The 89,338-nt window shown below is 72.3% G+C and carries 79 protein-coding genes, 5 tRNA genes and 1 pseudogene (1 of these 85 cut by a window edge); 33 read left to right on the plus strand and 52 right to left on the minus strand.

What is annotated here, in order from left to right; genetic code table 11:
• The 7 genes from M8C11_RS11075 to ligA form a co-directional block, all read right to left on the minus strand.
• On the minus strand, positions 1-1,594 hold the 5' portion of the coding sequence (locus M8C11_RS11075) for a pyruvate dehydrogenase (RefSeq protein ID WP_252449470.1). 764 nt of this gene lie to the left of the window's left edge; 1,594 of the gene's 2,358 nt are visible here — the first part of the coding sequence; its start codon is at positions 1,592-1,594; its stop codon lies off the left edge, out of view.
• Positions 1,595-1,690: 96 nt separating this feature from the next.
• Positions 1,691-3,184 (minus strand): Asp-tRNA(Asn)/Glu-tRNA(Gln) amidotransferase subunit GatB, encoded by a 1,494-nt coding sequence (gene gatB, locus M8C11_RS11080; protein WP_252449471.1) that lies wholly within the window; start codon positions 3,182-3,184, stop codon positions 1,691-1,693.
• A gap of 97 nt (positions 3,185-3,281) precedes the next feature.
• Positions 3,282-4,439, minus strand: a complete 1,158-nt coding sequence (locus M8C11_RS11085) for a putative Ig domain-containing protein (protein WP_252449472.1) — start codon at positions 4,437-4,439, stop codon at positions 3,282-3,284.
• Between the two features lie 254 nt (positions 4,440-4,693).
• A complete protein-coding gene (gene gatA, locus M8C11_RS11090) occupies positions 4,694-6,169 on the minus strand; it encodes an Asp-tRNA(Asn)/Glu-tRNA(Gln) amidotransferase subunit GatA (protein ID WP_252449473.1) in 1,476 nt (491 codons plus the stop codon).
• Between the two features lie 76 nt (positions 6,170-6,245).
• Positions 6,246-6,551, minus strand: coding sequence for an Asp-tRNA(Asn)/Glu-tRNA(Gln) amidotransferase subunit GatC (gatC, locus tag M8C11_RS11095; protein ID WP_013284468.1), 306 nt, complete (start codon positions 6,549-6,551; stop codon positions 6,246-6,248).
• 105 nt (positions 6,552-6,656) lie between these two features.
• A complete protein-coding gene (locus tag M8C11_RS11100) occupies positions 6,657-9,197 on the minus strand; it encodes a bifunctional diguanylate cyclase/phosphodiesterase (protein ID WP_252449474.1) in 2,541 nt (846 codons plus the stop codon).
• A gap of 151 nt (positions 9,198-9,348) precedes the next feature.
• Positions 9,349-11,502 carry an NAD-dependent DNA ligase LigA gene (ligA, locus tag M8C11_RS11105; protein WP_374667821.1) on the minus strand — a complete coding sequence of 718 codons (2,154 nt, stop codon included), beginning with the start codon at positions 11,500-11,502 and terminating at the stop codon, positions 9,349-9,351.
• A 183-nt stretch (positions 11,503-11,685) separates the two neighbouring features.
• Between ligA and M8C11_RS11110 the strand changes: the two genes are divergently transcribed.
• Positions 11,686-12,321: a type II toxin-antitoxin system PemK/MazF family toxin gene (locus M8C11_RS11110; protein WP_252449476.1), complete on the plus strand. Its 636-nt coding sequence runs from the start codon at positions 11,686-11,688 to the stop codon at positions 12,319-12,321.
• Between the two features lie 131 nt (positions 12,322-12,452).
• On the opposite strand, the gene M8C11_RS11115 is transcribed toward M8C11_RS11110, so the two are convergent.
• The 7 genes from M8C11_RS11115 to M8C11_RS11145 all read right to left on the minus strand — a co-directional run bounded on the left by M8C11_RS11115 (position 12,453) and on the right by M8C11_RS11145 (position 18,840).
• A complete protein-coding gene (locus M8C11_RS11115; protein ID WP_252449525.1) occupies positions 12,453-13,487 on the minus strand; it encodes an ADP-ribosylglycohydrolase family protein in 1,035 nt (344 codons plus the stop codon).
• Between the two features lie 29 nt (positions 13,488-13,516).
• Positions 13,517-13,885, minus strand: coding sequence for a VOC family protein (locus tag M8C11_RS11120; protein WP_205775917.1), 369 nt, complete (start codon positions 13,883-13,885; stop codon positions 13,517-13,519).
• A 37-nt stretch (positions 13,886-13,922) separates the two neighbouring features.
• Positions 13,923-14,927, minus strand: a complete 1,005-nt coding sequence (locus M8C11_RS11125; RefSeq protein WP_252449477.1) for a methionine synthase — start codon at positions 14,925-14,927, stop codon at positions 13,923-13,925.
• 30 nt (positions 14,928-14,957) lie between these two features.
• Positions 14,958-16,034, minus strand: coding sequence for a tRNA 2-thiouridine(34) synthase MnmA (gene mnmA / locus M8C11_RS11130; RefSeq protein WP_013284461.1), 1,077 nt, complete (start codon positions 16,032-16,034; stop codon positions 14,958-14,960).
• A 37-nt stretch (positions 16,035-16,071) separates the two neighbouring features.
• Positions 16,072-17,247 carry a cysteine desulfurase family protein gene (locus tag M8C11_RS11135; protein WP_252449478.1) on the minus strand — a complete coding sequence of 392 codons (1,176 nt, stop codon included), beginning with the start codon at positions 17,245-17,247 and terminating at the stop codon, positions 16,072-16,074.
• A gap of 97 nt (positions 17,248-17,344) precedes the next feature.
• Positions 17,345-18,010, minus strand: a complete 666-nt coding sequence (locus tag M8C11_RS11140; RefSeq protein ID WP_252449479.1) for a class F sortase — start codon at positions 18,008-18,010, stop codon at positions 17,345-17,347.
• Entirely contained in the window at positions 18,007-18,840 is an 834-nt protein-coding gene (locus M8C11_RS11145; RefSeq protein ID WP_252449480.1) for a DUF4397 domain-containing protein, read from the minus strand. The genes M8C11_RS11140 and M8C11_RS11145 overlap by 4 nt, the downstream gene beginning before the upstream one ends.
• Positions 18,841-19,080: 240 nt before the next feature.
• On the opposite strand from M8C11_RS11145, the gene M8C11_RS11150 reads away from it, so the two are divergent.
• Positions 19,081-19,686, plus strand: coding sequence for an RNA polymerase sigma factor (locus M8C11_RS11150; protein WP_120571328.1), 606 nt, complete (start codon positions 19,081-19,083; stop codon positions 19,684-19,686).
• Positions 19,640-20,413, plus strand: a complete 774-nt coding sequence (locus M8C11_RS11155; protein WP_252449481.1) for an anti-sigma factor — start codon at positions 19,640-19,642, stop codon at positions 20,411-20,413. Before M8C11_RS11150 ends, M8C11_RS11155 begins: the two co-directional genes overlap by 47 nt.
• Positions 20,414-20,510: 97 nt before the next feature.
• On the opposite strand, the gene M8C11_RS11160 is transcribed toward M8C11_RS11155, so the two are convergent.
• The 4 genes from M8C11_RS11160 to M8C11_RS11175 form a co-directional block, all read right to left on the minus strand.
• Positions 20,511-21,470: an electron transfer flavoprotein subunit alpha/FixB family protein gene (locus tag M8C11_RS11160; RefSeq protein ID WP_013474293.1), complete on the minus strand. Its 960-nt coding sequence runs from the start codon at positions 21,468-21,470 to the stop codon at positions 20,511-20,513.
• Between the two features lie 12 nt (positions 21,471-21,482).
• A complete protein-coding gene (locus M8C11_RS11165; protein ID WP_120571331.1) occupies positions 21,483-22,262 on the minus strand; it encodes an electron transfer flavoprotein subunit beta/FixA family protein in 780 nt (259 codons plus the stop codon).
• Between the two features lie 176 nt (positions 22,263-22,438).
• Positions 22,439-22,843 carry a hypothetical protein gene (locus M8C11_RS11170; protein ID WP_120573938.1) on the minus strand — a complete coding sequence of 135 codons (405 nt, stop codon included), beginning with the start codon at positions 22,841-22,843 and terminating at the stop codon, positions 22,439-22,441.
• A 2-nt stretch (positions 22,844-22,845) separates the two neighbouring features.
• Positions 22,846-23,643, minus strand: coding sequence for a GNAT family N-acetyltransferase (locus M8C11_RS11175; protein WP_252449482.1), 798 nt, complete (start codon positions 23,641-23,643; stop codon positions 22,846-22,848).
• Positions 23,644-23,684: 41 nt separating this feature from the next.
• On the opposite strand from M8C11_RS11175, the gene M8C11_RS11180 reads away from it, so the two are divergent.
• The 3 genes from M8C11_RS11180 to M8C11_RS11190 are packed head-to-tail and all read left to right on the plus strand — an operon-like array spanning position 23,685 to position 24,795.
• Positions 23,685-24,071 (plus strand): DUF202 domain-containing protein, encoded by a 387-nt coding sequence (locus tag M8C11_RS11180; RefSeq protein ID WP_252449483.1) that lies wholly within the window; start codon positions 23,685-23,687, stop codon positions 24,069-24,071.
• Entirely contained in the window at positions 24,068-24,367 is a 300-nt protein-coding gene (locus tag M8C11_RS11185) for a DUF202 domain-containing protein (RefSeq protein ID WP_252449484.1), read from the plus strand. The genes M8C11_RS11180 and M8C11_RS11185 overlap by 4 nt, the downstream gene beginning before the upstream one ends.
• A gap of 26 nt (positions 24,368-24,393) precedes the next feature.
• Positions 24,394-24,795: a PLD nuclease N-terminal domain-containing protein gene (locus M8C11_RS11190; RefSeq protein WP_120571335.1), complete on the plus strand. Its 402-nt coding sequence runs from the start codon at positions 24,394-24,396 to the stop codon at positions 24,793-24,795.
• A 56-nt stretch (positions 24,796-24,851) separates the two neighbouring features.
• Here M8C11_RS11190 and M8C11_RS11195 read toward each other — a convergent pair whose 3' ends face one another.
• Together M8C11_RS11195 and M8C11_RS11200 are read right to left on the minus strand one after the other, a co-directional pair.
• On the minus strand, positions 24,852-26,474 hold the full coding sequence (locus M8C11_RS11195) for an acetolactate synthase (RefSeq protein ID WP_120571336.1): 1,623 nt from the start codon (positions 26,472-26,474) through the stop codon (positions 24,852-24,854).
• 70 nt (positions 26,475-26,544) lie between these two features.
• A complete protein-coding gene (locus tag M8C11_RS11200; protein WP_252449485.1) occupies positions 26,545-27,318 on the minus strand; it encodes an enoyl-CoA hydratase/isomerase family protein in 774 nt (257 codons plus the stop codon).
• 131 nt (positions 27,319-27,449) lie between these two features.
• Here M8C11_RS11200 and M8C11_RS11205 point away from each other — a divergent pair, with 131 nt between their 5' ends.
• Positions 27,450-28,016, plus strand: coding sequence for a DUF6232 family protein (locus M8C11_RS11205; RefSeq protein ID WP_252449486.1), 567 nt, complete (start codon positions 27,450-27,452; stop codon positions 28,014-28,016).
• Here the strand turns inward: M8C11_RS11205 and M8C11_RS11210 are convergent.
• A complete protein-coding gene (locus tag M8C11_RS11210) occupies positions 27,962-28,390 on the minus strand; it encodes a nuclear transport factor 2 family protein (protein ID WP_252449487.1) in 429 nt (142 codons plus the stop codon). The genes M8C11_RS11205 and M8C11_RS11210 overlap by 55 nt on opposite strands.
• Before the next feature lie 59 nt (positions 28,391-28,449).
• Between M8C11_RS11210 and M8C11_RS11215 the strand changes: the two genes are divergently transcribed.
• Positions 28,450-28,929: a DUF6232 family protein gene (locus M8C11_RS11215; RefSeq protein ID WP_018786214.1), complete on the plus strand. Its 480-nt coding sequence runs from the start codon at positions 28,450-28,452 to the stop codon at positions 28,927-28,929.
• A gap of 66 nt (positions 28,930-28,995) precedes the next feature.
• A complete protein-coding gene (locus M8C11_RS11220) occupies positions 28,996-29,766 on the plus strand; it encodes a hypothetical protein (protein ID WP_121685866.1) in 771 nt (256 codons plus the stop codon).
• Between the two features lie 3 nt (positions 29,767-29,769).
• Here M8C11_RS11220 and M8C11_RS11225 read toward each other — a convergent pair whose 3' ends face one another.
• A complete protein-coding gene (locus M8C11_RS11225; protein WP_252449488.1) occupies positions 29,770-30,666 on the minus strand; it encodes a PfkB family carbohydrate kinase in 897 nt (298 codons plus the stop codon).
• Positions 30,667-30,682: 16 nt separating this feature from the next.
• Positions 30,683-31,522 carry an ABC transporter ATP-binding protein gene (locus M8C11_RS11230; RefSeq protein WP_128138705.1) on the minus strand — a complete coding sequence of 280 codons (840 nt, stop codon included), beginning with the start codon at positions 31,520-31,522 and terminating at the stop codon, positions 30,683-30,685.
• A gap of 132 nt (positions 31,523-31,654) precedes the next feature.
• On the opposite strand from M8C11_RS11230, the gene M8C11_RS11235 reads away from it, so the two are divergent.
• Both M8C11_RS11235 and M8C11_RS11240 read left to right on the plus strand, forming a co-directional pair.
• On the plus strand, positions 31,655-32,659 hold the full coding sequence (locus M8C11_RS11235) for an ABC transporter ATP-binding protein (RefSeq protein WP_252449489.1): 1,005 nt from the start codon (positions 31,655-31,657) through the stop codon (positions 32,657-32,659).
• Positions 32,656-33,666, plus strand: a complete 1,011-nt coding sequence (locus M8C11_RS11240) for an ABC transporter permease subunit (protein ID WP_120571344.1) — start codon at positions 32,656-32,658, stop codon at positions 33,664-33,666. Before M8C11_RS11235 ends, M8C11_RS11240 begins: the two co-directional genes overlap by 4 nt.
• Positions 33,667-33,751: 85 nt before the next feature.
• Here the strand turns inward: M8C11_RS11240 and M8C11_RS11245 are convergent, their stop codons facing one another.
• Positions 33,752-34,957, minus strand: coding sequence for an ROK family transcriptional regulator (locus tag M8C11_RS11245; protein ID WP_252449490.1), 1,206 nt, complete (start codon positions 34,955-34,957; stop codon positions 33,752-33,754).
• Positions 34,958-35,081: 124 nt separating this feature from the next.
• On the opposite strand from M8C11_RS11245, the gene M8C11_RS11250 reads away from it, so the two are divergent.
• The 4 genes from M8C11_RS11250 (at position 35,082) to M8C11_RS11265 (ending at position 38,213) form a co-directional block, all read left to right on the plus strand.
• Positions 35,082-36,536 carry a glycoside hydrolase family 3 protein gene (locus tag M8C11_RS11250; protein WP_252449491.1) on the plus strand — a complete coding sequence of 485 codons (1,455 nt, stop codon included), beginning with the start codon at positions 35,082-35,084 and terminating at the stop codon, positions 36,534-36,536.
• 120 nt (positions 36,537-36,656) lie between these two features.
• Positions 36,657-37,094: a hypothetical protein gene (locus tag M8C11_RS11255; RefSeq protein ID WP_252449492.1), complete on the plus strand. Its 438-nt coding sequence runs from the start codon at positions 36,657-36,659 to the stop codon at positions 37,092-37,094.
• Positions 37,091-37,573: a thiol-disulfide oxidoreductase DCC family protein gene (locus tag M8C11_RS11260; RefSeq protein ID WP_091419207.1), complete on the plus strand. Its 483-nt coding sequence runs from the start codon at positions 37,091-37,093 to the stop codon at positions 37,571-37,573. Before M8C11_RS11255 ends, M8C11_RS11260 begins: the two co-directional genes overlap by 4 nt.
• On the plus strand, positions 37,512-38,213 hold the full coding sequence (locus M8C11_RS11265; RefSeq protein WP_252449493.1) for a TetR family transcriptional regulator: 702 nt from the start codon (positions 37,512-37,514) through the stop codon (positions 38,211-38,213). The genes M8C11_RS11260 and M8C11_RS11265 overlap by 62 nt, the downstream gene beginning before the upstream one ends.
• A gap of 184 nt (positions 38,214-38,397) precedes the next feature.
• On the opposite strand, the gene M8C11_RS11270 is transcribed toward M8C11_RS11265, so the two are convergent.
• Complete coding sequence (locus M8C11_RS11270; RefSeq protein WP_199733168.1) at positions 38,398-39,063, minus strand: GNAT family N-acetyltransferase; 666 nt, start codon at positions 39,061-39,063, stop codon at positions 38,398-38,400.
• A gap of 523 nt (positions 39,064-39,586) precedes the next feature.
• On the opposite strand from M8C11_RS11270, the gene M8C11_RS11275 reads away from it, so the two are divergent.
• The gene (locus M8C11_RS11275; RefSeq protein WP_252449494.1) at positions 39,587-40,105 is read left to right on the plus strand and encodes a hypothetical protein; all 519 of its coding nucleotides are present in this window, start codon (positions 39,587-39,589) and stop codon (positions 40,103-40,105) included.
• 49 nt (positions 40,106-40,154) lie between these two features.
• Here M8C11_RS11275 and M8C11_RS11280 read toward each other — a convergent pair whose 3' ends face one another.
• Positions 40,155-40,892 (minus strand): Clp protease N-terminal domain-containing protein, encoded by a 738-nt coding sequence (locus M8C11_RS11280; RefSeq protein ID WP_252449495.1) that lies wholly within the window; start codon positions 40,890-40,892, stop codon positions 40,155-40,157.
• 67 nt (positions 40,893-40,959) lie between these two features.
• Here M8C11_RS11280 and M8C11_RS11285 point away from each other — a divergent pair, with 67 nt between their 5' ends.
• The gene (locus tag M8C11_RS11285; RefSeq protein WP_252449496.1) at positions 40,960-42,669 is read left to right on the plus strand and encodes a Na+/H+ antiporter; all 1,710 of its coding nucleotides are present in this window, start codon (positions 40,960-40,962) and stop codon (positions 42,667-42,669) included.
• Between the two features lie 27 nt (positions 42,670-42,696).
• On the opposite strand, the gene M8C11_RS11290 is transcribed toward M8C11_RS11285, so the two are convergent.
• Both M8C11_RS11290 and M8C11_RS11295 read right to left on the minus strand, forming a co-directional pair.
• Positions 42,697-45,351, minus strand: a complete 2,655-nt coding sequence (locus tag M8C11_RS11290; RefSeq protein ID WP_252449497.1) for a DUF4132 domain-containing protein — start codon at positions 45,349-45,351, stop codon at positions 42,697-42,699.
• Positions 45,352-45,660: a hypothetical protein gene (locus M8C11_RS11295; protein ID WP_252449498.1), complete on the minus strand. Its 309-nt coding sequence runs from the start codon at positions 45,658-45,660 to the stop codon at positions 45,352-45,354. It abuts the gene before it with no gap.
• A 112-nt stretch (positions 45,661-45,772) separates the two neighbouring features.
• Here M8C11_RS11295 and M8C11_RS11300 point away from each other — a divergent pair, with 112 nt between their 5' ends.
• Together M8C11_RS11300 and M8C11_RS11305 are read left to right on the plus strand one after the other, a co-directional pair.
• A complete protein-coding gene (locus M8C11_RS11300) occupies positions 45,773-47,266 on the plus strand; it encodes a sigma-70 family RNA polymerase sigma factor (RefSeq protein WP_252449499.1) in 1,494 nt (497 codons plus the stop codon).
• Positions 47,267-47,311: 45 nt separating this feature from the next.
• Entirely contained in the window at positions 47,312-48,292 is a 981-nt protein-coding gene (locus tag M8C11_RS11305; RefSeq protein ID WP_252449500.1) for a DUF2804 domain-containing protein, read from the plus strand.
• Here the strand turns inward: M8C11_RS11305 and M8C11_RS11310 are convergent.
• The 3 genes from M8C11_RS11310 to M8C11_RS11320 all read right to left on the minus strand — a co-directional run bounded on the left by M8C11_RS11310 (position 48,277) and on the right by M8C11_RS11320 (position 51,574).
• A complete protein-coding gene (locus M8C11_RS11310; RefSeq protein ID WP_252449501.1) occupies positions 48,277-50,034 on the minus strand; it encodes a glycoside hydrolase family 2 protein in 1,758 nt (585 codons plus the stop codon). The two genes, M8C11_RS11305 and M8C11_RS11310, sit on opposite strands and share 16 nt — an antisense overlap.
• Positions 50,031-51,359, minus strand: a complete 1,329-nt coding sequence (locus M8C11_RS11315; RefSeq protein ID WP_252449502.1) for an MFS transporter — start codon at positions 51,357-51,359, stop codon at positions 50,031-50,033. Before M8C11_RS11315 ends, M8C11_RS11310 begins: the two co-directional genes overlap by 4 nt.
• 139 nt (positions 51,360-51,498) lie before the next feature.
• Positions 51,499-51,574, minus strand: a tRNA-Lys gene (locus M8C11_RS11320).
• 229 nt (positions 51,575-51,803) lie between these two features.
• On the opposite strand from M8C11_RS11320, the gene M8C11_RS11325 reads away from it, so the two are divergent.
• Positions 51,804-52,238 carry a DUF6010 family protein gene (locus M8C11_RS11325; protein WP_252449503.1) on the plus strand — a complete coding sequence of 145 codons (435 nt, stop codon included), beginning with the start codon at positions 51,804-51,806 and terminating at the stop codon, positions 52,236-52,238.
• 16 nt (positions 52,239-52,254) lie between these two features.
• On the plus strand, positions 52,255-53,196 hold the full coding sequence (locus tag M8C11_RS11330) for a GlxA family transcriptional regulator (protein ID WP_252449504.1): 942 nt from the start codon (positions 52,255-52,257) through the stop codon (positions 53,194-53,196).
• A gap of 81 nt (positions 53,197-53,277) precedes the next feature.
• Here M8C11_RS11330 and M8C11_RS11335 read toward each other — a convergent pair.
• Positions 53,278-53,353, minus strand: a tRNA-Lys gene (locus tag M8C11_RS11335).
• A gap of 268 nt (positions 53,354-53,621) precedes the next feature.
• Between M8C11_RS11335 and M8C11_RS11340 the strand changes: the two genes are divergently transcribed.
• Both M8C11_RS11340 and M8C11_RS11345 read left to right on the plus strand, forming a co-directional pair.
• The gene (locus M8C11_RS11340; protein ID WP_252449505.1) at positions 53,622-54,356 is read left to right on the plus strand and encodes a trans-aconitate 2-methyltransferase; all 735 of its coding nucleotides are present in this window, start codon (positions 53,622-53,624) and stop codon (positions 54,354-54,356) included.
• An 88-nt stretch (positions 54,357-54,444) separates the two neighbouring features.
• Positions 54,445-54,855 carry an SRPBCC family protein gene (locus tag M8C11_RS11345; RefSeq protein ID WP_252449506.1) on the plus strand — a complete coding sequence of 137 codons (411 nt, stop codon included), beginning with the start codon at positions 54,445-54,447 and terminating at the stop codon, positions 54,853-54,855.
• Between the two features lie 197 nt (positions 54,856-55,052).
• Here M8C11_RS11345 and M8C11_RS11350 read toward each other — a convergent pair whose 3' ends face one another.
• The 11 genes and pseudogenes from M8C11_RS11350 to M8C11_RS11400 form a co-directional block, all read right to left on the minus strand.
• Positions 55,053-55,529: a hypothetical protein gene (locus M8C11_RS11350; protein WP_252449507.1), complete on the minus strand. Its 477-nt coding sequence runs from the start codon at positions 55,527-55,529 to the stop codon at positions 55,053-55,055.
• Positions 55,530-56,114: 585 nt separating this feature from the next.
• Positions 56,115-56,849: a hypothetical protein gene (locus M8C11_RS11355; RefSeq protein WP_252449508.1), complete on the minus strand. Its 735-nt coding sequence runs from the start codon at positions 56,847-56,849 to the stop codon at positions 56,115-56,117.
• Positions 56,850-57,013: 164 nt separating this feature from the next.
• Positions 57,014-63,787 carry a polymorphic toxin-type HINT domain-containing protein gene (locus M8C11_RS11360; RefSeq protein ID WP_252449509.1) on the minus strand — a complete coding sequence of 2,258 codons (6,774 nt, stop codon included), beginning with the start codon at positions 63,785-63,787 and terminating at the stop codon, positions 57,014-57,016.
• A 91-nt stretch (positions 63,788-63,878) separates the two neighbouring features.
• The gene (locus M8C11_RS11365) at positions 63,879-67,340 is read right to left on the minus strand and encodes a LamG-like jellyroll fold domain-containing protein (RefSeq protein WP_252449526.1); all 3,462 of its coding nucleotides are present in this window, start codon (positions 67,338-67,340) and stop codon (positions 63,879-63,881) included.
• 116 nt (positions 67,341-67,456) lie between these two features.
• Positions 67,457-70,651: a hypothetical protein gene (locus M8C11_RS11370; RefSeq protein WP_308212738.1), complete on the minus strand. Its 3,195-nt coding sequence runs from the start codon at positions 70,649-70,651 to the stop codon at positions 67,457-67,459.
• Between the two features lie 430 nt (positions 70,652-71,081).
• The gene (locus tag M8C11_RS11375; protein ID WP_252449510.1) at positions 71,082-71,273 is read right to left on the minus strand and encodes a hypothetical protein; all 192 of its coding nucleotides are present in this window, start codon (positions 71,271-71,273) and stop codon (positions 71,082-71,084) included.
• 71 nt (positions 71,274-71,344) lie between these two features.
• Positions 71,345-71,620, minus strand: coding sequence for a hypothetical protein (locus M8C11_RS30510; RefSeq protein ID WP_252449528.1), 276 nt, complete (start codon positions 71,618-71,620; stop codon positions 71,345-71,347).
• Between the two features lie 97 nt (positions 71,621-71,717).
• Positions 71,718-71,828 (minus strand): annotated as a pseudogene (locus M8C11_RS30515) (MerR family DNA-binding transcriptional regulator); the annotation flags it as partial.
• Positions 71,829-71,875: 47 nt separating this feature from the next.
• Complete coding sequence (locus tag M8C11_RS11390) at positions 71,876-72,427, minus strand: kinase (RefSeq protein ID WP_252449511.1); 552 nt, start codon at positions 72,425-72,427, stop codon at positions 71,876-71,878.
• A gap of 39 nt (positions 72,428-72,466) precedes the next feature.
• Positions 72,467-72,721: a hypothetical protein gene (locus M8C11_RS11395; protein ID WP_091329812.1), complete on the minus strand. Its 255-nt coding sequence runs from the start codon at positions 72,719-72,721 to the stop codon at positions 72,467-72,469.
• Positions 72,722-72,919: 198 nt separating this feature from the next.
• Positions 72,920-72,995: transfer RNA gene (locus M8C11_RS11400), tRNA-Lys, on the minus strand.
• A 187-nt stretch (positions 72,996-73,182) separates the two neighbouring features.
• Here M8C11_RS11400 and M8C11_RS11405 point away from each other — a divergent pair.
• Positions 73,183-74,457 (plus strand): Ig-like domain-containing protein, encoded by a 1,275-nt coding sequence (locus tag M8C11_RS11405; RefSeq protein ID WP_252449512.1) that lies wholly within the window; start codon positions 73,183-73,185, stop codon positions 74,455-74,457.
• A gap of 162 nt (positions 74,458-74,619) precedes the next feature.
• Positions 74,620-75,915 (plus strand): Ig-like domain-containing protein, encoded by a 1,296-nt coding sequence (locus tag M8C11_RS11410; protein ID WP_120571376.1) that lies wholly within the window; start codon positions 74,620-74,622, stop codon positions 75,913-75,915.
• A 47-nt stretch (positions 75,916-75,962) separates the two neighbouring features.
• Here M8C11_RS11410 and M8C11_RS11415 read toward each other — a convergent pair.
• Together M8C11_RS11415 and orn are read right to left on the minus strand one after the other, a co-directional pair.
• Positions 75,963-76,038, minus strand: a tRNA-His gene (locus M8C11_RS11415).
• Between the two features lie 90 nt (positions 76,039-76,128).
• Positions 76,129-76,719, minus strand: a complete 591-nt coding sequence (gene orn, locus M8C11_RS11420) for an oligoribonuclease (RefSeq protein WP_013474266.1) — start codon at positions 76,717-76,719, stop codon at positions 76,129-76,131.
• Positions 76,720-76,793: 74 nt separating this feature from the next.
• On the opposite strand from orn, the gene M8C11_RS11425 reads away from it, so the two are divergent.
• Positions 76,794-78,089, plus strand: a complete 1,296-nt coding sequence (locus M8C11_RS11425) for a glycosyltransferase 87 family protein (RefSeq protein ID WP_120571378.1) — start codon at positions 76,794-76,796, stop codon at positions 78,087-78,089.
• 103 nt (positions 78,090-78,192) lie between these two features.
• On the opposite strand, the gene M8C11_RS30700 is transcribed toward M8C11_RS11425, so the two are convergent.
• The 3 genes from M8C11_RS30700 to M8C11_RS11440 form a co-directional block, all read right to left on the minus strand.
• Positions 78,193-79,044: a hypothetical protein gene (locus M8C11_RS30700; RefSeq protein ID WP_252449513.1), complete on the minus strand. Its 852-nt coding sequence runs from the start codon at positions 79,042-79,044 to the stop codon at positions 78,193-78,195.
• Between the two features lie 140 nt (positions 79,045-79,184).
• Entirely contained in the window at positions 79,185-79,910 is a 726-nt protein-coding gene (locus tag M8C11_RS11435) for a YcnI family protein (protein ID WP_252449514.1), read from the minus strand.
• Positions 79,911-79,925: 15 nt separating this feature from the next.
• Positions 79,926-81,593: a copper resistance CopC/CopD family protein gene (locus M8C11_RS11440; protein WP_374667857.1), complete on the minus strand. Its 1,668-nt coding sequence runs from the start codon at positions 81,591-81,593 to the stop codon at positions 79,926-79,928.
• Between the two features lie 222 nt (positions 81,594-81,815).
• On the opposite strand from M8C11_RS11440, the gene M8C11_RS11445 reads away from it, so the two are divergent.
• From M8C11_RS11445 to M8C11_RS11460, 4 genes are read left to right on the plus strand one after another with little or no spacing between them, the layout of a single operon-like run.
• Entirely contained in the window at positions 81,816-82,403 is a 588-nt protein-coding gene (locus M8C11_RS11445; protein WP_013284395.1) for a sigma-70 family RNA polymerase sigma factor, read from the plus strand.
• 30 nt (positions 82,404-82,433) lie between these two features.
• Positions 82,434-82,958, plus strand: a complete 525-nt coding sequence (locus M8C11_RS11450; protein ID WP_120571381.1) for a MauE/DoxX family redox-associated membrane protein — start codon at positions 82,434-82,436, stop codon at positions 82,956-82,958.
• Positions 82,951-83,667, plus strand: a complete 717-nt coding sequence (locus M8C11_RS11455) for a thioredoxin domain-containing protein (RefSeq protein WP_121684579.1) — start codon at positions 82,951-82,953, stop codon at positions 83,665-83,667. The genes M8C11_RS11450 and M8C11_RS11455 overlap by 8 nt, the downstream gene beginning before the upstream one ends.
• Entirely contained in the window at positions 83,664-84,764 is a 1,101-nt protein-coding gene (locus M8C11_RS11460) for a hypothetical protein (protein ID WP_252449516.1), read from the plus strand. The genes M8C11_RS11455 and M8C11_RS11460 overlap by 4 nt, the downstream gene beginning before the upstream one ends.
• 155 nt (positions 84,765-84,919) lie before the next feature.
• Here the strand turns inward: M8C11_RS11460 and M8C11_RS11465 are convergent, their stop codons facing one another.
• From M8C11_RS11465 to M8C11_RS11480, 4 genes are read right to left on the minus strand one after another with little or no spacing between them, the layout of a single operon-like run.
• Positions 84,920-85,681 carry an energy-coupling factor ABC transporter ATP-binding protein gene (locus tag M8C11_RS11465; RefSeq protein ID WP_252449517.1) on the minus strand — a complete coding sequence of 254 codons (762 nt, stop codon included), beginning with the start codon at positions 85,679-85,681 and terminating at the stop codon, positions 84,920-84,922.
• On the minus strand, positions 85,678-86,448 hold the full coding sequence (gene cbiQ, locus M8C11_RS11470) for a cobalt ECF transporter T component CbiQ (RefSeq protein WP_120571385.1): 771 nt from the start codon (positions 86,446-86,448) through the stop codon (positions 85,678-85,680). Before cbiQ ends, M8C11_RS11465 begins: the two co-directional genes overlap by 4 nt.
• A gap of 2 nt (positions 86,449-86,450) precedes the next feature.
• On the minus strand, positions 86,451-86,870 hold the full coding sequence (locus M8C11_RS11475; RefSeq protein WP_252449518.1) for a PDGLE domain-containing protein: 420 nt from the start codon (positions 86,868-86,870) through the stop codon (positions 86,451-86,453).
• Positions 86,867-87,586, minus strand: coding sequence for an energy-coupling factor ABC transporter permease (locus M8C11_RS11480; protein ID WP_252449519.1), 720 nt, complete (start codon positions 87,584-87,586; stop codon positions 86,867-86,869). Before M8C11_RS11480 ends, M8C11_RS11475 begins: the two co-directional genes overlap by 4 nt.
• 123 nt (positions 87,587-87,709) lie before the next feature.
• Here M8C11_RS11480 and bcp point away from each other — a divergent pair, with 123 nt between their 5' ends.
• The 3 genes from bcp (at position 87,710) to M8C11_RS11495 (ending at position 88,966) form a co-directional block, all read left to right on the plus strand.
• Positions 87,710-88,180, plus strand: a complete 471-nt coding sequence (gene bcp, locus M8C11_RS11485) for a thioredoxin-dependent thiol peroxidase (RefSeq protein WP_013474255.1) — start codon at positions 87,710-87,712, stop codon at positions 88,178-88,180.
• Positions 88,181-88,288: 108 nt separating this feature from the next.
• Positions 88,289-88,374: transfer RNA gene (locus M8C11_RS11490), tRNA-Leu, on the plus strand.
• A gap of 64 nt (positions 88,375-88,438) precedes the next feature.
• On the plus strand, positions 88,439-88,966 hold the full coding sequence (locus M8C11_RS11495; protein WP_252449520.1) for a GNAT family N-acetyltransferase: 528 nt from the start codon (positions 88,439-88,441) through the stop codon (positions 88,964-88,966).
• The last annotated feature ends 372 nt before the right edge of the window (positions 88,967-89,338 follow it).

Raw genomic sequence — 89,338 nt, forward strand, 5'->3', positions numbered from 1 at the left:
TGCCCGCCACCACGAACCGGGAGCCCGAGTAGGTGCCGTAGAGGAACGCGTCGAGACCGCGCAGCACGAACGGGTCGTAGACGGTGCCCACCGGCAGCAGCGGCTGGCCGGACAGGTCCCACGACAGGCCGAGCTGGCCCAGCAGCAGGAACAGGTTCATCTCCGAGATGCCCAGCTCGATGTGCTGCCCGGCGGGGCTCTCGGTCCAGCGCAGCATCCGGTCCTCGGTCCAGGAACGCTGCTCGGTCGGGGCGAAGACGCCCGTCTTGTTGATGAACCCGGCGAGGTTCGTCGAGGTGGCCACGTCCGGCGCGGTGGTCACCAGGTAGGGCGCCACCTGCGGATCGCGGGCCAGGTCGACGAGCACCCGGCCGAAGACCTCCTGGGTGGAGACCGGCTTGTTCGCGCGTACCCGCGTGGTCTCCGGAACGGTGACGCCCAGCGCCCGCTCGCGCGGCGGGCGGGACAGCGCCTCCCGGCGCTCGCCGGCCCGGATGCCGGCCGGGGACGCCGGGTCGAGGCGGTCCCACTCGGTCTCCGGGGTCAGGCCGTTCGCGGCGCGCAACGCGTCGACCTGCTCGGTGGTGAGCAGCGCCGAGTGGTTGCGCGGGTTGCCGGCGATCGGCAGGCCCCAGCCCTTCACTGTGTACGCGAACACGACGCTGGGCCGGTCGGTGACCGCGTCGCACTGGGCGTACGCGTCGAGCATGGCCTGCGCGTCGTGCCCGCCCAGGTCGGTGACGAGCGGGCCCAGCTCGTCGTCGCCGATGTCGGCGACGAACGCGGCCACCTCGGCCGGCGCGCCGTCCAGGAACTGCTTGCGCAGCGCCGGGCCGGCCAGTCCGAACAGCGACTGGTACTGCTCGTTGGGCATCCGGTCGATCCAGTCGCGCAGCGTCGCGCCACCCGGCCGGGCGTACGCCTCGGCGAGCTTCCGGCCGTACTTGACCTCCACGACGTGCCAGCCGGCCGCCTCGAACTGGCCGCGCCACTGGTTGATCCGGATGCCGGGGACGACCCGGTCCAGCGACTGGCGGTTGAAGTCGACGAGCCACATCACGTTGCCGAGCCCGGTGGTGGCCGGGTCGGCGACCGCCTCCCAGATGTTGCCCTCGTCCAGCTCGGCGTCGCCGATGAGGGCGACGAACCGGGAGTGCGGGCGCGCGCCGAAGTGCGCGTCGACGTAGCGGCGGGTGACGGCGGCGAACAGCGGCGCGGCGGCGCCCAGGCCGACCGAGCCGGTGGAGAAGTCCACCTCGTCCGGGTCCTTGGTGCGCGACGGGTACGACTGGAGCCCGCCGCGTGCCCGCAGCTTCGGCAGGTACGACTTGTCGAGGTTGCCCAGCAGGTACTGGATCGCGTGGAACACCGGCGAGGCGTGCGGCTTCACCGCGACCCGGTCCTCGGCGTCCAGGTGGTGGAACCAGAGCGCGGTCATCGCGGTGACGAGGGAGGCGCTGGACGCCTGGTGGCCGCCGACCTTCACCCCGTCACCGGTGTCGCGGTCGTGGTTGGCCGCGTCGACGATGCGGGTGGCGAGCCAGAGCACCCGACGCTGGATCTCGTCGAGGACGTCGAGGTCGTGCTGGTTCACGGTGACTCCATCCGGGCGTCGCCGTTGACGCCCTCTGCGGGGTGAGGAGCGGACGAAGGGCCCCTCCCCTGCCGGGAAAGGGCCCACACGACCGGATCAGGCGCCGAGGCGCGCCAGGATCAGCTCGCGGACGGTCTTCGCGTCCGCCTGGCCACGGGTGGTCTTCATGACCGCGCCGACGAGCGCGCCGGCCGCCGCGACCTTGCCGCTGCGGACCTTGTCGGCGACGTCCGGGTTGGCGGCGATCGCCTCGTCCACGGCGGCGGTGAGCGCGCCGGTGTCCGAGACGACCTCCAGGTTGCGGTTGGTCATGATCTCGGTCGGCGAGCCCTCGCCGGCCACCACGCCCTCCAGCACGGTACGGGCCAGCTTGTCGTTGAGCTTGCCGGCGTCGACCAGGCCCTGGAGCTCGGCGACCTGGGCCGGGGTCGCGCCCACGTCGGCCAGCTCCACGCCGGTCTCGTTGGCGCGGCGGGACAGCTCACCCAGCCACCACTTGCGGGCGGCGGCCGGGGTGGCGCCGGCGGCCACCGTCGCCTCGATCAGCTCGACCGCGCCGGCGTTGACCACCGACTGCATGTCGAGGTCGGACAGGCCCCACTCCTGCTGGATCCGCTTGCGGCGCAGCCGCGGCAGCTCCGGCAGGGCGGCCTTCAGCTCGGCCACCCACGCGGTGTCCGGGGCCAGCGGCACCAGGTCCGGCTCCGGGAAGTACCGGTAGTCGGTGGCGGTCTCCTTGGACCGGCCCGGCGTGGTGTCGCCGGTGTCCTCGTGGAAGTGCCGGGTCTCCTGCGTGATCCGGCCGCCGGCCTCCAGCACCGACGCCTGGCGCAGCATCTCCGAGCGCACCGCCCGCTCGACCGAGCGCAGCGAGTTGACGTTCTTGGTCTCGGTGCGGGTGCCCCACTCCTCGCCCGGCCGGTTCAGCGACGTGTTGACGTCGCAGCGCAGCGACCCCTCCTCCATCCGCACGTCGGAGACGCCGAGCGAGCGGATCACGTCACGCAGCTCGGCGACGTACGCGCGGGCGACCTCGGGCGCGAGCGCGCCGGTGCCGGGGATGGGCTTGGTGACGATCTCGACGAGCGGGATGCCGGCCCGGTTGTAGTCGACGAGCGACTCGGTCGCGCCATGGATGCGGCCGGTGGCGCCGCCGACGTGCAGCGTCTTGCCGGTGTCCTCCTCCAGGTGCACCCGCTCGATGCCGATGCGCACCAGCTCGCCGTTGACCTCGACGTCCAGGTAGCCGTCGAAGCACAGCGGCTCGTCGTACTGGCTGATCTGGAAGTTCTTCGGCATGTCCGGGTAGAAGTAGTTCTTCCGGGCGAACCGGCACCACTGCGCGATAGAGCAGTTCAGCGCCAGCCCGATCCGGATGGTCGCCTCGATGGCGGCCTTGTTCGCCACCGGCAGCGAGCCGGGCAGGCCGAGGCAGACCGGGCAGACCCGGGTGTTCGGCTCGCCGCCGAAGTCGGTCGGGCAGCCGCACCACATCTTGGTGTTCGTGCCCAGCTCGACGTGGGTCTCCAGGCCGATCACCGGTTCGAAGCGCGCGACGACCTCGTCGTACGCGGGCAGCGTCGTGGTCATGAGAACTCCAGCTTTGCAGGCGGTAGCCGGCCCACGGCGGCATCCGGACACAACGCCGCCAAGCCTACCGCTCCGCCTACCCGGCCTCGGCCGGGCGTCACTCGGGCGTGGTGAAGCTCCGCCGACGGTTGTAGGCCAGCACGAGCAGGATGCCGCCGACGGAGAAGGCCACGACGCTCAACAGCAGCAGGACGAGCGGCGAACCCGGCCCGGTGATCGGCAGCCACGCGCCGCTCACCTTCGACGGCGACGGCGTCGGCTGGGGCGCCGCGGTGCTGCTCTCCGACGGCGTGGCGGCCGGATCGCTCGGCGTCGGCGTCGCCGTCGGGTCGGCCGGAGTGGGCGTGGCCGTGGGGTGGGCCGGGCTCGCCGTGGGGGTGCCCGGGGCCGGGGCGGCGACGGTCAGCGACACCTGCTTCGTGGCGCTGGTGCTGTACCCCTTCGCCGCGACGGTGAAGGCGAACGTGCCGGCGCTGGCCGGGGTGCCGCGGAGCCGGCCCTCCTCGTCGAGGGTGAGGCCGTCCGGCAGGGCCCCGGCGGCCAGTGCGAACGCGATGTCCGAGTCGCCGTCGGCGGTGAACCGGAAGGAGTAGGGCTTACCGACGGTGCCGGCGGGCGGTTCGCCGGAGGTGAACGCGGTCGCCGCCTCGGCGACGACGACTGTGGCGTTCTGCTCGTCGAAGCGGTCGTTCTTGTCGGTCATCCGCAGCGTGAACGTGTACGTGCCAGGGGTGGTCGGCGCGCCGCCGAGCGACGTCCCCACCACGAGCATCCCCGGCGGCAGAGCGCCCGAGACCACCGACAACCGGTACGGCCCGGTGCCACCGCTCGCCTCGACCGTGTGGATCGCGTACACCCGCCCGAGATACAGGGGCGACCGGGGCTTGCCCGACGTGATGACGACCTTCGGTTCGCGTACCTCGACTGTCGCCGTCTGCTCGTCGAAGAGGTCGTTCTGGTCGGTCATCCGCAGCGTGAAGGTGTAGGTGCCAGGCGTCGTGGGGGCACCGCCGAGCGAGTTCCCCACCACGAGCATGCCCGGCGGCAGAGCGCCCGAGACGACCGACAACCGGTACGGCCCCGTGCCACCGGTGGCCTCGACGGTGTGGATCGCGTAGACCTGCCCGATTTCCATGACCGACCGGGGCTTGCCCGAGGTGATGGTGACGGTCTCCGTGGCGGCGGCGGTGTCCGGTTGCGCGGTGGCCGGTTGCGCGGCGCCCAGCAGCAGAGCGGCAACCATCGTCAGGGCCATGACCGGGCGAAGTGTCCCCATCGCACATCCAGCTCTCGGTCGGAACCGCTCGCGTCCGCCAGCGGGCCACAGTCCAGTCGATCCAGCAGACTCGGAGTTTATTCGACCAGTGCCAGCGACCCCGGGCAATCCACTGATCGGTGATCACCGTGTCGTCGCGACGACAGCCGCGCCCGGCGCGGTCGTGATGACCGCACCGGGCGCGGGACGTTTCCCGGTACGGAGGCGGGCGACCCGCCTCCGTACCCCCGGGTTCAGAGCGCCGGCGGGGTCAGCGTGCCGACGGCGCTCTCCAGCGCGGCGGCGACCCGGTACATCCGGTCGTCGGCCATGGTCGGCGCCATGATCTGGAAGCCGACCGGGAGCCCCTCGGACAGGCCGCACGGCACCGAGATGGCCGGGCCGCCGTACAGGTTCGTCGGGATGGTGAACAGGTCCGCCAGGTACATCTGGTACGGGTCGGCGGTACGCGACCCGATCGGGAACGCCACGAACGGCGTGGTCGGCGAGATCAGCGCGTCGACCTGCTCGAACGCGCTGGTGAAGTCCCGCGTGATCAGCGTGCGGACCTTCTGCGCCTGACCGTAGTAGGCGTCGTAGTAGCCCGACGAGAGCGCGTACGTGCCGATCATGATGCGGCGCTTGACCTCGGGGCCGAAGCCGGCCTCGCGGGTCATCGACATGACCTCCTCCAGCGACCGGTTGCCGTCGTCGCCGACCCGCAGGCCGAACCGGACGCCGTCGAACCGGGCCAGGTTGGAGGAGCACTCGCTCGGTGCGATCAGATAGTAGGCCGGCAGCGCGTACTTGAAGTGCGGGCAGGAGATCTCGACGATCTCGGCGCCCAGCTTCGCCAGCGCCTCGGCCGACTCGCGGAACGCGGCCATCACGCCCGGCTCCGCGCCCTCGCCGGTGAACTCGGTGACCACGCCGAGCTTCACGCCGGTCAGGTCACCGGTGGCGCCGCGCCGCGCCGCGGCCACCACGTCCGGCACCGGGGCCGGGATCGAGGTGGAGTCGCGCGGGTCGTGACCGCCGATCGCCTCGTGCAGCAACGCGGCGTCGAGCACGGTACGCGCGCACGGGCCGGGCGTGTCCAGCGACGAGGAGAACGCGACCAGGCCGTAGCGGGAGGTGCCGCCGTAGGTGGGCTTCGCGCCGACGGTGCCGGTGACCGCGCCGGGCTGGCGGATCGAGCCGCCGGTGTCCGAGCCGATCGACAGCGGCGCCTCGTACGCGGCCAGCGCCGCCGCGCTGCCGCCGCCGGAGCCGCCCGGGATCCGGTCGGTGTCCCACGGGTTGCGGGTCGGACCGTACGCCGAGTATTCCGTGGAGGAGCCCATCGCGAACTCGTCCATGTTCGTCTTGCCGAGCATCACCGTGCCGGCCGCGCGCAGCCGCTCGACGATCGTCGAGTCGTACGGCGGGCGCCAGCCCTCCAGGATCTTCGACCCGACGGTGGTCGGCACGCCCTTGGTGGTCAGGACGTCCTTCACGGCGACCGGCACACCGGCGAGCGGGCCCAGTTCCTCACCGGCGGCGCGCCGCTCGTCCACGGCACGGGCGGCGGCGAGCGCTCCCTCGGTGTCGACGTGCAGGAACGCGTGCACCCGGTCGTCGACGGCGCCGATGCGGTCCAGGTGGGCCTGGGTGACCTCGACCGCGGAGGTCTCGCCGCTCGCCACCAGCCCGGCGATCTCGACGGCGGTCAACTTCGTCAGGTCGGTCATGCCGGCACTCCGCTTCGCTCCGTGCCGTCACGACCGACAACCACGCTGAGCCTGATGATTCGCTCGCTGCGCTCGCTCATGAGGCCACATCCTCGTCCAGGATCCGCGGGACGCGGAACCGCTGCTCCTCGGCGTCGGGGGCGCCCGACAGCGCCTCCTGCGGGGTCAGGCCCGGCCGCACCACGTCCTCGCGGAGCACGTTCGTCAGCGGCACGGAGTGGGACGTCGGCGGGATGTCCGCCGCGGCGACCTCGCCGACCTGCGCGACCGACTGGAGGATCACATCCAGCTGGCCGGCGAAGGTGTCCAGCTCCTCCTCCGTGACGGCGAGCCGCGACAGTCGCGCGAGGTGCGCGACCTCCTCGCGGGAGATGGCGGCCATCAGTGCCCCCTTCGTGGCTGTCCTGAGACGTCTGCGGTGGGCCGGCCGCGCGTACGGGCGTGCTCGATGACGCGCGGTGACCGGAGCGAGTCTATTGTCCCGCCGTCACGACGACGCCTTCGACTCCCCCTCCGGCGCCGGACCGCTGCGGCTCCCCGCCTCCGCCGGGCGCACCGGGCGGTAGCGGGACAGCCAGGCCACCAGGTCCTCGGCCGGCATCGGCCGGGCGTGGAACCAGCCCTGCGCCACGTCGCACCCGGCGGCGTGCAGCAGCCGCCAGGTGCGCTCGTCCTCCACGCCCTCGGCCACCACCCGCAGCCCGAGCGCGCCGGCCAGTTCGATCATCGAGCGGACGATCGCGGCGTCGTCCGGATCCTCGGCCATCCCGAGGACGAACGACCGGTCCACCTTCACCTCGGACAGCGGGAGCCGGCGCAGGTGCTGCAGCGACGAGTAGCCGGTGCCGAAGTCGTCGAGCGCGATGCCGACGCCGATGCGGTGCAGCTGGGTGATGCTGGCGAGCACCCGCCGCGGGTCGGCCATCAGCGCGCCTTCGGTGATCTCCACCTGGAGGCGCTCCGGCGGCACGCCGTACCGGGCCAGGCGGTCGGCGATCTGGTCGGCGATCTCGCCGGTGTGCAGGTCACGGACGCTGACGTTGAGCGCGGCCCGCAGCGTGAGCCCGGCCGCCGACCACTTGGCGAGCTGCTCCACCACGTCGTCCACCACGCGGCGGGTGAGCAGCCGCATCACCGCGCTCTGCTCGGCGACCTGGATCAGCTCGCCCGGGTCGACCATGCCCCGGCGCGGGTGCCGCCAGCGCAGCAGCGCCTCGACGCCCACCACCTCGCCGGTCGCGATGGCGATCTGCGGCTGGTAGTACATGGTGATCTCGCCCGGGTGCGCGGCCTGGTCGTCCGGCTCGGCGGTCGTGCTCCCGTCGGCGGTCGGGCCGATGACGCCCGGCGCGCCCGTACTCACGGTGGCCTCCGCGTCGTGGGTGACGTCCCCGTCGGCGGTCTCGGTAGCCGGCGTTAACTGCGTGTCGCCCACCACGAACGGGCCGGCGACCGAGCCGGCCCCGGCGTGGGCGGCGCGGCGGCGGATCGGGTCGGCGCCGGTGAGGATCCGCTCGATCAGGTCGTCGTCGTGCCGCTCCTCGGCCCGGTCCCGGCGACGCCGCAGCCACCGGTTCGGCCCGTCGCCGGACCGCCCGCGGCCGCCGTCGCGCGCCGGGCGCTGGTTGCGGGCCGGGCGGTCGGCCCGGACCGGCAGCGCCGGCTGGAGGGCGGCGCCGTCACCCCCGCGTACGCCGACCGTCTCGCCGCCCTGCGCGGACGGGCCGGACTCCAGCACCCGGCGAAGGTCGGCCAGCAGACTCAGCCGCTCGGCCGAGTTGTGGTCGGACTCCGGCGCGTAGACCGCCACCGTGTCGTTGCGGTGCTTCGCGTCGTACATGGCCACGTCGGCGTGACGCATCAGGGTGGCGAAGTCCTCGCCGTGGTCGGGGTAGAGCGCGATGCCGATGGCGCCGCCCACGTCCAGCGGCAGCCCGTCCAGCGGCACCGGCTCGGCGAGCGCGGCCACCACCCGGTCGGCCCGCTCGCGGGCCTGGTCGATGTCGGTGAGCCGGGGTACGACGATGGCGAACTCGTCGCCGCCGAGCCGCGCCACCATGTCACCGCCGTCCACAGCGCCCATCAGCCGGGCGCTCACCTCGACCAGCAGGCGGTCACCCACGGCGTGCCCGAGCGCGTCGTTGACGTGCTTGAACCGGTCCAGGTCGAGCAGCAGCAGCGCCAGGTGGGCGTCCGGCGCGCCCCGGGCGGCCCGGTCGCCGTGCAGGTGCACCTGCTCGGCCACCTCGGTCAGCAGCGCCTTGCGGTTGGGCAGCCCGGTGAGCGGGTCCACGTCGGCGAGCTGTTCCCGTTCGGCGGAGAGCCGGGCCATCCGGTAGACCGCGAACAGCGGCACCAGCACCAGCGGGATCAGCGCCGCGCTGGCCCGGGCGGCGGCCACCAGCACCGGCGCGAGCAGCAGCAGCGAACCGGTGGCGAGCAGCTCGTAGGCCAGGCCGCTGCGGACGCTGGGCCACCAGCGGTCGCCGAAGCGCAACCGGACCGCCGAGCTGACCAGCCCGTAGTTGACCACGAACCAGGCGACCGTCGCGCCGCCCACCGCCGCCACGTCGGTCCAGTGCAACCGGCCGCCGTCGAACAGCTCACCCGGGCCGATCCGGGTGACCGCGTACGCGGCGGCCAGCGCGCACGCGTACTGCGCCGCGTTGAAGCCGGTGCGCCAGGGCGCGTACCCGAGCCGCAAGCCGCTGACCGCGACCGCCACGGCCTGCACCGCGACGGCCGGACCGAAGCCCCAGCCGAGCAGGATGGCGAAGGTGAAGCAGGTCGACGGGAACACCGCCGAGGTCTGCCGCCGGCCGGGCGGGACGAACGGGCGGGCGTCGCAGGCGACGGCGAGCGCCGCCATGGTCCAGAACGCGGCCGGCAGTTCGCTCCACCTCTCGGCGAGCGCGACGAGCGGACCGGCCGAGACCGCCAGGGCGACGAGGCCGATCGCGCCGACGAAGCCGAAGAACGGCCCGCTCCGCCCGGGCGGGACGGAGTTACGCGGGTCGCCGGTCTCCATCGCACCTCCCGGGGAACGTCCTGGCGCGCGCCGTCACGCGTCGTACGCCAATGAAACGCCCTCCGAGGCGATTTCCCCGACACGACAGTCACGAATCGGTCGTAGTCGTAATTAACTTGGTATCCGCCGGACGGAAGCTGTGACCAGCCTGTCAGTCCTCCGCCCGGGCCACCTCGCGGGCCGCCTCCGGGCCGGAGTCCAGCAGGACGCGGAATCCGTCCTCGTCGAGGATCGGCAGTTTCAGGGTGGCGGCCTTGTCGGCCTTGGAGCCGGGATTGTCGCCGACCACCACGAAGCCGGTCTTCTTGGAGACCGAGCCGGTCACCTTGCCGCCCCGGGCTTGGATCGCCTCGGCCGCCTGGTCACGGCTGAACCCGCTGAGCGTGCCGGTGACCACCACAGTGACGCCGTCGAGCGGTCGCGGCCCCTCGTCGGCGGCCTCCTCGGCCATCCGTACGCCCGCCTCGGCCCACTTGCGCACCACGTCGCGGTGCCAGTCGACGGCGAACCACTCCTTCACGCTCGCCGCGATGGTCGGGCCGACGCCGTCCACCGAGGACAGCTCCTCCTCGCTCGCGGCCTCGATCGCGGCGACCGAGCGGAAGTGCCGGGCGAGCGCCTGGGCGGCGGTGGGGCCGACGTGCCGGATGGACAGCGCCACCAGCACGCGCCACAGGTCCCGTTCCTTGGCCTCGGCGAGGTTGTCGAGCAGCTTGGTGGCGTTGCTGCCCAGGCTGCCGTCCTTGTTGACGAAGAACGGCGACCGGCTCAGCTGCTCGGCGTCGAGCTGGAACAGGTCGCCCTCGTTGGTGATGATCTGGGCGTCGAGCAGCGCCGCGGCGCCCTTCTCGCCGAGCACCTCGATGTCGAGCACCTTGCGGCTGGCCAGGTAGAAGACCCGCTCGCGGATCTGACCGGGGCAGGCCCGCCCGTTGGGGCAGCGGATGTCGACGTCGCTCTCCTTGGCCGGCGCGAGCGGCGTGCCGCAGGCCGGGCAGGTGGTCGGCATGACGAACGGGCGGGCGTCGGCCGGGCGCAGCTCGACCACCGGGCCGAGCACCTCGGGGATCACGTCGCCGGCCTTGCGCAGCACCACCGTGTCACCGATGAGCACGCCCTTGCGCTCGACCTCGCGGGCGTTGTGCAGCGTGGCCAGCGCCACTGTGGAGCCGGCCACCCGGACCGGTTCGAGGACGGCGAACGGGGTGACCCGGCCGGTGCGCCCGACGTTGACGTCGATGTCGAGCAGCTTGGTGTTGACCTCTTCCGGCGGGTATTTGAAGGCGATCGCCCAGCGGGGCGCCCGGCTGGTCGAGCCGAGACGGCCCTGGATGGAGACCGGGTCGACCTTGACCACCACGCCGTCGATCTCGTGCTCGACGTCGTGCCGGTGCTTGCCGTAGTAGGCGATGTAGTCCGCGACCCCGGCCAGGTCGTCCACCACCCGCCACCGGTCGCTGGTGGGCAGCCCCCACGCCTTGAGCGCGGCGTACGACTCGGACTGCGCGGCCGGCCGGAACCCGGTGCGCGCGCCGATGCCGTGCACCACCAGGCGCAGCGGGCGGGAGGCGGTCACCCGGGGGTCCTTCTGCCGCAGGCTGCCGGCGGCGGCGTTGCGCGGGTTGGCGAACGGCGCCTTGCCCTGCTCGACCAGGCTCGCGTTCAGGTCGGCGAACGCGGCCACCGGGAAGTAGATCTCGCCGCGCACCTCGATCAGATCCGGCACGTCGGGGAAGTCGTCGGCCGGGGTCAGCCGGGCCGGCACCCCCTTGATGCTGCGCACGTTGGCGGTGACGTCCTCGCCGGTGCGGCCGTCGCCCCGGGTCGCGGCGCGCACCAGCCGGCCCTTCTCGTAGGTCAGGTTGATGGCGAGCCCGTCGACCTTCAGCTCGCACAGATAGGGCACCGGGCCGCCCGCGTCGCGCTCGACCCGCTCGGACCAGGCCGCCAGCTCCTCGTCGGCGAAGGCGTTGTCGAGCGAGAGCATCCGCTCGGCGTGCGCGACCGGCGTGAAGTCGGTGGAGAAGGTGCCGCCGACCCGCTGGGTGGGCGAGTCGGGCGTGCGCAGCGCCGGGTATTCGGCCTCCAGCGCCTCCAGTTCCCGCAGCTGCCTGTCGAACTCCGCGTCGGTGACGGTCGGCGCGTCGAGCACGTAGTAGCGGTACTGGTGCTCGGTCAGCTCCTGGCTGAGCGTGGCGTGCCGCTCCCGGGCCGCCGGGGTCGGCTCGGCACCCGCCGCCGCGTCCTGGGCCGCGTCGACCGCTGGGGGAACCGCTTCTTCGGACACGCCGCCGCCTTCGGACACCGCTGTCGACCTCCCGTGTTCGTGCTACCCGAGAACCGTAGCGGTCGGGGGTGACAGTCGTCCGGCCACCCGCGCCGAGCAGGGCGAACCGGCGCCGGTCGCGCCGCCGGGCGGGTGCGGCCCGGCCGTGCGACGATCGCGTCGGCGGTGCTGGGCGACAACGGTCGGGAAGGCGGGCGACGGATGCGCGACGGGGTGATCTGGGCGCTGGTGATCGTGGCCTGCGTCGCGGCCGGCTGGCTGTGGAACGACTGGCGCCGCCGCTCGGCCGAACGCGCCGCCGGGACGCGCGACCGGGCCGGTGGACGGCGGCCGGGCACCGGCCGTGGCAGCCGGAGCAGCGGGCCGGGCGGCGACCGGCCCGGCACCGACCGGACCGGCGGTGGACGCGGCGACGACCGGCCCGGTGGCGGGCGCCGCGGTGACCGGGCCGGCGGCGGGTCGCGAGGTGAGCGCGTCGGCGCGCCGCCGAGGCCACGGGGCGCCCGGACCGACCGGGACGAGCCCCGGCCCGGGGAGATCTGGTGGGCCGACGTGCCCTACGCCGACGGAACCGGTTCCAAGGTGCGCCCCTGCCTGGTGCTGCGCGTCGACGGCCGGGACGCCGAGGTGCTGAAGATCACCAGCCAGGACAAGTCGGACCGGGACGACCACCTGCCGATCCCGACGCGGGACTGGGATCCGGACGCCGACCACGACAGCTACCTGGACGTCAGCGAGCCGATCCCGGTGCCGCTGAGCGCGTTCGCCGACCGGGCCGGCACCTGCGACCCCGCCCTGTGGCGCGGCATCCGCCGCCTCGACCACCTCACCGGCTGACCCGTCCGCGGCAGCCGGCACCCGGACCCGTCCGCCCCGCGAGCCGAACCGGCGCCCGAAACCACCCGCGCGAGCCGGAAGCGGCGTCCGAACCACCCGCGCGAGCGGGAGCCGGTGCGGCTGTCCGGCCCTCAGCGCGCGGGCTGGGCTCCTCCGTCGAAGGCCGCGGCGAGCGCGGTGAGCTGACCGGCGTACTCGATCCGGCCGGCCCACCCGGCGGGCCAGGCGGCCATGCCGTACGCGGCGCCGACGAACGCGCCGGCCAGGGCGGCGATGGAGTCCGAGTCACCGGCCGTGGTGGCGCCCCGGGCCAGCGCGCCGACCGGGTCGTCGGTGTGGCGCAGCGCGCAGAGCAGCGCGGTGGCGAGAGCCTCCTCGGCGATCCACCCCTCGCCGGTGAACCGGCACGGGTCGCCGCCGTCGTCCGGGCGGGCCAGCGCCGCCTCCAGCCGGCCGAGCACGCGCAGGCAGTCGTCCCAGCCCCGGGCGACGAACTCGGCCGCGCTGCTCTCGCCGGGCCGCTGCCACAGGTCGCCCAGCCAGTCGTCCCGGTAGACGGTGCGCTGCTCCCGGGCCCGCTCGGTGAGCAGGCCGGGCAGCTCCGGCAGCGCCGCACCGTCGCGCAACAGCCGGACCGCGTACGCGGTCAGCTCGCTCGCCGCCAGCCCGGTCGGGTGGCCGTGGGTGAGACCGGCCTGGAGCTGGGCCAGCCCGGCCATCGTGTCCAGGTCGACGTCGAGCAGCCCGACCGGGGTGACCCGCATGTTCGCGCCGCAGCCCTTGGAACCGGCGACCGTGGCCTCCTGCCAGCGGGCGCCCCGGGCCAGCTCGGCGCAGGCCCGCAGGCAGGTCATGCCGGGGGCGCGGTTGTTCTCCGGGCTGACCGACCAGTCGACGAAGCGCTGCCGCAGCAGCGGCTCCACCGCCCCCGCCGTGTACGCGGGCGCGTCGTGCAGCGCCCACGCCACTGCGAGCGCCATCTGGGTGTCGTCGGTGACCAGGGCCGGGTCGCCGGTCAGCTCGCGCGGACCGCCCGGACCGTAGCGCCGGACGATCTCGGTGACGGTGAGGAACTCGGTCGGCTTGCCCAGGGCGTCGCCGTAGGCCAGGCCGAACAGCGAACCGGCGGCGCGGCCGGTGGCGGTGGAGGCGGTCACGGTGGCGATCATGCCCCCGCCGCGCAAGTCGCGGAAGATCAGTCCCAGCAGAGGCAGAACGGGTGGCCGGCCGGGTCGGCGTAGACCCGGAAGCCCTCCCCCTCACCCGGCAGCCGTCGCGCGCCGAGCGCCAGCGCCGCCTTCTCGGCCGCCTCGATGTCGTCGACAGTCACGTCGAGGTGGAACTGCTGCGGCCGGGCCGGGTCGGGCCAGTCGGGGGCGCGCAGGCCGGGCGCCCGCTGGAAGGCCACCCGCGGCTGGTGCCCGGGCGGGCCGCCGAGCACCACCCACTCGTCGCCGTCGGAGTCCTCCTCCACCAGGGGCAGGCCGAGCAGCTCGGAGTAGAAGGCGGCGAGCGCGTGCGGATCGGGGCAGTCGATCACTGTGGAACGCAGTCGTCCAATCATGCCGGTCATCGTGCCCGGCGGGTACGACGGAAAAACGTCAGTCCTCGGCGAGCCGCCGGCCGGCGTCGCGGCAGGCGGTGAGCACCGCGCGGGCGTACGCCGGGGTGGCGCCGGCCAGACCGCACGCGGGGGTGACCACCACCTGCTCGGCCAGCCGGCGACGGGGGAAGCCGAGGTGGTCCCAGACCCGCCGGATGCGGTCGGCGACCTCGGCCGACGTCGGCGCCCGGCCGGACGGCGGCGGCAGCGTCGGCGCGGCGCCGGCCAGCAGCCCGAGCCCGGCGTCGATCACCTCGCCGAGCGGGTCGAGGTCGGTGACGAGCGACAGGTCGAGCGCGACGCCCACGGCCCCGGCGGACCGGATCAGCTCCAGCGGGGCGTCCGGCGCGCAGCAGTGCACGAGCGCCGGGACGCCGGCCGCCTCCATCACGTCGTGCAGCAGCCCGCGCGCCACCTCGGTCTCCACCGGTCGGTGGGTGCCGAAGCCGCTCTCGGTGGGCACCCGGCCGGCCAGCACCGCCGGCAGGGACGGCTCGTCGAGCTGGAGCAGCACCGAGGCGCGGGGCAGCCGCCGGGTCACCGCCTCGACGTGCCCGCGCAGCCCTTCGCCGAGCGAGCCGGCGAGGTCGCGTACCGCGCCCGGGTCGCGCAGCATCCGGCCGCCGATCGGCAGCTCCAGCGCGGCGGCGAGGGTGAACGGGCCGGCGGCCTGGACCTTGACCGGTCCGGCGTACTCCTCGGCCTGCTCGGCGAGCTGGTCGAGGTCGCGTTCCATCAGGTCGCGAGCGCGGCGCAGGTCGCGGCCGGGGCGCGGGGCGATCCGCCAGCGGGCCGCGTACAGCTCGACCGGAAGTTCGACGAGCAGGCCGGCGGTGCGGCCGACGATGTCCGCGCCCGGCCCTCGCGCGGGCAGCTCGGGCAGGTGCGGCAGGGCGGGCAGCTCGCCGAGCACGATCCGCTGCGCCTCGGTGATGTCGGTTCCGGGCAGCGACCCGATCCCGGTCGCCGCGCCGGTGGGCCAGGGCCACGCCTGCTCAGTCACGGCCGCAGCCTATCCGCTGCCCGTCGCCGGTCAGGCAGCGGTGATGGTGGCGGAGCCGAGGACCACGTCGCCGGCCGGGTCCGGCCGGTAGGCCACGATCGCCTGACCGGCGGCGACACCCCGCACCGGGCGGCGCAGCGACGCGCGCAGCCCGTCGGCGTCGACCTCGACGGCGGCCGGCACCACGTCGCCGTGTGCCCGGAGCTGCACCTCGCACTCGACCGGCCCGTCCGGGCGCGGCCCGCCGGTCCACACCGGGCGGGTGGCCCGCACGTCGGAGACCTCCAGCGCCTCGGCCGGGCCGACCGTCACGGTGTTCGTGGTCGGGGTGATGGACAGGACGTAGCGGGGCCGGCCGTCCGGCGCCGGGCGGTCCAGGTGCAGGCCACGCCGCTGCCCGACGGTGTACTGGTAGGCGCCGCTGTGGCTGCCCACCACCGCGCCGGTGAGCGCGTCCACCACCTGGCCCGGCGCCTCGCCGAGCCGCTCGGCCAGGAAGCCGCGGGTGTCGCCGTCGGCGATGAAGCAGATGTCGTGCGAGTCCGGCTTGTCGGCCACGGCCAGGCCGCGCCGGGCGGCCTCCGCGCGCACCTCGGCCTTCGTCGAGTCGCCGAGCGGGAAGATCGACCGGTCGAGCTGCGCGCGGGTCAGCACCGCCAGCACGTACGACTGGTCCTTGGCCGCGTCCACGCTGCGGCGCAGCAGGCCGTCGGCGCCGAGCCGGGCGTGGTGGCCGGTGACCACCGCGTCGAAGCCCAGGGCCACGGCCCGGTCCAGCACCGCCGCGAACTTGATCTTCTCGTTGCAGCGCAGGCAGGGATTCGGGGTACGCCCGGCGGCGTACTCGGCCACGAAGTCGTCCACCACGTCGTCGTGGAACCGGTCGGCCATGTCCCACACGTAGAACGGGATGCCGAGCACGTCGGCGGCGCGCCGGGCGTCCCGGGAGTCCTCCAGCGTGCAGCAGCCCCGGGCGCCGGTGCGGTACGTCTGCGGGTTACGGGCCAGCGCCAGGTGCACGCCTGTCACGTCGTGCCCGGCCTCCACCGCCCGTGCCGCCGCGACGGCGGAGTCCACCCCGCCCGACATCGCCGCCAGAACCCTCACCGGCCCACTCCCCTCGTCCTCACCGAGGGTATCCGGGTCAGCGGGGAGTACGGAGGGCGGCCGCGCGGCGGGCCCGCTCCACCGCGGCCGGCAGCGCGGCGATCAGCGCGTCCACGTCCGCGCCGGTGCTCGTGTGCCCGAGCGTGAAGCGCAGCGAGGACCGGGCCCGGTCGTCGTCGGCGCCCATGGCCAGCAGCACGTGTGAGGGCTGGGCCACCCCGGCGGAGCAGGCCGACCCGGTCGAGCAGGCGATGCCCTGGGCGTCCAGGAGCAGCAGCAGCGCGTCCCCCTCGCAGCCGGGGAAGGAGAAGTGCGCGTTGCCCGGGAGCCGGTCGGCCGGGTCGCCGTTGAAGATCACCTCGGGGACGGCCTGCCGGACCCGCTCGACCAGCTCGTCGCGGAGCGCGGCGACGCGGGCGGCGTACTCCTGCTGGCCCTTGACCGCGCTCTCGACGGCGACCGCGAACGCGACGATGCCCGCGGTGTCGAGCGTCCCGGAGCGTACGTCGCGCTCCTGGCCGCCGCCGTGCAGCAGCGGGGTGGCCGCCACGTCGCGGGCCAGCAGCAGCGCGCCCACGCCGGCCGGGCCGCCGAGCTTGTGCCCGGTCACGGTGAGCGCTGACACGCCGCTGGCGGCGAAGTCGACCGGGACCTGCCCGACCGCCTGGATGGCGTCGGTGTGGAACGGCACCCCGTGCTCGGCGGCGACGGCGGCCAGCTCGGCCACCGGCTGGACGGTGCCCACCTCGTTGTTCGCCCACATGGCGGTGACCACCGCGACGCGCTCGCTGTGCTCGGCCAGCTCGGCGCGCAGTCGCTCCGGATCGAGCCGCCCGGCCGCGTCGACCGGAAGCCAGCCGGCCTGCGCGCCCTCGTGCTCGACCAGCCAGTCCACCGCGTCGAGGACGGCGTGGTGCTCGACCGCGCTGGAGACCACCCGGACCCGGTCGGCGCGGGCGGCGCGACGGGCCCAGAAGACGCCCTTCACGGCGAGGTTGTCGCTCTCCGTGCCGCCGCCGGTGAAGATCACCTCGGAGGGGCGGGCGCCGAGCGCGGCGGCCACCCGCTCGCGGGACTCCTCCACCCGCCGCCGGGCCCGGCGACCCGCCGCGTGCAGCGACGAGGCGTTGCCGACCTCGCGGGCGACAGCGACGTACGCCTCGAGTGCCTCGTCCAGCATCGGGGTCGTCGCGGCGTGATCAAGGTATGCCATCACGGTTCAGCCTAACGGCCTGCGTACCCGGCCCCGGGGGCCGGACCGCCCCGTCCCACCCGGGGCGGTCCGGCCCGCTCACGCGGGCCCGTCATGATCACGCGGGAACGGCCGTGACCACGATGTTGTCCCGGTAGCTGCGGGTCTTCGCGTCGAACGGCCCGCCGCAGGTGATCAGCGTCAGGCGCGGCTTGCCGTCGCGCGCGAAGTACCGCTCCAGCGGGATCTTCGACTTCCGGTACTCCTCCCGGGCCACCACCCGGTACGAGCGCTCGCGGCCGTCCGCGCCGGTGGCGGTGAGCTCGTCCCCCCGGCCCAGCTCACGCAGCCGGAAGAACGCCCCCTTGCCCTGCTCGGCGCTGTCCACGTGCCCGGCGATCACCACCGAGCCGGCACCGGCCTCCAGGCCCGGGCCGTAGCGGTACCAGCCGACCTGGTCCACGCTGGGCGGCACCTCGAACTCGTCGGTGCGCTCGTTGACGCCCACCGGGTTGACGGTGGCGGTGACCCGGATCGGCGGGATGCTCAGCTTCACCGGCGGGACGATCTCGGCGCCGGCGGGCAGCGTGCCCGGGTTCACCGGGACCGAGCCGCCGCCGGTCGCCGAGGGCGCGGGCGTGGGCGTGGCACTGGCCAGCGCGGTCACCTCGTCGCCGCCGACGTCCTCGGCGGGCTCGGAGCCGCACGCCACCACTGTCGCCAGGGTGAGCGCGGCGGCGCCGGCGGCCATCGCCGCCAGCGCCCCGCGGTTGCGCACCGTCACCGGCGACCGGCCCGGGCGGTTGCCGCCACCCGCGCCCCGCCGCCGACCAGGAGCAGCACGCCGGCCCCGGCCAGCACGTACCACCAGGTGTCCACGCCGGTGCCGGCCTGGCCGCCGGTGCCGCTGGGCACGCCGCCCGGCGCCGAGTGCAGGCCGCTGATGGTCTGGGCGACCACGTTCAGGTTCTTCGCCTCGGCCGAGCCGATCGCGTAGACGATGGTGGCGGTGCCCTCCTTCAGGTTCAGGTCGGCCGGGCCGATGGCGACGGTGTCGGTGCCGGCGAGCACCACGTCCGCCTCGACCGAGCCGGCGGCCACGTCCGCCTTGGCCTCCTTCGGGTTGGTCAGGTTCTCGAAGACCGGCTTCCCGCCGGCCCGCACGTCGACGGCCGGGGCGGCGGCGGTGTGCCGGACGATCAGCCGGGCCTTGCCGGCGCCCACCTTGGACACGTCGTTGACGAACGGGGTGATCTGCGGCTCGCCGGCGGCGCTGAGGTGGGCGGCGAGGCTGATGTTCGCCCCGCCCGGCACCTCGGCGTCGTCCACCTTCAGGATCGCCTGGTCGATCGCCTCGCCGGGCTTGGTCAGGGCGATGTCGTACTCCCCCTCGGGCAGGGTGAGCGGGCCGGCGACGTCGCCGGGCTTGAAGTTGTTCAGCGTCTTCTCGCCGTTGACGTACACGTCGACCGGGGTGTCCGGGATGCCGTGGACCACGGAGACCTTCGACGAGGCGGCGTAGGCCGGGCTCATGGTGGCGGCGCCGACGCCGGCGAAGGTGAGGGTGGCCACCGCGCCGCCCGCGGCGACCCGACGGAACATCGCGTACTGCATTGTCTGCCTCCTGGTGGTTGATGCTGATTCGTCAGGCCTGGCTTGCAGAACGGGTTACGCCGGCTCCGTCGCCCCCGGATGCGCCCGGATCCGATTTCTTTTTCCCGTCTCCGGGCGCATCCGCCGGACCCTGCGGCGACGAAGGAGAGGTGACGAGGGTCGTGACGGACACACCGGGAGAGTGGGGCGGGGGCTGTGGGAGTTACAGTCGGGCATGCCCCACGGAAGGCGAGCCGCCCGGTGACGGCGGCCAGGCAGGGCCCCGAACCGCCGGGCGAGGACGACCTCGCCACCCGGTTCCGCGACGGCGACGAGGCGGCCCTGCGAGAGGCGTACGACAGGTACGGGCGAGCGGTGCTGCACCTGGCCACCACGACGCTCGTGAACCGCAGTGACGCCGAGGACGTGACCCAGGCGACGTTCGTCGCCGCCTGGCTCGGCCGGGAGACGTTCGACCCGGCGAAAGGCTCACTGGTCGGCTGGCTGCTCGGGATCGGGCGGCGCAAGGTGGTCGACCGGATCCGGGCCGCGGCCCGGGAGACCCGGGTGGTCGAGACGGTGAAGCAACTGCCGGAGCCGGTCTCCACCGGCCCCGACCCGGACACCGTTGTCGACCGGCTGGTGGTCGCCGACGAGCTGGCCCGACTCCCCGACGAACAACGCCGGATGCTGGAGCTGGCGTTCTACGACGACCTGACACACCAGCAGATCGCGGCGGTGACCGGAGTGCCGCTCGGCACCGTCAAGAGTCACATCAGACGCGGCATGCAGAGCCTGAAACGCAGATGGGAGGTGGACGGTGCAGCACCTGGACCACGACCGGCTGGTCTTTCTGGCGCTCGGTGAGAGCGAGGCGGCTGACGGCGAGGCCACCCATCTGGACACCTGCGACCACTGCCGGGGCGAGATGGAGTCGCTCCAGCACGTCGCCGGGCTCGGCGCCGGCACCCAGGGCCTGGCCAACCTGCCCGACCCGCCGGAGCACATCTGGCAGGGCATCGTGGCCGAGATCCGGGCCGCCGAGGAGCTGCCGGCGCTGACCGAACGGCGCCTGCCGCGCCCGGCCGACCCGGTGGAGCCGGCCGCCGTACCCGTCGTGGCACGTCGTCCGCGGCGGAGCCGGCGCTGGCCGGGGTGGGCGACCACGGCGGTCACCGCCACCGCCGCCGCGGTGATCGGCGTGGCCGGTACGGCCGCGGTGCTCGGCGGTGGCGGCGGCGAGCCGGCCGACCCCGAGCCGCCGGTGGTGGCCAGCGCGCCGCTCGCCGCGTTCGGCGCGACGCCGAAGGACGCCTCCGGCGACGCCCGGGTGCTCGGTGACAACCGGTTGCATCTGCACGTGGCGAATCTCCCGAGCGTTCCGGGGTACTACGAGGTCTGGCTGATCGATCCGAACACGATGGAGATGTTCTCCGTGGGTACGCTGAGCAACGGCTCGGGGGATGCGCTGCTGCCGATCCCCCCGAACGTCGACCTGCGCACCTACACCGTGGTCGACGTCAGCGCGGAGCAGTACGACAACAAGCCCGGCCACTCCGGCGACAGCCTGCTGAGGGGCACCCTGACGGGCTGATCGGCGGGCCGGCTCAGCTCCCCGGCCCGCCGATCAGCTCCCTACGAGAAAGGCCGCCGCCCGGTGCACCGGGCGGCGGCCTTTTCTCACGCGACGCTCACTTGCGCTTGCGGATCTCCTCGGCGGCCTGCGGGACGACCTTGAACAGGTCGCCGACCACGCCGTAGTCGGCCAGCTCGAAGATCGGCGCCTCGGCGTCCTTGTTCACCGCGACGATGGTCTTCGAGGTCTGCATGCCGGCCCGGTGCTGGATCGCGCCGGAGATGCCCAGCGCGACGTAGAGCTGCGGGGAGACCGTCTTGCCGGTCTGACCGACCTGGAACTGGTGCGGGTAGTAGCCGGAGTCGACGGCCGCGCGGGACGCGCCGACCGCGCCGCCGAGCAGGTCGGCCATCTCCTCGACCAGCTTGAAGTTGTCGGCGTTGCCGACACCGCGACCGCCGGAAACGACGACCGACGCCTCGGTCAGCTCGGGACGGGAGCCCTTCTGCTCGGCGACCCGCTCGACGACCTTGGCCAGCTTGTCCGCGTCGGTGACCGACACGGTGAGCTGCTCGACGGCCGGGGTGGCCGCGGCCGGGGCCGGGTTGAGCGAGTTCGGCCGGACGGTGACCAGCGGCAGGCCCTTGGTGACCTTGGACTTGACGATGGTGGAGCCGGCGAACGCGACCTGGGTGGCGGTGCCGTCGGCGGCCAGGCCGACCACGTCGGTCAGGATGCCGTTGTCCAGCTTGACCGCCAGGCGGGCGGCGATCTCCTTGCCCTCCTGGGAGGAGGCGAGCAGCACGGCGGCCGGCTGGACGCGCTTGACCAGCTCGGCGACAACTGTCGCCTTGGGGGCCACCAGGTAGCCGTCGATCTCCTCGCCCTCGGCGGCGTAGATCTTCTCCGCGCCGTACTCGCCGAGCTTGGCGCTCAGCGCCTCGGCGGCGCCGGCGCCACCGAGGACGACAGCGCTCGGGGTGCCCAGCTCGCGGGCGAGGGTGAGCATCTCCAGGGTGACCTTCTTGACGCCGAATTCCTTGGTGGCTTCGACGACGACGAGAACCTCAGACATGTCAGTGACCTCTCACACGAACTTCTCGGTGGCGAGGAACTCGACCAGCTTCACGCCGCCCTCGCCCTCGTCGGTGATCTTCTCGCCGCCGGAGCGCGGCGGGCGCTTGGAGTGCTCGACCACGGCGCTGGTGGCGCCGTCGAAGCCCACCTCGGCCGGGGCCACGCCCAGGTCGCCCAGGGAGAGCGTCTGCACCGGCTTCTTCTTGGCGGCCATGATGCCCTTGAAGGACGGGTAGCGCGGCTCGTTGATGGTGTCCCAGACGGAGACCACGGCCGGGGTGGAGGCGGTGACCACCTCGTAGCCCTCCTCGGTCTGCCGCTCGACGGTCAGGTTCGCGCCGTCGACGGTGAGCTTGCGGGCGCCGGTCAGGGCGGCCACGCCCAGCCGCTCGGCGATCATGTGCGGCATGACCTGGACCCGGCCGTCGGTCGACTCGGCGCCGCAGATGACCAGGTCGGCGTTGAGCTGACCGAGGGCGGCGGCGAGCACCTTCGAGGTGGCCACCGCGCAGGAGCCGTGCAGGGCGTCGTCGACGACGTGGACGGCCTTGTCCGGGCCCATGGAGAGCGCCTTGCGGATCGACTCGGTCGCCCGGTCCGGACCCATGGTCAGGATGGTGACCTCACCGCCGTGCGCCTCCTTGATCTTCAACGCCTCCTCGATGGCGTACTCGTCCATCTCGTTGATGACGTTGTTCGCCGAACCGCGGTCGACGGTGTTGTCGTCAGAACGCAGGTTGCGGTCCGCGCCCGAATCGGGCACCTGCTTGACGAGTACGACGATGTTCATCGCGCTTCGACGACCCTCCTGTTTGGTGTAGCGATCACTCGCCCGGTCACGGGCGCAGCCTCCCGCGTGACGCAACGTGGGTCAACCGCGGGCAGCTGTGCACTTCCCCACGAGGCAATGTTACCCGCAAGTAGCATGGCCACCCCGGCGGCCCGGAGTGACGCAACTCACCACCGTCATGCCGCCTCGGCCAGCGCCTGCCGGATCTTCTCGATCGCCGCCGCCTCGGCCGGCTCGATCCCCCGGTGCGCCTGCGCCACCCGCTCCGCCGCGGCCAGCACCACCGACCGGTACGTCTCGACGTCGTCCGGCGACTTGGCGCGCAGGATCTCCACCGACCGGCCCAGCGCGGGCAGCACCACCGACTCGATCTCCATGACCGAGTCCCGGGGGAGCTGCGGCAGCGGCCCGGTGGTCAGTGCCTCCTTGACCACACCTCCCACCTCGGCGAGCGCACCGGAGGCGGCGAAGCTCTCCCGCACCATGGCCAGCACGCCGGGCACGGCGTTGGAGACCAGGAACACGGCACCGAACGCGCCGGTCTTCAGGGTGAGCCGCTCGTCCGCCGTCAACCGTTCCATGATCACGGAGTGTAGACGTAGGGCGTGGAGGTGGTGACCGCAACGAGCCCGAGCCGCTCCAGGATGGGCCGGCTGTCCGGCGAGCAGTCCACCTGCAGCAGCGCCTTGCCGCGCTGCTGCGCCAGCCGCGCCCGGTACGCCACGAGCGCCCGGTAGATGCCCTTCTTCCGCCACTGCGGCAGCGTCGAGCCGCCCCAGAGGCTGGCGAAGCCGGTGCCGCGCTGGTAGCGGATCCAGCCCGCGCTGACCACCGTCTCCCCCGCCTCGGCCACCACCACCGTGATCGACTGCGGGTCCGCCTCGATCTCCCGGAGCAGGCCGATCACCAGGTGGCTGCGGTCGGTGCGCCAGACCTGCTCCTCCATCGCCGCGATCCGTTCCAGGTCGGCCCGGCTGGTGACCTCGCGCAGGCGTACCCCCTCGGGGAGCACCGGGACGGCGGCGGCCAGCGGCGCGACCGGGCCGACCACGACGGTCTCCTGGTCTTCCGGTACGAACCCGGCGGCGCGCAGCCGGTCACCCAGGTCGGCCGGCTCGTCGTGACCGGCGAGCTTCCACTCGACCGACTCGCCCCGGGCCCGGAAGACCGCGACCTGCCGGGCGATGAGCGCGTCCAGCTCGGCGCCGGCCAGGCCGTCGAGCGTCCGGTAGGTGAGGAAGCCCCGGTGGTCGAGGCCGAGCACGCGGAACAGCGGGCCGTCGCGCTCCACCGTCACCCCGTCCGGCAGCGGGTCCGGCAGCTCCGGTCGGATCTGGCTGTCGTAGGCGTCACGCAGCTCGCGCGCGTCAAGATCGGTCATCCCCCCAGGCTAGGCGCGGGGCAAAGCGGATAATCGGCAGCGTGTGGGAGTCGATCAAGAGCTGGTTCGACCCGCGTGAGCTGCGTTCGGTCGGCACCCCGCCGGACTACCGCTTCTCGCTGGCGAACGAACGGACCTTCCTGGCCTGGCTGCGGACAGGGCTCGCGCTGGTCGCGGGCGGGCTGGCCGCCGCCCAGTTCCTCCCGCCGCTGCGCCTGGCCCACCTGCGCGAGGCGCTCGCGGTCGCGTTGCTGCTGCTCGGCGCGGCCGTCTCGATCCGGGCGGTCGACCACTGGGCGCGCACCGAACGCGCCATGCGGCTGAACGAGGAGCTGCCCGCGTCCCGCTTCCCGGCCGTGCTGGCGCTCGTCGTCGCGGTCGGCGCGCTGCTGCTGGTGGCCGCCGTGCTGGTGGGCGGCGCGGGGTGACCCGAGATCCCGGGCTGCAGCCCGAGCGCACCCGGCTGGCCTGGCGGCGGACGCTGCTCACGCTGACCGCGGTGCTGCTGCTCCAGCTCCGGCCGGCATTCAGCGGCCGGGCCGCGGACGCGGCACCGGCCGGGGCCGCGGTCCTGGTCTGGCTCGCCGTGCTGGTGGTGACGTGGCACCGGGCCACCGGCACCGGGCCGCGGCGGTTCGACAGCTGGTCGGTGCCGCTGACCGCGCTCGGTGCGGCCGGACTGGCGGTGCTCGGTGTGGCGCACGTGCTCGGCGGGGTGCGCTGACGTGCGGCGGTGAGCCATCATGGGGCATGGCCCGCCTCTACGTGCTGCTCTTCCTGGTTCAGATCGTCCTCGCCGTGTGCGCGCTGATCAGCTGCCTCTCCGCCGACGAGGAGAAGGTCAAGGCGCTGCCCCGGATGATCTGGGTGTTGATCATTCTCTTCTTCCCGCTGGTCGGCTCGATCGCCTGGTTCCTGGTGGGCCGCGAGCGCCCGGCCGGGACCGCCGGCGTCACCGGCACGACCCGTCCCGCCGCCCCGGCGGCCCGCCGCCCGCTCGCACCGGACGACGACCCGGAGTTCCTCGCCTCGCTGGACGAGCGGTCCCGCCGCGAGGACCAGGAACGGCTGCGGCTGTGGGAGGAGGACCTGCGCCGCCGCGAGGAGGAACTGCGCGGCCGTCCGGACGACCGGGACCGCCCCGAGGTCTGACACGCGCCGCGGGCCGCCCGACGGTCACCCGGCGGACGGCCCGCACGCGCCGTGTCTCAGGCCAGGTTCGACGAACGGGGGTACGCGTCCGCGGGGTCGGTCAGCACGTTCACCAGGTACGGCACGCCCGAGTCGAACGCGCGCCCCAGCGCGGGCCCGAGGTCGGCGGCCTTCTCCACCGTCTCGCCCCCGCCGCCCAGCGCCTCGACCACCTTGTCGTAGCGCAGGCCGGGCTGGAGGTCGGCGGCCACGTCGTAGCCGTACATCGCCCGCATCGGGTGCTTCTCCAGCCCCCAGATGCCGTTGTTGCCGACCACGATCACCACCGGCAGCTTCTGCCGGACCAGCGACTCCACGTCCATCAGCGAGAAGCCGGCCGCGCCGTCGCCCATCAGCACGCAGATCTGCCGGTCCGGGTGGCTGACCCGGGCGCCCATCGCGTAGCCCATGCCGGTGCCGAGGCACCCGTACGGGCCGGGGTCGAGCCAGGTGCCCGGCTGGGCGGGCTCCAGGTACCGCCCGGCGTACGAGACGAAGTCGCCGCCGTCGCCGATGGTGATGGCGTCCGGGGCGAGCACCTTGCGCAGCTCGCCGTAGATCCGGGCCGGGCGGATCGGGTCGCTCTCGGCGGCCATCTCCTCCGCGTCGCGGGACTTCGCCGCGTCCTCGGCGGTCCGCAGCTCGGCGATCCAGTCGGCGTGGTCGGCCCGGTCACCGGTGTGGTCGGCGAACGCGCCGAGGATCAGCCGCAGGTCACCGGCCGGCGCGGCGGCCGGCTGCACGTGCCCGGCCCGCTGGCTCGGTGCGTCCACCACGTGCACCACCTGGGCGTCGCCGAAGTCGCCGAAGGAGAGCCGGAAGTCCAGCGGGGTGCCGATCACCACGACCACGTCGGCGCCCTTGAGCGCGACCCGGCGGGCCTTGGCGAAGGCGAGCGGGTGCTCCGGCGGCAGCGCGCCCCGGCCCATGCCGTTGGTGAACACCGGCACCCGCAGCGACTCGGCGGCGGCACGCAGCGCCTCGACGGCGTCGCCCGCGTACACGTCGGAACCGGCGATGATCACCGGCCGGGACGCGCCCGCGATCAGGCGGGCCGCCTTGGCCACCTCGTCCGGGTCCGGCTCGATCGGCGCCGGCGGCGTGACCGCCGGCAGGTCGGCGTCACCGACCGAGAAGACCGCCTCCAGCGGGAAGTCCAGGAAGACCGGGCCGCGGTGCGGGGTGAGCGCGGTGGTCAGCGCCGCCGACACCGCGCGCGGGATGTCGTCGGCGCTGAACACCGTCTCGGCGTGCTTGGTCACCGGCGCGACCAGCGGCAGGTGGTCCATCTCCTGGAGGCTGCCCGAGCCCCAGCGGAACTGCGGCGCCCGCCCGCCGAGCACCAGCACCGGCGAGGCGTTGAAGAACGCGCTGGTCAGGCCGGAGACCCCGTTGGTGACGCCGGGGCCGGCGGTGAGCACGGCCAGGCCGGGGCGGCGCTGGAGCTTGGCGACCGCCTCGGCGGCGAACACGGCGGACTGCTCGTGCCGCACGTCGTAGAGGGGGAAACCCGCCTTGTGCGCGGCGTCGTAGAGCGGGAAGACGTGCCCGCCGGACAGCGTGAACATCTCCCGTACGCCGTGCGCGCGTAGTGCCGCGAGTGCCAGATCGCCCCCGTGGCCCTCGATCCGCTCCGTCATGCCATTCCCCTTCGTCGACCGACCGGGGTCACGCTACTGGCCGGTATCGCGGATGTGAACAGCTCTCGCGTCAGCGACCGGTGAAGCCCGGCTTGCGCTTCTCCACGAACGCGGCCATGCCCTCGCGCCGGTCGTCGGTGGCGAACAGCGCCGCGAAGAGCTGGCTCTCCCAGGCCAGGCCCGAGGTGAGGTCCATGTCCAGACCGCCGTCGACAGCCGCCTTCGCCGCGCGCAGCGCCTGCACCGGCCCGGTCAGGAACGGCTTCACGTACGCCACCGCGGCGTCGTAGACCTCGGCGGCCGGGACCACCCGGTCGGCCAGGCCGATCCGCAGCGCCTCGGCGGCGTCGACCATCCGCCCGGTCATGACCAGATCCTTGGCGCGGGCCGGGCCGACCAGGCGGGCCAGCCGCTGCGTGCCGCCGGCGCCGGGGATGATGCCGAGCTTGATCTCCGGCTGGCCGAGCTTGGCGTCCTCGGCGACGATTCGCCAGTCGCAGGCCAGCGCCAGCTCGCAGCCGCCGCCGAGCGCGTACCCGGTGATCGCGGCGACGACCGGCTTCGGGATGCGGGCGATCGCGCCGAGCGCGCTGGACAGGTCGGCCGCGCGCTCCGCCATGTCCACGTAGGACATGTCGGCCATCTCCTTGATGTCCGCACCGGCCGCGAAGACCTTCTCGCCGCCGTACACGATCACGGCGCGGACCTCGGCGTCGGCGGTGGCCGCCGACGCGGCGGCGCGCAGCTCCTCCTGCACCTGGGTGTTGAGCGCGTTCATCGGCGGCCGCTCCAGCCGGATGGTGCCGATGCCGTCCTTCACTTCCAGCCTGACGAACTCGCCCACGCTGCCCTCACTTCCTCGTCGAAGTCGCGTGCCAACCTTACGACTCGCCTCGTTGGGGTAGACAGTGTGGTGTCGGCGACTCCCCAGGTCGCCGCCGGAGTCGCCGCCGCCCCGCCACCGGGAGTGAGGCCATGATCACCTACTACGACGACCGCTCCGTCCAGGTCACCTCCACCGCGGTACGGGTGGACGGGCGCAGCTACCCGCTGGCCGAACTGACCACCGTGTGGCACCGGCGGGGCGACCGCTCCTGGCGGGTGCTCGCCGGGCGCGGCGCGATCGGGGCCGCGCTCGCCGGACCGCTGGTCGCCGCCGTGCTGGGCATCGCGCTGGCCGTGTGGCTCCAGCGTTCGGCGGTGGTCACCATCGCGATCGTCGGGGTCTCGGTGCTGCTCGGCCTCGCCGTCGGTCCGCTCGCGGACTTCCTCTTCGAACACCTGGACCGCTCCTACGCCCGGGGCAGCCGGGAGATGGAGATGTGGGCGCAGTGGCGCGGCCGGCCGGTGCGGCTGCTGCACACCCGCGACGCGATGCGCTTCGGCCAGGTCTACCGGGCGGTGCAGCGGGCCATGGAGGCCCTGCCGTCCGCGCCGGGGCGTGCCGCGCCCGATCGTGCCGCGCGTCAGCCCGATCGTGCGTCGCGTCAGAACGTGATCGGCTCGTCCGGCAGCAGGCCGAGCCCGCGCAACAGGCCGTAGGTGTCCTGCTCGCCCCAGAACTGCACGATCCGGCCACCGGCCAGGCGGTACATCTTGCAGGCACTCTGCACCGTGGTCGCACCGGTCGCGTCCCGCCGGTACGTCTGCGCCATCGACACCACCACCCGGTCCCCGGCCGCGAAGATCTCCCGGATGTCCTGGTCGAGCACGGTCAGGCCGGGTGAGGAGACGGCCGCCTCGGGGTAGCGCCGGCCGCGTACCGCGGTGCCCGAGCCGTAGATCTGCACGTCCTCGTCGACCACCTCGGCCAGTTCGGCCAGGTCCTTCGTGACGAAGGTGCGCAGGTAACGCCGGACCACCTCGACGTTGCGCGCCTGCTCGTCACCGATCCCGGCCCCGTTCCGGTCCGCCATGCCCCACAGCCTACCGTCACCGGACGCGCCGACATCGACACGCGCGGTTAGGCTGATTCATGGTCCTCTATTACCGGGACGACGCGGTACAGGTCACCTCGGAGGCGATCCACGCGGGCGGGCAGGTCGTCGCGCTCGCCGACGTCACGTACGTCTGGCACGCGCGCGGCACCACCACGCTCGCCGTCCGGGGGCGGGTGCTGGGCCGCGGGGTGCTGGTCCTGCTGCTGTCGCTGCCACCACTGGTCGCGGTGGTCTGCGTGCTCTCGCTGGCCTGGTCCGCGCAGGACCGCGGCGAGTGGAAGCTCGCCCTGATCATCCTGGCCGCGTTCGTGGTGGCCGGGCTGGCGCTCACCCCGTTCCTGGAGGTGCCGCTCGGCTGGCTGGACCGCTCCTACGAGCGCGGCAACCGGGTGCACGAGCTGTGGGTGCAGCACCACGGCCGGGAGACGATGCTGGTCCGCACACCCGACGCGCTGCGGTTCGGGCAGATCTACCGGGCCGTGCAGCGGGCCGTCGAGCAGGGCGACCTGCGGTGAGCCGGCCCGGCGCGCGGCGGCCACCTCGTCGGGCGGCACTGGCCGCGACGCCGCACACTGGATGCCATGGCGATCCCTCTTCCCCGGCCCGGCGCCCTGCTCGGCCTCACCCGTACCGCAGTGGACCAGGCGCTCGGCTCGGCCGCCACGGTGGCCTCGGTGCCCGCTCGCGCCTTCGCCGTCCTCGACCAGGTGGAGGCGCTGGTCCGGCGGATCGACGGGGTGGTGGACCGGATCGAGGGCACGCTCGACCGCACCGACCGGGTGCTCACCGACGCGGAGACGGCGGTCCGCGAGGTGGCGGTGATCAGCGCCGCCGCCACCGCGGCGATCGACACGGCGACCGAGGTGGCCGCCGCGGCGACTGTGGTGGTCGGCGAGGCGCAGCGGGTCTCCGAGGCGGCGGCCACGGTGGTCGGCGAGGCCGACCGGGTGGCCCGGACGGCGGCCGGTGTGGTGACCGAGGCGGAGACGGTGACCGCCCGCGCGGCGGGCACGCTGGCGACCGCCGAGAAGGCGACGGGCGTCGCGACCGAGCTGCTGACCGCGTACGAGGCGACGCTGCGCCGGGCCGCGCCGATGGCGGCCCGTTTCGTGGAGCAGCTCAGCCCGGAGGAGGTGACCGCCGCGATCCGGCTGGTGGACGAGTTGCCGAAGCTCAAGGACCATCTCACCTCGGACGTGCTGCCGATCCTGGCCACGCTGGACCGGGTCGGCCCGGACCTGCACGACCTGCTGGACGTCACACGCGATCTCAAGCTCGCGGTCGCCGGCATCCCCGGGCTCGGCATGCTGCGCCGCCGCGGCGAGCGCCTCACCGACGAACCGGCCGGCTGAGGCTCAGCCGGCCGGGAACAGCTCGTCGATCTCCGCGCGGTGCGGCAGCGCCACCGAGGCGCCCAGCTTGCGCACGCACGCCGCACCGGCCGCCGCCGCCCAGCGCACCGCGTCGGCCAGGTCCCGGCCCTCGCCCCAGGCCACGGCGAGCGCGGCGGTGAACGCGTCCCCGGCGGCGGTCGAGTCGACCACGTCCACCGGCACGGCCGGCACGTGCGTCGGCGGCCGGTCCCGGTCGACGTACCAGGCGCCGTCGCCGCCGAGCGTGAGCACCGCCCGGGGCACCAGGTCGAGCAGCGCCGCCGGCTCGTCCCGGCCGCGGCCGGTCAGCGCCTGCGCCTCCGGCTCGTTCACCACGAGCAGGTCGGTGGCCGACAGCAGCTCGGCCGGCACCGGCCGGGCCGGCGCGGCGTTGAGCACCACCCGGGTGCCCGCGGAACGGGCCGCCAGCGCTGCCTCGGCCACCGTCTCGACCGGCACCTCCAGCTGCGCGACCAGCACGTCCGCATCGCGTACGGCGGAGAGCTCGTCGGCGGTCAGCGACGTGAACGCGGCGTTCGCCCCGGGGGTGACCAGGATGGCGTTCTCCCCCGCGCCACCGACCATGACCAGCGCGACGCCGGACGGGCCGTAGACCACCCGCAGGTGGCCGGTGTCCACGCCGGCCGCTGTCATCCGGGCCCGCAGCGTCACGCCGAACGAGTCCGAGCCGATCGCGCCGAGGAAGACGCAGGAAGCGCCGGCACGTACCGCGGCGACCGCCTGGTTGGCGCCCTTGCCGCCGGGCAGCATGACGAAGTCGTCGCCCAGCACCGTCTCGCCGGGCCGGGGCAGCGCGGCGCCGATGCCGACCAGGTCCATGTTGGCGCTGCCGACGACGGCGATCCGGGTCTGCGGCACTGTGTCGTCCCGTCGCTCAGGCGGCGCGGGCGGCCCAGCGGTCGCCGGACCGCGTGACCACCAGCGGCAGGCCGAACGTCTTCGACAGGTTGTCGGCGGTGAGCACGTCGGCGAGCAGGCCCTGCGCCACCACGCCGCCCTCGCGCAGCAGCAGCGCGTGGGTGAAGCCCGGCGGGATCTCCTCGACGTGGTGGGTGACCAGCACCATCGCGGGCGCGTCCGGGTCGTACGCCAGCTCGGCCAGCCGGGCCACCAGGTCCTCGCGCCCGCCCAGGTCGAGCCCGGCGGCGGGCTCGTCGAGCAGCAGCAGTTCCGGGTCGGTCATCAGGGCGCGGGCGATCTGGACGCGCTTGCGTTCGCCCTCGGACAGCGTGCCGTACGTGCGGTCGGTGAGGTGGCCGACGCCGAGCTGGCGCAGCAGCGCGGCGGCGCGTGCCACGTCGGTGCGGTCGTAGCTCTCCCGCCAGCGGCCGACCACGGACCAGGCGGCGGTCACCACCACGTCGACGACGCGCTCCTCGGCGGGGATCCGCTCGGCGAGCGTCGCGGTGGACAGGCCGATGCGGGTACGCAGCTCGTTGACGTCGGTACGGCCGATGCGCTCGCCGAGCACGTGCGCGACGCCGCTGGTCGGGTGCAGCCGGCCGGCGGCCAGGTTGAGCAGCGTGGTCTTGCCCGCGCCGTTCGGTCCGAGCACCACCCACCGCTCGTCCAGCTCGACCCGCCAGTCGACGTCGTGCACCAGCGCGGTGCCGGAACGCTTGACGACGACTCCGTCGAGGCTGACCACCAGATCCGCGTCCACGGTCGAGGGGGCGGGGGCGCCCGGGGCGCCGGGGATCAGGTCACCAGTCACCGCTCCATCCAATCACGCACCCGGCCCGGCGCCCCCCACGGGCGGCGCCACCGCCATAGGGTGGGGCGCCGTGTCGTTGGTCACCGCTTCCGGAAGGACACCCATGCCCGACCGCTGCCGGGAGGCGCGCGGATGAGCGCGGTCATCGAGATCGCCGGCCTCCGCAAGACGTTCCACACGCTGCGCCAGGGGCGCCGGATCGCCGTCGACGGTTTCGACATGCTGGTCGAGGCGGGCCAGGTGCACGGTTTCCTGGGGCCGAACGGGTCCGGGAAGACCACCACGCTGCGTGCGCTGCTGGGGCTGGTCCGGCCGGACGCCGGGCGGATGCGCGTGCTGGGCGCCGAGTCACCCGAGCATCTGGCGGACGTGGCCGGGCGGGTCGGCGCGATCGTGGAGAGCCCGCAGTTCTTCGCCAACTTCACCGCCCACCGGACGCTGCGGCTGCTGGCCCTGGCCGGTGGTGTGCCGACCGCCCGGGTGGACGAGGTGCTGGAGCAGGTCGGGCTGCGTGACCGGGGCGACGAGCGGGTCAAGGGCTACTCGCTGGGCATGAAGCAGCGGCTGGCGGTCGCGTCGGCCCTGCTGAAGAACCCGGAGCTGCTGATCCTGGACGAACCGGCGAACGGGCTGGACCCGGCCGGCATCCGGGAGATGCGTGACCTGACCCGGTCGCTGGCCGAGGCCGGGGTGACGGTGCTGCTGTCCAGTCACATCCTCGCCGAGATCCAGTTGATCTGCGACCACGTGACGATCGTCAGCCGGGGGCGGCGGGTCGCGTACGGGCCGGTGGAGGAGGTGCTGGCCGGTTTCGACCAGCACCAGTGGCGGGTCCGGGTGGCCGACCCGGAGCAGGCCGGGCAGTTGCTGGGCCGGGCCGGCCTGTCGGTGTCCGTCGCGCCGGACCACCTGGTGGTGACCGGCGTGCAGGATCCGGAGACGATCAGCCGGACGCTCGGCGAGCAGGGCATGTGGGTACGCGAGCTGGTCCCGCTGCGGCCGGACCTGGAGAGCGTCTTCCTGGAGCTGACCGGCGGCCACGAGCACGTGGCGGTGCCGCGACAGGTCGACGGCGCGCCGCCGAACGACGGTGTGATCGACCTCGACGTCCGGGAGAGCCGGGAGGTGGACGCGTGAACCTGGTCCGTGCCGAGCTGGAGCGGCTGGCCGCCCGGCGCTTCGTGCAGCTCATGGTGGTGCTGCTGGCTGCCGCCTTCGCGGTGACAGTGGTGACCACGCTCGCCGGTTCGCACCGGCCCGGCCCGGCGGAGCTGAGCCGGGCGCAGGCCCAGGCGGCGGAGAGCGTGCGCCAGATGGAGATGACGTACGACCGCTGCCTGCGGATCCGGGAGGGCTCGCTCCCGCCGGGCGAGAACGACTACCTGCCGCGCGACTGCGCCCAGATCGACCCGGCCCAGATCGAGGAGCTGCCGAGCGCGGCCGACTACCTCAGCGGCGTCTTCGTCTTCGCCAAGGAGGCCGAGCCGCTGCTCTACTTCCTGATCGCGTTCCTGACGCTGTTCGGGTTCCTGGTCGGCGCCTCCTACATCGGGGCCGACCTGAACTCGGGCGGGGTGGTCAACCTGCTGCTGTGGCGGCCACGGCGGCCCACTGTGCTCGCCGCGAAGCTGGGCACGCTGCTGGGCGGGCTGCTCGGCCTGTCGGTGCTGGCGTCGGCGGCGTATCTCGGGGCGTTCTGGTTGATCGGCCAGGCGTCCGGCCTGGTCGGGCGGACCGGCGGCGACTTCTGGCCGTCGCTGGCGGCGATCTGGGTACGCGGGCTGATGCTGGTGCTACTCGCCGCGGCGCTCGGGTTCGCCGTCGCCACGCTGGGCCGGCACACGTCGGCGGCGCTCGGCACGGTGGCCGCGTACGTGGTGGTGTGGGAGCTGGGGGCGCGGCTGGTGTTCCAGATCCTGGAGGTCGGCCGGCCGGACCGGTACATGCTGTCCAGCTATCTGGCGGCCTGGCTGTCCGGTGAGGTGCGGCTGTGGGACAGCAACGCCTGCGGCCCGGGGATCTCCGGCTACTGCGACGGCTCGTACACGTTGACCTGGACGTCGGGCCTGGTGGTGCTGCTCGGGCTCACCGGTGCGCTGGTGGCCGCCGCGTTCACGGTGTTCCGCCGCCGCGACCTGATCTGACCGGAGCGACGCTCGGGCAACTCCTTGCGAACCCTGGCGCCATGATGAAGGATTCCTTCACATGGTGCCAGGGTGCACGACGTGGTCAGCCGACGGTCGAGCCGAACACCTCGTCCCGTACGGCGTCCAGCGCGGTACGCAGCGCGCCGCGCAGGATCGGCTCCTCGGTCAGCCCGGTGGTCACCACCCGGGGCCGCACGAGCGTGATCGCGGCGACCTCGTGCTGCACCCGCTCGGCCAGCGCCGCCCCGCCCGCCTGCCCGACCGCGCCGGCGAGCACCACGAGCGGCGGGTCCAGCACCACGCAGGTGCTCGCCACACCGAGCGCCAGCCGCCGGGCCAGCTCGTCGAGCATCGGCCCGCCCGCGGTGCCGGCCGCGATCGCCGCGCGTACCACCTCGGCCGCCCGGGCCGCCGCGACGCCCTGCTCGGCCGCCTCCGGGCTGGCGAAGCCGTGCTCCGCGGCCACCGCGCGCACCGCGTCGGCGCCGACGAGCTGCTGGAACGCCGGCTTGGCCCGCTTGGACACGTCGCGCGGGATGGGCGCACCGGGCACCGGCAGGTAGCCGATCTCCCCCGCCGCGCCGCTGCTGCCGTGGTGCAGCCGGCCGCCCAGCATGATCGCCAGGCCGACGCCCGCGTCCACCCAGACCAGCACGAAGTCGGCGGTGCCACGGGCCGCGCCGGACTGCGCCTCGGCCACCGCGGCGAGGTTCACGTCGTTCTCGAACACCACAGGGGTGTCCAGGTCCTCGCGCAGCGCGGCGAGCAGGCCGCTGTGCCAGCGGGGCAGGTTGAACGCGAACGTGATGTCGCCGGTCTGCGGGTCGACCAGACCCGGGGTGCCGAGCACGACGCGCCGGACGGCGGACAGCTCCGCCCCGGCGCTGCTGGCCGCCTGGACCACGGCGTTGTGCACCACGCCGACCGGGTCGTCGGTGTCCCTGGTGGACTGCTCGACCCGGCCCGCCACGGTGCCGGTGATGTCGGCGCAGGCGGCCACCACCCGCTCCGCGCCCACCTCCACGCCCACCACGTACGCGCTGCTCGGCCGGACGGCGTAGAGCTGGGCGTTCGGGCCCCGCCCGCCGGCCTGCTCGCCGACCCGGGCGACCAGGCCGCGCTCCTCCAGCCGCTCGACGAGCTGGGACGCGGTGACCTTGGACAGCCCGGTCAGCTCACCGATCCGGGCCCGGGTCAGCGGGCCGCGTTCGAGCAGCAGCTCCAGCGCCGCACGGTCGTTGAGCGCCCGCAGGAGTCGGGGGGTGCCGGGCAGCCGGGTCGCACTCATGCCAACGTCCTCAATTTTCAGTAAAGTTTTCTAACCACAAAACGCCTGCCGAGGGGTGCCCGTTAGCGTATCGGCCACCCCCATCCGCAGAGGTCGGACGACCCGGCAGGGAAAGGGGATACTCGTGGGTCTGGATCCAGGACTGCGCCGGCTCGCGCTGGGCACGCTGCTGGCCGCGTACCCGGGACCGGTCCCGCCGGACTGGGCGGTCGACCTGCTCGCCGACGGGCTCGCCGGGCACACCCTGTTCGGCACCAACATCCACGACCCGGCCCAGGTGGCCGCGTCCACCGCGGCGCTGCGCGCCGGCCGCCCCGACGTGATCGTCGCGATCGACGAGGAGGGCGGCGACGTCACCCGGCTGGCGCACGCCACCGGCAGCCCGTACCCCGGAAACGCCGCGCTCGGCGCGGTGGACGACCCCGACCTCACCCGCCAGGTGTACGCGGCGATCGGCGCGGAGCTGGCCGCGCTCGGCATCACGGTCGACCTCGCCCCCACTGTCGACGTGAACACCGCCGACGAGAACCCGGTGATCGGCACCCGCTCGTTCGGGGCGGACCCGAAGCGGGTCGCCGTCCACTCGGCCGCAGCCGTCGCCGGCCTCCAGTCGACCGGCGTGGCGGCCTGCGCCAAGCACTTCCCCGGGCACGGCGCCACGGTCGCCGACTCGCACCACGAGCTGCCCACCGTCGACGTGCCGCCGGCGGTCCTGCGGGACCGCGACCTGCCGCCGTTCGCCGCCGTGGTCGACGCGGGCGTCCGCGCGGTGATGACCGCGCACATCCGGGTGCCGGCGCTGACCGGCGACGGCCCGGCCACGTTCAGCCGCGCGGTCCTGCACGACCTGCTGCGCGTCGAGTACGGCTTCACCGGCGCGATCATCACCGACGCGCTGGAGATGAAGGGCGCCGTGCTCGCCGCCGGCGGGGTCGGCGCGGGCGCGGTCCGGGCCCTGGCCGCCGGCGCGGACCTGCTCTGCATCGGCGCCCGGGTCGACGCCGAGCTGGTCGAGTCGGTCGCCGCCGAGATCGTCGCGGCCATCGGTGACGGCCGGCTGGCGCGCGCCCGGGTCGAGGAGGCCGCCGGCCGGACCGCCGCGCTCGCCGCCGCCACCGGCTCCGCCGACGTCCCGCCGCCGGCCGTCGACGGCCTCGGCTACGCCGCCGCGCTGCGGGCGGTACGCGTCGAGGGCGACCTCACCGGCGGCACCGCGCCCCTGGTGGTGCAGGTGCACGCCACCTCCACCATCGCCGAGGGGCGGGTGCCCTGGGGACTCGGCCCGCACCTGACCACCGGCGTCGAGCAGGCGCGTGCGGTGGCGGGCGAGACGGACCCGGAGCAGTTGCGGCGGCTCGCCGGGGACCGGCCGGTCGTGCTGGTCGGCCGGCACCTGCACCGGCTGCCCGGCGCGCGCGAGCTGGTCGAGGCGCTGGCCGTCACGCACCGCGTCGTCGTGGTCGAGATGGGCTGGCCGGGCGCCTGGCGGCCGGCGGGCGCGCGCGCCTTCGTCGCGACCCACGGCGCCAGCCACGCCAACGGCCGGGCCGCCGCCGAGGTGCTCGGCCTGACCGCCTGACCCACACCCTCCACCCGGCCGCCGCCCACAAGGGCGGCGGCCGCACTCTTGAACGCGTTCAAGTTTTGTCGTACGCTCAGGGCGCCCAGGATTTGAACACGTTCAAGAGAGGCGACGGGGATGGACGTGAAGGTCTGGATGTACCTGGCCTACCTGACGGTGAGCATCGGCCTCACCATCTGGGTGGCGCGGGCGCTGTCCCGCAACGGGCTGGTGTTCCTGCAGGACGTGTTCGCCGACAGCCGGCTGGCCGAGGCGGTCAACAGCCTGCTGGTGGTCGGCTTCTACCTGCTCAACCTCGGCTACGTCACGGTGGCGATGAAGGAGTCCGGCCCGGTCGGCGACACCAGCCAGGCGCTGGAGCAGCTCTCCATGAAGGTGGGACTCGTCCTGCTGGTGCTGGGCGCGCTGCACTTCTTCAACGTCTTCGCGCTCGGCCGCTACCGGCGCGGCCGCCTGCGCCAGCAGGCCGTCCACCCGCCGCTGCCGCCGGTCCGGATGCTCCCGCCGCAGGGCGGGCCCGTACCGGCGGCGGGCCCGAACCCGCCGGCCCGGTGACGTCCGCCGCGGGCGGGCACCAGCAGGATCCCACCGGGCACGGGGCCGGTGGGATCCGCGGGTTCACCGTCCTGTTCGACGCGGACTGCCCGATGTGCCGGGCCGCCCGGCGCTGGCTCGCCTCGCGCGCCCAGCTCGTACCGCTGGAGTTCGTGCCGGCCGGGTCCGCCGAGGCCCGGCGGCGCTTCCCTGGGCTCGACCACGACGCCACACTGCGCGACCTGACGGTGGTGGCCGACACCGGTGCGGTCTACCGCGGCGACGGCGCCTGGTTCGCCTGCCTCTGGGCGCTCGCCGAACATCGCGGCACGGCCGAGCGGCTGGCCCGCCCGCACCTGCTGCCGCTGGCCCGGCGGGTGGTGGCGGCGGCCTCCGCGGTCCGCGAACGGATCCGGGAACCGGGATACGGTGACGACGATGACCGAGCAGAGTGCGCCGACGACCGCTGCGGGTGGGCAGGGGTCGACGGCCCGGGGTGAGCAGACCCGCCAGCTGATCCTGGACACCGCGATGCGGCTGTTCCGCGAGCGCGGATACGCGCGGACGACGATGCGCGCCGTCGCCCAGGAGGCGGGCGTGGCGGTGGGCAACGCCTACTACTACTTCGGCTCCAAGGAGCACCTGGTCCAGGAGTTCTACGCGGGCACCCAGCGCGAGCACCGGGAGGCGGCCGCGCCGGTGCTCGCCCGGGAGCGGGACTTCGGCCCGCGACTGGCCGGGGTGCTGCACGCGGGCATCGACGTGCTGAGCCCGTACCACGCGTTCGCGGGCGCCTTCTTCAAGACGGCGGCCGAGCCGACCTCACCGCTCAGCCCGTTCTCCGCCGAGTCGTCGGCGCCCCGGGACATGTCGATCGCGCTGTTCCGCGAGGCGCTGACCGGGTCCACCGTCAAGCTCGACGACGAGCTGCGCGAGGCTCTGCCCGAGCTGCTCTGGCTCGGCTACATGGGTGTGGTGCTGTACTGGGTGCACGACCGCTCGGAGGGGCAGGTCAAGACCCGGCAGCTCATCGACGGCGTGGTGCCGCTCGCGGACCGGCTGGTGGGTCTGTCCCGGCTGCGCGTGCTGCGGCCGGTCACCCGACAGGCGCTCGCCCTGATCCACACGCTGCGTCACTGATCCCGCCGACGCGAAGGCGAGCGATTCCGCAGGTGAGAGTCCGTAACCGGACAGCAACGCACCCCTTGCTCCCGACAGGAACTGACACATAGCGTTACCGATGTCGGGCCCTGGGGGGAGAGCTGCGGACCGTGGATCCGGCCCGGGATCCACGGTCCGCGCCGGACTCGGCCAACGGGGCGGGTCAGCGGGGGAAGACGCCGAACGCGGTGAAGCCGCGCTCCGGGAACCCGGCCGCCTCGGCCACCCGCGCTGACGCGGCGTTGCCCGGGTCGTGCAGGTAGGTGGGGATCGCCCCCTCGTCCAGCACCCGGCGAGCCGCCTGCGCGACCAGCCGCCGGGCCAGGCCGCGCCCGCGCGCCGTCGGCACCGTGCCCACCGCCAGCTCGTGCCCGTACGCGTCGTGCCGCTTGATCCCCACGCCGGCCCGGTACGCGCCGTCGGCGCCCCGCACCACGAGCACCTCCCGGTCGAACAGCCGCAGCCACGGCGGCAGCCCGGGCAGCGTGGGCGGGACCCACTCCCCCACCTCGGGCAGCGGCGCCGGGTCGGTGCACCAGCGGAAGACCGAGGTGTGCGCGACGAACTCGGGCATGCCGACAGTGACCGGCAGGTCGGACAGCCACTCCCCGAGCGGCCGGTCGCGTACCAGCGTCCGGACCGCCTCCACCCGGTCGGCGGCCACCGAGAGGACGGTGCTGCCGCCCGCGGTCACCGCGACGGCCGGGCGCAGCCGCCCGTCCCAGGCCGGGCGGGCGCGGCGATAGGACCGGACCACGTGCAGCCCGGGGCCCGCCGGCCACTGCCCCAACCAGGTCGCCAGATGAAGGAAGACCCGCCGGTCGAGCACGTGATCATGGTACGCCCGGACGCCGCGCCCGTGCCCGCGGAATTCGCCGATCGCGGCGCGGTTGAGACGCGCGGCAGGAGGGTAGAGGGTCGGCACGCCAGCGACGGACGCCGATTCCTGGTCCCGCCACCGGCCGCAGGAAACCCGGCGCTTCGCGGAACCGAAGGCATCGCCCCTGCGTCATATTCATTTCCATACATGGACAAGTTTCTCTGGGACGGTAGTGGTCATGCCTCACGAACCGAATGACCGATTCCAGCAGGACGCGGAGCGCGGCTGGCGGGCCGCCGCAGACGCCCGACGGTTCCCGGCGCAGCCGGCGTACCGAGAGGCCCGCGACCGAGGGCTCTCCTGGGCCGAACTGAACGCGCAACCGGCCGGTGCCGCCGCCTGGCGTGGCCTCTCACCCCTCTAGGAACGCGGGCGGCGACACACCGGCCGGGCGCGCGTACCGGCCTTCGCACACCTGTGCGGTAGCGTCTTGTGGTCCGATTTCCGGCCTACGACAGGAGAAGCTCCGCGCATGGGCAAGAAGACGATCCACGTCTCCGACTTCACCGGTCAGGTGCTCAGCCCCGACGACGAGGTGGTCAAGGTCGTCGTCCTGGAGCACCCGGACCTGGTCGCCGGGCCCGTGCAGCTGGACGCCACCCCGGTCGACGTGGAGAGCATCGACGACGCGGCGCTCGACGTCGCGGTGGTGGAGATCCACGACCGGCACGGTCACGGTGAGCCGCGCCGGGTGGTGCTGACCGCCAGCGAGTTCGACGCGATGGCGACCGACGTGCCGATGGCGCAGCTGCTGCGTACCGCCGAGCGGGTCAAACCGCCCAAGGCCCGCCGCGCCACCGAGAAGATCGACTACGGCACCATCGAGCACGCCGGGCGCCCGCACCGCGGCCGGGTCACCGAGGAGGAGGCCCGGCTGGTCCGGGAGCACCTCGACGAGGTGAACAAGCGCCTCGCCGACGCCGGCATCCGCCAGGTCGACCCGGCCGACCCGGAGCACGCCGCCCGGTACGGCTTCCCCGTCGCCGGCTGAACACCCGCACACCGGGCACGCGCCCCCGTGACGCGTGCCCGGCGCGGTGTCAGTCCCCTTTCCGGGTGATCTCGGCGAGCGCCGCCTCGAACGCCGACTCCAGTTCGGACTTCTCCAGGCCGAGCCCGCGCAGCACGCCGTCGTCGCCCTCCTCCTCCAGCAGGGCGAGCAGGATGTGCTCCGTACCGATGTAGTTGTGCCCCATCCGCAACGCCTCCCGGAACGTCAGCTCCAGGACCTTCTTGGCCCGCGCGTCGTAGGGGATCAGGTCCGGGACCTGGCCGGCCTTCGCCGGCAGCGTCGCGGTGACGACCTCCCGCAGCCGTTCCAGGGGTACGCCCCGAGCCACGATCGCCGCGGCCGCGAGCCCTTCCGGCTCGGCGAGCAGCCCGAGCGCGACGTGTCCCGGCGTGATCTCGGCGTTACCGGCGGTCCGCGCCTCCTCCTGCGAGGCCAGCACCACGTTGCGGGCGCGCGGGGTGAACCGGCCGAACCCCGAGTTCGGGTCGAGCGCGGCGGCGGTCTCCGCCTTGGCGGCGGAGCGCTTCTGGGCGGCCTGCTTGGTCACGCCCATGCTGCGGCCGATCTCCGTCCACGAGGCGCCGGAGCGGCGCGCCTGGTCGACGAAGTGCCCGATCAGGTGGTCGGCGACGTCGCCCAGGTGGTCGGCGACGAGGACCGCGTCGGCCAGTTGGTCGAGCGCGTCGGTGTGTGCCTTCTTGATGCCGTCGATGAGGTCGTCGAGGCGTACCGGATGGGTCATCTTGAGCGGTTCGGTCTCCTCCATGCGTCAACCATAGGTTGACGCTCCTCCACCGTCAACCCTCGGTTGACGGTGTCGTCGGCGTCGCGCGATGATCTCGGCCCCGGTAGGGTCGGTCGGGGTGAGCACCCATTCGACACTGCTGTTCGTGCTCGCCGCCGTCGCGGTCGTCATCGCCGTGCGGTGGGTCGCCTCCCGTACCGGTCTGCCGGCGGCAGCGCTCCTGCCGCTCATCGGCATCGCGTACGCGCTGCTCCCCGGCCCCAACGTCGGCCTCGATCCCGAGCTGGTGCTCATGGTCGTGCTGCCGCCGCTGCTGTACAGCGCCGCGCTGGACTCGTCCCTGCTGGACATCCGCCGCAACCTGCGGATCGTGGTCATCCTCTCCGTGGTGCTGGTGCTGCTCACCGGGCTGCTCGTGGGCGTCGGGTTCCACCTGTTCGTCGCCGGCGCGACGCTGGCCGCAGGCATCGCTGTCGGCGCCGCCGTCGCCCCGCCCGACCCGGTCGCCGCCCTGGCCGTGGGCCGGCGGGTCAACCTGCCGCCGAAGATGGTCACGATCATCCAGGGCGAGGGACTGCTGAACGACGCCACCGCGCTGACCATGCTCAGCGTCGCCGTGGCCGCCGCCGTGGGCGGCGAGTTCTCGTTCCACGCCGCGATCGGGCAGTTCGTGCTGGCGGCCGCCGGCGGAATCGCGGTGGGCGTGGTCGTCGCCCGGGCGAAACGACTGGTCCGGCCGCTCACCGCGGACCCGCTGCTGTCGAACGCGATCTCGCTCGCGACACCGTTCGTGGCGTACCTGCTGGGCGAGGCGCTGCACGTCTCCGGTGTGCTGGCGGTGGTGGTCGCCGGCCTGATCGTCGGCCACCAGACGCCGGAGTTCGGGTCCGGCGCCGCCCGCCTCCAGACCAACGCCGTGTGGCGGCTCGTCGACTTCCTCCTCGAAGGCTTCGTCTTCCTGCTGATCGGCCAGCAGCTCCCCGCCGTCATGCGGGGCCTGCGCCAGTACGACACGTCGACCATCGTCATCGCCGTCGCCGTGTCGGTCGGCGTGGTGCTGCTCCTGCGCCCGGCCTGGCTGATCCTGACGCAGTGGCTCCCCCGGTCGCTGCACACCCGGCTCGGTGGCGTCGCCGAGCAGGACGACACCGACGGGCCGGACGCCGCGCGGCGGCTCGGCGGCGTCGACCGCAACGCCCGCGGGCTGACCTCCCGTGAGGTGGTGGCGCTGAGCTGGTCCGGTACGCGTGGTGTGATCAGCCTGGCCGCGATCTTCACGCTGCCGCTGACCACCCGCAGCGGCGACCCGTTCCCCGATCGTGACCTGCTGCTGTTCTGCACCTTCGTGGTCGTCCTGGTGACGCTGGTCGGGCAGGGCCTGACGTTCGCGCCGCTCGTGCGGATGCTCGGCCTGCGCGCCAACGAGGCCGACCAGGCCCGGGTACGCAACGAGGCCCGCTCGGCCGCTGTGGAGGCCGCGCTCGCCCGCCTCGACACCGTCGTCGCCGAGGAGCCGGACAGCAGGGTCGCCGTCGACACCACGCGGACCCAGTTGCAGACCCGGCTGGCCCGCTACCGGGGACGGCTCGACCTCATCCAGCAGAGCGGCTCGTCGGAGCTGCCCACCTCACCGGAGTACGAGACGGCGCTGCGGGTCCGCCGGACCGTCCTCGAAGCGCAGCGCGAGGAGTTGCTGCGGTGGCGCGACTCCGGCCGGCTGCCGGACGAGGAGCTGCGGGTGCTGGAACGCGAACTCGACCACGAGGAGCTGTTGCTGCCGAAGCGGGCGCCGGGCTGACCCTGGACCCGGCGCCCGCCGGCCGCCTCACAGCTGGCGCAGGATCACCGGATCCTTGATCTTCTTGTCGGCGGCCAGCAGCAACGCCTTGCTGATGATCTCGGCGAGCCGGCTGTCACCCTCGAAGGGCAGGTACATCTCCGGCTCCTTCGCCTTCGCCGAGTCCGGGATGATGCACAGGTACCGCTCGTCCGGGGCGATCAGGATGTTCCCGGAGCCGCAGTGGATGCGGTACGTGTGCAGGTCGCCGCGTACCTCCAGGAACCTGTCGGTGAGCGTGCAGCGACCGGCGATCGCCAGCCGGGGGATCAGGTCGGCCAGCACGTCCCGGCGCGTCCGAGCGGTCGGGGTCAGCTCGCCGAAGCTGCTCTGCGCCCAGTAGTCGCGATGCCGGCCCTGCGGCCCACCGTCGTACCAGTTCGGGTCGGCGCCCACCCCGGCCGCGGCCACGAACAGGTCGACGTCGCGCATCACCTCGCTCAGCACGACCGGCGGCACCTCCGCCAGCGGAACCGGCAGGCGCTCCCCCCGGATGAAGAACAGCTGGTCGGTCCCCATCGTGTCGAACACGAGGTCGTCGCCCCGGTCCTCGATCCCGGCGACACCCAGTTCGGCGCGCAGCCCCCAGTCCGGGAGGGCCAGCCAGGGCAGGTCGTACGAGGCCCCGTCGTTGCGGTGCTGGACGTACGACCAGCCGCGCCGGGACAACAGCGCGTTGAGCCGGTGCTGACGCACGATGTGCGCGGCGAACCGGTTGGAGTACATGCCCGTGGCCCGCTCCGCGTCGGTGAGCAGGTACTGCTCCCGGTGCGCCTGCTTGAACGGCTGGGTGATCGCGTGCCGGGTCAGGAAGTCCCGCCACGGCCCCACCGCGTCGGGGTCGAGCACCGGATGCCACAGCCGGACCGTCGCCTCGTCGGCCGGCTCGACCACTGTGTCGTCCACTGTTCGCAGCGCCTCACCGGCCCAGCAGCAGGCCACGCCGTCGACGGTCCAGATGAGACGCCGGGCCAGCGTACGGGCCAGCGGATGGTCCAGGAACCGCTCGCGCCACTGCTCGACGGTCCACGAACGGTCGCGCCGCAGGAGCCCTTCCAGCCGGTCGCGGGTGGCGACGAGCGTGGCGGCGACGTCGACGACAGTCGCCTTCAGCTCCTTCACCTCGTCGCCGTGATCCCTGCGCACCTGGGCCGGAGGCGTCTTGACCACCTTGCCGTCCGCGTTGCGCCACACCACTACGGCGTCGACACCGCGCACCTCCAGCTCGTACGAGCAGTCGCCCAGCTTGTCCGCGAGCGGCAGCCCGAAGCCGGGCAGCGCCATCTCCTCGACGTCCTCCCGGCTGACGCCACGCGCCTCGGCGTGCCGGGTCAGCCCCTTCTCCACCAGGCGCAGGGTGCTCTTGTAGGTCAGCCGCGAGGACAGCCGGGCCAGTTGTGCGAGGGCGGCGGGGTGATCGGTGTCGACGAGCGCCGCGACCGCGACGTTCGCCAGTTTCGGGCTCGCCGGGCCGTGGCCGGAGATCTTGCGGGCGGCCCGTTCCGCGATCTGGCCGAGGCTGCGCAGTGTCTGCTCGGACGGCGGGCACATCGTCCGCGTCCAGATCAGTCCCCACAGCAGCCCGACGTTGTAGCGGTCGATCATCCGTGGTGGCATGTCCTCGATGTGGCCGGGGCAGCATGTGGTCATGCGCAGCGGCAGGCTGCGCGCCTGCCCGACGAGCGGGAGCCAGTCGTCGAGCCGGGCGGTGAAATCGTCGACGCCCACCGCGTCGAGCAGCGACCGGGCCTGCTTGCGCCAACCGGCCGTCGGCTTCGCCTTGTCCACCTCGACCGGGCAGTGCGCCAGCAGCGCCTCCCACGCGGACCGGCGATCTGCCGGCATCGCCTCGATGTCCGCGACGGCGCGGTCGGCCCACTGCTCACCGACGTTGGGGATCGGCCACATCCGGTCGGCCTCGTCGCTCGTGTCGCTGGAGGAACGCTCGATCCGGGTCCGCCGCCAGGTCGCCAACGCCGCCGGGTCCACCCGCCCGGCCGACGCCTCCGCCTGGATGGCCTCCCAGGTGAACCGCTTGAGGTGCCAACTCCAGTAATTGAATCCCAGCCAGGCCTGAGTGCCCAGCCGGTCGAGCCAGGCCGAGCCGTCGAGCCCGCCGCCGGAGCGCGCGGCCCTGATCAGGCTGTTCGCCCCGTCCTTTCTGAACCCCGGCACCGCCAGCGCGTCGAACACCACCTGCCGTACCGGTGCCGGTTGCGCGGCCAGCAGTTCCTCCGTCCGGCGCCACGCCTCGCCCCGGGCCCGGTCCCACGGCTCCTCGTGCTGGTACGGCAGGTGCGGCAAGCTGTCGATCAGGGTGGAGACGGCGGCGACACGCCTGTCGCGATCCGCGTCGTCGCCGGTCAGGTCGGCCACGGCGGCGGCGACCGACTCGACCTTCCGGGTGGCCTCCGGCAGCAGCTCGACCAACGGCGCAGCGAGATCGTAGGGCCCGTGCGGGTCTTTGAGCGCAGCGAGCAGCGACGGAGCCGTCCCCGCCGGCGCCCAGCCGCACACCGTCACCACCCGGTCGACGAATTCCTGCTTGCCGGTCTCGTTGAGGTTCTCGGCGCTCGGGCCCCACCACTTCTCGGCGGTGGCGGCCACATCGCGCAGGGCCGACTCGGGGTCGTACGTCGTCATTCAGCCACCCACCAGCGGGACGAGCTTGAGGAAGGTGACGCGGGATCCCGCGTGCAGGCGGACCTTCTCGTCCAGGGCAGTGACCTGGCGGTCGTCGACGAGCACCACAAAGGCGTTGCGGCCGAAGGCGTCGAGCGTCGTCCGGGTGCGCTCCTCCGGATCGGCGTCCACGCCGGACTCGGCGATCTCCAGGAACACCCGGCGGCGGATCAGCTCGTCGAGGCGTACCTCGTCCTCGAAGACCTTCATGGTCCACACCGGCCCGCTCGGCGCCCCGGTCACTTCATCGGCGATTGTGATCATCGGCATGGCGGAGAAGATAGCGCTCTCCTCCGACAGCGCACGCATTTGTGTGACCTGAGCGCGTATCGGACAGTCTCCACGGTGTACGAGATCGTTCCGTGAAGGCGAGGTTGTGAGCGTGTCCTATCACGCGTACCCGAGCAGGGCCGGCATGTCGGCGGTGGTGGACGCGGCTCGCCGCGGCGACCGGGCGGCGATGGACGAGCTGGTCTCGCACTGTCTGCCGCTGGTCTACAACATCGTGGGCCGGGCGCTGAACCGGTCGGCCGACGTCGACGACGTGGTGCAGAACACGATGCTGAACGTCGTACGCGGGCTGGCGGGCGTACGCGAGCCGCGGCTTTTCCGGTCGTGGCTGGTCGCCGTCACCATGAACGAGATCCGCACCCACACGCAGCGCCGGCACACCGCACCGGCGCCGCCGGAGGACATCGACAACGTGATCGACCCGCGCGCGGACTTCGAGGACCTGACCCTGACCCAGCTCCGCCTCTCCGACCAGCGCCGGGAGGTCGTCCTGGCCACACGCTGGCTGGACGACGACCACCGTCACCTGCTGTCGCTCTGGTGGCTGGTCGAGGCCGGCCACCTCACCCGCGCCGACCTGGTCGACGCCCTGAACCTGGCGCCGCACCACGTGACCGTCCGGGTGTCCCGGATGAAGGCGCAACTGGACACCGCCCGGCTGGTGGTGCGGGCGCTCACCATCCGGCCCGGTTGCGCCGCCCTGGCCGACACGGCCGCCGGCTGGGACCGTCAGCCGGCGCCGGTGTGGCGCAAGCGGTTCGCCCGGCACGTCCGGGACTGCCCGCACTGCCCGGACGCGACGAACGACCTGGTACCCGCCGGGCGGCTGCTGGCCGGCCTGGCGCTCACGCCACCCCCGGCCGCACTCGCCTCGGACGTCACCCACACGATGCACACCGTCGCCGGCTCGCAGGCCGCCTCGCCCGGCCTCCACGCCGTGACCGCCGGAGCGCGGTCGGGGCTCTCGTTGTCCAAGGTCCTGGTCGGCGTCGTCGCCGCCGTCGCGGTGGCCGGAGGTGGCGCGCTCGTCCTCGCCAACCACAACAGCGAGCCGAAGACGCAGCCGGCGAGTGCGGCAGCCGCGCAGCCCTCGGCCGCGACCGCCGCACCGGCGCTCACGCCCTCGCCGGCCGCGGTGGAGCCGTCCCCGACCGCTGCCCGCCCGAGCCCCACCCCCAGCAGGTCGGCGAAGCCCAGCAAGTCGCCCAAGCCGACCCCGTCGTCGTCGCCCTCCAGGTCCGCCGCCACGTCCACCGGCCTGTCCGCAGCGGAACGCCGGCTGCTGGTGCTGCTCAACGAGCGGCGTCGCGCGCTCGGGCTGACCGAGGTCAAGCTCGGCGCGGCGCAGCACCGCGAGGCGGAGTCCTGCGTACGGCAGAACCTCAACGCGAGCGGCCTGCAGCACTGCGGGCACGAGGTGCTGTTCGCCTCGTCGGGCAACTCCTCGCCGGAGCAGATGATCGAGGCCTGGTTCAACAGCCCCGGGCACAAGACGGCGCTGACGTACGCCAGTTCCCGCTTCGCCGGCCCGGCCATCGTCTTCAACGGCAGCCGCCAGGTCGCCGCCATCAACATCGACTACTGAGGGCGGGCTCGGACCACCGTCGCGGGCGGTCGCTACGCTCCCCCGATGACGCACGAGAAGGAGATCGTCGAGCCGGTCGACCTGTGCATGCCGGACGGGCGGCTCAACCCCGCCGCGGTCGGCTGGACCCGCCGGCCGCTGCACCGGGCGAACCTGCGCGGCTGGGGAAGAGCCAAGCGCTGGGAGTACTGGGGGATCGTGACGCCGGCCCACATCGTCGGCCTCGTCGCGTCGTCGCTGGACTACGCCGGGGTGCACGGCGTCTACGTGCTCGACCGCGCCACGAAGGTCGAGACCGGCAAGGACGTCGTGGTCCCGTTCGCCCGTGGCGTCGTCATGCCGCCGCTCAGCGGCGTGGGCACCGTGTGCGCACGCGGGGACGGCCTGTCGATCGACATCGGCCAGACCGCCGAGGGCAGTACGATCCGTGCCACCGCACCGGGCATCGAGATCGACCTCGTGGTGCCGCTCCCGCCCGGCCACGAGTCGCTCGGCGTCGTGGTCCCGTGGAGCACCCGCCGGTTCCAGTACACGGTCAAGGACGTCGGCCGCCCGGTGCGCGGCTCGCTGCGGGTGAACGGCACGACGCACACCGTGGCCGAGGACGACTCGTTCGCCGTGCTCGACCACGGCCGGGGCAAGTGGCCGTACGCGATCACGTGGAACTGGGCGGCGGGCAGCGGACCGGACGTGTCGATCCAGCTCGGCGGCAAGTGGACCGACGGCACCGGCTCGACCGAGAACGCGCTGTTTCTCGGCGGCCGGCTGCACAAGCTCGGCGCCGAACTGCGCTGGAGCTACGACCGCCGCGACTGGCTGCGGCCATGGCGGATCAGCGGTGATCGGGTCGCTGTGGAGTTCCACCCGTTCCACGAGAAGGTCTCCCGCACCAACCTCGGCGTCGTGGCCAGCGAGACCCACCAGTGCTTCGGGCACTTCTCCGGCTGGGCCCAGGCGGACGACGGCGAGCGGGTGGCTCTGGACGGCCTGGTCGGCTGGGCGGAGGAAGCTCAGAACCGCTGGTGACGCAGCAGGGCGTTGACCTGCCGCACCACGTCCTCGGGAAGCTTGACCACGCGCCGGTCGTAGGTGAGCAGACCGTTGAGTTCGTCCTCCACGTCGGACAGCTGGGTGTAGACGGTCGCGCTCAGACCGGCCCGGATCGCGGGCACGATCTGCTCGGTGTGCAGCCGCGTGAACGCCTCCGCCAGTTCCTCGGCGCTGCGGCACCGCCGGTAGCCGAAATCCTTGCGGTTGAACGCGTGCCCGTCGACGCGCAGGTTGTAGCCGCCGTACTCCGACAGCACCAGCACCCGGCGGTCACCGCGTCGCCGCGGCACCCGGAAGCGGCGGAAGTAGACGTGCAGGCTGCGCAGGTCACCGCCGCCCTGGTCGTGCCAGCCGCTGGCGTGGTCGACAGTGCGGGTGGGGTCCAGTTCGGCGAGGTCGCGGGCGATCCGGGCCGCGTCGAACTGCCCCCAGCCCTCGTTGAAGGGCACCCACACGGCGAGGCTCACCACGTTGCGCAGATGCTCGACGGTGTCGCGCAGCTCGGCCCGGAAGCGGGCCCGTCCGCCCGCGTCGGCTCGGCCGAACCAGCGCCGCCACCGGCCCCGGTCGGGCAGCCGCAGCGGCGTCACCGCCGGCGCGGTGACGACCAGCGGGTGGTAACCGCTGCCGCCGTTGACCATGTCCTGCCAGACCAGCATCCCCAGCCGGTCGCAGTGGTGATACCAGCGCAGCGGCTCGATCTTGATGTGCTTGCGCAGCATGGTGAACCCGAGCCGCTTCATGGTGGCGATGTCGGCGATCATCGCCTCGTCGGAGGGCGCCGTGTACATGCCGTCCGACCAGTAGCCCTGGTCGAGGATCCCGGCGTGGAAGTACGGCCGGCCGTTGAGCAGCAGGCGGGGCACGCCGTCGGGGTCCGGTCCGACGCCGAACGAGCGCATGCCGAAGTAGCTGCGGACCCGGTCCGCGCCCAGTTCGGCGGTCACGTCGTAGAGGAAAGGATCCTCCGGGCTCCACTGCCGTACCTCGGGGATCGGGATGCGCACCGCCACGCCGACCGGCGCGGTGGCCTCGGCCACCGCGATCCCGTCGGCCAGGATCCGGATGCCGGCGTCGCCGGCATCCGCCGTCGCGTGCGCCGTCACCTCGACGCACCCCTCGTCGAGGAGCGGCGTCAGGGTGAGGTGCCGCAGGTGTACGGCGGGCACGCTCTCGGCCCACACCGTCTGCCAGATCCCGGACTGGGCGGTGTACCAGATGCCGCCGCGGCGCAGCCGCTGCTTGCCCCGGGAGTGGTGGCCGGTGTCGCTGTCGTCCTGGACCGCCACGACCAGGACGTTGCCGTCCTCGCGGAGCGCGTCGGTGATGTCGCAGGTGAACGGCAGATACCCGCCGGTGTGACCGCCGACCGGGACGTCGTTCAGGTAGACCTGGCAGGTCTGGTCGACCGCGCCGAAGTGCAGCAGCAGCCGAGAGCCGGCAGCGTGGAAGCCCGCCGGCAGGGTCAGCGGACGGCGGTACCAGAGCGTCTCGCCCGGCTGGAGCTGCCGCCCGACGCCGGAGAGCGCGGACTCCGGGGAGAACGGAACGATGATCTCCCCGTCGTAGCGTTCCGGCTCGGCGGGGGAACCGGTGATCGCGTACTCCCACCGGCCGTTGAGGTTGAGACAGCTGTCCCGGGCGAACTGCGGGCGGGGATACTCGGGCAGGACACGCTCCGCGTCGAGCGTGGCACCCCACGGGGTCAGCAGCGTCATGCCCGGGCCTCCCGCTCCCGCCGCCGCAGCGCCACGGCCGGCACCGCGATGAGGACCAGCACGGCCAGCGCCATGAGGAAGATGCCCGGCGTCGGAATCTGCTTCACCACGCCGAGATCCTCGTAGACCTCGCCGGCGCCGGTGATCACGGCGGCGCCGAGGTAGGGGCCGATGAGCATCGGGACGAGGATGGCGAAGACCATCCGCAGCCCTTGCACATGACCGGCCCGGTCCGGTGGCGAGTGGTCGCGCACGATGGCGCCGATCGGGGCGAGGACCAGCATGAAGCCCGACATCATCACGATCCCGGCGGCGATCACGGGAACCATGCCGCGGGCGAAGAACATCAGGGTCAGGCCGGTGCCGTAGACCACTACCGCCGGCAGCAGGAAGCGCACCTTGCCGACGCGGTCGATGAGCCGCCCGCCGACCACGCTCACCGCCGACGCCGTGACGAGGACGACGGCCAGGACGATCGCGTACCCCTCGATCCGCAGGTACCGCTGGAGGTAGATGATCAGATACGGCAGGAATACCTGCGTGGAGATCCCCCAGATCGACCAGGCCGCCAGGGCGAGATAGAGCCCCGGGTTGGCCCGGACGGCGGCCGGGCGCAGACCGTGGACGACGGCGCGCAGGTACCCGCCCTCGTGCCGCACGACTGACGGGCTGTCCTCGACCAGGAACCAGGCCAGCACCCCGGCCACCGCCATGATCGCGCCGATGATCACAAAGAACAGCTGCCAGTTCCCGGCGCGGGCCAGCCCGTCGAACCCGCCGAAGATCACCAGCATCGAGACCAGCGGCATGATGGCGAGCACCGACTCGACCCGGCCGCGGTTCGCCGGCTCGGTCACGTCGGTGACCCACGCCTGGAACGCCGCGTCGTTTGCGCCCGAGCCGAGGAAGGACATCAGGCAGTCCAGCGTGACGACCGCGATCGCCGTGACCAGCACGACGTTCGCCACGGGCGCGATGTCCTCCACGAAACCCACTGTCAGGAAACCGAAGGCGGCGGTGGAGACGCCCCACAGCAGGTAGCCGCCGGCGATGAACGACCGGCGCCGCCCCGTCCGGTCGGAGAGGGCGCCGAGCAGCAGGGTGGCGACAGTGGCGGTCACGGCGCTGGCGGCGACCATCGTGGCGATCACGTTGGGGTCGTCGGTGATCGTGTCGTACACGAACAGGTTCAGGTAGATGTTCTCGATGGTCCAGGCCATCTGCCCGACGAGGCCGAGCACGATCAGGGCGGTCCAGACCCGGGGGCGCAGGCCGGCCGGACCGGCCGAGGTGGCCGGGGTGAGCACGCTCCGGGTGGTGGACACGACGGCCTCCTTCGACGGATCAGAATATGATCTATTCCGTCCGGCCGTCGATGGGTCCGGGGTCGGCGAGGCTGCCGCGTCCGAGCAGGCACGACGAAAAGGCCCCGGTTCGGGGTGACCGAACCAGGGCCTTGCACGTTGGTGCGCCGCCAGGGACTCGAACCCCGAACCCGCGGATTAAGAGTCCGCTGCTCTGCCAGTTGAGCTAGCGGCGCTCGCTGACAACGGGACGAGACGTTAGCACGCCCGCCCACCACCCCGGGCGGACAGGGCGACCCGCCCGGGTCGCCAGGTGCGGAGCGGAACGCACCAGCCGGTTCCTTCGGGCTGATCGGCGTGGCCGGAATCCGTCGGACCCCGGCAGTTTCGCCTCTCGTTCCCCACGTCCGGCCTGCCTAGGCTGCCTTTCCGACACGCTTCCGGGGATGGGACAGGACTGGGATCATGCTTCGCTATGTCATGCCGATGGTGATCGGGCTGGTCTACGTCGGGCTCAACTCCGTGGTGCCCGAACCGCACCGACGGCGCCTCAACGCACTCGTGGTCACCGGCGCGGGGGCCGCCTACCTCAGCGGCGGTGGATTCGGCCTGTGGGAGCTGGCGTTCTGCGCCCTGCTGGTGGCGGTGGGCTACGCCGGGCTCACCTCGTACACCTTCATCGGTGTGGGCTGGCTCCTGCACACCGTCTGGGACGTCCTGCACCACCGTCGCGGCACCCCGATCATCCCGTCGCTGCACGACTCGTCGTTCGGCTGCGCCCTCTGCGACCCGGTGATCGCCCTCTGGTGTTTCGCCGGCGGCCCGTCAGTCACCGACCTGTACCACCGCCTCACCCGGCGGGTGCCCGACGCGGGCCGACCGGTGACCGCCGGGTCCTGACTGTTTGGATCTCCCCATGCACACCGTGGCCGTGCTCGCCCTCGACACCGTCGTACCGTTCGATCTGGCCACCCCGATCGAGGTCTTCGACCGCACCCGCCTGCCCGGCGGCCGTCCCGGCTACCGCGTCGTCGTCTGCGCCGAACGGCCGACGGTGACCACCGGCGTGTTCGACATCGCCGTACCGTGGCGCCTAGACGTCCTGGCCGACGCCGACACCGTCATCGTGCCCGGGGTGACCGACCCGGGGGCGGCGGCGCCCGGCCCGGTCCTGGACGCGCTGCGTGCCGCCGAGGCCCGCGGCACCCGGATCGCCTCGATCTGCGGCGGGGCGTTCACACTGGCCGCCGCCGGCCTGCTCGACGGGCGGCGCGCCACCACCCACTGGGTCGCCGCCGCGCAGCTCGCCGCCCGGTACCCAAGGGTCCAGGTGGACCCGAACGTCCTGTACGTCGACAACGGCCAGATCCTGACCTCGGCCGGCGCCGCCGCCGGGCTCGACCTGTGTCTGCATCTGGTCCGAACCGACCACGGTGCCGCCGTCGCCGCCGACGCGGCGAGGCTGTCCGTGATGCCGCTGGAACGCGCGGGCGGGCAGGCGCAGTTCATCGCACACGAACCGCCCGCCCCCGACGGAACCACACTGGAGCCGTTGCTGACCTGGATGCGCCAGAACGCGGGGCGGGACCTGGCGCTGGCCGACATCGCCCGTCACGCCGGTATGAGCGTCCGCACCCTGAACCGCCGGTTCCGGGACCAGGTGGGTACCACCCCGCTGCGGTGGCTGCACCGGATCCGCGTCCACCAGGCCCAGCACCTGCTGGAGACCACGGCGCATCCCGTGGACCGGGTGGCGACGCAGGTCGGATTCGGCTCCGTCACCGCTTTCCGGGACCGCTTCCGGCGGGTCACCGGCACCAGCCCGCAGGCGTACCGGCGCAGCTTCCGGAGCGGGTGAGCGTCCCCGCGGACCAGCGGCGGACCTAAACACGAAAAAGGCCCCGACCGGCGTGGAACGCCCGGTCAGAGCCTTGCTCGTTGGTGCGCCGCCAGGGACTCGAACCCCGAACCCGCGGATTAAGAGTCCGCTGCTCTGCCAGTTGAGCTAGCGGCGCTCACTGACAACGGGACGCGACGTTAGCACGCCCGAACACCACCCCGAAAACGCGGGGCCGGCCTCACCGCAATGCCGGCGTGACCCGCCCGGTCGCGGCCCCAGACGGGCCCACCACCAGGGTGTACGCCCCGGACGCCGGCCGGGGTTCGCCGGCACTGTCGATCAGGTGGCGGGAGGTGCGGCGTACCCGTGGAGTGGGCTGGAGAAGCGGACGCCGGCTTCCTCGCGGCCGGTCGGGAACCGATCGGAGCCGTATCGTGCTGGTGATGGAGCTCTTCGGCACGGTGGCCGACCTGTACGAGCGCGCGCGGCCCGGATATCCGCCGGAGATCGCCGAGTCGATACGCGCCTACCACGGCGGGGCACCGGCGTCGGTGGCCGAGGTCGGCGCGGGCACCGGCAAGGGCACCGAGGTGCTGGTCCGCCTCGGCGCGCCACTGACCTGCGTGGAGCCCGACGCACTGATGGCGGCCCGGCTGGCCGAGCGGTTCCCGGACGCCCGCGTCGAGGCGACGACGTTCGAGCGATGGTCGCCGCCCACCGGCGGGGTGGACGTGCTCGCCTGCGCGATGGCCTGGCACTGGCTGGACGCCGCCACCCGCAACGCCCTGGCCCGGCGCGCCCTGGCACCCGGCGGCACGCTCGCCGTCTTCGGGCACCGCTACGACTACGCCGACGCCGACCAGCAGGCCGCCGTCCGGGCCGCACTGCGATCCGTCGACCCGACCGTCCGGGAACGGCCCGTCGACTGGTTCCACAGGGACGTCCTCGACAGCGGGCAGTTCGACGACGTACGCCGCGACGTGTTCCGGCGGGAACTGCCGCTGGACAAGGAGCGGTACCTGGCGCTGATGCGCACGTTCGGGCCGTACCTGTCCCGCACCCCGGACCAGCAGCGACGCGGGATCGCCGCGCTGGACCGGCTGGTCGACGACTTCGGCGGCACCGTCGTGCTCGACCTGCGGACCACGCTGGTGCTGGGCCGGGCCGATGCTCGGTGACCGGTGGGGCGTGTCCGACGAAGAGACACGTCGCCGGTATCCGTGCGACGGCCTCGTCCCCGCGCCCACGTTGCGGGCGTGGCGCGGGGTGACCGTGGACGCCCCACCGGCCGCCGTGTGGCGGTGGGTCGCCCAGATCCGGCTCGCGCCCTACTCGTACGACTGGATCGACAACCTCGGCCGCCGCTCACCGCAACGGCTGGTGGACCTTACCGAGCCGGTGGTGGGCGAGGCGTTCACGACTGCCGGCGGGCGGCGACGGGGGCGGATCCTCGCGGTCGAGCCGGGGCACCACCTCACCGGCGAGATCATGGGCGCGGTGCTGTCGTACGTCCTGGTGCCGGACGCCGGGAACGGCACCCGCCTGCTGCTCAAGGTGGTGATGCGGACGAACCCGGTGATCGCCCTCGGTGGCTGCCTCGGTGATCTGGTGATGGCCCGCCGGCAGTTGCTGAACCTCAAGCGGCTCGCCGAGTCCGGCGACGGGCCCGCCCGCTGACCGTCGTGCCTAGCCCCTGGATCCGTTGACGGCTGGCACGGATTCCTGACCTACGCTCCGGCGATGGCCGGGGTGGTCAGTGGATTCTCCTGACCCTTCACGACGGTCATCGATCCATTGCTGTGGTGGATAGGCGTGGGCACCGCATCTGCGCCCTGCTCAGCATCTGACCGCAACGGGGCGCGCGACTCCGCACTTCACTGTCGCCCGGTTGGCGCTATCGAAACTCCCCCAGCCGGTTCATCAGCGTCATCCGTAGAGCTCGCGAAGAGCTCGACTCCGGTTGACGAGATTGCGTACGATGAGTCGCCGTCGAACTCAACCGGGAAACCGCGCTGAGTCAGCTCCTCCAGCACAGCCGCGAGAGGCCTTCCCGTTAATTGAGTTCCACCAAGTGACACGACTCTTTGGCCTCCGACCTCTATGAAGACCAGGCGGTCCAGCTCGTCGTAGGACAGCATGATCATTCCATCTGCATAGATGTCCGTCAGCCCCGCGCCCGGCACTCGCTCGAAGGCCTTGTAGCTTCCGAGCCGCTCACGGTGACTGGAACGGCTCTCCCCGAACCGGACACGATCAAGGCCGATCCCGGGCAGGACTTCCAACACGCTTGAACCCTTCGGCATGACCGAGCCCTTTTCGCTCTCCCATACTGCGATCAGCCCATTCTCCATGGCCGCACCATGCCGAACGAAGCATCAACATGGACTGAGACCGATCGGCAGCTGCCGATCATCCATATCACGTCATCATACTTCGGGCCAGGTTCTGCTCCGAATGTCGCCCACGTCCACAGCGCTGCTGGCTCTCGCCCACCGGCGCAAGGGGCGACGCCCACATCCGACTCTCCGGCTAGTTCGAGATCGGCGTCGTCGCCGTGCGGCGCTACCTGCAGAAGCGACAACCAACCTTGCGGCGGTAGCGAACAATCTGGCCGCCGTCATGCAACGGATCCGCCGGCTGCCTTCGCGGCCCTGGATGGCACCCCTGCCCCGATCGACCGGTCGCCAACATGCCTCCACGCTCTCCGGGAGGCGCCAGCACCACAGCGTGTACGTGCACGTCATCGCCGCCGCCGCTGACCGGCGGAGATGTGAACTTCGTCGACGTGGGCTACCCGACGCCGCCACCCGCGATGTTGTCGACCTTGGCGGTGGTCGTGTCCCTGCACACCGCTCTTCGGGCGCTGCTGCACCTCTGTCGTTGCCCGAGCAGCTGGTGCTCCGGAATGCGCGATTGATAGCTTTTGGCCCGAGACATCAACCCTGCAACTCAGGGCAGTTGAAGGTCGATTCCGAATCCGCCAGCCTTCGCCTCAGCCATTGCAGCTCATGGAACGACCGACTATATGGTTGGCGGGCGAAGCCCAGCATGAGTTCCTCGATCAACTGCAGGGCTTCGTGACCTCTGCCGTAGCTCACCAAGGCCAAGGGAAGCCGCCATTCGAAGTGCTTACCCCCACTGAACCGCCGCCGCCGCAACAGATCGTTGATCAGCAGATCGGGGGTCACATGGGAAACAATATCGACAAAAGAGTCGATGTGCCGTGCGATCGATATCGCAACAGCTTCAGGACCCGCATGGCCGGGCAAATGGATGCCGACGTCTCGCAGTCGGCCGACTGCGACGCTAACAGTGGCAGTGAAGAGTTCTGGCGGATCTGCACCGATCAATCGACAGTAGGCCCGCTCGACGGGAATAAGCAAAAAGTCGATCCACGGCCGGACGACCATCTGCTCAGCCGAAACTACCTGAAAGCGCAGCCGTCCAAGGACATCCCTCCCGCCGCTCAGACTGAATGTCAAGTGGTCGAAGGGGGCCAGACCTGCAGCACTCGCCTGCTGCCAGATCTCGGCAGCGGCTGCGGTTGCAGCGGTCGAACCGAGATCTGGCGCTTCTACAGGCGGAGGCGGAGCCGCGGACCACCACCATCGGGAAGAGATGGTTGACGCATCCCTGAGCCCACGGCGCTGCCTCTCATCGACCACGTACACCGCCGCAGCAAATCGATCTACAGACGGGTGACGCAGCCGGATAACAGATTCTATGCAATCGCGCGCCGCCAAACGCGACAGAGCCTCTCTTCGCCCTGTCAACTCGGAGGAAAAGCTCCTCCAACAATCCAGCAGCCTTCCCGGCGCGATGAACAACAGTCCTCCTACTTCCTGAGCTGCTTGAGGAATTCGGCTTCTGGATTATCCGCCTTGAAGTAGGTCACGATGCCATTGTCGCCCAAAACGCCGAGTTCCCGCGTTTTAGTGTTCACCCGCACGAGCGCGCCATCTGAATCTCGCCGCTGCTGCTGCGTGCCAGCGGTGGCGGCATCACAGAGAAAACGTTGTGCGCAGCTGGCGTAATCATCGAGAGCCAGGTCGACATCGCCATCGTTCCTATCCAAGATCTCCCTCATGTCACCGACGCCGCCAGGCTTATCCATGCCCATCACGTGCTTGTCGAAGTGCTCGAACAAGTTGGCGTCACTCGTCCAGTCGCAATTGTGCACCAACACCGAGGTGTTGCCTGCGAGCACATAGTACGTGTGGATGTCGTCGACGGTGAGGTTGTAGACCCGCGCCGGTTCCGTCCACTGCCGGGTCGCGCTGATCTGCACGTAGGTGCCGGCCGAGGTACGCAGCCACTGACCGGCCCGCAGATCGGCGGCATCGACCCACTCGTCGAGGCCGGGCACCCAGAACGGGTGGTTGTCGGTGGCGACTACGCGCTCCGTGGCGTTGCCGCTGTCACCGTCAGGATCGATGGTGACCTCGACCAGGTTCTTGCTGCCCTGACCGATGATGGTCGCCACCACCGGCTTGATCGTCGTCTTGCCGGTCACCGGATCGGTCACCAACACCATGTCGCCGGTCTTGACGTCCTCGATCGGCTTGCGCGACCCGTCGGCCATCACCACCAACGTGCCGGGCACGAAGCTGTTCTTGCACTTGATGAATGCCTTGGCGCTGCCGACCAGGTCGCCGAGCAGACCCTTGACCCGGCTGGTCAGGTTGGCGAGTTTCTTCCACTTCCATGGAGCGCCGTATCTGACGGCCAGCTTGCCCAGCGCACCGCCGATCGCCGCGCCCGCGACGTTGACTGCTGTGGCCAGGCAGCCGCCCATGTCGCCCTTGAGGAAGCAGTCCAGGGCATCGGTGATACCCAACTCGTCCATCAGGATCTTCGCCAGGGCCTTGGCGGCGTTGAGCATCTTCGCCTTGGCCGCGGCGATCCGCCGCTGCCTTTCCTTCTCCGCCGCCGCCCGCGCGGCCGCGGCCCGCTCCTCCGCTGATGCCCGCGGGTTGTTGTGGACGTTGATCGTGGGCTCGTCCGGGTCGTACGCGCCCGAGCAACCACCGCACCCGTCGTTGTGGCCCTTGACCTTGTGGTAGGTGCCGTACATGTCCTCGTAGTCGGCGCCCGGCCCGCAGGCGTCGTCGGAACAGGCCTTGAGGCCGTCCGGGTCGGAGAACGAGATCGGGTTGTTGTTGGCGTACGCGTACCCGTTCATCTGCTGCGGGTCGTTGACGTCGATGATCGGGTCGACCGAGATGAACCGGCCGGTGATCGTGTCGTACTCCCGCGCGCCGATGTTGACCAGGCCTGTCGTGGAATCGATGTTCCCGTTGACGAAGCCCTTCTCCGTCGGCCACTGACCTGGCGAGGCACCCCGGTTCTCGCCGTACGGGGTCATCCGCCGGTGCGTGACAGCGCCGCTCTGGTCCACCACTGCCTGGCCGGTGCCGTGGTGGTCGTTCGCGACGTACCGGAGGCCGTCCACCTTGCGGACCAGGCTCGCCCCGCCCGGAAGCGAGTAGTACCGGGTGGCGTCGGTGGACCGGGTCTGGTGGTTCAGCCGGATCTCCATGCCCAGCAGGTAGAGCGTGGTCGAGGCCGGCTCCTTGCGGAGCATCCGGGAGCCGTCGACGTCATAGAGGAAGCTGGTCTTCTTGCCGGCTTCGGTGACCGACTCGAGGTTGCCCTCGGCGTCCCAGACCAGGGTCTGGTCCTCGCCGGCCCTCGTCCGCTTCTTCGTGTTGCCGGCCGCGTCGTACTCGTACGAGTACAGCTGATCACCCTGCGGGGTCTTCTCCGTCATCTGGCGCAGCGTGTGCGGCTGCGCCTGGCCGACGGCGGGGTAGGTGTAGCTGCGTTCGATGAGCGGAGTGCCGTTGGTCCCGTACTGGACTTCGGTCTTCCGGTTGCCCGTGACGTCGAAGGTGTAGGCGTGGTGGTAAGGGGCCACACCGCCCACTCCGGTGACCGAGGGCCCACCGGCGCACGGGTCGGTCGCGGTGCTCGCCGACGTCCAGGCCCGCTCCATCCGGCGCAGGTAGTCGTACGTGAAGCACTGCGTGTCCTGCGTCCCGGACGGGTTGTTGGCGATCCGCAGGATGTTGCCGGACTGGTCGTACGTGTAGCGGGCGTCGATGTCCACGACCGGAGCCGACTCGCGGTCCAGCCGTAGCCGGGTGAGCCGCTTGGAGCCCTGCTCGTACTCGTAGGTCGACCAGACCTTCCGGGTGCCCACCCGGGCCTCGGTCTGCAGTACCTCGCCGGTGCCGGCGTACTCGACGTCGGTCAGGTAGGGGGCGTCACCGGTCGCCGCGGTCAGGCGCTCAAGACTGTCGTAGGTGTAAGCGACAGTCTCGAACGGCAGCCCACCGCCCTCCGACATGCTCAGCGACTGGACGGTGCCGTCCCGGTTGAACTCCGTGCCGAAGGTGTAGAAGCCAGCCAGTTCGGCACCGGCGTGCTCGGGCACGGAGTAGTAGGTGGCGTGCGGCCGGTAGAACTCGTCGTAGATCGAGAAGTACGTGGCGTACTCGTGTCCGTCGATCCAGCGGCTCGTCGAGGAGAGCTCACCGAGCATCTCCAGGTCGTACGTCCAGCTGCTCAGCAGTTCCCCGGTGTCGGCGGCCCCCTTGTAGACGGCGATCTTCCGGCCGATCTCGTCGTACTTCGTGCTGATCGTCTGGTTGAGGGCGTTCGTGGTGCTGGTGAGCCGGTCCAGGTCGTCGTAGCCGAACGTCGACGCGCCGGCGTCCGGGTCGGTCGACTTCGTCTTGCGGCCCAGCTGGTCGTACTCGTGGGACCAGACGTTGCCGGCCGGGTCCTTGACCGTCTTCAACTGGCCGGCGTGCGTGTAGGTGTACTCGGTCTTGTCGAAGTCGCCCGTCGGACCGCTGCCCTTGTACTGCCGCAGTTCGGTGGTCTTGCCCAGGGCGTTCGTGATCGAGGTCGTCGGGGTGCCGCCGGCCGGCGGGTCGACCGAAACGCGGTCGCCGCCGTAGGTGGTCGTGGTGCGCCACTTCTCGTTGCCCGCGACCGCGAAGATCTCCGCCTTGACCCGGTCCGCGCCGTCGTAGACGTACAGCGTCTGGCCGTTGACGTCACCGTTGACGGCCGGGTAGATCACGTCGGTGGGCGTGCCTGCCACCGTGTACGTCGCGTACGTCTTCGCCAGCTGGCCGGTGCCGGTGTAGAAGGTGTCGGCCACGGTACGGGTGCCGTCCGGGCCCTCCGACTGCACCTGGCGGGGCCGGAGCAGGCCGTCGTGCAGCTTGTACTCGACGCTGTAGGAGCCGTCGTTCTGCCGCCGCTCGGTCTTGATGGCGACCGGCTTGTCGGTGCGGACCAGGTAGCTGTAGCGGATGCTCGGCTCCAGGCCGCTGGCGCCCGTCCGGTCCGGCATCCAGACCTTCGCCAGCCGGCCCAGGGCGTCGTACTCCAGGACGCTCTTGAGGCCGTTCTGGTCCACCTGTCCGACCGGCACACCCCACGCCGGGGCGTAGTCGGTGGTGGTGACGAACTGCAGCGGGTTGGTCTCCTTGACCTTGGTGGTCAGGCCGTTGGTGTCCGTGTACACGGTCTTCGTGACCCGGCCCAGCGCGTCGACGGCGGTCAAGGGCCGGCCGTACGCGTCGAACGTGCCCTCCGACGCGCGGATGTAGGTGGCCGTCGTGCCGTTGTGGCTCTTCAGCCGCTCGGTCCGGGTCGGGTTGCCCAGCGTCGGCGCGACGCCGAACGCCTTGCCGTCGTAGAGCGTCCGGGTGTCGGAGATGACCTGCTTGCTGCGGTCGGGGGTGGCCGAGCACGCCACGGACACCGACTCGACCCGCGACACCAGGCTGTAGAGGTGGGCGGTCGCGTTGTCGGCGTACGTGGTCCGGCTGCATGCCTCGTCGCCGGTGACCGCCACGTCACCCTCGTTCTCGGTCTCGGTCACCCGGCCGAAGCCGGTCTCGAAGGTCGAGGTCTGCTTCGTCTCCCGCCACCCGCCGGCGGCCAGGGCGACCAGGCTCCGGGCGGTGGTGGTGTTGATGAACCAGGCCTTCTTGCTGCCCCAGCTGTGGGTCTCCGTCGCGGTGTTGTGCCGCCACGGGACGGCGATGCTCTTGCTGACCGCGTCGGCGCCGTCGTAGACGATGCTCTCCAACTGGTGGCCGGAGAACTCGTTGTGGTCGGTGTGGCTCCCGCCGGTCGAGTCGGCGACGCTGACGGTACGCGTGCCGCCGTCCGGATCCTTGTCGCCGTGCATGCCGCGCAGGTAGCGGTACTCCGTCTTGGTCGTCTGGACCTGACCGTCGCCGGCCGTGACGATCACGCGGCCGTAACCGCGCCAGTCGCTCCAGGTCAGGTCCTTCGGGTCGGAGATGCCGTCCGGGTCGGCGTGCCGCCAGGCCGCCCCGTCCAGGTACTGGTAGCGGGTCACCATGTCCGGCGCCCCGCCGGTGCGGTCGGTCTCGACGACCTGCTCGACCACGTACTTGTGGAACCAGTCGGTGATCGGGTCGCCGCTGCCGAGCGGGTTCCACTTCACCGGGTAGCAGCGCCTGGTGCTGTTGCCCGGCGTGGGCAGCGTGCTCTTGGTGCAGTCCGGGGTGGCGTAGTTGACGTCGATCTGACCGCCGGCGTCGGTCCACACGGTCGCCAGCCGGAAGCGGACCAGCGGAGCGATGTTGTCGCCGTCGCGGTCGATCCGGTTGGGCAGTTGCAGACCGCCCAGTTCGACGGACGGCATGGCGATGTCGGCGCCCGGCCCGTAGAGACCGGTGTGGGTGATCTTGTGGAGCCAGAGGGTCCGCGAGCCGTCACCGTTGTCGGTGAGCAGGTGGTCGAGCTTCCAGTTGTCCACCGGCGTCCAGCCGGTGCCCTCGCGGATCTCGGTGGTGATGCCGGTCAACCGGGCCCGGGTCCAGAACGTCGGGGTGATCTGGTCGAGCTTGCACTTGGTGTCCTTGGCGCAGTTGCGGTCGAACGGCACATCCGGCCAGTAGGGCGCGGTGGTGGTGTTCAGATCCTGCGGGTCGCAGTCGACGTTGCCGGACGGCAGGCACCGTTCCTTGGTCTCGAAGCGCACCCGGGCGGGAGCGTTGGTCGTGTAGACGGCCTCGTGCCGCTGGCCGTAGTCGACCCGCTTGAGCCAGCCGCCCCGGACGTACGGAACACCGTTGACGTCGGTCTTCTTGCCCCGGGCGTAGTAGTTGATCTCCTTCTCGTAGAAGTACGAGGTGACGTTGCCGTAGCGGTCCTTGACGTAGTCGAGGCTCCAGCGCCACGCCTGGTCGCAGTACGCCGACGTGAACGTCGCGTTGTAGCAGGGCTCGCCCGAGTCGTCGCCGTAGATCGGCACGGTCCAGGTCGAGCCGGTCTCCTCCTTGCCGGAGGTCCAGCCGGGGAGCCGGTTCAGGCCGAAGTGGTACTGGGTGCCGTCGGTGGTGGTGACCCGCCAGTACTCGCCGTCGTTGTCACCGTTCACCGCGCCGGTGAGCCGCTCGACCTTCGAGCCGTCGTCGGTCCCGAACCGCCAGGTGTCACCGGTCTTGACCAGCTCCGTCGACTTGCCGTTGAGCAGGATGGTCGCGTTGTCGTACGCCCAGCACTGGTCGGCGTACTGGTCGTGCCCGTCGTCCGAGCAGGGCTTGTAGCGGCGCTCGATGTGCCCGGGCTCGTAGTTGAAGCCCTCACCGATCCACGAGCCCTGGTTGTTGGTCGTCGCGGTCCGGCCGTCGACCGACTGCGACGAGTAGGCCAGCGCGATCGGCGGCGCACCACCACCCGGCACCGGCGGGCTCCGCAGCGGGTAGCTCCAGGAGAAGCCACCCGTGGAGGGGGCCACCGACCACTTGGACGACGGGGACAGCTTCGTGGCGCCGTAGTCGCCCTGCGAGGAGGAGTCGGTGGCGGTCATGGCGAAGAGCGCACCGGTGCCCGCCTCGGCGGAGAGCGTCTCGGCGGCGCTGTCGTTCGTCGTCGGCAGCGGAACCGGGGCACACTGGGCCTTCTCCGGCGTGGTCAGCGCGCACTCGGGCAGGCGGACCAGCCGCAGCCGGGCGCCGAAGTCGCCACCGAACGCACCGGCGACCCCGCCGTAGCCGAGGTCGAGGCGGACGGTCCCGGCAGCGGCCTGACCGTCGGCCCGCTTCAGCCGGACGATCGGGCCGTCGACCTTGGCCTTCTCCGAGGCCTTCCGGTCGAGCACCTCGATGCGTACCTTGCCGGGAGCGGAGGCCGCCGGACGGGCCGGGTCCGCCGCGGCGGACGCGGCGGACGCGGCGGCGGGTGCGGCCGACACCGCGACCGGCAGGCCACCGATCTTGGCGGTGGCCGCCGGGGCCTTGGAGCGGGCGGCCCCGGGCGCCGGCACGGTGACGTCCGCGGCGCCGGCGGCGGGCCAGGTGACCTTCGCCGGGGTGGTGGAGGCGGCAGCCACCGCCGGGTTGGCCGCCTTCGGCTTGGCCGGCAGCGGGTCGCGCTTGGGCAGGACCTTGGACGCGTCCGAGGTCGACGGACGGTTCGGCTTCGCCTCGGCCGAGGCGGGTGGGGTCGCGATCTGGATGAAGCCGGCGGCCATGACACCGGCCATCGCCCAGGAAACCGGTCGTACGGTGTGGCGGACGAAGCCGCCGGACCGGACCAGGAGTCGGGAGAACATCACCCCTCCAGGGGTTGCGGGACAAGAACGGGGAAAGGTCTCGCGTGCCGGTGGGGCCGCCCGGGAGCGGGCGGCCCCACCGCCTGTCACGTCAGAGCGAGAGTTGTTCGCGGACCTGGACGTTGAGCTTCTCGATCAGGACCTTGTCGGCGACGCCGTCGTAGACCCGGACGTCGTCGATGGCACCGGACAGGTGCTCCTTGAAGGCGCCGTCGAGCCAGGCGCGGCCGAGTTGCACCCCGCCGGTGGCGACGAACGGCGACACCAACTGGATCGCCTCGGTGAAGGACCCGTTGACGTACAGGGTCACTTCGCGGGCGTAGCCGTTGTAGACGAGGGTCAGGTGGTCACCCTTGCCGACCAGCTTCGGCGCCTCGTCGGTCGCCTTCCTGGTCCACTCCGGCGCGACCGTGTCGGCGCTCGCCATCGCCAGTTCCCACTGCCCGGCGTCGTTGCAGCGCACGACGACCGAACTGCCGTTGGTGCCCTTCTGCGAGAAGACCGTCATCGGCGTACCCGCACAGTTGCTGGTCAGCTTGACCCGGGCGCTGATCGAGAAACTGCCCGCCATGTCCGCGTTGGTCGACGTGCTGGCGTAGCTGTCCGCGCCACCGGTCAGCGCGAGGTGACCACCGCCGAGCAGGGACAGGACCGGGTGCTTGAAGACCGTCGCGCCGGCGCCCAGGGTGAGTCCCGCTCCGCCGCGCTCCTCGGGGCTGACCTTGTTGGTCTCCGCGTTCAACCGCCAGTACGCCTTACGGCTCGGAGCGGTCTTCTGCAGACCGGTGACCTCGTCGGCGATGATCAGCCGGTCGAAGACCGAGACGTCCGCCATCGCCCCTCCCCAGTTGTCGGCGTAACCGCTCTTGGTGAGCACACGGCCGATCTGGAGCGGACCGCGCGACTTGGTCAGCGACCTGCGCTGGGCGACGCGCGGGGCGTTGTTCCCGACCTGGAGCGACATCTCCTTCTTCGCACCGTCGAAGATGGCGGACACGTACGTCCAACCCGTGGTGGCCGCCGCACCGTCGACCTGCCAGCGGCCCAGTGAGTTGACGTCGTTGACCGGCATCCGGAAGAACCAGGTTCCTCCCTCGACCCCCAGCGCGAACCCGGGCTCACCGGTGCCGTCCTGGCTGACCGCCACCTGCCTGCGGCCGGCATCGTCGACCTTGAACCAGCCGGTGACGGCGAAGCTCGCCGACGTGTCGGTCAGGACCGGCTTGCTGGTCGTGAGGTGGGCGTTGGCCGTACCGTCGAACCGGGCGGCGGTGTCGGACGTCCCACCCGGACCCTCGACCCCGAACGTGACGCCACTTCCAGCCGTAGCGTCGTTGTCACCGAGCCCGTCGCTGGCGCCGTCCTCGCCCGCGACCTCGCCGAGCGACCACTGGGCGGTCGGCGGTCGCTTGCCCACCCGGAACGTGCACGAGGCGATGCTGCTCGAACGGCCGGCCCGGTCGACGGCCTGGACGTTGATCGTCCGCGGGCCCTCCTTGTCCGGGTACCAGTTCGGCAGGGTGACCGGTCCGCCGTCGGTGGTGGGCCGAAGCACGTTCACGCCCGGCGCCGGGTTGGTGTTGAAGCCGTACCGGTACTCCACCACGTCCGTGGCGGCGGAGTCGAAGACGAAGTTGCCGGGTACACCGATCGAACCCAGCCACTCGTCGCTCTCGATGCAGTTCGACGCGCTCGCCGTGCCGTTGTCGGCCGCGTCCTGCGGCAGGTACACCGCGGAGTCGACGTCGGGCGCGCTGGGGCTGGTCTTGTCGTAGAGGAACTGACAGACGTTGCGCGAGCCCTCACTGCTCCACGGACCCCAGCTGGTGTTGTCGCTGGCCCGTACCTCCCAGGAGATGGGGACGTTCTGCGCGATGTCACTCGGGACCGTGTACGAGAAGACCGATCCGCTGGCCTTCAGCGGAGTGGTGTACGAGCGTGTCTGCAACGTCCCGCCGGCCGGCGTCCAGGTCACCTTGAACTCGGCCTTGATCTGCTCGGTGTGGGCCGAGGAGTGGTCCGGGTCCCGCAGCACCGCGTTCAGCCGCGGCGGCACGTCCACGTAGGGCGCGCCGGAGCCGTAGACACACTGCCCGCCGGGGGACATGGTGAGTTCGTTGAGGTTGGCGATCACCGGCGCCCGGTTGTAGCGGACCGAGAGGACGCCGTTGTCGCAGAACCGCTTGGTGTGCGTCGAGTCGCTCTCACTGACCGACCGCAGGCCGAGGGTCACGTTGCTCCAGCCCTTGGTCACCGCCTGCTGCACCGCGGCCTTCGCGTTCCACTCCGTGTTCTGGTTCGTGGAGGTACAGGTGGCCTGCGTCTTGGTCGGTGAGCTGGTGGCGAGGTGCGTCGCCCCGGACCAGCCCGAGCCACCGGGCTGGTTGCTCCAGTTGGTGGAGGAGGTGATCCCGGCCGGCATCAGGTAGAGCGCCGCCGCCCGGGCGGTCGAGTTGTAGACGTGCTGCAGGGTGACCCGGAAGGTGGCCTCCAGGATCGTCTTGCCCGAGTACGGCGTGGCGAGCCGGTAGAACAGGCGCTTGACCTTCGAGTTGTTGCAGGAACTGGGGCAGAGGCCGATCCGTTCGTGCCGCTTGCCGTCGAACTTCCAGTACTCCTCGTTGGGGTAGCCGCTGTCCACCATCGCCCAGGCGCTGTTGGTGCTGCTCTGCCAGACCGGGTCGATGTACAGCGGGAACGAGGCCTCCGGATCGGTCAGCATGGACCGGTCCGGGGTGAGGGTGAGGGTGTTGTCCGAGTAGTCGAGGCCGACCGGAGCCACCTCCGACGTGTCGCCCGGTCCCTCGGCCGAGGCCGCGCCCGGGTCGGTCGACGAGGTGTCCAGCGACCGCGCCGCGGCCGCATCGCCCCCCTCCTGGCTTCCGCTGTCCCACATGGTCGGCGCGTCCGCCTCCAGGACCGGGTTGTTGGTGACCGGGTCCAGGGCCACCACGCCGCCCTCGGCCGTCTCCTCGATGGTCAGACCCACCGCGGCGACCCCGAGCCGGAGATTCTGGAGCTCCGGCAGATTGGCCGCCTCCGGCGTCTTGACCACCAGTACGTGCGAGAAGCCCTCGACGGTGACGTTCGTGACCAGGTCGACATCCTGGAAAACGTTCGGGTAGGTCGCCTTGCTCTCCTCGACCACGGGAGCGGGAAGCGGCCCGTGCGGCCAGGTCAGGGTCATGCTCTTCTGGTCCCGGGTGACCACCATCAGCGCCGCGGTGCCGCCCTGGGAGAGCTGCATGCCGAGCAGCGCGGCCGCCGGGCCGTAGGAGCCGTCGGGCTGGACCACCAGGGTCGAGTCCGCGGGTACCCAGGCGTCCCCCTGGGTGACCCGGACCGGCTGGGTGTGGCCGTTGGCGATGAGCGTGCCGTCCGGCTGCGCGAAGACGTCGCGGTACTCCGTTCGGTGCGCCAGCACCTCGACCGGCTGGTTGAGTGCCCTGGCGGCGACCAGCGCCTCGGCCTCGGTGTCCCGGACGAGGTCCTCCGAGGCCGCCGCGGTGCGCGGCGCCGGCTCCGGCGGCTGGACGAACACCGCTGTGGACATCAGGCCGGCGAGGCCGAGCGTGAGGCCGAGCGTGAACACCCGGCCCCGTTTTCTCGTACGACGGGCCACCCTCTGGTCCTCCCCCGCTGGATAACTGCTCATGTCGATGCTCTTCATCAGCTGATCGCCGCCCCGAACGCGCTGTGCCCGGTGGGGAGACCGCCCTGTCCCGGCTGCCAGGTGACGCTCGGGACCGTGTTGCCCGCCTTCAGGTCGGCCCAGGTGAACCCGTAGACGGCGTCGGCGCCGTAGGGAGTGCCGACGTAGAGCCGCTGCGAGGTGGCCGAGAGCGAGGTGCCGACCAGTTCCTGGACGCCGGCCGTCCCCGGCATGCTGCCCGATTCCCGGTGCAGCGTGGTCGGCGTGCCGATCGGATTCGCCAGCGCCGGGAAGATACGTACCCGTCCGGAGTCGGCCACCGACGTGCCCGCGTCCTCACCCGGCACGCCGATCGCGACGAACATCGTCGCGTTGGTGCCCTCGCTGCCCGGCGCGGTGTTCACCACCACGACCTTCTCGCCCAGGTAGTCACCGTCCTCCGAGGCGTACGTGATCGCGGGCAGTTCGGTGAAGGTGTTCGCGGCCGTGACGTGGAACCGGTGCACCAGCCCGGCATCCGGTGCCGGGGTGTTGGTTGCCGCGACGACCAGGTCCTCACCCGGCACGCCGACGACGACCAGCGAGTCGGCCTGGCCGGCGGGAGCACCGACGGGCCGGTACGGCGCGATCGAGATCGACTTGCCGAAGTTGTCGTTGGCCTCGGCGTCGTTCGAGACGTTGGCGACGTTCTGCTCCAGGCCGGCGGCGAGCGTCGGCAGCCCGTTGGTCAGCGTGTGGCTGAAGACGTTCACCGCTCCGGCGAAGGCCTCGGTGCCGATCGCCTCGCCCGGGGAACCGACCGCCCAGTGGTACGTGGAGGCGGCCACCGAATAGCCCGTGCGATCGTCGGTCTCGGCCGAGCCCGGGATGCCGCTGCCCTGGGACATCACCACGTTCACGGCGCCGCGCAGGTAGTGCACGACCCCGGTGAACGGGTTGCCCAGTCCTTCACCGGGAGCGCCGATGACGAGGTACGGCTCACCGCTGGCGGTGCGGCTGCCGGCGACGGCGTAGCCGAACCAGTCGTACGCCTCGGCCGCGTCCGGGACGTTGGCGCTGTCCTGGTGGTACCAGACGGCGGGCGGGCCCTGCGCGAGGCCTGCGGGTGAGCCGAACAGCACGTAGACGACACCGGCCTGGGCCTGGCCGCTGACGGCCTGGTTCGGCACGCCGACCGCCAGGTCCGTGCAGCCGTCGTTGTTGGCGTCGTACGCGGAGATCGACGTGCCGAAGCGGTCACCCGCCTCGGCCGCACCGGGCATGTTCGCCCCGCCCTCGTGCAGGGTGTGCACAGTCGTGCTGCCGCCGTACGTGACGTTGATCCGGCCGGCACGGATCTGGCCGTTGACGGTGGCCTCCGGGTCGGCGATCGCGATGTCGGCGACGCCGTCGCCGTTGAAGTCGCTGTCCGTTCCGGCGGTGCAACCGGTGACCGGAGTGGCCGTGGTGTACACCTGCATCTCACAGAACGACGACCATGCGTCGCTGCCGCTGACCCCGTCCGCGGCCTTCACCCGCCAGCGGTAGATGCCGCCGTCCACGAAGGCGCCGGCGGGAACGGTCGCCGCCACTGTGGCGCCGGAGGCGACGTTGCTGGACGACGCCGAACCGATCGCCTTCTCCGCGTTCATCGCCCACCACTCGAAGGTGACTGTCATCGCGGTGCCGTCACCGTCGGCGACTGTGGCTTTGAGCTGCGGCGTCAAGGTGTTGACAAGCGGGCGACCCGAGCCGGTCGCGCACGTGGAGGCAGGGACGGTCGACCGGGCCGTCACGGTCGGGTACGAGTTGTACGTGACGCTGGCCTTGGGCACCTCGGTACTGGTGGCCGCGTTGCGGGAGCGGAACTGTTTGAATGCCTTCGAATCGGTTTCGTCGGTGGCCCGCAGGCCCATGTCGGCGCGGGTGTCACCGGCGTTCGCCGCGCGCTGGAAGAACTTGGTACCGCTGATCCCGATCCAGGCGTCGTTGCAACTGGCGTCGTAGCCGGCAGTTGCCAGGGTGGTCGCCTCCTGGTTGTTCCACGCCGGCTGGGTGTCCCAGATCATGTCGTCGGCCACCGCCCCCACGGTCCAGAGCTCCCACGACCGGCCCTCGCACTGGGGCGACCACCAGTTCCAGAACGAGACGGTGGCGGAGGTGATCTGCTTGCCGACGAGGGCCGCGGTGTCCCAGCGCAGCAGGGACCGGGTGACGGGCCCGGTCGGACCGAGCCGGCCGAGTCGGAGGTCGTCGGTGCCGCCCCGGTTGACCGTGTCACCGGCCTGGATGAACGTGTCGAAGGTGGTGTACAGCGGGTTGATCGTCGGGTCGATGACGATCGGATACTCCCGCTCGGAGTCGGTCAGCCAGCGCATGTCCGGGGTCAGCGTCAGGTCGAGCCGGCCGGTTCCACGGGCCGCGGCGGCAGGGGCGATCGTGGATGCGACCGCCGTCTCGGTGACGGGATTCCCGAGCGCGTCGACCCGCGCGTCCCACATTCGCAGCGCGGGAGTGCGCGCGACCACCCGACCGGCGGTGTCCTGGATGGCGGTGTTGCCGCCGGCGTCGCGGACTGCCCGGGTGGCGTTCGGCCCGGTGATCGGCAGCGTGAGGCGGGCGACCTGCTTCACGGCGCTGCGGTCCTTGACGACGAAGAACGCCTCCATCCCGGCGCGGGTCGCCTCGACGATCAGGTCCACCCCGGGCAGCGTGTCCACATAGGTGGCCCGTCCGCCGTCCAGCTTCGGCTCGGGCAGCCGACCGGCCCAGCCGACCGCGAGCCGGTCGGCTCCGTGGCCGAGGACGGCCAGCTCCGTCGTGCCGTTCGGCTGCGCGCCGGAGACGACCAGATCGAACGGGTGGGCGACGGCGGCAATCCGCCCGTCCGCGCCCTTGCGCAGGGTCAGATCGACCGGAACCCACTGGTCGCCGCGCCGGATCCGGCTCGCGCCGACCGAGAGCTCGGCCCGGAACTGACCGTCCGGCAGGGCGAAGACCTCGGTCGTCTCCGATGTGAGGCTCTTGACCTGCACCGGCTTGCCGGACTCCCGGGCGGCCCGAAGGGACACCGCTTCATCGGTCCGGCTCTCCACGCCACCTGTCACGCCGTCCGGTCCAGCGGCGAGAAACTCCGCCGGTTCTCCCGGTACGCCCGCCAACGCGGCCGCCGTCAGTACGGCGACGCCCGCAGCCAGGCACGAACGGACAGTGGCCGTCACTCGACGTGCCACAAACCCTCCCCCGTGTGCTTTCAGTTGTGCGAGCGGGACTCTAAGGGCGTCCTGCCTCAGCGCACAAGGTCGGACACGTTGCGTCAGGACGGATCACGGCGAACTGGACATCCCATCGATCGCTCAACACTCTCGGTAACCAAATCCGCCCTCCACACTGGAAGGCTGAGCGACTGCCACACCCATGTGCGGCGACCTCGGGCGGCCGGACCGATCTTTAAAACCGCAGATCAGTAGATGGTTGCCGCAGTCAACTGACGCCGCGCGACTCGCTCCACCATTGCGAGCGATTTTCATGCATTGCCATCTTCGAATATGACACCGTGTAGTTGTCATTGATTGAACAATCAGCCGACGTCGTACTCGACCATCGGGGGACAGCGCCGGACCACTCAGACCGATTCACGCACCGAAATGGCGGCGGGCGGCATCACGCCAACCGCTCGGGCAGGTCATCGGTGCAGCACGCAGCGCCGAACAGGGACCGTGGAAAACCGATTCGTACCGTCAGAGATATTCGCCCCACGTGACAGATGCGGCGGCCGGGATCACCCTCGTCGGCGGGGTGACACGTGGTGATCATCTTGCCCATCTCAAGCGAGACAATCGGCACGACGCTCATCGGTCGAAATCACTGCGGTGCCGAGTTTCGTCCGGTCTTGGCCGACCTTCTGACATCCGGGCCGCGACGGTTCAGCGCCCATGGTCCTGGGCGGGTGCCTCCGGTCGTCGTTCGACCGGCGCGCTGCTCAGCACACCGTCGGGGCGGACCTCCTGACGAAGACGCGCCAGGTCGACGAACCGGTCGCCGTCGGGCGGGACGGCGTCGAGCAGGCGCAGTACCACGGTGCAGTACTTGGCCATGGTGTTCCGGCCCGGCATGAAGATCGACAGTTCGTCGTGGGCCTCGGCCGTCTGCACGATCAGGCCGGCGGGCAGGGGCGGCAGCGTCCCCGGTGTGTCCGCCACCGCGACCTTGACGATCCAGAACGGCCGGCGCCGTGGTGTCCCGCAGCAAGGTGATCAGCATGGCCCGTTCCACCTGGTCGAAGGCGTACGAGCGGTGGCCGGTCCGGTCGTCGACCTCGGCGGGTACGAGCAGCCCTTCGGCGTGGTAGAAGCGCAGCGCCTGCGGCGACAGGTGGCACATCTGGCTGAACTCGCTGATCGACAACATGACCCCAGACTGCCTCTTGCAGTAACTGCAAGGGCAAGTGACGCCGCCTAACCCCTGTCGTCGTCACGCCCGGTCTGGGGCAGCCCGGAGGCGGCCGCGATCGCCTCGACCGCCTCGGCCAGGCTGGTGGTCTCCGGGAGGACGAGTTCGCCGGGCCAGCCCAGGACGTCGCGCGCGGCGTACCAACCGCTCATCTGCTCGGCGGTGAACTCACCGGCCTGCGGGCGGGTCAGGTGCCGGCGCAGCGTCTCGGCCAGGGACACGTCGAGGTAGCAGAACAGCGACCGCCCCCGGTGGCCGTCCCGCAGCGAGGTCAGCACGTCGCGGTAGCGGCCGGTGTACAGGATGCCTTCCAGGACCACGTGGTAGCCGTGGTCGAGGGCGAACCGGGCGGTCTGCTCGATCAACGCGGGGGCCACGCCGCCGGCCTTGTCCCGTTCGCGCAGGACGATGCGGCGCAGGTAGTCCTGCTCGACGAGGGCGCAGCCCCGGCCGTGCCGGCGTCGTAGTTCGCGGGCGATGCTGCTCTTGCCCGAGCCGGAGTTGCCCCGGATGCAGACGAGGATCGTGTCCGAGCTGCCGGTGGCCTCAGCGGACACGATCCCTCCCTGGCGTCGGGTACCGCAGGCGGATGCCGATCAGGCCCGGGTGATCACCAGGAACGCGTACCCGATCACCTTCGTGCCGTCCCAGTTGTACATGGGGCGGCAGGCCTGCGGCTTCGTCCACGACGACTGGTACTTGGGCCGGGCCTCGTTGCAGGCCTTCAGGGTCGAGTAGGTCGGGCTCGAGTAGTCCGCGTACGCGGGCGCGCCCAGACCGAGCACCAGGGCGCCCGCGACCGAGGTGGCGGCGACGAGGCTGCGGATCCGCGGCCGTCGGAAGGCTTTCATGTCTTCTCCCATTCTCATCGTCGTCGCCCGACCGTCCATCATGGCCGCACGACCATGATCAGCTTAGGGCGGTGGCACAAGGCGCACCCCGGGCCGGGTTCCCGCCCCGCCTCACGGACGATCACCCGCCGCACCGGCACCCACGTACGCGAAAAAGGCCCCGACCGGCGTGGAACGCCTGGTCAGGGCCTTGCTCGTTGGTGCGCCGCCAGGGACTCGAACCCCGAACCCGCGGATTAAGAGTCCGCTGCTCTGCCAGTTGAGCTAGCGGCGCTCTCTGACAACGGGAAGAAGATTAGCACGCCCGCCGAGGCGGGTTCCAATCCGATACCGGGGTCCACCCTTCGGACGAGCTTAACCGGCGAAACCGGCCAAAACGGTCACCTGATCCGGCGCGGGGGCGGGTCCGACGGCGTCGATACGGCACGATGTCCGCCAGGCACGCGAGGACAGGGGTGGGCATGGGCAGGTTCGCGCGGGCCGGGGCGACGGTGGGCGCCCTGGTCCTGACGGCGTCGCTGGCACTGACCGGGTGCGGCGGCGGCGACGAGGGGAAGAAGCCGGAGTTCGTGCCCGGCCAGCAGCAGGTCGGCGGCGTCTCGTCCTCCGCGCCCGACCCGAGCGTCGCGCCCAGCGACAGCGCCGCCGCGCCGCCGCTGACGGTGAGCCCGGCCGACGGCGCGAACGCCCGGCCGGTCAGCACCGAGATCAGCGCCCGCATCCCCGGCGGCGGCACCGTGTCGAAGGTGGTGCTCGCCACCGCCGACGGAACGAGCGTCGCCGGGCGGATGCGGCGCGACGGCTCCAGCTGGGTGCCGTCGGCCGCGCTGAAGTACGGCACCAAGTACACCGCCACTCTCACCGGCGCCGGCAAGGACGGCCAGACCTACCAGGGCACCAGCACGTTCACCACGATGGCCAAGCCCAAGTCGATGATCGGCTCCGGCCTCTACATGTTCAGCGGCAAGACGTACGGGGTCGCCATGCCCGTGGTCGCCGAGTTCTCCCCGGGCATCCCGAAGAAGGACCGGGCCGCCGTGCAGAAGCGGATGTTCGTGCAGACCGACCCGCCGCAGCCCGGCGCCTGGCACTGGGTCGACAACGGCACCCAGGCGTACTACCGCGCGCCGGAGTACTGGAAGACCGGCACCACGATCACGGTGCGGCTGGCGCTGGCCGGGATCCCGCTGAGCAACGGCCGCTACGGCAACATCGACCGCAGCGCCACCGCCAAGATCGGCCGCGCGTTCGAGATGACCGTGGACAACGCGACCAAGCAGATGACGGTCTCCGAGAACGGCTCGGTCATCCGTACGCTGCCGGTCAGCCTGGGCAAGAAGAGCACCCCCTCCTCCAGCGGCACGATGGTGGTGATGGAGAAGAAGGAGTCCACCGTCTTCGACACCCGCAGCGAGCCGGACCCGGCCAACCGCTACGTCACCGAGATCGACTTCGCCCAGCGGATCACCTGGGGCGGCGAGTACATCCACGCCGCGCCCTGGTCCGAGGGTGTGCAGGGGCGCCGCAACGTCTCGCACGGCTGCGTGAACGTGTCGATGGCCAACGGCCGGTGGCTGTTCGGCAAGACGATGGTGGGCGACCCGATCACGGTGAAGGGCACCGAGCGCCGCCTGGCCCCTGGTAACGGCTGGACGGCGTGGAGCATGAGCTGGTCGCAGTTCGTCGCCGGCAGCGCGCTGCCCGTTCCGCAGGGCGGGCAGCCGGCGCCGTTCTGACCGGCGTAACGTGGTCGGACACGCCACCTCCGACGAAGCGCCGGACGGCACGGGAATCGTTACACCCGGGCGGGGTGTTCCGTTTCACGTCCGGCAACGCGTACCCGCTCCGGCGCGTCTGACCTGAGACGACGGGGAACGGCATCACCTTGTGAGGGAGTCATGCGAGCTGGCCAGGACGAACCGATCCGGGGCGTGAGCGCCCGACGCGTCGGCCGCCGCCGCGCGCTGGCAGCCGGGCTGCTCGCCGCTGCGATGGCCCTGACCGCCTGCACCAGCGGCGGCGGCGACAAGCCGTCGAGCTGGCAGGGCGGCGGCGACGGCGGCGAGAAGGCCCCGAAGGCGGCGGCCACCATCAGCGAGCCCGCCGCCGACGCCAAGGACGTGCCCGCGTCCACCGCCATCACCTTCACCACGAAGGAGGCACAGGACACCACCGTCGAGCTGAAGGACGCCGCCGGCAAGGTCGTCGACGGCACGCTCGCGGCGGACGGCGGGAGCTGGCTGCCGTCAGCGGCCCTGGAGTACGGGCAGACGTACACGGCGACCGTGACCGCGACCGGCGACGACGGCAAGCCCGCCACCGCCACCAGCACGTTCACCACGATGGCGAAGCCGGCCAAGCAGATCCGGGTCACCAGCTTCCTCGGCGACAACCAGGTCGTGGGCGTGGCCATGCCGCTGATCGTGAAGTTCGGCCGGGCCATCCCGGAGGACTACCGCGACGACATCCAGCGCCGGATGACAGTCACCTCGAAGCCGGCCCAGGAGGGCATCTGGCACTGGGTGAGCCCGACCGAGGTGCGCTACCGGCCCAAGACGTTCTGGAAGGCCAACAGCACCGTCAGCTACAAGGTGCAGGCGGGCGGGCTGCCGCTGGGCGGCGGCTGGTACGGCCGGGCCGACCTCAGCGTCGACATCAAGATCGGTCCGTCGTTCGTGATGACCGTCGACAACCGCACCAAGCGGATGACTGTCACCCGCGACGGCAAGGTGGTCAAGACCATCCCGGTGAGCCTGGGCAAGAAGAGCACCCCCTCCTCCAGCGGCACCATGGTGGTGATCGAGAAGCTCCGGCACACGGTCTTCGACACCATGGAGGAGCTGGGCCCGGAGGAGGGCTACCGCACCGAGATCGACTACGCCCAGCGGCTCACCTGGGGCGGCGAGTTCATCCACGCCGCGCCCTGGTCCGAGGGCGTGCAGGGCCGCACGAACGTGTCGCACGGCTGCGTCAACGTCTCGATGAAGGAAGGCAACTGGCTGTTCGCCAACACCCGCATCGGTGACCCGATCACCGTCAAGGGCACCGAGCGCAAGCTCCAGAACGGCAACGGCTGGACCGACTGGAACATGAGCTGGGACGAGTACGTCAAGGGCAGCGCCCTGCCGTACGAGCCGCCGTCGGACGACACCACGCCGGACGCCGGTACGCCGAGCGTCGAGCCCACCCCCTGACCCCCGCACACGACGAAGCCCCCTCCCGGAGGAGGGGGCTCCGTGTCTGGGGTGACTGATGGGAATTGAACCCACGACAACCGGGACCACAACCCGGTGCTCTGCCAACTGAGCTACAGCCACCATGCTCGCCGCTCCGGTCGCCCGGGGCGGTGCGCGGACTAATCATAGCCACACTCCGGCCGACCCCGTCCACCGGGTTCGGCGCGGGCGTCAGAGCTGGGCGGCGATCGCCTTCGCGGCCTCGACGTCCGGCCCCGGCAGCGGCACGAACACGGTCCGGCGGTAGTACTCCAGCTCGCGGATGCTCTCCCGGATGTCGGCGAGCGCCCGGTGGGCCAGGCCCTTCTGCGGCTGCCCGAAGTACACCCGCGGGTACCAGCGCCGGCACAGCTCCTTGATCGAGGACACGTCGATCATCCGGTAGTGCAGGTGCGCGTCCAGCCGGGTCATGTCGCGGGCCAGGAAGCCCCGGTCGGTGGCGATCGAGTTGCCGCACAGCGGCGCCGTACGCGGGTCCTTCACGTAGCTGGTCACGTAGTCGAGCACCATGTCCTCGGCCTCGGCCAGCGTCACCGTGGAGCGGCGTACCTCCTCGGTGAGGCCGGACTTGGCGTGCATGGTCCGCACGATCTCCGGCATGCCGTCGAGCGCCTCGTCGTCGGCGTGGATCACCACGTCGACGCCGTCACCGAGCACGTTGAGGTCGGGATCGGTGACGAGCGCGGCGACCTCGATCAGGGCGTCCCGCCGCAGGTCGAGCCCGGTCATCTCACAGTCGATCCAGACGAGAAGATCAGCCACCGGAACAGACTACGCGCCGCCGACGCGCCCGCGCCTCGGCCCGGCGGCCGAGGTGGACCGCTAGGGTTTCCTGCGTGCCAGCCGAACCCGTCGCCCCACCCGCCGTCCCCCGTGACGACGCGGGCGGGCGTACGGCTCTCCGGGTGGTCGTGGTGCTGGCGCTGATCGCGATCCTGCCGGCGCCCTACCTGCGCAACCTGCGTCACGACTACTACGACCAGAAGATCTACATGTCGGCGATGGACTGGTGGGCGGCCGGGCACCCGCTCTACGACTACGTCCAGCCGGACCGGGTGCAGGGCGCGCTCTACTTCACCTATCCGCCGTTCGCGGCGCTGCTCCTGGCGCCGTTCGGGTATCTGCGGCTCGGGGTGGCCATCGCCGCCTTCGCGGTGCTGACGGTGGCCGCGGTGGTGGTGACCACGCGCTGGCTGGTGCTGCCGGTGCTGCGGCGGCACGACCTGCCGCGGGGGTTCGGCCTCACCGTCGCCGTGCTGCTGGTGCTCGCCGTGGAGAGCACCCGGGAGACGATCACGCTCGGGCAGATCAACATGCTGCTCGTGGTGCTGATCCTCGGCGACCTGCTGTTCGCCGTACCGCAGGGCCGGCGCTGGGCCGGCGTGGGCGTGGGGCTGGCGGCGGCGCTCAAGCTCTTCCCCGGCATCTTCGTGCTCTACCTGCTAGCCGCCCGGAAGTGGCGGGCGGCGGCCGTGGCGGCGGTGACAGCGGCGGTGGCCACGCTGCTGGCGGCGGCGGTCGCGCCGGGCGACTCGTGGCGCTTCTGGACCCACGAGCTGTGGGTGACCGACCGGGTGGGCCGCCCCGACTACACCGGCAACCAGTCACTGTTCGGGCTGCTCAGCCGCCTGACCGCGCCGACCGAGCCGGACCGGCTGCTGTGGCTGCTGCTCGCGCTGGCGGTGGCCGCGTTCGGCCTGTGGCGGGCGGCGCGCGCGGCCCGCGCGGGGGACGCGCTGGTGGGTCTCACCCTGACCGGGCTGGTGGGCGGGCTGGTCAGCCCGATCACCTGGATCCACCACCTGTACTGGTTCATCCCCGCGGTGGTGGTGCTCGTCGACGCGGCACTGGACGCCGATCCGGCGACGCCCGGCGGGGCCCGCCGTCGCGGCGGCCTCTTCGCGCTGGCCGCCGTCGTCGGCCTGCCGATCGTGTACGGGTTGGTGACGTTCCAGGACTGGGGCACCGCCGTCGTGCACACGGACGACCCGGTCGACTTCGTGGTCCGCAACATGTACGTCCTGCTGAGCCTGCTGGTGCTCGCGGCGCTGCCGATCCGCCGGCATGCGGACGAGAAACCGATGACTCGGACTGAACGGACACACCTCGCAACAAACGGCGATCAGCGCTAATCTGGTACCAACTACCTCAGTTTTCTCCCAGGTAGCACCGATCCCCCGGTGAAAGGACGGCCCTCCGCGTCGGCAGCGCGGAGGGCCGTTCGGGTTCTCCTCGTCAGTCCTGGTCGTCGCGGCACCGGCTGGGCGGCGGGGCGATCGCCGCGCGGGTCCGTCCCCCGGACCCGGAGCCCACTGCCACCAGGTGCCGCTCGGGTCGCGACGCCGGGCCCGGCTGGCGGCCCAGCCCGCTCAGCGAGGTGACGCCGAGACGCCCGGCCAGCACCGGCACCTGGTCCGGCTCGACCACGAAGACCACCTCACGCGGCCGCAGCGGGCGCAGCAGCACCACCACGGCGAGGACGACCAGCAGCGTCCCGCCGGCCAGCAGCGCCCACGCCAGCCCGGGGAACCACCCGGCCCGCAACTCGGCACGCATCCGCAGGTCGAGCCCGTCCGCGCCGTCCACGCGCATCACGACCAGGCTCAACGACCGGCCGGACAGCTCCGCCGGGCTCCACTCCAGGGAGCCGACGCCCTCGCGTACCCAGAAGGGTGCCGACATCGGCGCGGCGGTGCCGGCGCCCGCGGTGGCCGGGTCGAGATCGACCGGCAGCGGGCCCCGGGTGACCGCGACGCGGCGCACGGTGCTGTGCGGGACGTCGGCCAGCCACCGTCGCACCTGGTCGGTCGGGGCGAGGCCGAGGAAGACCTCGCCGTCGTCGTCCCGCGCGCTCAGGTGCAGCCGGGCCTGCCCGGTGCGCGCCACCGGCAGGTCGGCGCGCAGCAACGCGTCCACGTCGGCCACCACCACCGCGCGGGCCGGCGTGCGGACCGGCTCGAACCGGGCGCCGAACCCGCCGTCCGGGTCGGCGTGCCGGGCGGCCAGCCAGAGACCTCCACCCGCCAAAAGCGCCGGAATCCCCAACGCCAGCAGCACCACACCGGCGATCGTGCGTACGAAACGCATTCGCGTCGTCCCTCTCGGTAGCCAACTACCCGGCCGACCTTACCGACGTGCGTCGGCCGATCGCCGGATATCGGCGGCACCCGGCCGGGACGGCGACCGGCCCGGCGGATCGTTCCGCCGGGCCGGTGAACCGCTCGCGTTCAGGACTTCGCGGCGGGCTCCCGCCGGGTACGCGCGAACGCCAGGCCGCCGAGGGCCAGGCCGCCCAGTCCGGCGACCAGGCCGGCCACCCCGAGGGCGGTGGCGGCACCGGAGCCGTCGTCGTCATCGTCGTCGTCCGCCGCGGCGGCCGGCGCGCTCGCGCCCGGCGACGCGGGCGCCGCGGCGGCGAGCTTGAGCACCGGCGCCGGGTTCTCCGGCTCCTCCGCGCCCGGCGTCGGCTCCTCGATCCACCGGGAGACGTTGCCGTCGGAGTACGTCTGGAGCACCTTGAACACCATCGTGTCGGCCTGCGGCAGCGGGCCCATCGACACCGGGAACTCCTGGAACTCGCCCGGCTTCACGCCGGCGTTCGGCGCGGCGGTGAAGGTCAGCTTGGAGACCGCCTCGGTGAGCTGGCTGCCGTGCACCTCGATCGGCGGGTCGACCTTGCGCTTCTCCACCGCGACCGTCCAGCCCGCCACCGGCATGGTGGAGACCGAGCCGACCGGGGCGTTCTCCGGCAGGTTCACCTCGACCTTGACCGTCGACGCCGTGTCGCTCTCGTTCGGCACCCGGAACGCGAACCGGCCGTAGCCGCCCTGCGTACCCTCGGCCGGGTTGATCGTGACGTGCGCCGAGGCCGGCCCGGCCACGCCGAGCACGGCCGTGGCGACGGCGGTGAGGGTCAGCGCGGCGACTGTCGCGGAGCGCCGGAGACGGATCATCAGATGGACCTTCCGTTACTTGATCGGCACGGTGGCGGTCACCGTGGCCTGGTCGATGTCGGTCGTGCGGACGGTGATGCGCAACTGCCAGTCGCCCCGGGCCGGCAGGTTGACCTCACCGGTGGCGTGGTTGTCGCTCAGCGGCAGCAGCGGGACGGTGATCGGCTCGATCCCGGCCGACGGCAGCGCGGCGGTGACCTTCCACTCCTGCACCGGCTGAGGGCGGCTGTCCTTGGTGTAGGCGTACAAATGCATCGAGTTGTTGCCGGTCTCGGCCGGGTCCAGCTGGACCTCCAGCGAGTAGATCGGGCTGCTCAGCGTGGTGGAGAAGTAGCCCTGCTCGGTGCCCGCGACGTCCGCGGCGGCGGTGCGCGCCGGAGTGGTCTGCACGAGCGTCGCCGACACGCCCAGCACCACCGCCGTGATCACCAGCTCGGCCACCACCGCGCGCCGCATCGCGCCCGGCCGGCCGGCGGCGACCCGCCGCCGCACCAGCGCCCGGGAGTACGCGGCCACGCCGATCACCAGCGCGAACAGCACGATCTTGGCGAGCAGGAGCCGGCCGTACGTGGTGTCGAACAGCGCCTGGATGCTGGCCACCTCGATCAGGCCCTGCACGGTGCCGGCCAGCAGCAGCGCGGCCACCGCGAGCGCTGCCCAGCGGGACCAGATCGGCAGGATCGCGTCCAGCTCGCGCTCGTCGGCCCGGCGCAGCAGGAACACCGCGAGCATGACCAGGCCGCCCAGCCACACCGCCATGCCGCCCAGGTGCACCGCGTCCACCACCACCGACACCGCGGGCGCGGGCGAGGCCGCCGCGTGCCCGGCCAGCGGCCAGGTGAACAGCGCCGCGCCGCCGAGGACGGCCAGGATGATCCCGTCGGTACGGCCGATCGGACCGGCGAACAGCGGCCGGAGCAGGAACGCCGCCGCGGCGAGCAGGCCCAGCCGGACCAGGTGCGTGGTGCCGTAGGCGCTGCCCAGCACGTCACCCAGGCCGGAACCGGTCACGTCGAACAGGCCGCCGCCGTTGACGTACGGCACCTGGAGCCACACCTCGGCGAGCGTCGCCGCCGCCAGCAGACCCAGCCCGGTCCAGGCCAGCCGTGCCGGCCCCCGGCGGGACAGCCGGCGCGGCCAGAGCGCGGCCAGCACCAGCGCCGGGCCGACGAGCAGCAGCAGACCGGTGTAGCCGGCGTACTTCGCCACCTTCACCGCGTTCTCGGTGACCGGGTTCGCCCGGTTGTCCGTACCGCTGTCGGTGGGCGGCTCCGACGGCGCGCCGACGGAGTAGGTGAAGGCGCCGGAGACCGGGTGGCTGTCGGCCGAGATGACCCGGTAGCTCACCAGGTAGGTGCCGCGCCCGGCGGAGGGGTCCACCGGGATGGTGACCTCGGCGCCCTGGAACGTCGGCTCGCCCCGGTCGGCCCGCGAGCCGTCGGGGGCGATCACCCGCACCTTCCCGGGCACCTTGCGGACGCCCTCACTGAACGTGATCACCACCTGCGCGGGCGCCTCGGGCACCACGGCGGAGGCGGCCGGGCTGCTGCTCACCAGCACCGCGTGGGCAGCGGCCGGGGTGGCCGGGACGAGCAGCAGGGCGACCAGCAGGAGCAGCAGCCCGGCGACGGCCCCGGAACGGGCGGCGACGGCCCGGGACGGGCGGCGTACGGCAGCAGTCATGACCGCCATGGTTCCCGAACCGGGGCGGGTCCGGCGAGCCGGTCTCCGGCGGGCGTGACCGAGCGCCCACCCGGTGCGGCGGCGCGCGCCACGCCGGGCCTGCTCGGAGGTCATGGGAAGGTAGTCGGACGGCGGGCGGAAAAAGTTCCCGGCGTGTGCGGGACCACGGAATGGGTCGAAGGACCCTGTCCCCTCCAGGTACGCCGCGTAACCTCGGGTGACGTGATCCCCGGCCCGCGCGACACCGCCGCCGACCGCCCCGAGTCGGCGCCCGACGCTGCCCGGGACGCGGCCACCGGCTGGGCGCTGGCCGCCCGCGACGGGAACCGCGACGCGCAGGCCGCATTCGTCCGGGCCACCCAGGCCGAGGTGTGGCGCTTCGCCGCCGCGCTCGTCGACCCGGACAGTGCGGACGACCTGACCCAGGAGACGTACCTGCGGGCGTTCCGGGCGCTGTCCGGCTTCGAGGGGCGCTCCAGCGTGCGTACCTGGCTGCTCGGGATCGCCCGGCGGGCCTGCGCCGACCACCTGCGGACTGTGGTGCGCCGCCGCCGGCTCGACGCGCGGCTCGCCGCCCAGGCCGCCACCGACCGCCCGTACCCGGACCCGGCCGGCCAGCTCGGCGCCACCGACCTGGTCCGCCGGCTGCCCGCCGAGCGGCGCTCCGCGTTCGTGCTCACCCAGCTGCTCGGCCTGTCGTACGCCGAGGCCGCCGACGTGGAGGGGGTGCCGGTGGGCACGATCCGCTCCCGGGTGGCCCGAGCCCGCGACGAACTGGTCGACGCCGTCGGCGACACGCTGGCCGGATAGCGGGAACCTTTCGTGGCGCTCGGACGACGAATGACTGTGACCCCCTCCCCCTCCCGGGCCGGCCGCTGGCAGGCCCTGCGGCCCTGGCTCGGCGTCGCGGCCCGCCTCGGGCTCGCCGCCGTGTGGCTGATCGCCGGCGGCACCAAGGTCGGTGACCTGGCCGCCTCCGGCCGGGCCGTGAACGCCTACCAGGTCATGCCGTACGACGTGGCCACCGTGATCGGCGCGGCGCTGCCGTTCGTCGAGCTGGCCCTGGGCCTGCTCCTGCTCGCCGGGCTCGCCACCCGGATCAGCGCCGGCGTGTCCGCGGCGCTGCTCGTGGTCTTCATCGCCGGCATCGCCTCGGCCTGGGCCCGGGGCCTGGCCATCGACTGCGGGTGTTTCGGCAGCGGCGGGCAGCTCGCCGCCGGCCAGACACCCAGCTACCTCCCGGAGATCCTCCGGGACCTCGGGTTCCTGGTACTCGCCGGGTTCCTGCTGATCTGGCCCCGCACCCCGTTCTCCGTGGACGGGTGGCTGGCGGGCGACGACACCGTGGAGGACACCGATGAGTAGTCGCAAGGGGCGCCGGGACGCGGCCCGCGTCGTACGCGAGCAGATCGCCCGGGAGAAGCGGCGCAAGCGCACGCTCTGGACCTCGATCGCCGCGGTGCTGGTGCTCGTCATCGCCGGTGGCATCGGCTGGGCCGTCTACTCCAGCCAGAAGTCCGACGAGTTCACCGCCCCGCCCGGGGCCAACGACGCCGGCACCGGCATCGTGCTCGGCACCGGACCGGTGACCATCGACCTGTACGAGGACTACCTCTGCCCGGCCTGCAAGCAGTTCCAGCAGATCAACGGCGAGACGCTCAACCAGCTCGTCAACGAGGGCAAGGCGAAGCTGGTGTTCCACCCGGTCGCGTTCCTGAACCGCTTCTCCACCACCGAATACTCCACCCGCTCCTCGGCCGCCTCCGGCTGCGCCGCCCAGGGCGGCAAGTTCCGCGAGTTCACCGACCAGCTCTTCGCCAAGCAGCCGGCGGAGGGCGGCGCCGGGCTCAGCAACGACGAACTCGTCGACATCGGCGCGGGCGTCGGGCTCAACCGCGACGAGTTCGCCTCCTGCGTCTCCGACGGCACGTACCGGTCGTGGACCGAGCACGTCACCGACGAGGCGAGCAAGTCCGGCGTGACCGGCACCCCGACCATCAAGGTCAACGGCAGCGAGCTCCAGGACCGCAGCCCTGAGGGGATCAAGTCGGCGGTGGAGGCGGCCGGCAAGTGATCGCACCCCTACGCCGGGCCGCGCTGGTGCTCGCCGTCGCGGCCACCGCCCTGCTCACGCTCGCCGCGCCGGCCGCCGCACACGGCGCGGACGCGCCCGACGGCACCGACTACCGCGCCACCATCAGCGGCGTCGACCCGGACCGCCCCGGGCTCACCGCCCGCATGGTGGAGGCCGGCGCGCGGCTGGAGCTGACGAACGACACCGGCGTCGACGTCACGGTGCTCGGCTACTCCGGTGAGCCGTACCTGCGCATCGGCCCCGGCGGCGTGTACGAGAACACCCGCTCCCCCGCCACGTACCTGAACCGGACGCTGGCCGGGGAGACCCGGCTGCCCGCCGAGGCGAACCCGGCCGCCGCGCCCGACTGGCGGCGGATCGACGACGGACCCACCGCCCGCTGGCACGACCAGCGCACGCTGTGGCGGGAGGACGCTCCGCCGGCCGCCGTCGCCGCCGCCCCGGACCGGGAACACCGGGTACGCGACTGGGCGGTGCCGCTGCGCGCCGGTGACACCACCGGAGCCGTACGCGGCACGCTGGACTGGGTGCCGCCACCCGACCCGTACCCCTGGTGGGTGGCCGCCACGCTGGGCTTCCTGCTGATCGGCGCGGCGGGGCTGGCGCCGGGCGGCACCGCCGCCGGGGTGCGGGCGCTGCGCGCGGTGGGCGCGCTGCTCGCCCTGGGCGGCGCCGCCACGGTGGTGCTCACCGTCGCCCGCGCGCTGGACACCGGCTCCCCCGGCGTCGGCGGAACGCTCGCCGAGCTGGTCACCGGCCAGGTGTGGACGCTGCTCACCGGGCTCGGCGCGCTCGCCGCCGGCGGGTACGCGCTGGCCCGCCGCCCGGCCGCCGACTTCGTGCTGGCGCTCGCCGGCGCCTGCCTCACGCTGTTCGCCGGAGTGACGAACCTGGCCGCGCTGTCCCGCTCGATCCCGCCGGCCGCCGGCCCGGCCGTGCTGGTCCGGGTGCTCGTGGTGGTCGGCCTGGCGACAGGCGCCGGCGCGGTGGCGGCAGGACTGCTGCGCCTGCGCACCGCCGCGAGGGCAGCCCGCACCACCCCCCACCCCCACGCCCACCCAACCCCGACCTCCTGAGCACCACCTCCCCCGGCCTCGGCGCGTGCTCGCCTTCGCCCCGGCGATCTTGCAGTTGCTGCCCCGGGCCTGCGGTTTTTGCCCGGGTTCGCCCGGGCCGGAAATGCAAGATCGCCGCAGAGGAGGGCGGGGACGGGGACGGGACGGGGGCGGGGTCAGCTCGGGCGGGGGGCGAAGCCGTACGGGAGTTCCAGGCGGTGGGCGGTCAGCAGCGCCTCGTCGGACAGGAGGTCTGCGGTGGGGGCGTCGGCGACGATGCGGCCGCCGTCCAGGATCACCGAGCGGGGGCACAGCTCGGCCGCGTACGGCAGGTCGTGGGTGACCATCAGCAGCGTCACCGGCAGGGAGCGCAGGATCTCCGCCAGCTCGCGGCGGGCGGCCGGGTCGAGGTTCGACGACGGCTCGTCCAGCACCAGGATCTCCGGGCGCATGGCCAGCACCGTCGCCACCGCCACCCGGCGCCGCTGCCCGAACGACAGGTGATGCGGCGCCCGGTCCCGGTGCTCGCCCATCCCGACGGCCGCGAGCGCCTCGTCGACGCGGGCGGCCAGCTCGGCCCCGCGCAGGCCCAGGTTGGCCGGGCCGAACGCCACGTCCTCGGCGACTGTGGGCAGGAACAGCTGGTCGTCCGGGTCCTGGAAGACGATGCCGACGCGGCGGCGTACCTCGGCCAGCGTCTCCCGGTCGCGGCTGACCGTCAGGCCGCCGACGCTCACCGTGCCCTCGGTCGGGGTGAGGATGCCGTTGAGGTGCAGCACGAGCGTGGTCTTGCCGGCGCCGTTGGGCCCGAGCAGCGCCACCCGCTCGCCGCGCGGCACGGTCAGGTCCACCCCGTGCAGGGCGACGTGACCGTCCGGGTACGCGTACCGGACGCCGCTGATGTCGAGGGAGGGCGGCTGCTGCACGTACCCGATCATTGCAGGACGAGTGCGACGGCGGCGATGGTGGCCGCGATCGCCGGCACCGTCGCGGCGGCCGCCCACTGGCCGGCGGTGGCCGCGCCGGCCCCCTGCCACACCGCCGGCATCCGGCCGGTGTAGCCGCGGGAGAGCATCGCCAGGTAGACCCGCTCGCCGCGCTCGAACGCGCGCAGGAACAGCGCGCCGACCCCGGCCGCGAAGCCGCGCAACTGCCACAGGAACCGCGGGTCGTCGCCCCGGGACACCCGCGCCACCCGCATCCGCCGGGCCTCGCCGACGAGCACCTCCAGGTAGCGCAGCATGAACGTGGCGATCTGGGTGAGGATCTGCGGGCACCGCAGCCGGTCCAGGCCGACCAGCAGGTCACGCGTCGTCGTGGTCGCGGCGAGCAGGAGCGACGCGAGTACGCCGAGCGTGCCCTTGGCGAGGATGTTGAACGCGCCGTGCAGCCCGTCGACGGACAGGGCGAGCCCGGCCACCTCGACCCGCTCCCCGGCGCCGAGGAACGGCAGCGCGAACGCGAACAGCACGAACGGCAGCTCGATCAGCGCCCGGCTGAGCAGCCAGCGCGGGCCGACCCGGGCCAGCGCGGCCACCACGGCGACCAGGAGGGCGTACCCGCCGAAGGCCCAGTACGCCTCCCGGGGCGTGGCCACCACCGCGACTGTGAACAGCACCATGGCGGCGATCTTCACCTCCGGCGGGAGGCGGTGCACCGGCGAGCCGGACTCGCGGTAGAGCACGTGCGCGTGCCCGGCACCCATGGTCAGCGTGTGCCGGTGGACGGGGTCGCGGCCTCGTCCGCCGGGTCGGCGCTCGTGGTGGGCGCGCCGGATCCGGTGGGCTTCGCCGGGCCGCGGCGGCGGGCCAGCCAGAACAGGCCCCCGCCGAGCGCGAAGGTGAGCAGCACACCGAGTACGCCGGACAGGCCGGTGGAGACGAAGTCGTTGCCGATCCCGCGTACGCCGTAGTCGGCCAGCGGGCTGTCCGCCAGCTCGTGGTCCTTGGCCTGCTGGGCCGGGCAGCTACCGCCGGTGATCTCGTCGTCGGCGTTCACGGTGCAGCCCTTGAGCAGCGACGAGTCGAGCCCGTCCGGGTGCGAGGAGGCGTAGTTGCTGACCACGCCGGCCAGCAGCAGGGCCACCAGCAGGCCGCCGAGCAGGAACGGCCAGTGACGCTTGCTCATCGGGCACCTCCGGCGACCGGGACGGCGGGAGCCGGCGTGGCCGGCTTGAGGGCGCGCAGCGCGTACACCAGGTCGGGCCGGACCTTCGCGACGGTGACCACAGTGGTCGCGGTGATCAGGCCCTCGCCGATGCCGATGAGCAGGTGGGCGACGGCCATGGTGCCGGCCAGGCCGGCGAGGTTGCCGCCGAGGTCGGTGGTGCCGCCCAGCCAGTACTGAAGGACGAAGCCCTGGGACGCGACCACCACGCTGACCAGCGCGGAGACGAAGGCGGTGACGGCCAGCCCGGCCGGGGTACGCGGCAGCACGCGCAGCAGGAGCGCGATCAGCAGGTACGCGGCGGCGGTGCCGAGGAGCGCCATGTTGGTGACGTTGAGGCCGAGCATGGCGACCCCGCCGTCACCGAAGACCAGCGCCTGCACGATCAGCACCACGGCGACACAGAGCGCGCCGACCCAGGGGCCGACGAGCAGCGCGGCCAGCGCGCCGCCGAGCAGGTGACCGCTGACCCCGGCGGTGAAGATCGGGAAGTTGAGCATCTGCACGGCGAAGATGAACGCCGCCACCAGCCCGGCCATCGGAGCCAGCCGGTCGTCGAGGTCGGCTCGGCCCCGCAGCACGCAGAAGGCGAGCGCGGCGAGGGCGAGAACCGCGAAGATCGCGGCGACCGGACCGTTGATGATCCCGTTGGAGATGTGCATCGCCAGGGTGTCCACGCGCTCAGCGTATTTCCAGGAAGGCACTGTTGCCAATATCTGGCAACAACCTCATGATGGCCGTCACCGCGCCGGCGGGTCGCCGTCGGCCGACCGCACCGGCCCGGCGGTATCGTCACCGCCATGACCGACCGCCTCAAGCCCGGCGACCCCGCCCCCGAGTTCACCCTCCCCACCGACGACGGCGGCACGCTGTCCCTGGCCGGCCTGCGTGGCCGCAAGGTCATCCTGTACGCGTACCCGGCCGCCATGACGCCCGGCTGCACGAAGCAGGCGTGTGACTTCCGGGACTCGCTCGCCTCCCTCCAGGCCGCCGGCTACGAGGTGGTGGGCATCTCGCCGGACAAGCCGGCGAAGCTCGCCAAGTTCCGCGACCGGGACGCCATCACGTTCCCGCTGGTCTCCGACGAGGACAAGGCGGTGCTGACCGCGTACGGCGCGTTCGGCGAGAAGCAGATGTACGGCCGTACCGTCACCGGCGTGATCCGCTCGACGTTCGTGGTGGACGAGGACGGCAAGATCGAGCAGGCGTTCTACAACGTGCGGGCCACCGGTCACGTCGCCAAGCTGCGGCGGGACCTCGGCCTCGACTGAGGCCGCCGGACGGGCATGCCACGTCGCGTCGCGGCCCGTCGCGTCGCGGCTCGTCGCGGCCCGGAGTACACACGGCTCCGGCGCGACACTCTAAACTCGGCGGGTCGGGCGGGAGTGGCGGAACGGCAGACGCGCAGGCCTTAGGAGCCTGTGTCCGAGAGGACGTGGGGGTTCGAAACCCCCCTCCCGCACCATCAGCGCTGTCACGCGCATCACGAACGCAGGTTCGGGCCGGGTCGCCGCGCGCAGGATGGCGTCGTGGACCTGCGTTGCGTACTCGACCCCGACCTGACCCCCGAGCTGCGCGAACAGGTCATCGCGCTCTGGGTGGACGTGACGAACGCCGGCGGCGCCGTCGGCTTCGTCGCCCCCGTGACCGCTGACGAGGTACGCCCGCTCGCCACCTCGACGCTCGACGAGGTGGCGGACGGGCCGGACCGGCTCCTCGCCGGCTACGAGGGTGAACGCCTGGTCGCCGTCCTCGTCATCGCCGACAACCGGTTCCACCTCAAGACGCACTGGCGGGTGCTCAAGCGCGTGATGGTGCACCCCGACACCCAAGGGCGCGGGTACGGCGCGGCGCTGATGCGCGAGGCCGAACGGATCGCCCGACGGCTGGGTTTGGCGGCGCTGCACGTGACGGTCCGCGACGGTCTGGGACTGGACCGCTTCTACAAGCGCCTCGGTTATCGCGAGATCGGCCGCCTCCCCGCCGCGCTGCGCCTGTCCCCCACCGACGCCCGAGACGAGATCCTCATGTGGCTGGACCTCCCCACCCCGACCTGACCCCTCCCGCCCCCGCACTCCCCCCGACCCTCGGCGATCTTGCACTCATGGCCCCGACAAATGCCGCATCCAGGACACCTGGAGGGCAGCAAGTGCAAGATCGCCGAGGGCTGGCATCGCCCGCTCCCCCCTCCCGGCGATCTTGCGGTTGGGGCCTGGGCGAAAGGTGCTTATGCGGCAGCAGAGGGGCCACGAGTGCAAGATCGACGGGGCAGGAGGGAGCAGTCCCCGGGGGCAGGAGCGGCGGGCGAGGGTCAGGAGCAGGGAGGTGGGGTCGGTGGGGCGGCGGCTGCCTGCACTACCGGCTCCGTGAGCCCTGGGGTGGGGGTGGGCGGCGGCGCGGGGGTGGAAGGGCTGGGGGTGGGGCTCGGG

The organism is Micromonospora sp. CPM1 (assembly GCF_023896895.1).
In the GTDB taxonomy this organism is placed as follows: domain Bacteria; phylum Actinomycetota; class Actinomycetes; order Mycobacteriales; family Micromonosporaceae; genus Micromonospora; species Micromonospora tulbaghiae.

Excerpts from the sequence above, each read along its gene's own strand:
- M8C11_RS11145 (WP_252449480.1), bottom strand. The coding sequence starts at position 18,840 with ATGCAGTACGCGATGTTCCGTCGGGTCGCCGCGGGCGGCGCGGTGGCC.
- M8C11_RS11205 (WP_252449486.1), top strand. The coding sequence starts at position 27,450 with ATGATCACCTACTACGACGACCGCTCCGTCCAGGTCACCTCCACCGCG.
- M8C11_RS11455 (WP_121684579.1), top strand. The coding sequence starts at position 82,951 with ATGAGTAGTCGCAAGGGGCGCCGGGACGCGGCCCGCGTCGTACGCGAG.
- M8C11_RS30700 (WP_252449513.1), bottom strand. The coding sequence starts at position 79,044 with ATGCGTTTCGTACGCACGATCGCCGGTGTGGTGCTGCTGGCGTTGGGG.
- M8C11_RS11305 (WP_252449500.1), top strand. The coding sequence starts at position 47,312 with ATGACGCACGAGAAGGAGATCGTCGAGCCGGTCGACCTGTGCATGCCG.
- M8C11_RS11330 (WP_252449504.1), top strand. The coding sequence starts at position 52,255 with ATGCACACCGTGGCCGTGCTCGCCCTCGACACCGTCGTACCGTTCGAT.
- M8C11_RS11410 (WP_120571376.1), top strand. The coding sequence starts at position 74,620 with ATGCGAGCTGGCCAGGACGAACCGATCCGGGGCGTGAGCGCCCGACGC.
- M8C11_RS11280 (WP_252449495.1), bottom strand. The coding sequence starts at position 40,892 with ATGGAGGAGACCGAACCGCTCAAGATGACCCATCCGGTACGCCTCGAC.
- M8C11_RS11275 (WP_252449494.1), top strand. The coding sequence starts at position 39,587 with ATGGGCAAGAAGACGATCCACGTCTCCGACTTCACCGGTCAGGTGCTC.
- M8C11_RS11265 (WP_252449493.1), top strand. The coding sequence starts at position 37,512 with ATGACCGAGCAGAGTGCGCCGACGACCGCTGCGGGTGGGCAGGGGTCG.
- M8C11_RS11395 (WP_091329812.1), bottom strand. The coding sequence starts at position 72,721 with ATGAAAGCCTTCCGACGGCCGCGGATCCGCAGCCTCGTCGCCGCCACC.
- M8C11_RS11120 (WP_205775917.1), bottom strand. The coding sequence starts at position 13,885 with ATGATTGGACGACTGCGTTCCACAGTGATCGACTGCCCCGATCCGCAC.
- gatC (WP_013284468.1), bottom strand. The coding sequence starts at position 6,551 with ATGGCCGCCATCTCCCGCGAGGAGGTCGCGCACCTCGCGCGACTGTCG.
- M8C11_RS11405 (WP_252449512.1), top strand. The coding sequence starts at position 73,183 with ATGGGCAGGTTCGCGCGGGCCGGGGCGACGGTGGGCGCCCTGGTCCTG.
- M8C11_RS11235 (WP_252449489.1), top strand. The coding sequence starts at position 31,655 with ATGAGCGCGGTCATCGAGATCGCCGGCCTCCGCAAGACGTTCCACACG.
- cbiQ (WP_120571385.1), bottom strand. The coding sequence starts at position 86,448 with ATGGGTGCCGGGCACGCGCACGTGCTCTACCGCGAGTCCGGCTCGCCG.
- M8C11_RS11085 (WP_252449472.1), bottom strand. The coding sequence starts at position 4,439 with ATGGCCCTGACGATGGTTGCCGCTCTGCTGCTGGGCGCCGCGCAACCG.
- M8C11_RS11290 (WP_252449497.1), bottom strand. The coding sequence starts at position 45,351 with ATGACGACGTACGACCCCGAGTCGGCCCTGCGCGATGTGGCCGCCACC.
- M8C11_RS11325 (WP_252449503.1), top strand. The coding sequence starts at position 51,804 with ATGCTTCGCTATGTCATGCCGATGGTGATCGGGCTGGTCTACGTCGGG.
- M8C11_RS11135 (WP_252449478.1), bottom strand. The coding sequence starts at position 17,247 with ATGGCATACCTTGATCACGCCGCGACGACCCCGATGCTGGACGAGGCA.
- gatA (WP_252449473.1), bottom strand. The coding sequence starts at position 6,169 with ATGACCGACCTGACGAAGTTGACCGCCGTCGAGATCGCCGGGCTGGTG.
- M8C11_RS11475 (WP_252449518.1), bottom strand. The coding sequence starts at position 86,870 with ATGAGCAAGCGTCACTGGCCGTTCCTGCTCGGCGGCCTGCTGGTGGCC.
- M8C11_RS11435 (WP_252449514.1), bottom strand. The coding sequence starts at position 79,910 with ATGATCCGTCTCCGGCGCTCCGCGACAGTCGCCGCGCTGACCCTCACC.
- M8C11_RS11190 (WP_120571335.1), top strand. The coding sequence starts at position 24,394 with ATGGCCCGCCTCTACGTGCTGCTCTTCCTGGTTCAGATCGTCCTCGCC.
- M8C11_RS11100 (WP_252449474.1), bottom strand. The coding sequence starts at position 9,197 with ATGGAGACCGGCGACCCGCGTAACTCCGTCCCGCCCGGGCGGAGCGGG.
- M8C11_RS11215 (WP_018786214.1), top strand. The coding sequence starts at position 28,450 with ATGGTCCTCTATTACCGGGACGACGCGGTACAGGTCACCTCGGAGGCG.
- M8C11_RS11285 (WP_252449496.1), top strand. The coding sequence starts at position 40,960 with ATGATCTCGGCCCCGGTAGGGTCGGTCGGGGTGAGCACCCATTCGACA.
- M8C11_RS11360 (WP_252449509.1), bottom strand. The coding sequence starts at position 63,787 with ATGTTCTCCCGACTCCTGGTCCGGTCCGGCGGCTTCGTCCGCCACACC.
- M8C11_RS11195 (WP_120571336.1), bottom strand. The coding sequence starts at position 26,474 with ATGACGGAGCGGATCGAGGGCCACGGGGGCGATCTGGCACTCGCGGCA.
- M8C11_RS11310 (WP_252449501.1), bottom strand. The coding sequence starts at position 50,034 with ATGACGCTGCTGACCCCGTGGGGTGCCACGCTCGACGCGGAGCGTGTC.
- M8C11_RS11170 (WP_120573938.1), bottom strand. The coding sequence starts at position 22,843 with ATGGAACGGTTGACGGCGGACGAGCGGCTCACCCTGAAGACCGGCGCG.
- M8C11_RS11160 (WP_013474293.1), bottom strand. The coding sequence starts at position 21,470 with ATGTCTGAGGTTCTCGTCGTCGTCGAAGCCACCAAGGAATTCGGCGTC.
- M8C11_RS11255 (WP_252449492.1), top strand. The coding sequence starts at position 36,657 with ATGGACGTGAAGGTCTGGATGTACCTGGCCTACCTGACGGTGAGCATC.
- M8C11_RS11110 (WP_252449476.1), top strand. The coding sequence starts at position 11,686 with ATGCGCGACGGGGTGATCTGGGCGCTGGTGATCGTGGCCTGCGTCGCG.
- bcp (WP_013474255.1), top strand. The coding sequence starts at position 87,710 with ATGACCGACCGCCTCAAGCCCGGCGACCCCGCCCCCGAGTTCACCCTC.
- M8C11_RS11245 (WP_252449490.1), bottom strand. The coding sequence starts at position 34,957 with ATGAGTGCGACCCGGCTGCCCGGCACCCCCCGACTCCTGCGGGCGCTC.
- M8C11_RS11295 (WP_252449498.1), bottom strand. The coding sequence starts at position 45,660 with ATGCCGATGATCACAATCGCCGATGAAGTGACCGGGGCGCCGAGCGGG.
- M8C11_RS11340 (WP_252449505.1), top strand. The coding sequence starts at position 53,622 with ATGGAGCTCTTCGGCACGGTGGCCGACCTGTACGAGCGCGCGCGGCCC.
- M8C11_RS11350 (WP_252449507.1), bottom strand. The coding sequence starts at position 55,529 with ATGGAGAATGGGCTGATCGCAGTATGGGAGAGCGAAAAGGGCTCGGTC.
- M8C11_RS11440 (WP_374667857.1), bottom strand. The coding sequence starts at position 81,593 with ATGACTGCTGCCGTACGCCGCCCGTCCCGGGCCGTCGCCGCCCGTTCC.
- M8C11_RS11165 (WP_120571331.1), bottom strand. The coding sequence starts at position 22,262 with ATGAACATCGTCGTACTCGTCAAGCAGGTGCCCGATTCGGGCGCGGAC.
- M8C11_RS11365 (WP_252449526.1), bottom strand. The coding sequence starts at position 67,340 with ATGTCCACAGCGGTGTTCGTCCAGCCGCCGGAGCCGGCGCCGCGCACC.
- M8C11_RS11210 (WP_252449487.1), bottom strand. The coding sequence starts at position 28,390 with ATGGCGGACCGGAACGGGGCCGGGATCGGTGACGAGCAGGCGCGCAAC.
- M8C11_RS11175 (WP_252449482.1), bottom strand. The coding sequence starts at position 23,643 with ATGACCGATCTTGACGCGCGCGAGCTGCGTGACGCCTACGACAGCCAG.
- gatB (WP_252449471.1), bottom strand. The coding sequence starts at position 3,184 with ATGACCACGACGCTGCCCGCGTACGACGAGGTCGTCGCGCGCTTCGAA.
- M8C11_RS11450 (WP_120571381.1), top strand. The coding sequence starts at position 82,434 with ATGACTGTGACCCCCTCCCCCTCCCGGGCCGGCCGCTGGCAGGCCCTG.
- M8C11_RS11465 (WP_252449517.1), bottom strand. The coding sequence starts at position 85,681 with ATGATCGGGTACGTGCAGCAGCCGCCCTCCCTCGACATCAGCGGCGTC.
- M8C11_RS11220 (WP_121685866.1), top strand. The coding sequence starts at position 28,996 with ATGGCGATCCCTCTTCCCCGGCCCGGCGCCCTGCTCGGCCTCACCCGT.
- M8C11_RS11375 (WP_252449510.1), bottom strand. The coding sequence starts at position 71,273 with ATGAGCGTCGTGCCGATTGTCTCGCTTGAGATGGGCAAGATGATCACC.